Annotated in this window: 73 protein-coding genes and 3 pseudogenes; 52 read left to right on the top strand and 24 right to left on the bottom strand. The window is 66.4% G+C overall.

Annotation, left to right across the window (positions count from 1 at the left end; genetic code table 11):
• The 3 genes and pseudogenes from HW466_RS27520 to HW466_RS27510 form a co-directional block, all read left to right on the top strand.
• On the top strand, positions 1-993 hold a 993-nt coding region (locus HW466_RS27520), incomplete at its 5' end, for a YadA family autotransporter adhesin (protein WP_176316117.1).
• Between the two features lie 98 nt (positions 994-1,091).
• Positions 1,092-1,784: an OmpA family protein gene (locus tag HW466_RS27515; protein ID WP_151003250.1), complete on the top strand. Its 693-nt coding sequence runs from the start codon at positions 1,092-1,094 to the stop codon at positions 1,782-1,784.
• 432 nt (positions 1,785-2,216) lie between these two features.
• A pseudogene (locus HW466_RS27510) lies at positions 2,217-2,546 on the top strand (transposase); the annotation flags it as partial.
• A 31-nt stretch (positions 2,547-2,577) separates the two neighbouring features.
• On the opposite strand, the pseudogene HW466_RS27505 reads toward HW466_RS27510, so the two are convergent.
• Positions 2,578-2,814, bottom strand: a pseudogene (locus HW466_RS27505) (dihydroxyacetone kinase subunit DhaK); the annotation flags it as partial.
• A 341-nt stretch (positions 2,815-3,155) separates the two neighbouring features.
• Between HW466_RS27505 and HW466_RS27500 the strand changes: the two are divergent.
• Positions 3,156-4,292, top strand: a complete 1,137-nt coding sequence (locus tag HW466_RS27500) for a collagen-like triple helix repeat-containing protein (RefSeq protein WP_174905586.1) — start codon at positions 3,156-3,158, stop codon at positions 4,290-4,292.
• 144 nt (positions 4,293-4,436) lie between these two features.
• On the opposite strand, the gene HW466_RS27495 is transcribed toward HW466_RS27500, so the two are convergent.
• Positions 4,437-5,561, bottom strand: a complete 1,125-nt coding sequence (locus HW466_RS27495) for a sigma-54 interaction domain-containing protein (RefSeq protein ID WP_151006190.1) — start codon at positions 5,559-5,561, stop codon at positions 4,437-4,439.
• Positions 5,562-6,169: 608 nt separating this feature from the next.
• On the opposite strand from HW466_RS27495, the gene sfnG reads away from it, so the two are divergent.
• Positions 6,170-7,273, top strand: coding sequence for a dimethylsulfone monooxygenase SfnG (sfnG, locus tag HW466_RS27490; RefSeq protein ID WP_060259275.1), 1,104 nt, complete (start codon positions 6,170-6,172; stop codon positions 7,271-7,273).
• A gap of 174 nt (positions 7,274-7,447) precedes the next feature.
• Here sfnG and HW466_RS27485 read toward each other — a convergent pair whose 3' ends face one another.
• Complete coding sequence (locus tag HW466_RS27485; protein ID WP_059541488.1) at positions 7,448-8,095, bottom strand: LysE family translocator; 648 nt, start codon at positions 8,093-8,095, stop codon at positions 7,448-7,450.
• Positions 8,096-8,200: 105 nt separating this feature from the next.
• Between HW466_RS27485 and HW466_RS27480 the strand changes: the two genes are divergently transcribed.
• Positions 8,201-9,049, top strand: a complete 849-nt coding sequence (locus HW466_RS27480) for a LysR substrate-binding domain-containing protein (protein ID WP_060348764.1) — start codon at positions 8,201-8,203, stop codon at positions 9,047-9,049.
• A gap of 40 nt (positions 9,050-9,089) precedes the next feature.
• Here the strand turns inward: HW466_RS27480 and HW466_RS27475 are convergent, their stop codons facing one another.
• Complete coding sequence (locus HW466_RS27475) at positions 9,090-9,980, bottom strand: LysR substrate-binding domain-containing protein (RefSeq protein ID WP_059451697.1); 891 nt, start codon at positions 9,978-9,980, stop codon at positions 9,090-9,092.
• A 153-nt stretch (positions 9,981-10,133) separates the two neighbouring features.
• On the opposite strand from HW466_RS27475, the gene ydiJ reads away from it, so the two are divergent.
• Positions 10,134-13,187 (top strand): D-2-hydroxyglutarate dehydrogenase YdiJ, encoded by a 3,054-nt coding sequence (gene ydiJ, locus HW466_RS27470; protein ID WP_174905587.1) that lies wholly within the window; start codon positions 10,134-10,136, stop codon positions 13,185-13,187.
• 100 nt (positions 13,188-13,287) lie between these two features.
• Here the strand turns inward: ydiJ and HW466_RS27465 are convergent, their stop codons facing one another.
• From HW466_RS27465 to HW466_RS27455, 3 genes are all read right to left on the bottom strand, one after another.
• Entirely contained in the window at positions 13,288-13,590 is a 303-nt protein-coding gene (locus tag HW466_RS27465; protein WP_059451695.1) for a hypothetical protein, read from the bottom strand.
• Positions 13,591-13,678: 88 nt separating this feature from the next.
• On the bottom strand, positions 13,679-14,833 hold the full coding sequence (locus tag HW466_RS27460) for a branched-chain amino acid ABC transporter substrate-binding protein (protein WP_059804562.1): 1,155 nt from the start codon (positions 14,831-14,833) through the stop codon (positions 13,679-13,681).
• Positions 14,834-15,431: 598 nt separating this feature from the next.
• Complete coding sequence (locus tag HW466_RS27455; RefSeq protein WP_059541471.1) at positions 15,432-16,334, bottom strand: DMT family transporter; 903 nt, start codon at positions 16,332-16,334, stop codon at positions 15,432-15,434.
• A gap of 57 nt (positions 16,335-16,391) precedes the next feature.
• Between HW466_RS27455 and HW466_RS27450 the strand changes: the two genes are divergently transcribed.
• The 6 genes from HW466_RS27450 (at position 16,392) to HW466_RS32005 (ending at position 20,886) form a co-directional block, all read left to right on the top strand.
• Positions 16,392-17,345, top strand: coding sequence for a LysR substrate-binding domain-containing protein (locus HW466_RS27450; protein WP_151005353.1), 954 nt, complete (start codon positions 16,392-16,394; stop codon positions 17,343-17,345).
• A gap of 166 nt (positions 17,346-17,511) precedes the next feature.
• Entirely contained in the window at positions 17,512-18,171 is a 660-nt protein-coding gene (locus HW466_RS27445) for a hypothetical protein (RefSeq protein WP_059505829.1), read from the top strand.
• Between the two features lie 7 nt (positions 18,172-18,178).
• Complete coding sequence (locus HW466_RS27440; RefSeq protein ID WP_420908229.1) at positions 18,179-18,676, top strand: sodium:proline symporter; 498 nt, start codon at positions 18,179-18,181, stop codon at positions 18,674-18,676.
• A 663-nt stretch (positions 18,677-19,339) separates the two neighbouring features.
• Positions 19,340-19,780, top strand: coding sequence for an Hsp20/alpha crystallin family protein (locus HW466_RS27435; RefSeq protein WP_059451689.1), 441 nt, complete (start codon positions 19,340-19,342; stop codon positions 19,778-19,780).
• A gap of 35 nt (positions 19,781-19,815) precedes the next feature.
• On the top strand, positions 19,816-20,229 hold the full coding sequence (locus HW466_RS27430) for an Hsp20/alpha crystallin family protein (RefSeq protein ID WP_059451739.1): 414 nt from the start codon (positions 19,816-19,818) through the stop codon (positions 20,227-20,229).
• Between the two features lie 345 nt (positions 20,230-20,574).
• Positions 20,575-20,886 carry a hypothetical protein gene (locus tag HW466_RS32005; RefSeq protein ID WP_239006227.1) on the top strand — a complete coding sequence of 104 codons (312 nt, stop codon included), beginning with the start codon at positions 20,575-20,577 and terminating at the stop codon, positions 20,884-20,886.
• A gap of 53 nt (positions 20,887-20,939) precedes the next feature.
• Here the strand turns inward: HW466_RS32005 and HW466_RS27420 are convergent, their stop codons facing one another.
• Positions 20,940-21,773, bottom strand: coding sequence for a helix-turn-helix transcriptional regulator (locus HW466_RS27420; RefSeq protein WP_060348768.1), 834 nt, complete (start codon positions 21,771-21,773; stop codon positions 20,940-20,942).
• A 241-nt stretch (positions 21,774-22,014) separates the two neighbouring features.
• Between HW466_RS27420 and HW466_RS27415 the strand changes: the two genes are divergently transcribed.
• From HW466_RS27415 to HW466_RS27375, 9 genes are all read left to right on the top strand, one after another.
• On the top strand, positions 22,015-23,136 hold the full coding sequence (locus HW466_RS27415; RefSeq protein WP_174905588.1) for a polyamine ABC transporter substrate-binding protein: 1,122 nt from the start codon (positions 22,015-22,017) through the stop codon (positions 23,134-23,136).
• An 11-nt stretch (positions 23,137-23,147) separates the two neighbouring features.
• On the top strand, positions 23,148-24,293 hold the full coding sequence (locus HW466_RS27410; protein WP_151005297.1) for an ABC transporter ATP-binding protein: 1,146 nt from the start codon (positions 23,148-23,150) through the stop codon (positions 24,291-24,293).
• A 7-nt stretch (positions 24,294-24,300) separates the two neighbouring features.
• Positions 24,301-25,224, top strand: coding sequence for an ABC transporter permease subunit (locus HW466_RS27405; RefSeq protein WP_151005295.1), 924 nt, complete (start codon positions 24,301-24,303; stop codon positions 25,222-25,224).
• Positions 25,221-26,153: an ABC transporter permease subunit gene (locus HW466_RS27400; protein WP_151005293.1), complete on the top strand. Its 933-nt coding sequence runs from the start codon at positions 25,221-25,223 to the stop codon at positions 26,151-26,153. Before HW466_RS27405 ends, HW466_RS27400 begins: the two co-directional genes overlap by 4 nt.
• Before the next feature lie 26 nt (positions 26,154-26,179).
• Positions 26,180-27,745 carry a DUF3138 family protein gene (locus HW466_RS27395; RefSeq protein ID WP_151005291.1) on the top strand — a complete coding sequence of 522 codons (1,566 nt, stop codon included), beginning with the start codon at positions 26,180-26,182 and terminating at the stop codon, positions 27,743-27,745.
• A 26-nt stretch (positions 27,746-27,771) separates the two neighbouring features.
• A complete protein-coding gene (locus HW466_RS27390; RefSeq protein WP_151005290.1) occupies positions 27,772-29,064 on the top strand; it encodes an NAD(P)/FAD-dependent oxidoreductase in 1,293 nt (430 codons plus the stop codon).
• Positions 29,065-29,138: 74 nt separating this feature from the next.
• Positions 29,139-29,519, top strand: a complete 381-nt coding sequence (locus HW466_RS27385) for a cupin domain-containing protein (RefSeq protein WP_059810166.1) — start codon at positions 29,139-29,141, stop codon at positions 29,517-29,519.
• Between the two features lie 46 nt (positions 29,520-29,565).
• Entirely contained in the window at positions 29,566-30,981 is a 1,416-nt protein-coding gene (locus HW466_RS27380) for an amidase family protein (protein WP_151005288.1), read from the top strand.
• 30 nt (positions 30,982-31,011) lie between these two features.
• The gene (locus HW466_RS27375) at positions 31,012-32,502 is read left to right on the top strand and encodes an aldehyde dehydrogenase (RefSeq protein WP_174905589.1); all 1,491 of its coding nucleotides are present in this window, start codon (positions 31,012-31,014) and stop codon (positions 32,500-32,502) included.
• A 46-nt stretch (positions 32,503-32,548) separates the two neighbouring features.
• Here the strand turns inward: HW466_RS27375 and HW466_RS27370 are convergent, their stop codons facing one another.
• Positions 32,549-34,402, bottom strand: a complete 1,854-nt coding sequence (locus HW466_RS27370) for an ABC transporter ATP-binding protein (RefSeq protein WP_060348800.1) — start codon at positions 34,400-34,402, stop codon at positions 32,549-32,551.
• Between the two features lie 351 nt (positions 34,403-34,753).
• On the opposite strand from HW466_RS27370, the gene HW466_RS27365 reads away from it, so the two are divergent.
• The 3 genes from HW466_RS27365 to HW466_RS27355 all read left to right on the top strand — a co-directional run bounded on the left by HW466_RS27365 (position 34,754) and on the right by HW466_RS27355 (position 36,430).
• A complete protein-coding gene (locus HW466_RS27365; RefSeq protein ID WP_059505825.1) occupies positions 34,754-35,125 on the top strand; it encodes a CidA/LrgA family protein in 372 nt (123 codons plus the stop codon).
• Complete coding sequence (locus tag HW466_RS27360; protein ID WP_060348776.1) at positions 35,122-35,856, top strand: LrgB family protein; 735 nt, start codon at positions 35,122-35,124, stop codon at positions 35,854-35,856. Before HW466_RS27365 ends, HW466_RS27360 begins: the two co-directional genes overlap by 4 nt.
• Before the next feature lie 247 nt (positions 35,857-36,103).
• A complete protein-coding gene (locus HW466_RS27355; RefSeq protein WP_059541615.1) occupies positions 36,104-36,430 on the top strand; it encodes a hypothetical protein in 327 nt (108 codons plus the stop codon).
• 134 nt (positions 36,431-36,564) lie between these two features.
• Here the strand turns inward: HW466_RS27355 and wrbA are convergent, their stop codons facing one another.
• Together wrbA and HW466_RS27345 are read right to left on the bottom strand one after the other, a co-directional pair.
• Positions 36,565-37,167: an NAD(P)H:quinone oxidoreductase gene (gene wrbA, locus HW466_RS27350; protein ID WP_151003181.1), complete on the bottom strand. Its 603-nt coding sequence runs from the start codon at positions 37,165-37,167 to the stop codon at positions 36,565-36,567.
• Between the two features lie 60 nt (positions 37,168-37,227).
• Complete coding sequence (locus HW466_RS27345) at positions 37,228-37,953, bottom strand: pirin family protein (protein WP_151003183.1); 726 nt, start codon at positions 37,951-37,953, stop codon at positions 37,228-37,230.
• Positions 37,954-38,080: 127 nt separating this feature from the next.
• Here HW466_RS27345 and HW466_RS27340 point away from each other — a divergent pair, with 127 nt between their 5' ends.
• From HW466_RS27340 to HW466_RS27310, 7 genes are all read left to right on the top strand, one after another.
• Complete coding sequence (locus HW466_RS27340; protein WP_059943769.1) at positions 38,081-38,965, top strand: LysR family transcriptional regulator; 885 nt, start codon at positions 38,081-38,083, stop codon at positions 38,963-38,965.
• 444 nt (positions 38,966-39,409) lie between these two features.
• A complete protein-coding gene (locus tag HW466_RS27335; RefSeq protein ID WP_239006228.1) occupies positions 39,410-40,393 on the top strand; it encodes a lysozyme inhibitor LprI family protein in 984 nt (327 codons plus the stop codon).
• Positions 40,394-40,713: 320 nt separating this feature from the next.
• Positions 40,714-41,127 (top strand): DoxX family protein, encoded by a 414-nt coding sequence (locus HW466_RS27330; RefSeq protein ID WP_059449243.1) that lies wholly within the window; start codon positions 40,714-40,716, stop codon positions 41,125-41,127.
• A 161-nt stretch (positions 41,128-41,288) separates the two neighbouring features.
• Positions 41,289-42,233: a dTDP-4-dehydrorhamnose reductase family protein gene (locus HW466_RS27325; protein ID WP_151003187.1), complete on the top strand. Its 945-nt coding sequence runs from the start codon at positions 41,289-41,291 to the stop codon at positions 42,231-42,233.
• A gap of 598 nt (positions 42,234-42,831) precedes the next feature.
• Positions 42,832-43,161, top strand: coding sequence for an H-NS histone family protein (locus HW466_RS27320; protein WP_059449241.1), 330 nt, complete (start codon positions 42,832-42,834; stop codon positions 43,159-43,161).
• A 268-nt stretch (positions 43,162-43,429) separates the two neighbouring features.
• Positions 43,430-44,677, top strand: coding sequence for an MFS transporter (locus tag HW466_RS27315; RefSeq protein ID WP_151003189.1), 1,248 nt, complete (start codon positions 43,430-43,432; stop codon positions 44,675-44,677).
• A gap of 78 nt (positions 44,678-44,755) precedes the next feature.
• Positions 44,756-45,319: an SLOG cluster 4 domain-containing protein gene (locus HW466_RS27310; protein ID WP_151003191.1), complete on the top strand. Its 564-nt coding sequence runs from the start codon at positions 44,756-44,758 to the stop codon at positions 45,317-45,319.
• Positions 45,320-45,340: 21 nt separating this feature from the next.
• On the opposite strand, the gene HW466_RS27305 is transcribed toward HW466_RS27310, so the two are convergent.
• Together HW466_RS27305 and HW466_RS27300 are read right to left on the bottom strand one after the other, a co-directional pair.
• Complete coding sequence (locus HW466_RS27305) at positions 45,341-46,258, bottom strand: NAD(P)-dependent oxidoreductase (RefSeq protein WP_151003193.1); 918 nt, start codon at positions 46,256-46,258, stop codon at positions 45,341-45,343.
• Between the two features lie 158 nt (positions 46,259-46,416).
• Positions 46,417-47,676 carry a LysR family transcriptional regulator gene (locus HW466_RS27300; protein WP_151003194.1) on the bottom strand — a complete coding sequence of 420 codons (1,260 nt, stop codon included), beginning with the start codon at positions 47,674-47,676 and terminating at the stop codon, positions 46,417-46,419.
• Between the two features lie 472 nt (positions 47,677-48,148).
• On the opposite strand from HW466_RS27300, the gene HW466_RS27295 reads away from it, so the two are divergent.
• From HW466_RS27295 to HW466_RS27260, 8 genes are all read left to right on the top strand, one after another.
• Positions 48,149-48,691, top strand: a complete 543-nt coding sequence (locus tag HW466_RS27295; RefSeq protein ID WP_151003196.1) for a hypothetical protein — start codon at positions 48,149-48,151, stop codon at positions 48,689-48,691.
• Between the two features lie 74 nt (positions 48,692-48,765).
• Positions 48,766-50,070: a gallate dioxygenase gene (locus HW466_RS27290; RefSeq protein WP_059845922.1), complete on the top strand. Its 1,305-nt coding sequence runs from the start codon at positions 48,766-48,768 to the stop codon at positions 50,068-50,070.
• Between the two features lie 124 nt (positions 50,071-50,194).
• On the top strand, positions 50,195-51,544 hold the full coding sequence (locus HW466_RS27285; protein ID WP_059799793.1) for an MFS transporter: 1,350 nt from the start codon (positions 50,195-50,197) through the stop codon (positions 51,542-51,544).
• A 73-nt stretch (positions 51,545-51,617) separates the two neighbouring features.
• Entirely contained in the window at positions 51,618-52,643 is a 1,026-nt protein-coding gene (locus tag HW466_RS27280; RefSeq protein ID WP_151003198.1) for an amidohydrolase family protein, read from the top strand.
• A 2-nt stretch (positions 52,644-52,645) separates the two neighbouring features.
• The gene (gene ligK / locus HW466_RS27275) at positions 52,646-53,329 is read left to right on the top strand and encodes a 4-carboxy-4-hydroxy-2-oxoadipate aldolase/oxaloacetate decarboxylase (protein ID WP_059793177.1); all 684 of its coding nucleotides are present in this window, start codon (positions 52,646-52,648) and stop codon (positions 53,327-53,329) included.
• 14 nt (positions 53,330-53,343) lie between these two features.
• Positions 53,344-54,048 carry a substrate-binding domain-containing protein gene (locus tag HW466_RS27270; RefSeq protein ID WP_060348802.1) on the top strand — a complete coding sequence of 235 codons (705 nt, stop codon included), beginning with the start codon at positions 53,344-53,346 and terminating at the stop codon, positions 54,046-54,048.
• A 197-nt stretch (positions 54,049-54,245) separates the two neighbouring features.
• Positions 54,246-56,054, top strand: coding sequence for a tannase/feruloyl esterase family alpha/beta hydrolase (locus HW466_RS27265; RefSeq protein WP_151003200.1), 1,809 nt, complete (start codon positions 54,246-54,248; stop codon positions 56,052-56,054).
• 69 nt (positions 56,055-56,123) lie between these two features.
• Entirely contained in the window at positions 56,124-57,341 is a 1,218-nt protein-coding gene (locus HW466_RS27260) for a porin (protein ID WP_151003202.1), read from the top strand.
• Positions 57,342-57,515: 174 nt separating this feature from the next.
• Here the strand turns inward: HW466_RS27260 and HW466_RS27255 are convergent, their stop codons facing one another.
• From HW466_RS27255 to HW466_RS32155, 5 genes are all read right to left on the bottom strand, one after another.
• Complete coding sequence (locus tag HW466_RS27255) at positions 57,516-58,592, bottom strand: polyamine ABC transporter substrate-binding protein (RefSeq protein WP_230938243.1); 1,077 nt, start codon at positions 58,590-58,592, stop codon at positions 57,516-57,518.
• Between the two features lie 275 nt (positions 58,593-58,867).
• Positions 58,868-59,155, bottom strand: a complete 288-nt coding sequence (locus HW466_RS27250) for a hypothetical protein (protein ID WP_196483617.1) — start codon at positions 59,153-59,155, stop codon at positions 58,868-58,870.
• 330 nt (positions 59,156-59,485) lie between these two features.
• On the bottom strand, positions 59,486-60,178 hold the full coding sequence (locus HW466_RS27245) for a pentapeptide repeat-containing protein (RefSeq protein ID WP_059541583.1): 693 nt from the start codon (positions 60,176-60,178) through the stop codon (positions 59,486-59,488).
• 59 nt (positions 60,179-60,237) lie between these two features.
• Positions 60,238-60,996, bottom strand: a complete 759-nt coding sequence (locus tag HW466_RS27240) for a hypothetical protein (protein ID WP_059799788.1) — start codon at positions 60,994-60,996, stop codon at positions 60,238-60,240.
• 147 nt (positions 60,997-61,143) lie between these two features.
• Positions 61,144-61,278, bottom strand: coding sequence for a hypothetical protein (locus HW466_RS32155; protein ID WP_006750603.1), 135 nt, complete (start codon positions 61,276-61,278; stop codon positions 61,144-61,146).
• 402 nt (positions 61,279-61,680) lie between these two features.
• On the opposite strand from HW466_RS32155, the gene HW466_RS27235 reads away from it, so the two are divergent.
• The 3 genes from HW466_RS27235 (at position 61,681) to ampC (ending at position 64,391) form a co-directional block, all read left to right on the top strand.
• On the top strand, positions 61,681-62,118 hold the full coding sequence (locus HW466_RS27235) for a hypothetical protein (protein ID WP_151003205.1): 438 nt from the start codon (positions 61,681-61,683) through the stop codon (positions 62,116-62,118).
• Between the two features lie 107 nt (positions 62,119-62,225).
• Complete coding sequence (locus HW466_RS27230) at positions 62,226-63,038, top strand: alpha/beta fold hydrolase (protein ID WP_151003207.1); 813 nt, start codon at positions 62,226-62,228, stop codon at positions 63,036-63,038.
• A gap of 183 nt (positions 63,039-63,221) precedes the next feature.
• Positions 63,222-64,391, top strand: a complete 1,170-nt coding sequence (gene ampC / locus HW466_RS27225) for a class C beta-lactamase (protein WP_059772519.1) — start codon at positions 63,222-63,224, stop codon at positions 64,389-64,391.
• A gap of 162 nt (positions 64,392-64,553) precedes the next feature.
• Here the strand turns inward: ampC and shc are convergent, their stop codons facing one another.
• Positions 64,554-66,608: a squalene--hopene cyclase gene (gene shc, locus HW466_RS27220; RefSeq protein WP_151003209.1), complete on the bottom strand. Its 2,055-nt coding sequence runs from the start codon at positions 66,606-66,608 to the stop codon at positions 64,554-64,556.
• Positions 66,609-66,660: 52 nt separating this feature from the next.
• Between shc and HW466_RS27215 the strand changes: the two genes are divergently transcribed.
• Positions 66,661-67,359: a TetR/AcrR family transcriptional regulator gene (locus HW466_RS27215; protein ID WP_151003211.1), complete on the top strand. Its 699-nt coding sequence runs from the start codon at positions 66,661-66,663 to the stop codon at positions 67,357-67,359.
• Positions 67,360-67,803: 444 nt separating this feature from the next.
• A complete protein-coding gene (locus HW466_RS27210) occupies positions 67,804-68,058 on the top strand; it encodes a hypothetical protein (protein WP_151003213.1) in 255 nt (84 codons plus the stop codon).
• Between the two features lie 145 nt (positions 68,059-68,203).
• Here HW466_RS27210 and HW466_RS27205 read toward each other — a convergent pair whose 3' ends face one another.
• Complete coding sequence (locus HW466_RS27205; protein ID WP_059505771.1) at positions 68,204-69,145, bottom strand: dihydrodipicolinate synthase family protein; 942 nt, start codon at positions 69,143-69,145, stop codon at positions 68,204-68,206.
• A 587-nt stretch (positions 69,146-69,732) separates the two neighbouring features.
• Between HW466_RS27205 and abaF the strand changes: the two genes are divergently transcribed.
• Positions 69,733-71,112 carry a fosfomycin efflux MFS transporter AbaF gene (gene abaF, locus HW466_RS27200; protein WP_151003215.1) on the top strand — a complete coding sequence of 460 codons (1,380 nt, stop codon included), beginning with the start codon at positions 69,733-69,735 and terminating at the stop codon, positions 71,110-71,112.
• Between the two features lie 385 nt (positions 71,113-71,497).
• Here the strand turns inward: abaF and HW466_RS27195 are convergent, their stop codons facing one another.
• Positions 71,498-72,418: a recombination-associated protein RdgC gene (locus tag HW466_RS27195; RefSeq protein ID WP_059449227.1), complete on the bottom strand. Its 921-nt coding sequence runs from the start codon at positions 72,416-72,418 to the stop codon at positions 71,498-71,500.
• A gap of 306 nt (positions 72,419-72,724) precedes the next feature.
• Here HW466_RS27195 and HW466_RS27190 point away from each other — a divergent pair, with 306 nt between their 5' ends.
• Together HW466_RS27190 and HW466_RS27185 are read left to right on the top strand one after the other, a co-directional pair.
• Complete coding sequence (locus tag HW466_RS27190; protein WP_059505767.1) at positions 72,725-73,108, top strand: hypothetical protein; 384 nt, start codon at positions 72,725-72,727, stop codon at positions 73,106-73,108.
• Between the two features lie 394 nt (positions 73,109-73,502).
• Positions 73,503-74,183 carry a GntR family transcriptional regulator gene (locus HW466_RS27185; RefSeq protein ID WP_151003217.1) on the top strand — a complete coding sequence of 227 codons (681 nt, stop codon included), beginning with the start codon at positions 73,503-73,505 and terminating at the stop codon, positions 74,181-74,183.
• A gap of 127 nt (positions 74,184-74,310) precedes the next feature.
• On the opposite strand, the gene HW466_RS27180 is transcribed toward HW466_RS27185, so the two are convergent.
• Positions 74,311-74,505, bottom strand: a complete 195-nt coding sequence (locus HW466_RS27180) for a hypothetical protein (protein WP_059943827.1) — start codon at positions 74,503-74,505, stop codon at positions 74,311-74,313.
• Between the two features lie 662 nt (positions 74,506-75,167).
• Between HW466_RS27180 and HW466_RS27175 the strand changes: the two genes are divergently transcribed.
• The 4 genes from HW466_RS27175 (at position 75,168) to HW466_RS27160 (ending at position 79,270) form a co-directional block, all read left to right on the top strand.
• Positions 75,168-76,154 carry a TRAP transporter substrate-binding protein gene (locus HW466_RS27175; RefSeq protein WP_059505762.1) on the top strand — a complete coding sequence of 329 codons (987 nt, stop codon included), beginning with the start codon at positions 75,168-75,170 and terminating at the stop codon, positions 76,152-76,154.
• Complete coding sequence (locus HW466_RS27170; RefSeq protein WP_059449223.1) at positions 76,151-76,729, top strand: TRAP transporter small permease; 579 nt, start codon at positions 76,151-76,153, stop codon at positions 76,727-76,729. Before HW466_RS27175 ends, HW466_RS27170 begins: the two co-directional genes overlap by 4 nt.
• A 4-nt stretch (positions 76,730-76,733) precedes the next feature.
• Complete coding sequence (locus tag HW466_RS27165) at positions 76,734-78,086, top strand: TRAP transporter large permease (protein WP_059449222.1); 1,353 nt, start codon at positions 76,734-76,736, stop codon at positions 78,084-78,086.
• Between the two features lie 359 nt (positions 78,087-78,445).
• Positions 78,446-79,270 (top strand): alpha/beta fold hydrolase, encoded by an 825-nt coding sequence (locus HW466_RS27160; RefSeq protein ID WP_151006238.1) that lies wholly within the window; start codon positions 78,446-78,448, stop codon positions 79,268-79,270.
• A gap of 92 nt (positions 79,271-79,362) precedes the next feature.
• Here the strand turns inward: HW466_RS27160 and HW466_RS27155 are convergent.
• Positions 79,363-79,667, bottom strand: a pseudogene (locus tag HW466_RS27155) (MFS transporter); the annotation flags it as partial.
• A 93-nt stretch (positions 79,668-79,760) separates the two neighbouring features.
• The gene (locus HW466_RS27150; RefSeq protein ID WP_059772537.1) at positions 79,761-80,828 is read right to left on the bottom strand and encodes a porin; all 1,068 of its coding nucleotides are present in this window, start codon (positions 80,826-80,828) and stop codon (positions 79,761-79,763) included.
• Positions 80,829-81,197 lie beyond the last annotated feature (369 nt).

Genomic DNA, 81,197 nt, shown 5'->3' with positions numbered 1-81,197 from the left:
CAAGGCGCGAATGCCACGGGCATCAACTCGACGACCACGGGTCAAGGCTCGACGGCATCGGGTGCGAGCTCGACGGCGAATGGCCAGGGCGCGACGGCATCGGGTGACAACTCGACGGCAGCAGGTCAAGGCGCGAATGCCACAGGCATCAACTCGACGACCACGGGTCAAGGCTCGACGGCATCGGGTGTGAGCTCGACCGCGAACGGCCAGGGCTCGACGGCATCGGGCGCGAGCTCGACCGCGAACGGCCAAGGTTCGACGGCATCGGGTGACAAGTCGACGGCAGCAGGCCAAGGCGCGAATGCCACGGGCATCAACTCGACGACCACGGGTCAAGGCTCGACGGCATCGGGCTCGAGCTCGACCGCGAACGGCCAAGGTTCGACGGCATCGGGTGACAAGTCGACGGCAGCAGGCCAAGGCGCGAATGCCACAGGCATCAACTCGACGACCACGGGTCAAGGCTCGACGGCATCGGGTGTGAGCTCGACCGCGAATGGCCAAGGTTCGATGGCAGCGGGGGCAGGATCGACCGCAATCGGCCAGGGCTCTCGCGTCGTAGCCGGTGCGGGCAACTCGGTCGCAGTCGGTCAGGGCTCAGTGGCGACAGAAGCCGGTACAGTTTCATTCGGTAACGGGACCGACAGCGGCAACCGTCGTCTGGTCAACATCAAGGACGGTATCAACGCGTCCGACGCAGCGACCAAGGGGCAACTCGATCGTGCAGTGGGCGGTTTGCAAGGCCAGATTAGCGATATGTCGCGCGCCGCTTACTCGGGTATCGCCGCAGCCACCGCGCTGACTATGATTCCGGGCGTCGATCTGGGCAAGACGCTGTCGTTCGGTATCGGTGGCGCGACCTACAAGGGTTATCAGGCGGTGGCGTTTGGCGGCGAAGCCCGGATCACGCAGAACCTGAAGTTGAAGGCTGGCGTGGGCCTGTCGAGTGGTGGCAACACTGTTGGCATGGGCGCTTCGTATCAGTGGTAATCCACGAGGCGGGGCGTAAGCCCCGCCCAGCGCGATGCCTTAACGACCATTTTACTCACCCATATTACTGACATCAGCCTCCAAGCTGATATTCCATCATGATAAAGACATCGCTGTTTATGCGCGCGACGTTAATCGGCGCGATTGCACTGGCGTTTGGTGCCTGTACGACTCATTCGGGTTTGACCTACGACATTCGGGCAGTATCCGTGCCGGGTAAGCCGGACCATCTGTTCCGTGTGGACTGCGATGGGATACTCGGCAGCGCCGAGGCATGCGCGCGTGCGGCAGAGAAATTCTGCCAAGACCAGGGTTTCACGGCGCTCGAGATGATTGACCGCGTAGTCGGCGATGCGCCGAAGAATGATCCGCGCGAGATTACGTTCATGTGCGGCAAGCCGCAGCCGGTGGCGCAGCTTGCGCCCGCGTCGCAACCCACTCCGCAGAGTCAGGTACTGTTGCAGGGTGATGCGCACTTCGACACCGACAGTTCGCAGCTGACGCCGCAGGGTCGCGCTGCGCTCGACAGCTTCATTAAGACCAACCGCGGAACGCAATTTCGACGTGTGATGCTCACCGGTTTCACCGATTCCACCGGCGGCGCTTCGCACAATCTCGCACTGTCGAATGCACGTGCGCACACGGTTGCGAACTATCTGCGCGCCAACGGGCTGAGCGCGCAGTCGTTCGTTTCCGACGGGCGCGGTGCGTCTGATCCAGTCGCGTCAAATGCATCGGTGGATGGCCGTGCGCAGAATAGACGCGTCGAGATCCATATCGACACGAAATAGTGGCGCACAGCCATGCGTTCGGTTGTCATACGGTGATCTGTTAATTTCGGCTATGCCCCTTCTCCCTCATAGGCGGCTGTCGACGACCGTGCAGTACTGGTTGGCATCTCTCACGTCATGCCAACCACCTCTTTTGCACTATGAACGGAGGTAGACTCGTTGTCGTCAACCTGCAAAAACAGGAGCATCGATGGCTACAGCGGCCTGCAACGCTTTCGCTGCCAGTACGCGTGGCGTGCATCCCGAGCCGTCGAGGCTTCCTGGTTTCGGTCGACGTGGTTGGATTGGGTGTAGACGATGTATGACGTCTTCGCAACTGCCACGACCTAGTCTCCTACGGTTGCACTGCCCATGCCGGTGCACCGGCGTCAAGCACTTCACTGCGATTCGCGGGATAGAGCTGTTGCGCGGCCGCTAAGGCCGAACTCGATGTTTGCTGATGGCTCGTGGGGCCAGAGATTCCCGACCGTCAGCAGCGCATCGCGCAACGCCTGGGATCGCGTGATCCCGTTCTTTGCGTTCCCTCCGGGTGTGCGCAAGATCATCTACACGACGAACGCGATTGAAAATATCAACTCGCAGCTGCGCAAGATCATCAAGACCCGTGTTCACTTCCTGACCGACGAGGCCGCCACCAAGCTCATCTGGCTGGCCTTACGCAACATCACCGCGAATTGGGGAAGTGCCGCACATGACTGGAAGACGGCCATGAACCAGTTCGCTATCCTTTATACAGATCGGTTCGTGCGACCTTCCGTGTAATTGTTCCACCCGCCTTGAGCGCGGAAATCCTGACACCCCCGCAGACGGCGGCGCTCAGCATCCCTTCACCGACGTAGCCGCCGTGCGCGGGCTCGTGACCGCTGCCGCCGCCGGACAGGATCGCGACGGGGCGCTGCGATGGCTCGGGCAGCGGCTGGCGCACGAGCACCTGCTCATCGCCGAGAATCGCGACATGCGGCGACTGTCGCGCGATCCCTTCGAGCATTTCGCGCACGACGTCGGACGGGTGGTTCACGAGCTTCTTCATGGCAGCGGGTTCCTGACGATGGGACGAAGCCCGGCGGCGCGGATGCAGCGCCGCCTGGCTTCGTACTGTGGATGGTAGGCGGCGCGCTGCGGAAAGCGGCGCGCCGCGCGGCCGGCGTTACGTAACATCGAGGCATTCGTAGCACGAATGTAACGAAAACAGCGCCGCTCGGGGACCGAAACGTATCGATCGCGATCGCGGGGCACGCGCTCGCGCGGGTGCGCGGATGCTGGCGCGGCGGCGGGAACGCGTGTTCGCCTGGCGGCAATGGCATGGAAAATGCTGTTTCTCGTCCGGTCCTCAATCGAACATTCCATCGCCCGGACCGCGAGGAGACCACCATGTATCGAACCCGCATTGTCACGTCCGCGGCGTTGTTCGCCGCCGCCGGCATGCTGGCCGCCTGCGGCGGCACCGACGTCGCGGCGCCCGCGAGCGCCGCCGCCGCGAGCACCAGCGGCACATCCGTCTCCGGCAACACGCCCGGCAGCAACACGTCGGACGGGGGCTGGGGCACCAGCGGCACACCCGGCACGCGCGGCGTCGTGAGCACCGCCGGCGCGCTCGCGGTCGGCGTCGGCTCGACCGTCAGCGCGATGTCGCTGCCGGTACTCGGCAATACCGTGACGCGCAGCGCGGGCGACGCGATCTCGAGCATCAGCACGATTTCGCGCGCCGCGGCCGATGCGCTCAGCGACGGGCTCGGCAAGACCGGTTCGACGCCCAATCCGGTCGGCACGACGGTCGCCGGCCTCGGCGAAGTGGTCGGCGCGACCGCGAATCCGGTCGAGGGCCTTGCGCAGACCATCCGCGCGCTCGGCTCGGGGCCGCTGGCGCCGCTCGCGCCGGTGACGACACCCGTCGGCGCAGTGCTCGATACCGTGGCCGGCGGACTCGGCGCGGCAGGCAACACGGTCGGCGCGACGCTGGCGTCGGGCGCCGTCCAACAGGTCACGCAGCCGCTCAGTTCGGCCGTCACGCCGCTCGTCATCACGGCCGGCCAGGCAACGCAGCAGATCGGGGCGACCACGGGCCTTGGTCAGCCGGTGGCCGGCTTGCTCGGGCAGGTCGGCACCGCACTCGCGACGACGGGCTCGCGGATGGGCTCCGTTTCGTCGCAACCGGCCGTCGGCGCGGTGGGGGCGGTCGTCGGCGCGCTCGGCAATACCGTCACGAACGCGGGTGGACTCGTCAACTACAACGGCCCGAACGGCGTCGCGCCGATTCCCGGGATGATCGTGAGCCTCGCGGGCGCTTCCGTCGCCACCGTGCAGAACGGTCCGTCGAGCGGCTCGAGCGCATCCGGCCCGCTCGGCGGCGTGCTGTCGGGGCTCGGCTCGACGCCGCTCGGGTCGCTGACCGGCGCACTCGGCGGCACGACCGGTGCCGGTGCGGCGAGCCCGCTCGCGCCGGTGACGAACCTCGTGTCGACGGTTACCGGCACGCTCGGCGGCGTGACGGGCGGCGTCGGGAAATAACGGCGTACCGTACGGCACGCGGCTCGACGACGCGCCGCGTGCCGTCGCGCAGGCGAGCAGCGCATCGGCATCGCCCGTTCATGCCGTCGATGAATTGCGACGAGCCGACGCGCGGCACCGCTTGCGGCCGCGCGATCGCGTTTCTCATTTGACCGCCGCGATCGCCTTCGCGCGAATCAGCCGCGCACGCAGCACGTTCCGGCTGATGCCGAGCAGGCGCGCGGCCTGGACCTGGTTGCGGTGACAGAAGTCGAACGCGACCCGCATCACGGTGTTCTCGATGCGTTCGAACAGGTTCTCGTGCGGCTCGTCGAACAGCGCGCACAGTGCGAGTTCGAGCGCTTCCTGACCGGGCACGCGGTCCGCCGCTTCCCGCACGCCGGCAGCCACGGCCGGCACGCATGACGACGACAGGTTCAGGTCGGTGTCCTGCAGCGCATCGTGGCGGCTCACCAGCAGCGCGTGATGGATCACGTTTTCCAGTTCGCGGATATTGCCGGGCCACGAATGCGCTTCGAGCAGGCGCGCCGCGCGCGGATCGATGCTGCGCGGCCCATGGCCGACGCGGGTGCGGTATTCGTCGAAGAAGTGGCGCGCGAGCGGCAGGATGTCGCGCGGCCGTTCGCGCAACGGCGGCACGTCGAGCCGCACGACATTGAGCCGGTAGAACAGGTCGCCGCGAAACCGGCCGTCCACCACGGCCTGCTGCAGGTCGACATTCGTCGCGGCCACCACCCGCACGTCGATCGGGATGCCCGTGCGCGAGCCGAGTCGCACGACCTCGCGTTCCTGCAGCACGCGCAGCAGCTTGACCTGCATCGGCGGCGGCAGGTCGCCGATCTCGTCGAGAAACAGCGTGCCGCCGTTCGCGGCCTCGAACCAGCCGGGCTTCGTGCCGAGCGCACCCGTGAAGGCCCCTTTCTCGTGACCGAACAGTTCGCTGTCGACGAGCGTGTCGCAGAGCGCGCCGCAGTTCACGGCGACGAACGGGCCGCCGCCGCGATGGCTGGCGTCGTGCACATGGCGCGCGATCAACTCCTTGCCGGTGCCGGTCTCGCCGACGATCAGCACGTTCGCGTCGCTCGGCGCGACGCGCCGCACGCGTTCGAGCAACGCGAGCGAACGCGGATCGGCGAACACGGGCGCGCGGGCGCGGGGCGGCGCGTGGTGGGCGGGGAATGCGAGAACGGCCGCGCCGCGCGATTCATCCGGCTGCGCGGTGACGACTCGAGAACGGACCGGGCGCGGCGTTGCAGACAGGGTGGTCATGGCGATGAAAGCGTGAGTCGATCGAACGGTCGAACCAGCGCCGAGGGGCGTCGCGGTCCGGTTGCTGCGTGGTCAGCAGAGTGTTCCGCGTTTTGCTCCGTACGGGAAACATCGATTTCTGATAACGAAAGCCGGATTGCTGCGCAGGATGAAACGGCGGCGACGCTCGCTGTTGCGACAACGGATTTGACGTCATCGCGTTCGATGCGACGGCGTCCGAACCCGGCGATCCGACGAACGGAGCGCGCAAAACTGCTGATCGAGCAGCAGGCCATCAGCAATGTTGTTTCCGTCGGTTCATCGCACCGTGGAATATCGATCCGACACAAGTGGAGAAACGCTTTCCTTTGCCAGAAATTTGGCCGCGGAAGCCATATCCGCCGGGCGATCGAAGGAAGGTTCGGGATGCAGATGATCCGCGTGATCGCTCATCCGTCGGCTATGGCACGCCCCTTGCGAACCCGACACGATACCGGCGCGGCAACGCACGGCCCGACAACGGAACGCAAGGAGCGAGCGACACCCTCGGCGTGGTCGTCCGTTTGCCCATGCTTGCCGACGTGGTTGCGCAGCCCGCCTTTCGTCTTCTCCTTCGATCAGGATCCTTCATGAGCATTCACGAACCTTCAACCGACGGTGTCAAATTCGCGTACTGGGTGCCCAACGTCAGCGGCGGTCTCGTCGTCAGCACGATCGAGCAGCGTACCGACTGGAGCCTCGAGTACAACCAGAAGCTTGCGCGCACGGCCGAGGCAGCCGGCTTCGACTACGCGCTGAGCCAGATACGCTTCACGGCCGGCTACGGCGCCGAATACCAGCACGAGTCGGTCTCGTTCAGCCAGGCGCTGCTGCACGCAACGACGAAATTGAAGGTGATCGCGGCGATCCTGCCGGGGCCGTGGCATCCGGCCGTGGTCGCGAAGCAGCTCGCGACGATCGATCATGTTTCGAACGGACGCATCGCGATCAACGTCGTCAGCGGCTGGTTCAAGGGCGAATTCACGGCGATCGGCGAGCCGTGGCTCGAGCACGACGAACGCTATCGGCGCTCGAAGGAATTCATCCAGGCGCTGAGAGGCATCTGGACGCAGGACAACTTCACGTTCAAGGGCGACTTCTACCGCTTCAACGACTACACGCTCAGCCCGAAGCCCGTGCAGAAGCCGCACCCGGAGATCTTCCAGGGCGGCAGTTCGCGCGCGGCGCGCGACAACGCGGCAAGTGTGTCGGACTGGTACTTCACGAACGGCAATACGCCGGAGAACCTGAAGGCGCAGATCGACGACATCCGCGCGAAGGCCGCCGCGAACGGCCATCGCGTGCGGATCGGCGTGAACGCGTTCGTGATCGCGCGCGACACCGAGGAAGAGGCGCGGGCCGTGCTCGACGACATCGTCCGGCACGCGCACGTCGAGGCCGTGCATGCATTCGGCGACGCGGTGAAGGAGGCCGGCAAGGCGTCACCGGAAGGCGAAGGCAACTGGGCGACCTCCACGTTCGAGGATCTCGTGCAGTACAACGACGGCTTCCGCACAAACCTGATCGGCACGCCGCAACAGATCGCCGAGCGGATCGTCGCGCTGAAGGCGGTCGGCGTCGATCTCGTGCTCGCCGGGTTCCTGCATTTCATCGAGGAAGTCGAGTACTTCGGCAAGCGCGTACTGCCGCTCGTGCGCGAGCTCGAAGCGCAGCGGCAGGCGGTTGCCGCGTGACGCATGCGCGTGCGCGGGCGAACGGTTGCGATCGTGAACGCCCGCGCGATCGCGTAAACGTCTGAACGTCACGGCCGGCGCCGGGTGCCGCCGGCCATCCAGGATCGCTGCGTCGCGAAGCGCGGCGCGGGCCGGGTGTTACCGCCTCATCGGCGCCGCGACTTGCCGTGCGCGTCAAGCCATACCCGCCGTTCTCGACGCCTCGACGAGCATCTGCACGCCGAGGCCGCCGAGCACCGCGCCCATCGCCCAGCGCTGCGCGAGCAGCAGCGCCGGCCGTCCATGCAGGAATTGCGCGATGCCGCTCGAGCAGATCGCGACCAGCCCGTTCGCCGACGCGAACGCAGCGATCAACAACGAACCGAGAAAGAGCGACTGGCCGAACACGCTGCCGTGCCGGTAGTCGATGAACTGCGGCAGCAGCGACACGAACAGCATCGCGAGCTTCGGATTCAGCACGCTTGTCGTCGCCCCCATCGCGAGCAGGCGCAGCGGCTGCTCGTTCGGCAACGTCTTCAGTTCGAACGGCGAACGGCCGCCGGGCCGGACGGCCTGCCATGCGAGATAGAGCAGATACGCGGCGCCCACGACGCCGAGCGCGGTGCCCGCGTACGGCACGCTCATGAACAGCGTCGTGATTCCGAACGCGGCGCCGAACATGTAGAACAGATAGCCCACCATCACGCCCGCCAGCGAAATCAGGCCGGCGGTGCGCCCCTGCGCGATCGAGCGCGACATCACGTAGACCATGTTCGGCCCCGGCGTGATCGCGAGCATGCCGCCGATGACCAGAAATCCGTAGAGCGAGCCGGTGGTATGCATGATTGCTGCTTCCCGCGATGAAATCGATGGCATTCATTGTCCGGCGATGGAGGTGAACAGTAAAACGGGATAAACTGAATCGATTGATCAGATTTTCTGAATTCCATGAAAAAGCTCGACCTCGATGTGCTGGCGATGGTGGTGGCCGTGACGGAGTCCGGTTCGTTCGCGCAGGGCGCGCAAGCGGTGCACCGGTCGCCGTCGGCGGTGAGCATGCAGATCAAGGCGCTCGAGGATGCGCTCGGCAAGCCGCTGTTCATTCGCGACACGCGCAATGTGACGGCCACCGACGAGGGCCGCATGCTCGCCGACTACGGCCGCCGGATGCTGGCGATGCGCGACGAGGCGTGGGCGTCGGTGGTGCGTCCGGAGATTCGCGGGCGCGTGACGATCGGCGTGCCGGACGACTACATCTCGTCGCTGCTGCCGCAGGTGCTCGGCAAGTTCGCCGCGATGCATCCGCGGGTGGAAGTGCGTGTGATCGGCCAGCCGAGCAGCGCGCTCGTGCCGATGCTGAAGGACAACACGATCGACCTCGCATGCGTCACGCGCATCAAGGGCGTGACGGGCGAGCTGGTGCGGCTCGAACCGATCGTGTGGACGGGTTCCCCCAAGCGCAACGTATGGGAAGAGCGCCCGTTGCCGGTCGCGCTCTTCACGCATGGCAGCATGGCGCGCGATCACGCGATCAAGGCGCTGAACCGACAGAAGATTCCGTTCCGGATGTCGTACGAAAGCCCGAGCTTCCTCGGGCTGATCAGCATGGTCGAGGCTGGCCTTGCGGTCGCGCCGCTCGCACGCTGCTGCATTCCCGAACATCTCGTCCAGTTGTCGCAGAACGAAGGGCTGCCGCCGCTGGATGCGCTCGAGGTCGTGCTGGCGCGCAGCGCGCAGTCGGCGCGACCGCCTTGCGATTACCTCGCCGAACAGATTCTCAATGAATGGCGCGCGTGAGCGCGTGTTCCATGCGGTCGCCCGTCAGCCCGTTAGCTCGTCAGCACGATTTCAGCAGCCACTCCCGAAACGCCACGAGCGACGGCAGCGTGTCGTTTTCCGGCGGATACACGAGGTAGTAGCTGCGCTCGCTGGTGATCGCGTCGCCGATCGACACGAGTTCGTTGCGGCTCAGCTCGTCCTCCACCAGCACCTTCGGCACGAGGCCGATTCCCATCCCGGCCCGCACGGCCTGGATCAGATGCGACGTCAGCTCGAAACTGGGGCCGATGCGCATCTCGCGATGATCGAGACCGAAACGCGAGAACCATTCGGCCCACGCATGCTGATTGCTCGTCACGCCCAGCAGCGTCTGCCCGGCCGCCCACGCCGGCGCGCGCGGGCCGGCCTTGCGGCGCCCGGCCGTGTCGGGGCTCGCGATCGCGATCAGGAACTCGTTGTACAGCCGGTGCGCGTGCAGGCCGGGCCAGTCGCCCGCGCCGACGGTGATGGCCGCGTCGAGGTCGTCGGTATGGAAGTCGATGCCGCCGATCCGCGAATGCAGGTGCACGGTCACGCCCGGATGCGCGGCATAGAAATCATGCAGGTGCGGCAGCAGCCATTTCGAACCGAAGGTCGGCAAGGTCGCGAGCCGCAGCGTGCCGGCGCCGGCCTGATGCGACATCGCTTGCAGCGTCGCACCGCGGATGCGCCCGAGCGCGCCGCTCAGCTCGACGAAGTAGCGCCGCCCGACTTCCGTCAGCTTCACGGAGCGGCCCTCGCGCCGGAACAGCGCCACGCCGAGCTGATCCTCGAGTGTCTGAACCTGCCTGCTGATCGCGCTTTGGCTCAGCGACAGCTCGTCGGCCGCGCGCGTGTAGCTCTCGTGGCGCGCCGCGGCCTCGAACGCCAGCAGCAACGACATCGACGGGGTCAGGCGACGGTAATTCATGAATTTTATGCAAGTGTTGCCGGGGAAGAATTCGTTTGTTTCTTGAGCTGATCCGCAAGATACTGGATTTCCGGCTCGCATGGAATCTTGCTGAAAACTCATGATTCTGCGCGAGGCCGAGTACCGGCTCCACCTACACCGTGTTTTCATCCCATGTCGATCGCTCCGTTGCCCCGTCCCGTCAGCCCGCCAGAGGCCCGTTATCGCGACTTCCTCGCCGCACTTCGGGCGGCCGGATTCGCAGGCGAAATCCGTGCGGACCATGCGAACCGGACCGTGCAGGCGACCGACAATTCGATCTACCAGCGCTTGCCTCAGGCGGTGGTTTGCCCCGCGCATGCGCAGGACGTGCGGCTGCTCGCGCGGCTGCTGGCCGAGCCCGCGCACCGCGACATCGCGGTGGCGGCGCGCGGCGGCGGCACGGGTACCAACGGGCAGTCGCTGACCGACGGCGTGGTCGTCGATCTGTCGCGCAACATGAACCGGATCCTGGAAATCAACGCGGACGAGCGCTGGGTGCGCGTGCAGGCGGGTGTCGTCAAGGATCAGCTCAACGCCGCGCTGAAGCCGCACGGGCTCTTTTTCGCGCCCGAGCTGTCGACGTCGAACCGCGCGACGGTCGGCGGGATGATCAATACCGATGCGAGCGGGCAGGGCAGCTGCACGTACGGGAAGACACGCGACCACGTGCTCGCGCTCGACTTCGTGCTGATGGGCGGCGAGCAGTTGCACAGCGACGCGCTCGCGGACGACGAGCTGGAACGCCGCTGCGCACGGCAGGACCGGATCGGCAAGGTCTATCGCACCGCGCGTCGCATCAGCGACGAAAAGGCCGCGCTGATCGACGCGAAGTTTCCGAAGCTCAATCGCTGCCTGACCGGCTACGATCTCGCGCACCTGCGCGAGGCGGACGGCCGCTTCAACCTGAACAGCGTGCTGTGCGGCGCCGAGGGCTCGCTCGGCTTCGTCGTCGAGGCGAAGCTGAACGTGCTGCCGATCCCGAAGTATTCGGTGCTCGTCAACGTGCGCTACGCCGGCTTCATGGACGCGCTGCGCGATGCGCGTGCGCTGCTCGAACTCAAGCCGCTGTCGATCGAGACGGTCGACTCGAAGGTGCTGATGCTCGCGATGAAGGATTTCGTGTGGAGCAGCGTGGCCGAATATTTTCCGCAGGACGATGCGCGTCCGACGCTCGGCATCAACCTGATCGAATTCAGCGGCGACGATGCCGACGACGTCGATGCGCGCGTGCGAGCATTTGTCGAGCAATTGCGCACCGACACGAGCGTCGAGCGGCTGGGCCACACGCTCGCGGCCGGCGACGATGCGGTGAAGCGCGTGTACGCGATGCGCAAGCGTGCGGTCGGCTTGCTCGGCAACGTGCAGGGCGAGGCGCGTCCGCAGCCGTTCGTCGAGGACACCGCGGTGCCGCCCGAAAATCTCGCCGCATACATCGCCGAATTTCGTGCGCTGCTCGATAGCCACGGGCTGCAGTACGGGATGTTCGGTCACGTCGACGCGGGCGTGCTGCACGTGCGCCCGGCGCTCGACATGAAGGATCCGAAGCAGGCCGCGCTGGTGCGGCCGGTGTCGGACGCGGTGGCCGAACTCACGCAGCGGCATGGTGGCCTGTTATGGGGCGAACACGGCAAGGGCGTGCGTTCCGAATATGCGCCGGCGTTCTTCGGCGAGTTGTATCCGTCGCTGCAACAGCTGAAGGCCGCGTTCGATCCGCACAACCAGTTCAACCCGGGCAAGATCGCGACGCCGCCGGACAACACGCTGCGGCTGCTGAAGATCGACGAAGTGCCGACGCGCGGCGACCACGACCGGCAGATCGACGAGCGCGTGTGGCAGAGCTACGGCACGGCGATGCACTGCAACGGCAACGGCGCGTGCTACAACTTCGATCCGGACGACGCGATGTGCCCGTCGTGGAAGGCGACCCGCGAACGCGTGCAGTCGCCGAAGGGACGCGCGTCGTTGATGCGCGAATGGTTGCGTCTGCAAGGACAGGCGGGCATCGACGTGGTCGCGGCGGCGCGCGCGCCGCAGCCGTTCATGCGAGGCCTCGTGACCCGCTGGCGCAACAGCCGTGCCGCGCGTGACGGCGAAGCCGACTTCTCGCACGAGGTATACGACGCGATGGCCGGCTGCCTCGCATGCAAGTCGTGTGCGGGGCAGTGCCCGGTCAAGGTCAACGTGCCCGAATTCCGCTCACGCTTTCTCGAGCTGTATCACCAGCGTTACCAGCGCCCGCTGCGCGACTATCTGATCGGCTCGCTCGAATTCACGATGCCGTGGATGGCGCGCGTGCCCGCGCTGTACAACGGCCTGATGCGCGCCGGCTGGGTTCGCACGCTGCTCGAGCGGCACGTCGGCATGGTCGACAGCCCGCTGCTGAGCCGCTTCGACCTCGCGGCCGTGACGCGGCAGTGGAACGTGCGGCCGGCCGATCCGCGCGCGCTCGCCGCGCTGAGCGATGCGCAGCGCGCGCGCAGCGTCGTGATCGTGCAGGACACGTTCACGCGCTATTTCGACACCGAGCAACTGGCGACGCTGATCGAGCTGGCCGCGCGCATCGGCTTCCAGGTGTGGCTCGCGCCACTCGCGCCGAACGGGAAGGCGCTGCATGTGCAGGGTTTCCTCCGAGCGTTCGAGCGGGCGGCGATTCGCAACGCGACGCAACTGGCCGCGCTCGCGCGCTCGGGTGTCGCGCTGGTCGGCCTCGATCCGGCAATGACGCTGACGTATCGGCAGGAATACCTGAAGGTGACGGGGCTCGCCGACGTGCCGAAGGTTGCGCTGCCGCAGGAGTGGTTGTTGCAGGCGCTGCCCGAAGCGGATGCGGGGGCGGAGGCGGTGGTTGCGTCATACCGGTTGCTTTTGCACTGCACGGAGAAAACCAACGCGCCGGATAGCGGCAAGCAATGGGCGCAGGTATTCGCGCGGCGCGGGCTGCGATTGAAGGTGCAGGCGACCGGGTGTTGCGGAATGTCGGGGACCTACGGGCACGAGGCGCGCAACCTGCAGACGTCGCGGACGATCTATGCGCAATCGTGGGCCGCGCATGTCGATGCGCCGGAAGCGGAAGGTGAAGCACTCGCGACCGGGTATTCGTGCCGCAGCCAGGTGAAGCGGATGGCGTCGCGCCAGGTGCGCCACCCGCTGCAGGCGCTGCTCGATCACGTGCGGGCGGCGGCCTGACGGGCCGGCTGAGCGTGTCGCGCGGCAGCGTGCGTGACGGTATCGAGCGTGCGCCGGAGCGAACGGCACGTGCGGCGCCTGGCCCGGCGCCCGCGCTGGTTCAGGAACCGGCTTTCGTGGTCTTGCTCGCGCGCGGCTTGCGCGCCGCGGGAAACGCGCCGACGCCGCGCGGCCGTTTCGGCTCGATGCCGGTTTTACCGATCACGCGCCGAAAATCGATCTCGTGCGCGGCCAGCGCGCCGATCAGCGTCGCGATGACCGCGAGGTGGGAGGGGACGGTGCCCTTGCTCGAATAGTTCGTGATGGAACTTTCGTTCATCCGGATCAAACGGGCGAATTCTCGCGCCGTCAACTGCGCTTTCTTCAACTCCTGTTGAAATTCCGCATACGCCATTGCACACATGTCGCTTCGTCTCCGCAAAACTTGAATCGGCACCGCGCGGCGCCGGCGCCGACGGGTGGCGTTCCCGTCGTGCCGGCGTCGTGGGGCGTTACATCTTCACCTGGTCGAGGAACGTCTTCTTGCCGCTCTTGTAGCCGTAGATCGAGATGATCCCGTGCGTCAGGTCGCCCTTCGCGTCGAACGTCGTCGTGCCGATCACGCCTTCGTACTTCGTCGACGGCATCGCCGCGAGGATCTTCGCCGGGTCCGTCGAGTTCGCGCGCTTCATCGCGTCGACCGCGATATAGACCGCGTCGTACGCAAACGGCGCATCGAACTTGATGCCCTGGTTGAAGCGCTTCTGGTACTTGGCGAGGAACGCCGCGCCGCCCGGCATCTTCTCGAGCGCCGCGCCGGCCTGCGAGCACAGCACGTTGTCGGCCGCCGGGCCGGCCAGCTCGGCCAGCGAGTCGGTGCACACGCCGTCGCCGGACAGGATCTTCGCGCGCAGGCCGAGCTGCTTCGCCTGCTTCGCGAGCGGGCCGCCAGTGGCATCCATGCCGCCGTACATGATCGCGTCCGGGTTCTCGCCCTTCACCTTCGTCAGGATCGCGCGGAAGTCGACAGCCTTGTCGTTGGTCGCGTCGTGCGACAGCACCTTCAGGCCGAGCGCCTTCGCCTTCTTCTCGAACTCGTTCGCGAGGCCCTGGCCGTACGCGGTCGAATCGTCGATCACCGCGACGCTCTTCACGCCCTTCGACTGCGCGTAGCTCGCGAGCGCCGGGCCTTGCTGCGCATCGGTGGCGACCACGCGATACGTGGTCTTGAAGCCCTGCTGCGTGTAGGTCGGGTTCGTGGCCGACGGCGAGATCTGCACGATGCCCGCGTCGCTGTAGATCTTCGATGCCGGGATCGACGTGCCCGAGTTCAGGTGGCCGATGACGGCGACGACCTTGTCGTCGACGAGTTTCTGTGCAACCTGCGTGGCCTGGCGCGGGTCGGCTGCGTCGTCCTGCGCGTCGAGCTGCAGCGTGATCTTCTTGCCGCCGATCGTCAGGCCCTTCGCATTGATTTCCTCGACCGCGAGGCGTGCGCCGTTCTCGTTATCCTTGCCGAGGTGCGAAATGCCACCCGTCGTCGGTTCGACGCTGCCGATCTTCACGACCTGGTCGGCCATCGCGCCCGATGCGGCCATAAATGCGGCGGCTGCCAGTGCGACGGTTGCCAGGGGTTTGCAGCGCATGCCGACAATGCTTCGTTCCATCTGCCATCTCCGTTGATTGATATTTCTAATGTCGTCCGGTGCGCGGCGCGCCCTCGTGAGGTGCTCGGCGTGCCGGACGCGTCTCCGCGACCCGTGACGGGTTCGGCTTGCGTGTCGCCTGTTGTCGGGGCCGGCGAGCGACGCCTGCGCCACGCAGTGTCCGAGCGAGCGGACGATTTCGTCTGACGACACGCAATTGGTATGAATATATCCGAACCCGTTTGTGCCCGCTTCCGCGAATTGCCCAGCCTTGCGCAAATGTGATGCGACTGCGCGGTCTTTCGTGCAGATGTGATCCTTGTGATCACCGATTGCTCCGATTATTCGACCGGGCCGCCATCGGTGACCATGGACAGTGCGCTGCAATCAATCGCGAACTGTTCGGTCGGTTTGTCTGCACACTTCCATCGTCATGCTTCGGCAAGGTCGCGAACCATCCAATGCAACTAACGGTCAGGCCTGCTCGCGACCATGAATTGGCGCGAAGGCGTCGAGGCTCTCCATGTGTTCCCGTTTTGCAGTGGACCGAGCCCGGCCTGGCCGAACCGCGGGATCGTTCTTCGAGCGAGTATCGCCGTCCGCCGAAACCGCGCGCCCGTTATGTCCGTCCGCGCAAGGCCACGAATATCACGCCGGCAATGGCCAGCAGGCCCCCGCACACGGTCTCGATGCCGGGACGCTCGCCCGTGAGCGCCATCGACAGCGCCGTCGCGACCGCCGGTGTCAGGTAGAGGAAATTGGCGGCGCGTGCCGCGCCGAAGTAGCCGAGCGCGAAGGTCCACGTCGCATAGCCGAGCGCGGCGGGAAAGACACCGAGCACGAGGACGGCGAGCGCCGTGTCGCGCGAAGCACCGCCGCCGAGCGACGCGAGCGCACCGGGCAACCACGGCGTGAGCAGCAACGCGCCGGCCAGCAGTGTGTACGCGGCGCAGGGCAGTGCGCCGTACACGGGAATCAGCCGCCGCTGCAACACGAAATAGCTGGCCGAACACAGCGCCGCGCCGAGAATCAGCGTGCTGCCGGAGCCGAGCACGAGACCGCCGGGCTGTCCGTGCGCGATCACGGCGATGCCGGCGAGACTGACCAGTGAGCCGAGCCATCCCCAGCGATTGAAGCGTTCGCGCAGAAATATAGCGGCCAGCAGCGCCGTGAAGATCGGCAGCGTATTGACGATGAAGCTCGCCGCGCCGGCCGACACGGTCTGCTCGCCGGTATTGAGCAGCGCGTTGTAGAGCGCGATGCCGAGCAAGCCGCACGCGAGAAAGCGCAACGCGTCGCCTTTGGCAGGCATCTTCGGCCGTCGCCACGCGAGCCATGCGAGCACGAGCACGGCGGCGGTCGCGAAGCGAGCGGCCGCGAGCTGCAGCGGGGCCAGCCCGTGCAGGCCGATCCGGATGAACGGGAAGGCGGAGGCCCACGAGACGATCGTGAACGCCACCGCGCCGGCCGCGACGAGCGGCAGTCGCGCGCCGCGCGACGACGGAGGAGAGAGCGTGTTCATGCGGCAATGGTGCGGCGTGGTCAGATGTTAAGCTAGCGCACAGATCAACATGCGGGTATGAATATGGCTCACAGCTCGATGCGCGCGCGGCGGTGCGTTGCCAACGCGCTGCCGGCCGTCCCGGCACCCGGCCCGCGACCGCCGTTGGCCAGCCTGGAGACTGTCTGCCTGGTGGCGCGCCATGGTTCGTTTCTGGCGGCCGCCGACGCCTCGGGCGTCACGCATGGCGCGATCAGCCGGCGTGTGGCGGCCGTCGAGAACTGGCTGGGCATGGCGTTGTTCGAACGTCATGCGCGCGGCGTGCGGCTGACGCCGGACGGTCAGCGCTTCGTCGGCCGGATCGAGCAGGCGTTCGCGATCATCGACGGCGCGGCCGATCAATGGCGCTCGCCGCGCACGCCGCGACTGGTCAGGATGAGCGTGGTGCCGGCATTCGCGCAGCTCTGGCTGCTCGAGCGCCAGCATGCGCTCGAGAGCGAAGCGCCCGCGTTGCGCATCGATCTCGGCATCGAGCTTCGCAACGTGGATATCGCCGGCGGCGAAGCGGATCTGTCGATCCGTTACGGGCGCGGCAACTGGCGCCAGCTCGAGACCCGCGAGTTCATGCCGGAAACGCTTTATCCAGTCGCGCATCCGCGGCTCGCCGCGCAACTGGCCGCACTGCGCCGCCGAAACGGCGACGCAGCGCTGCTTGAGATGCCGCTCTTGCACGACTCCGACGTCACCGGCTGGCGTACCTGGTTCGACGCGCTCGGCATTCCGTTCAAGCCGCGCGCGCAGGATCGCCGCTTCGAGGACTACAACCTGGTGCTCGCGGCGGCCGAAGCGGGGCTCGGCGTGGCGCTGGCGCGGGTGCCGCTCGCGGAAGCGTATCTTCGGCGCAGTGCGCTCGTGCGCGTGAGCCGGCATGAAGTCGAGTCGCTGCTCAGGTATCACTTCGTGCACGCGAAGGGCGAGAGTCGCCCGGAGGTGCTCGCGCTGATGGAGCGGATGCGGGCGGCGCTCGGGTAGGCGCCGGAAAGCCGGGGCCCGCGACGCAACGTGCGTCGGCGCCGCTGGTGCTCGACCGCGGCCATGGGATCGTCGACAATGCGACCGCGGAAAACCGCGAGACCCGAAGATGAACGAGAATCGACAGTTTTTGCAGACGTGCGGATGCAGAGGGAGAGAGTGAGTAATGAATAGACCAGACAAGTCGTCGAAAGCGCGTGCGGCGCTCGACCAGCTGTTTTCGGGCATGGCGCCCGCGGATGCGCAGCAGCGCGCGTCGCGTCCGGGCAATCCGTTCGAAGCGGCAGGCGACCCGGCCGGTGCCGACGGCCGGGTCGAAGTCACGTTGTCGACGAGAATCCAGCTGCGCGGCTATCCGGGCGCCGATGCGTTCATGAAGCGCATGGCCGAAGCCTGGGGCCTCACCTGGGGGCCGTACGACGCCGTGCGGGCGACGGCGACGCTGCCGGCCGGCTGGCGCTCGCGCCGGCTGCCGGAAGTCACGCAGATCGTCGACGAACGCGACGTGCTGCGCGCGGAAAGCAGCCTGCAGGGCGGCGAGATGTCGTATCTGAAAGTGCATCCGCGTTATTACATCGATGCGCGCAAGGGAGTGGGCTGGCGCAAGGCGTCGAAGGCGTCGGACGATCCGGATCTCGACGGCCCCGACTGGAACTGCTACGTGATGGATCGGGAAAAGTCCGTCGAAGTGCACGAGCTGACGACGTCGTCGTCGAAGGCCGACCTGGACAACGCGCGTGCGACGTTGCTGAAATGGCTCGACGAGCACTACCCGAAGCATCGCGATCCGTTCGCGTACTGGACGGATTGCGAACGTCCGTTGTAAGCCGCGCATGGCGGCCGGTCGTCGCGGAGGTGGATGCTTGAAGCAGACCGGTGCGGTTCCGATTCTCCGGGCAGCATGCTGCGCGGCGGTTTGCTCGACGATCATCGAGTTGCTGCTCTGGCCAATTGCCGGCGAAGACGCCATTCACGATCTGCTTCGCGATGCGCGCCTGACGGCCGCCATCGTGATGGGGCGATCCATCCTCAGTGCGCCCGCGGGCTTCGATCCGACGATCATGGGCGTGGCGACGATGGCGCATGCCGTGCTGTCGCTCGCCTATACGGTCGTGCTGGCGAAGCTGGTCCGCGGCCGGTCACTCGGCGCCGCGCTCCTCGCGGGCGCCGCGTTCGGGCTCGTTCTGTACGGCATCAACCTGCACGCGTTCACCGCGATCTTCCCGTGGTTCGTCGCGGCGCGCGGCGTGATCACGCTGGTTGCCCATGTGGTGTTCGGTGTCGTCGCAGCCGGCGTTTACTGCTTCGCCCGGCGGTTGCCGCGCACGTGAGCGCCGACGGTTCCGGCTTCAGGCGCCACACATCTGCGTATTGCCGATTGCCGGAAACGGAAATAGCGGCGCTCGTTGCACGCTTCAGGAGCCTGCGAAAACGCCCGTTGTAACAAATTGTTTCGGCGCGGCAACAGGCTCCCGCGTACCAGCCGAGGCGGTACAGGACGCGCCGGCGTCCATCCGGGCGGTGCGGCTCGGACGGGCCGGGAGCGGCCGGCGGATTCGCAGGCGCCGGCCGGTCCACGGAGCATCTGTCACAAGCCGTCCTGGCCCGCGCGGCACGGCCAATCGGAACGTAACCCTCGTGCGCAGCCAATTGCACCGGGCTCCACCCTCGGCCTCATCGACCGGGAGGCTCGCAGGATCGATCGGTGTTGCGCGAAGCGGCAGCGCTGCCGGCGCGGCCGGCAAAGGTCGGCATGGGCCACGTTCCGTCTGTTCCCGAAGGCGGTCGGAAGGCCGATGAAACCTCCCTCACGACATGTTGCAGGACCTCTTGAATTTTCCGATTGTTGCACTAGTTTACGGATCGCTCAGGCAGTCGCGCTAAGCGCTGCGTGTTTCGATTTGTTTGTCGGCGGGGTTTCCCGCGGGCAGGCGAACTGGAGCGCGTGGTTCCGTTCGTCTCTCGCGAAGGGCCCCGGTTTCAAGGAGCCAGTCATGAGCGATCTCTTCTTCGGCACGGATCTGCTGGGCGAATTCGACCGCCTGCAACGGCAGATGGCCAGCCTCTTTGCGGGATATCCCGCCAGTCTGCGCGCTACGCGCAGCGAAACCTTTCCTGCGGTGAACATCGGCAGTACCGACGATACCGTCGAGATCGTCGCATTCGCGCCGGGGCTAGATCCGTCCGCGATCGAAGTCTCGATCGACAAGGGACTGCTGACGATCAGCGGCGAGCGCAAGCCGCCCGAGGCGAATGTGGGCGACGAAACGCGCGTCTATGCGCGGGAGCGCTTCATGGGCGCGTTCCGGCGGGTGATCGAATTGCCGCAGCACGCCGATCCGGACAAAGTCAACGCGCGGTATGTGAACGGTTGCCTGACCATCAGCGTCGGACGTTCCGAGGCATCGAAACCGCGCGCCATTACCGTCCAGTGAGTGTTGATCGACGCATGAAACGAATGGAGGACATCATGAACGACAGCAACGAACTGACGACCCGGCAGGGAAGCACCGGCGTTGCCGGCCCGGCGGGCGGGGAGCCGGCAAAGCAGGTCACCCGCGTCGCGCCTGCCGTCGATGTGTTCGAGGACAATCGCGGCATCACGCTGTACGCGGATCTGCCGGGCGTGTCCCGCGACAAGCTCGAAGTGCAGGTGCGGGACGGCAACCTGACCGTCGAAGCCGAAGCGGTCATCCCGACACCGTCGGGGCTGCGCCTGCAGCACGGCGAAGTCCGGCATCCGCACTTCTGGCGAGCGTTCACCATCAGCCCGGATTTCGACGTGTCGCGCATCGATGCACAACTACGCGACGGCGTGCTCACGTTGACGATTCCGCGCCGCGAGGAGGCGAAGCCGCGACGCATCCCGGTGAGCGTCGAATAGACGGAAGTATCGGCGCAGATCCGGACGTACTGCGCGGCAGGCGAGACCTGCGCCGATTCGACCGTCATTCGGGCGAAGCCACGGGCGAGGACCGAAGCGAAAGCTGGAATGCTTGCCGGCACGTTCCCGTATGTTCCGGCGCGGCATTTTCGGGTGCAAAACCGCGCGTGTTGGACGCCCGGAAGAGTCGTTCGCGGGTTGACGCTTTCGATGCGATGCGCGTCGTCTCGGCGACAGGACGCGGGGCGTGCATCCGGGGACGAACGTGCGCGCGACATGCGCCATCGACAGCGGTCTTGCGCGTAGTCGTCCGGCTTACGGTTTCATCGTTGACTGGAGACGAAGATGCTCAGTCCACACGAATTCGCGACATTGATGTTGGTCCGCGAAGCGCCGGACCAGATCGACATGAACAGGACCGAACTCGATGCACTGCTCGAGCGCCAACTGGTCATGCTCGAGCATTGCACGCCCGGAAGGCGCGTTGCACACCTGACGCACAAGGGACGATGGATGCTCGATGCCCTCCAGCGCTGTAGCAGTGCGCGTCGCGGAAGCACGACGTTCTCGGCGAACGACGCGCCGAACGACGGCGATGTGTTCTGTCCGCCACGGGGAAGCGCGACGGAGATCGCGGCGCCTGAAAGCGTGGCCTGACTAGCCGCTTCGATCAGCAGATCCGGCGGCACTGAATCATGTACGCCGCACGCTCACGCGTCGTGCCGGCGTGATGCATTCCTCAGCACGAGCGCCATCAGCTGCCGCCGCGAATCGACGCCGAGCTTCGCGAACGCACGCTTCGCGTAGGTATCGACGGTCGACGTCTTGACACCCATCGACTGCGCGATCGCCGCCGACGTCATGCCCTGGATGAACGACGCGCACACGTGCATCTCGCGCGCGGTCAGTCGTTCGTGCCATTCCGGAAGCCATTGCGCGACGAGGTCGAGATCGAGCTCGTCGCGCGGCGCTTCGTCCGCGCACGCCGCGCCGAGCAGCCGCTTGTGCGCGGAGGCCATTGGCAGCACGACCTGCGACAAATGCTTCAGCAGGCTCAGTTCCTTCAGTGAAAACGGCGGCAGCCGCCGCGAGCGCGCGACCGACATCGAGTAGCGCGTGCCGCCGGTCACGCCCGCGACCACGCATTCGTCGTGAATGTCGCCGGCGTCGAAGAACAGGTGCCGCAACTCGCTCGCAACCCGCTGCGACGACACCTGCAGCAGCTGCGTGTCGCTTTCGCTCTCGATGGCCGCGTACGTGACGTCCTCGCTCGCGTAGCTGCGGTAGTAATGGCGCATCACCTGCGCGACGAGTTCCGGCTCGCGGCCGAAGCTGCCGATCCAGCCGACGCTGCGCCTGCCCGACGCCGCGCCACGTTCGTAGTCGAGATGCACCGCGTCGAAATCGACGTAACGCACGAGTGTGTCGTACACGGTGCGCATGAACTGCGGTGTCCCGATCGCCTGCGCGATATCACCGAGCGTATCGGTCACGAACGCGACGTGGCTCAGCGGGAGATCGGGGGCGGAAAGCGCAGCGCTCATGACGTCGTGTATCGAGGAAACCGGGTTGCGCTACAGGTATCACGAAAATTTTCGACTGCCTACGCGGGAATCTACCCAACCGGCCCCGAACGACGGTCGCGTTTGTCCCGGTTTTCGGGACTGACGATGCGAGCCGCGACCTCTACATTGCCCCTTGTGCTGAACCCCGCCAGACGGCGTTGACGCCGGTTCAAATCCGGACCCGGCGGCACGGCCGATACCCATTACAAGGAGAGTCCCCATGCGTATCCGTTTCCGTCGCCGCGCGGCCGTGCGCGCTGCGCTCGCCACGTCGGCGGCGCTGGCCGTCGCGGCCGCCCAGCCAGCCCGTGCGGGCGATGCCAACCTGAACGTGTACAACTGGTCGGAGTACATCGCGAAGGACACGGTGCCCGGTTTCGAGAAGCAAACGGGCATCAAGGTGCGCTACGACAGCTACGACAGCGACGACACGCTGCAGACCAAGCTGCTCGCGGGCAGCTCGGGATATGACATCGTCGTGCCGACGTCGAACTATCTTGCGCAACAGATCCAGGCCGGCGTGTACCAGAAGCTCGACAAGTCGAAGATCCCGAACCTCGCGAATCTCGACCCACTCTTGATGAAGATGATCGCGAAAGCCGATCCGGGAAACCAGTACGGCGTACCGTGGGCTTGGGGCACGACCGGCATCGGCTACAACGTGGAGGCGGTGAAGAAGCGGCTCGGCGATACGGCGCCCACCGACAGCTGGGCGTTGCTGTTCGATCCCGCGAACGCGGCGAAGCTGAAGGGCTGCGGCATTTCGCTGCTCGATGCGCCGGACGCCGCGTTTGCTGCAGCGCTGCAGTACATGGGCAAGGACCCGGAGAGCAAGAACCCCGCCGATTACCAGGCCGCGTACGACGTTCTGAAGAAGATTCGTCCTTACGTGACGCAGTTCAGCTCGGTCGGCTATGCCGACGATCTTGCGAACAACGACGTATGCGTCGTGCTCGGCTGGTCCGGCGACGTCAGCGTCGCACGGCGCCGCACGCTGGATGCGAAGCGCTCGTACGAGATCCGCTACGTGAATCCGAAGGAAGGCGGGCTGCTGTGGTTCGACGTGATGGCGATCCCGAAGGATGCGCCGCACCCCGAGGCCGCGCTGAAGTGGATCAACTACATCGAGGAACCGAAGACCAACGCGGCGATCACGAACGAGATCTTCTATCCGAGCGCGAACAAGGCCGCGAAAGCGTTCGTGACGCCTGCGATCGCGCAGGATTCGGGCATCTACCTGTCGGACGGCGCGATCGCGAAGGCATCGCTCGCGATGCCGCGCAGCGCGGATATCGCCCGGATGCAGAACCGGTTGTGGCTGCAACTGAAGTCGGGCGGTTGAGGGCGACGATCATGAACCATTTCGCATTCGCCCCGCCGGCTGCCGTCGAGCGTGGCAGCCGGTCCACGCACGACGCGTTCGTGCGCATCGAAAACGTCGTGAAGAAGTTCGGCGACAGCACGGCCGTCGACAACGTCAACCTGACGATCGCGAAGAACGAACTGTTCGCGCTGCTCGGCAGCTCGGGCTGCGGCAAGTCGACGCTCCTGCGCATGCTCGCCGGGCTCGAGACGGCCACCTCCGGCAAGATCTTCGTCGACGGCGAGGACCTCGCGTCGCTGCCGCCGTATCGCCGGCCGGTGAACATGATGTTCCAGTCGTACGCGCTGTTTCCGCACATGTCGGTCGAGTCGAACGTCGCGTTCGGCCTCAAGCAGGAAGGCACGCCGAAGAACGAAATCAGGGAGCGCGTGGCCGACGCGCTAGCGCTCGTGCAGATGAGCAAGTACGCGAAGCGCAAGCCGCATCAGCTGTCGGGCGGCCAGCAGCAGCGCGTCGCGCTCGCCCGCTCGCTGGTGAAGCGCCCGAAGCTGCTGCTGCTCGACGAGCCGATGTCCGCGCTCGACAAGAAGATCCGCCAGAAAACCCAGCTCGAACTCGTGAACATCATCGAGAAGGTCGACGTGACCTGCGTGATGGTCACGCACGACCAGGAAGAGGCGATGACGATGGCAAGCCGCCTCGCGGTGATGAGCGAAGGCAAGATCGTGCAGATCGGCACGCCGGGCGAAGTGTACGAGTATCCGAACAGCCGCTTCTCGGCCGAGTTCATCGGTTCGACGAACCTGTTCGAAGGCCGCGTGGTGGAGGACGAACCCGATCACATCTTCGTCGAAAGCGACGCTCTCGAAGCGAGGATGTACGTGAGCCACGGCGTGACCGGCCCGCTCGGCATGCCGGTCGGCATCTCGGTGCGCCCGGAACGCGTGCACGTGTCGCGCGAGAAGCCCGGCTCGCATCACAACTGGGCGCGCGGCGTCGTGACCGACATCGCGTACATGGGCGCCTACTCGCTGTATCACGTGCGTCTGCCCAGCGGCAAGACGGTGGTGTCGAACCTGTCGAGCTCGCACCTGATGCACGACAGCGCACCGGCGTGGAACGACGACGTGTTCGTGTCGTGGTCGCCGGCCAGCGGCGTCGTGCTGACGCAGTGAGGGCGACATGACGAGAACTTGTGCTTCCGCCGGGTCCGCGCTGTCACGCTTCCTTCCGTCGGGCCGCGGTATCGCGATCGGCGTGCCGTTTCTGTGGCTCGCGATCTTCTTCGCGTTGCCGTTCGTGCTGGTCCTGAAGATCAGCTTTGCGAACCAGATGCTCGGTATCCCGCCGTACACCGCGCTCGCGCGACTGGAAGCCGGCACGTTACAGGTCGTGCTGTCGGTGAAGCATTACGCGCTGTTGCTGCAAGACGACCTGTACCTGAAGACCTACGTCAGTTCGTTGAAGATGGCCGCCGCGTCGACGCTGATGTGCGTGCTCGCGGGCTATCCGATCGCGTACTGCATTGCCCGTGCCGCGCCGGCACGCCGGAACCTGCTGATGATGGCCGTGATGCTGCCGTTCTGGACGTCGTTCCTGATTCGCGTCTATGCGTGGGTCGGGATCATGAAGGACGACGGCCTGCTGAATCGCGCGCTGGCGGCGCTCGGCGTGATCGCGGCGCCGCTGCGTCTCTATCACACCGACGCGGGCGTCTACATCGGGATGGTCTATTCGTACCTGCCGTTCATGGTGATGCCGCTCTACGCGCACCTCGTGAAGATGGATCTCACGCTGCTCGAGGCCGCGCACGATCTCGGCGCGACGCCGTGGTCCGCGTTCTGGCAAATCACGCTGCCGCTGTCGAGGAACGGGATCGTCGCGGGCAGCCTGCTCGTGTTCATTCCGGCCGTCGGCGAATACGTGATTCCCGAATTGCTCGGCGGCGCGAACACGCTGATGCTCGGCCGCGTGATGTGGGACGAGTTCTTCAACAACATGGACTGGCCGATGGCGTCCGCGGTGACGGTGACGATGGTGGCGCTGCTACTCGTGCCGATGGCGGTGCTCCATTACAGCCAGGCCGAAGCGGAGGGGCGCTCATGACCCGCGCGAATCGCCTGTGGTCCGCGTGCGTGCTGGGCGCGGGCTTCCTGTTTCTGTACGTGCCGATCGCGAGCCTCGTCGTCTATTCGTTCAACGCGTCGAAGCTGGTGACGGTGTGGTCCGGTTTCTCGTTGCGCTGGTACGGCGCGCTGCTGCACGACGACGAACTGCTGACGGCCGCATGGCTGTCGCTGAAGATCGCGCTGCTGACGGCAACCGCGTCGGTCGCGATCGGCACCTGGGCCGGCTTCGTGCTCGCGCGCTTCGGCCGCTTCAAGGGCTTCACGTTTTATGCGGCGATGATCAACGCGCCGCTGGTGATTCCCGAAGTGATCCAGGGCATCTCGCTCTTGCTGCTGTTCGTCGCGATGCAGCAGACCTTCGGCTGGCCCGCCGGACGTGGGTGGCTGACGATCTGGATCGGTCACGTGATGCTGTGCCTGTCGTTCGTCGCGGTGATCGTGCAGTCACGCGTGAAGGAACTCGACCGCTCGATTGAGGAAGCCGCGCTCGATCTCGGTGCCCGGCCATTGAAGGTGTTCTTCGTGATCACGCTGCCGTTGATCGCGCAGGCGCTGGTGTCGGGCTGGCTGCTCGCGTTCACCGTGTCGATCGACGACGTCATTCTTTCCGCCTTCCTGTCGGGCCCCGGTTCGACGACGCTGCCGCTCGTCGTGTTCTCGCGCGTGCGGCTCGGACTCAACCCGGAGATGAACGCGCTCGCGACGGTGTTCATCACGGTCGTGACGATCGGCGTCGTCGTCGTGAACCGCTCGATGCTGGCCCGCGAGCGCCGGACGGCCCGCGACGCCCGCGCATGGCACGCGGCCGCTGCGCTCGAAGCGCCTGCCGAAGGGCCCGCGTCGACGCCAGCTCGCCCGTCGGACGCGCACGCGCTGCACGATCCCGCACCGCACCGCACCTCATGAAGTGAAGAACGACAAGGAGACGTCGAATGAAAAAGAAGATGCTTTGCGCGTTGATCGCCGGTGCGTTGCCGGGGTTGGCCGCAGCGAGTTCGAGCGCCGGCGACATCAAGGCGCTTCAACGGCAGATCGCCGAGTTGCAGCGGCAGATGAGCGCGCTGCAATCGCGGCTGGCGGCGAAACCGTCGGCTGCCCCGGTGCCGCCGACCGCTGCGGCGAGCACACCCGCTGCCGATCCGTCGGCGCCCGGTTACGGGCAGGCACCGGCCATGCTGACCAACGACGACGTGACCGAAATCCGTCAGCAGGTCGCGAACCAGCAACTGAAGGTCGACTCGCTGACCGACGCCGCGCGCACCGGCCCGATCGCCGGGCTGTCGGTGACCGGCTATCTCGATCCGACCTATGTATACAACCGCGGCGCCGGCACGTCGTCGTTCCAGTTCGCGAACCATGAGAACGCGTACACGTATTACAACAGCACGTTCGGCGACGTATTCCTTGACATCAAGAAAACGTTCGGCGTCGGGCCGACCGCACCGTCCGCCGAGATCTCGCTGATGCCGAACCGCGGCGCCGGGCTGTCGATGATGACGGGCAGCGGCGCGAGCGGTCTCGATATCGTGAACACGGCCGTCGTCACCGTGCCGCTGTCGGGTACGACCGCGTTCGTCGGCGGCCTGGTGCTCGGCTTCGGCGGCTACGAGTATCAGCAGTCGAACCAGATGCTCACGCTCACGCACAACTTGCTGTACGACTTCTCGGATCCGGGTTCGTCGATCGGAGCGGGCATCAACTACCTGAGCCCGAGCGGCCAGTGGGCATGGAAGTTCTTCATCGGAAACGAGCAGTTCCGCAGCGCCGGCGCGCTCACGCAGACCGGCGTGAATGCCCTCGGCGACCCGATCACGACGAGCAACAAGGTGCCGACCTTTACCGCGCGCGTCGACTACATGCGCGGCAGCGCACTCGACATCGGCGGGTCGATCAACATCGGCCGGCAGACGCTGCCGAGCGCGGTCGATCCGGCCACCGGCAACGTGCACTACGGTGTCGGCGGCAATGCTCCGAGCGCATACGGCGCATTCTTCTTCGCGGAAGCCGATGCGACCTACACGCTCGCCGACGCGCAGTACAACGCCGAGCTCGATTACGGCCAGCAACAGCACGGCGCGTTCAATGGCGGCCTGGCGCAATGGTTCGGGTTGTCGCTGCTCGCGCATCGCAAGTTCAACGTGCCGGTGGTAGGCCGCATGGGCGCGACGTTGCGCTATGACCTGCTCGTCAACCGCAGGAATGGCGGCGGCGGATCGTCGATCGGCCTGAACGGCAACGGGATGGATCCGTACAACGGCTTCGGCATCGATGCGGACTGCCTCGCGATGTCGAAGGCGAACGGCGGCGTTGGTTTCGAGTGCAAGGGCGCGACGCGGCAGGCGGCCGCGTTCGACCTGCTGTTCTATCCGACCCAGCAAGTCACGGTCAAGGTCGAGTATCGGCACGACTGGGCGAGCAACAAGGTATTCCTGCGTCACGACGGGTCGTACGCGAAGTCGAACGACCTGCTCGCGACTCAACTCATCTACGCGTTCTGACACGACGCCGTTCGCGAATGTCACTCATGCTCAAGTTTGAAAATCAGCAACATGTTCAGTCCTACTATGCAGATACCGCGAACGACCGGACCCGCCATCCGTCGCTGGACGGTGCCGTATCCGCCGACGTCTGCGTGATCGGCGGCGGGCTCACCGGCTTGTCCGCGGCGCTCGATCTTGCCGAGCGCGGTCATTCGGTCGTGCTCGTCGAGGCGTCGCGGATCGGCTGGGGCGCCAGTGGACGGAACGGCGGTCAGTTGATCGCCGGTTACTCGTGCGATATCGACACGTTCTCGGCCCATCTGCCGGAAGACGACGTGCGGCAGATCTGGGAGATGGGCCTCGAATCGGTCGATATCGTCAGGCGGCGGGTTGAGCGGCATGGCATCGACTGCGACCTGACCGTCGGCTATCTGACGGCAGCGAACAAGCAGCGCCATCTCGATGCGCTGCGCAAATGGCGCGACGCCGCGGCAAGCCGCTTCGGCTATCGCGGCTACGAGATCGTCGAGCGTGCCGACATGCCGCGCTTCGTCGCATCGGACCGTTACGTCGGCGGCCTGCGCCACGAAGGCAGCGGCCACCTGCATCCGCTGAACTACACACTCGGCCTCGCACGCGCGGCGCGTGCGGCAGGCGTGACGATCCACGAGGGCACGCCCGCGCTCGCGCTCGACCGCGCCGCACCGCATCACCGTGTCAGGTGCGCGCGCGGCCACGTGGATGCGCGCTACGTCGTGCTGGCCGGCAACGCGTACCTCGGGCGGCTCGCGCCGGGCCTGGCACGCAAGATCATCCCGGTGGCGACCTACGTTATCGCGACGGAGCCGCTCGGCGCAGCACGCGCGGCCGAGACGATGCCGGCCGATTCGGCGATCAGCGATTGCAATTCGGCGCTCGACTATTTCCGGCTGACGCGCGACCGGCGATTGCTGTGGGGCGGCAAGGCGAGCAGTTCGACGCGCACGCCGCGCGATCTCGCGGCGGCGATGCGGCGCGACATGCTGAAGACGTTCCCGCAGCTCGCCGACGTGCGGATCGACTACGCGTGGGGCGGCCTGATCGACGCGACGATGAACCGCGCGCCGCATTTCGGGCGGCTCGAGCCGACCGTGTATTTCGCGCAGGGCTTCTCCGGGCATGGCGTGAACGTGACCGGCCTCGCCGGGCGGCTGATCGCTGAAGCGATCGACGCACAGGCTGGGCGCTTCGACCTGTTCGGACGGATTCGCCATCGCGACTTTCCGGGTGGACGCATGCTGCGTACGCCGATGCTGGCGCTCGCGATGGCATGGCACCGGACGATGGACCTGCTTTGACCCGTGCGGCGCGGTTCGCATGATCGCGCGGCCGCGAATCGTTTCGACCATTCACTCATGCGCTGGAGGCAATCATGACCCACGTCACCCATCTCGTCGACCTGATGCAGGCGCCGGCCCGGCTCACGCAGAGCCGCGTGCCGGCCGGGTTGCTGCTCGACGGCAATCCGATGCAGACGCTGTCGCATCACTACATCAGCCCGTGCGGGCAGTTCAGTTGCGGGATCTGGGAATGTACGCCCGGGCGCTGGACGATCGACTACGACGAGTCCGAGTACTGCGAGATGCTGAGCGGCGTCGCGATCGTGCGCGATGCCGATGGCGGTGAACGCGTGCTGCGCGCCGGCGACCGCTTCGTGATCCCGCCGGGCTTTCGCGGCACCTGGGAGGTCGTCGAGACGTGCCGGAAGATCTACGCGTCGCATGCGCCGCAGGCGGAGCCGTCGTGTGCGTAGTACGCGGCCGAATTCATTCGATCCAGTCATCAACGAGGAGCATCCCATGACCCAGGAATTGTGGCGTCTGAGCGCGGCCGAGATGGCCGCGCACGTCGCGCGGCACGACGTGTCGTCGACGGAACTCGTACACAGCTGCCTGCGGCGGCTCGAGCAGGTCAACCCCGTGATCAACGCGATCGTCGACGTGCTGGCCGACAGCGCGTTGCAGGCGGCGTCGGCCGCCGATGCCGCGATCGCGCGGGGCACGCCAGTCGGTCCGCTGCACGGCGTACCCGTGACGGTCAAGATCAACGTCGACACGGCCGGCCGTGCGACGACCAACGGCGTGCGCGCGTTTGCCGGCCTGGTCGCGCAGGACGACAGCCCGGTGACCGCGAACCTGCGCAACGCGGGCGCGATCGTGATCGGGCGCAGCAACGCGCCGGCGTTTTCATACCGGTGGTTCACCGACAACGACCTGCACGGCCGCACGTTGAATCCATGGAATCCATCATTGACGCCCGGCGGCTCCAGCGGCGGCGCGGCCGCCGCGGTCGCAGCCGGCATCGGCGCGATCGCGCACGGCAACGATCTCGGCGGTTCGATCCGCTACCCGGCCTACGCGTGCGGAGTGGCGGGGCTGCGGCCGAGCGCCGGCCGCGTGCCCGCCTACAACGGGACGCAATCGAGGGACCGCACGCTCGCCGTCCAGCTCGCATCCGTGCAGGGGCCGCTGGCACGCAAGGTCGGCGACCTGCGTCTCGCACTCGATGCAATGGCGGCGGGTGACGCGCGTGACGCATGGTGGATGCCCGTCGCACCGGCTGGACGCGATACGACGTTTCCCGCACGCGTCGCCGTGTGTCCCGTGCTGCCGGGCGTGCCGTCCGATCCGGTCGTCGTCGATGCGGTCCAACAGGCCGCGCGCTGGCTGGAGGAGGCCGGCTGCATCGTCGAGGAAGCGCAGCCGCCTCGGTTCGCCGAGGCATGCGCGCTATGGCTCGACCTCGTGACCAACGAGGCACGCAGCGGGCTCGGCGACGTGATCATGCAGCACGGCGACGCGGCGATCCGGACCGCGTTCGCGAGCCAGCGCAACCTCGCGACGCCGCTCGACCTGGCCGGCTATATGAACGGTCTGGCCCGGCGCACCGCGCTGCTGCGGGACTGGCAGCAGTTTTTCGCGCGTTACCCGCTGCTGCTGATGCCGGTGTCGTGTGCGCAGCCGTTCGCGATCGACGCGGACCAGCGCGGCGACGACGCGATGCGCGACATCGTCGACATGCAGGGGCCGCTGCTGGCGACCGCACTGCTCGGGCTGCCCGGGCTGTCGGTGCCGACCGGCGTGCGCGGCGGCGTGCCGACGGGCGTGCAGCTCGTCGCCGGCCGTTTCCAGGAGGCGCTGTGCCTCGCCGCCGGTGAAGCGATCGAGGCGCGCGCCGGCACGTTCACGCCGATCGATCCGGTGACCGGGTCGTGATGGCCGATCTTTGACGGAGAGGGAACACTCGTGAATCCATCCACATTCTCGGACTGGCAGGCCCGTGCGGCCGCGCTGGTGATCGAAGCACGCGCGTTCATCGACGGCGATGCGCGCGACGCGCGTACCGGGGCGACGTTCGCGTGCGTGAGCCCGATCGACGGCCGCGTGCTCGCGCAGGTCGCCGACTGCGGTGCCGACGACGTCGATGCGGCCGTGGCGGCCGCGCGCCGCGCGTTCGACGCGCAGGCGTGGGCCGGCATGAATCCGCGTGCCCGCAAGGCCGTGCTGCAGCGCTGGGCAGCGCTGATGCGCGAGCATCGCGACGAACTCGCGTTGCTAGAGACGCTCGACACCGGCAAGCCGATCGCCGATACGACGGCCATCGACATACCGGCCGCCGCGCACTGCGTCGACTGGTATGCCGAAGCCATCGACAAGGTCGGCGGCGAGGTCGTGCCGGCCGACCGCCATCTCGTCGGACTCGTCACGCGCGAACCGATCGGCGTCGTCGCGGCGGTCGTGCCGTGGAATTTCCCGCTGTTGATGGCCGCATGGAAATTCGCGCCGGCGCTCGCTGCAGGCAACAGCGTGGTGCTCAAGCCGTCGGAAAAGTCGCCGTTGACTGCGCTCCGCGTCGCGCAGCTGGCATGCGAGGCAGGCGTGCCGCCCGGCGTGTTCAGCGTCGTGCCCGGCGGGGCCGAGCCAGGACGGCTGCTTGCACAGCACCGTGACGTCGACTGCATCGCGTTCACCGGTTCGGCACGCACCGGGCAGCAGATCATGGCGTGCGCCGCGCAATCGAACCTGAAGCGCGTATGGCTCGAACTCGGCGGCAAGTCGCCGAACATCGTGTTGCCCGATTGCCCCGACCTCGATCGCGCCGCGCAGGCGGCCGCCGATGCGATCTTCTTCAACATGGGGGAAGTATGTACGGCGGGCTCGCGCCTGCTCGTGCATCGCGACATCAAGGACGCGTTCGTCGACAAGGTGGTCGCCGCGTCGCGGCGCTTTGCGCCCGGGCATCCGCTCGATCCTGCTGTCGCAATGGGCGCGATCGTCGATCGCGTGCAGCTCGAGCGCGTGTTGCGCTATATCGGCATCGGACGGGAGGAAGGGCGCCTGGTGACGGGCGGTGCGCGCGTGCGCGAGGAGACGGGCGGGTTCTACGTCGAGCCGACCGTGTTCGATGTCGACGCGCAAGCGACGCTTGCGCGCGAGGAGATCTTCGGGCCGGTGCTGTCGGTAATCGCGTTCGACGACGTCGACGCGGCCGTACGCATCGCCAACGACACCGAGTACGGGCTCGCGGCGGCCGTATGGTCGGCGGATCAGGCGACCGCGCACACGGTCGCGCGGCGCCTGCGTGCCGGCACCGTCTGGGTCAACTGCTACGGCGACGGCAGCGACGACATGAACTTCCCGTTCGGCGGATACAAGCAGTCGGGCAACGGTCGCGACAAGTCATTGCACGCACTCGACAAGTACACCGAACTGAAATCGACGATCGTGCGGTTGTAACGCCAGCGCGGCAGGCCGTCATGTGCGTGCCGCGCTTGCACGAACATTACTGCTCGGCGCCTTCCGCGTCCGCCGTCTCGCCGAGGAACCCGCCGCTCTGGTGCGCCCACAGCGCCGCGTAGATGCCGCCGGCCTGAAGCAGTTCCAGATGCGTACCTTCCTCGACGATGCGCCCTTCGTCGAGCACGATCAGCCGGTCCAGCGCCGCGATCGTCGACAGCCGGTGCGCGATGGCGATCACCGTCTTGCCGTGCATCAGGGTGTCGAGACTGCGCTGGATCGCGACTTCGACTTCGGAATCGAGCGCGCTCGTCGCTTCGTCGAGCACGAGGATCGGCGCATCCTTGAGCATCACGCGCGCGATCGCGACGCGCTGCCGCTGGCCGCCCGACAGCTTCACGCCGCGCTCGCCGACCTCGACGTCGTAGCCGCTACGCCCATGCCGGTCGCGCAGCCGCTCGATGAAGTCGGACGCTTCAGCACGCACGGCTGCGTCGCGCATCTCGTCTTCGGTCGCGTCGGGGCGGCCGTACAGAATGTTCTCCCGCATCGTCCGGTGCAGCAGCGACGTATCCTGCGTGACCATCCCGATCGCCGCGCGCAGGCTGTCCTGCGTCACGTGCGCGATGTCCTGCCCGTCGATCCGGATCGCGCCGCCGTCGACGTCGTAGAAGCGCAGCAGCAGGTTCACGAGCGTCGACTTGCCGGCGCCCGAGCGGCCGATGAGGCCGATCCGCTCGCCGGGCCGGATCGTCAGGTTCAGCCCGTCGAACACGGGCGTGTCGTTGTCCTCGTGCGCGAAACGCACGTTATCGAACACGATGCCGCCGCGCTGCACGGTGAGCGTCTTCGCATCGGGTGCGTCGACCACGCTGCGCACCTTCGTCAGCGTGTTGATGCCGTCCTGGATCGTGCCGACGTTCTCGAACAGTTCGGTCATCTCCCACATGATCCAGTGCGAATAGCTCGACAGGCGCAGCGCCATCGCGACCACGGCCGCGACCACGCCCGCGCTCGCGTCGCCGTGCAGCCACAGATAAAGCGCGACGCCGGTCGAGCCGATCAGCAGCAGCGTCGACAGCAGATGGTTGACGACCTCGAACGCGCTGACCAGCCGCATCTGCGCATCGCCGGTCACCTTGAATGCCTCCATCGCGCGCCGCGCGTGGTCGGCTTCCCGGCGCGTGTGCGAGAACAGCTTCACGGTCGTGATGTTCGAATAGGCGTCCGTGATGCGGCCTGTCATCAGCGCGCGCGCGTCGGCCTGCCGGCTGCCCACAGCGCCCAGGCGCGGCACGAAATACGCGCACGCGACGCCGTAGCCGAGCGCCCACAGCGCGAGCGGAATCATCAGCCGCCAGTCGAAGCTCGCCGCGAGCGCGAGGATGCCGATCAGGTACGCGCCGACGCCGATCACGACGTCGACCGACATGAACAGCGCGTCGCGCACGGCGAGCGCGGTCTGCATGATCTTCGTCGTCACGCGGCCCGCGAACTCGTTCGCGTAGAACGACAGGCTCTGGTCGAGCATCAGCCGGTGAAACAGCCAGCGCAGCCGCATCGGGAAGTTGATCGCGAGCACCTGATGCTTGACCATCGTATGCAGCGCGATCAGCAATGCGCTGCCCGCGAGGATCGCGGCGAAACCGGCGAGCGTGCCGAAGTGGCGGACGCCGAAGTCGGCAGGCGTGGCCGACGACAGCCAGTCGACCACGCGTCCCATCATCGCGAACAGCGCCGCCTCGTAAGCGGCGAGCGCGGCCGACGTCAGCGCGATCAGCAGAAGCCAGCTGCGCGCGCCTTTCGTGCACGCCCAGACGAACGAGAAGAATCCCTTCGGCGGCGTGGCGGGATCCTCGAGCGGGAATGTCGGCAGGCGCCGTTCAAACCACGAAAACATCGAACCTTCTCCTTGATGCGGCGAGGGCAGGTGGCCGCCCCGTGATGCATGTTTCATGTGCGTCGTGCGGTACGCATTCGCTGCGAGCGAATCCATGACTCGACCGCGCCGAGCGTATGCGACGCCTCATCTTGCGCGACGATTGCGTCGTTTTCGCATCGTCCGGCGGCAAGTGTCGCATCGATTCGATCCGGCTGCAGGGCGGTTGCCCGCGGTCGCGCGCCACGCCGGCGGCCCGGCCGTCGGCCTTTGTTGATACGATCGCGCGTATCGTCCACGCCGGCGCGGCAAGCCGCCGGCTCATCGGCCGCGCGCCTGCACGATCGCGCGGCCACGTTCGGGAGAAGCTTCATGCTGCAGGCATTCGCGGTGTTGCTGACCTTCCAGTGTCTCGGGGAAGGGGTGTCCTATCTGTTCGGCCTGCCGGTGCCGGGCCCGGTGATTGGCATGCTGCTGCTGTTCGGCTTCGTGATGCTGCGCCCGCGGGTGGCCGACGCGATCGAGCCGACCGCACTCGAGCTGCTGCGCCATCTGTCGCTGCTGTTCGTGCCGGCCGGCGTCGGCATCATGGTGTCGGCCGACCGCGTGCGCGGCGATGCGCTCGCGGTGGTCGTCGCGCTGGCGGTGAGCACATCGCTCGCGATCGCCGTGACCGCACTCGTCACGCGTGCATTGCTGCGGCGCCAGCGGCGCGCGGACGGCATGGCGGAGGGCACGCGATGACGGCCTTCCCGAAGCTCGGCGCGATCTGGGTCTACCTCGCGGCCACGCCGCTGCTCGGCCTGACGATCACGTTGATCGCGTACCTGATCGCACAGGCGGCCTATGCACGCGCGCGCTTCAACCCGCTCGCGAACCCGGTGCTGATCGCGGTCGCGCTGATCGTCGTGCTGCTGACGATCACGCGCACGCCGTATCCGACGTATTTCGAAGGCGCGCAGTTCGTCCACTTCCTGCTCGGCCCGGCGACCGTCGCGCTGGCGCTGCCGCTGTACCGCCAGTGGTCGAAGCTGCGGCGCGCCGCGGTGCCGTTGCTCGCCGGGCTGCTCGCGGGCTCGCTGACCGCGATCGTGTCGGCGGTCGGGATCGCCGCGCTGTTCGGCGCGTCGCACCAGACGATCGCGTCGCTCGCGCCGAAATCCGCGACGACGCCGATCGCGATGGCCGTCGCGCAGGAAATCGGCGGCATTCCGTCGCTGACCGCCGTGCTGGTGATCTCGACCGGGATTTTCGGCGCCGTGTGCGCCCGTGCGATCCTGAACGCGCTGCGCATCGAGGAGCCGGCGGTGCGCGGTTTCGCGCTCGGCGTCGCGTCGCACGGGATCGGCACTGCGCGCGCGTTCCAGGTCAGCGAGGAGGCCGGCGCGTTCGCGGGCCTCGGGATGGGAATGAACGGCGTGCTGACCGCGTTCGTCGTGCCGGTCCTGCTGCCGGTGCTGTCGCGCTGGATCTGAGCGGCGCTGCGCGGCGCCGCCCGGCCGCGCGATGCTATCGGTTTCCCTGATGGCACGCGCGCCGCGCCGGCGGGCCGGACGCCTGCCGCGCATGTATCGTTGCCGTTATCAGGAGAATTCAGGAACCGGCACGGACATTTGCGCGGCGATCGGCTAACGTTGCATCGGCGCCGTGGTCGCACGCCGACGTCCGTCGCGTGCGTGCCGGCGTTCGACCCACAACCAACATCGACAAGGAGATCCGGCCATGACGAAGTCTCGCGTGGTTTCGGTGGCAGTGGCAGTAACGGCGTCGTTCGGTCTGCTGTTGACCGCCGCGCCGGCGGCATACGCGCAGGATCCGGCGTCCGCACCGACGCAGAAGCAGCTCGACAAGGCGCAGAAGAAGGCAGCCCGCAAGGCCGCCCGCGCGCGCCACGCGAAGGACCTGAAGGCGATCGGCACGGGCACCGGCTACCGGCTGACCAACGATCAGAGCAATTACCCGCAGAACGCGGTGGAGAAGGCGCCCGCGACGAAGGCGGCGCCGGCACCCGCTCCGGCCGCGCCCGCCGCGCCGGCATCGGGCCAGTAACGGGCCTGTAACAGCCGGCGCTCGCGCGCCGGAAAGCGGCGCCGGGTCGACCGGCGCCGTGCGTTCTCGTGCGTGCCGCGCAGCGGCGGCACGCGCCGCCCCGCCCGGGTGTCCCGGGGCGGGCGGCGCCCGCGTTACGACGCGAGCTTCGCGGCGAGTTCCGCGACGTGCTTGCCTTGGTAGCGCGCGATGTCGAGTTCGTTCGCGCTCGGCTGACGGCTGCCGTCCGCGCCCGCGAGCGTGGTCGCGCCGTACGGCGTGCCGCCCGTGATTTCGTTCATGTTGACGAGCCCGCTGCACGCATAGGGCACGCCCACGATCACCATCCCGTGATGCAGCAGGGTCGTGTGGAACGACGTGATGGTCGTTTCCTGGCCGCCGTGCTGCGTGCCGGTCGACGCGAACACGCTGCCGATCTTGCCGACGAGCGCACCCTTCATCCACAGGCCGCCCGTCTGGTCGAGGAACGTGCGCATCTGGCCGGCCATGTTGCCGAAGCGGGTCGGGGTGCCGAAGATGATCGCGTCGTAGCCCGCGAGTTCGTCCACGGTGGCGACGGGGGCGGCCTGGTCGATCTTGATGCCGATCGCCTTCGCCTGGTCGACGGGAATGGTTTCAGGCACGCGCTTGAGCGTGACCTCGACGCCGGGCACCGATTTCGCGCCTTCCGCGACGTGCTGCGCCATCGTTTCGATGTGCCCGTAGGACGAGTAGTAGAGAACGAGTACCTTGGCCATGTTGCGAATCTCCGATTGAGAAGGCCCCGCTTCAGCGGGGCCCGATGTTCCGAACGGGCGTCATGCCCACTCGGCCGTCACTTCGACCGGACGCAGGTCGAATACCAGCACTTCGGCATCCTTGCCGTCCGCGAACGTGAGCGACTGCTCGTTGCGGATCCGTGCGCCGTCGCCTTCGCCGAGCGTCACGCCGTTGACCGTCACGCTGCCGCGTGCGACATGCACGTAGGCGAAGCGATCCGGCGCCAGTTCGAGCGTGGCGCGTTCGTCGCCGTCGAACAGGCCCGCGTAGATCCGCGTGTCCTGGCGGATCTTCAGCGAACCGCCGCTACCGTCGGGCGATACGATCGGCGTGAGCTTGCCGCGCTTGTCGTCTGCCTCGATGTTCGTCTGCTGATAGCGCGGCTCGGCGCCCTTTTCGGCCGGCCCGATCCAGATCTGGAGGAAGTGGACCGGCGTCTCGTGCGAGTGGTTGAACTCGCTGTGACGCACGCCCGTACCCGCGCTCATCAGCTGGACGTCGCCCGGCACGATCACCGAGCCGGTCCCCATCGAATCCTTGTGCTCCAGCGCGCCGTCGAGCACGTACGACAGGATTTCCATGTCGCGGTGCGGGTGCGTGCCGAAGCCTCGGCCCGGCGCGACGCGGTCGTCGTTGATCACCAGCAGGTCGGAGAAGCCGACTTGCTTCGGATCGTAGTAATTCGCGAAAGAAAACGTGTGACGGGAGCTGAGCCAGCCATGCTCGGCACGGCCACGTTGGTCTGCTGCACGAGTCTCGATCATGATTTTTTCCTGGATATCGCCGGTCCTCGGAAGTGGGCCCGGCCGTTCGTTGAGATGAATCTTAGGTCAATCGATTTGACAAATAAATGGCTGTAGTGATAATGACTGTCACTCTGAGGTGGACAATATGGAATTCAACGACCTGAGGATCTTCGTCGCGACCGTCGATGCGGGCAGCTTCACGGCGGCGGCCGATCAACTGATGCTGTCCAAGCAGTTCGTGAGCCGGCGCACGATGGCGCTCGAGGCCGCGCTGGGCGTGCGTTTGCTCCATCGCAATACACGCAATCTCGCGGTCACGGAATCGGGGCAGGAGTTCTATGCGCGCGCGCAGCGGATCCTGGCCGAAGTCGCCGACGCCGAGCAGGCGATGTCGGTGCGCAGCACCGAGCTGCACGGTTCGCTGAAGATCAGCGCGCCGCTGTCGTTCGGGATCACGCACGTGTCGCCGCTGATCGCCGAATTCCTGTCCGCGCATCCGGCCGTGCGGCTCAACGTCGACCTGACCGACCGGCGCGTCGACCTGATCGGCGAGGGCTTCGATCTCGTGCTGCGGATCGGCACGCTCGAGGATTCGACGCTGATTGCGCGACCGCTGGCCGCCTGGGAAATGATCGCGTGCGCGAGCCCCGCGTATCTGAAGCGACAGGGCGCGCCTGCGACGCCGGCCGACCTCGCCGGCCATACGTGCCTGATGTACGGGCGCGAGCGGCGTGTGGGCTGGGAATTCCGGGTCGACGGCGCCGCGCGCACGTTCGACGTGCAAGGTCCGCTCGTCGCGAACAACGGTGAAGTCGTGCGCGACGCGGCGATCGCGGGGCTCGGCATCGCGCTGCTGCCGCATTTCATCGTCGGCTCGGCGCTCGACAGTGGCGCGCTCGTGCCGGTGCTCGATGCATATGCGCCGTCGCCGATCACGTTGAACGCGGTGTTTCCGCAGCACCGTGAAGGGTTCGTCACGCTGCGCACGTTCATCGGGTTTCTGGCCGAACGGTTGGGCGCGCGGGCGTAGCGGGCGCGGTGCGCTGCGCGGCGTTCTTTTGACCCGATGAAGGCGAGGTTGCACGCGCGGTGGACGCCGCGACGGCTTTCGTCGAGCGGCAGGGCGCGTCGGGCGGGCGGCGTGCCGCTTGATGTATTCAGCGTCGCGATGTCTCGTCTCGGCATTCGTGTGCCGGTATCGCAGGGGCTTTCCATTCGCGCGTCCCCGGTGCTCGGCGGCGTTGATCGACGACGCGCATTCGCGTTAGGCTTCGCCGGGGGCGACGGCCGGCGTCGCATGCCGGACCGGGTGTTTTTACCTCGAACCGCATCGGCCACGTAGCTTCTACTCCCCGCCATCCACGACGAGTCCAGTCCAATGACAACGAAGAACCGATCGAATGCTCGCGCGGGCGAGCGAGAGGCAGCCGCGCGTTACGGCCGGCATGCGCGGAGCGCGAACCTGCGATCCGTCATGATGTTGGCAATGCTTACCATTTTGCCGATGGCCGTGCATGCGGCGGGCTTCGATTGCGCGAAAGCCGCGTCGCCGAGCGAGAAGGCGATCTGTGCGGATGCCGGGCTGTCGGCGCTCGACGGAGAGCTGGCGGCGGCGTGGAAGAAGGCGCTTGCCAAAGGTGGCGATACGGCCGCGCTGAAGGCTGCGCAGCTGGACTGGCTCAAGCAGCGCGATCGTTGTGGAAACGATGCATCGTGCCTCGGCGACCGCTATCGCGAGCGGCTCGCGAGCCTGAACGGCACGTCGCTTGCGGCCGATCGCTGGCAGCAGACGTGGTATCGCGACAGCGCGAACCCGTCGTTCGGTGGCGTGTTGACGTTCAGCGGCACGGCACCGCGCCTTCACTTCGAACTGAGCGGCAACAACGGCGCGAATACCGGCGGCCTGAGCGGCGATATCGAACTGCACGGCGACACCGGCACGTTCCGCCAGGATCGCTGCCGGCTCGATTTCAGCCGCAAGGGCGGGCGCGTGCACGTCGCTCAACAGGGCGGCGATGCCGATTGCGGCGCCGGTGCAGGCGTCGTGTATTCGGGCGACTACGTGACGGCATCGAAGGCGCAGGCGAGTCAGGCGGCGGATCTCGTGACCCTGAAGGTGCTGACCGACGCGCGGCAGAACGCGATCGCGCACAAGCTGCTCGGCGCCGATTACCAGACGCTCGTCGACACGGTCAATTCCAGCGCGGACGAGCAGGATCTCGACGGCCTGAATGCCGGCGTGAAGTCGTACTGGGTACGCGGCATCGCAACGACGAACGCCGCGATCGTGATGCGTCGCGGCACTGATCTGTGGATCGGCCTGCTGGTATTCGATGCCCACGGCAACGTGCGGATGCGCTATTACACGAGCGTGCCGGCATGGAAAAAGACCGTGCCGAAGACCATTCGCGCCTGGCACGACAATCTCGACAAGACGTTGCCGATCGATTTGATGTGATCCGCCAGCCGGGTATGCCGGCGCGAAATGTGCGCGGCGGGCCATGACGCGTTTGTTACGTGACAATTGTCCACTGAATAGAGACAGCGAATCTTGTTTTGACGGATTGATGATTTCCGGTGGGACAGTAGACTGCACCCGTGCTTCGCCAGAACCGCACCGCAGCGCGCCACGACGGCGCGACGGAACGGATTCTTCGGCAGCGGGCCGGACGGCCCGCGGTTCGATCGTGCGAGGAGGGTTCGTTGCCGATCCGTGGATCCGCCGTTGCGCGGACGTCGGTACCGAATGCGTCAAACCGTCAAATCAAGGTGATTGCTATGCGTTACGTTTCGCTGGAGTCGAAGAAGGACGAGCTGCTGCTGGCGGCTCGCGTGCTGATGATGATCCTGTTCGTGTTGTTCGGCTGGCAGAAGCTGAACGGCTTCTCGGGCACGGTCGCGTACATGGCGTCGACCGGCGCACCGTCGCCGGAACTGTCGGCGGTGATCGCGGTGGCGGTCGAGCTGGTCGGCGGCGCGCTGATCGCGGTCGGGTTCTATACGCGTCCGCTCGCGCTGGTGTTCGCGGTCTATACGCTCGCGACCGCGTTGATCGGGCATCGCTACTGGGCGCTGCAGGGCATGGATCAGTATCTGGCGATGATCAACTTCTACAAGAACATCAGCATCATCGGCGGGCTGCTGTTGCTCGCGGTAAGCGGGCCGGGGCGCTATTCGTTCGACCGCAAGTAAGCGGACGCGAGACTTCGTGCCGCACGACAGGCCCGGTGCGCGCAATCGCGCATCGGGCCTTTTTCATCATACGCACGTCGTCGACGTGCGCGCGAAATCGACATCGACTGCGCGTTCTCGTATAGATTGGGGGCCCTCATCCCCTTTCATCGTTCGCCACCGTGCCGCATCCGACCATCCTTCTCATCGGCGCGTCCGGCCTGCTCGGCCGTGCGGTTGCTGCATCGCTGTCCCGCGAATCGTCGCTGACGACGATCGGAACGATCCGTCACCCGGACACCGCGGGCGCACGGCGCCTTGCACTGCGGCCGGAAAACGTCGCCCGGCTCGACGCGCTCGATCAGCCGGCGCTCGAACACCTATTCGCGACTTCCCGGCCGGCTGCCGTAATCATCTGCGCCGCCGAACGCCGCCCGGACGTCTGCGAACACGACCCCGCGGCCGCGCGCGCGATCAACGTCGACGCACCGGCCCGCATCGGCGCGCTCGCCGCACGCTACGGCGCGTGGACACTCGGCATCTCCACCGACTATGTGTTCGACGGCAACGCGGCACCGTATCGCGAGGACGCAACGCCGAACCCGCTGAACATCTACGGCCGCACCAAGCTGGAAGGCGAGGCCGCGTTGCTCGCCGCGTCGCCGCTCGCATGCGTGCTGCGCCTGCCGTTGCTCTACGGGCCGATCGTCGACTGGCGGGAGTCGGCCGTCACAAGCCTCGTGCCGGCGACCGTCGCGTCCGCGCGACCGGGCGCGGATGCGGTCGGGATGGACGCGTGGGCGATCCGCTATCCGACCTACACACCCGACGTCGCGGCGGTCATCCGCGACCTGACGCTGCGGCATCTCGCGGGCTCGCCCGTCACGGGAATCCGTCATTGGTCGGGCGAGGAGCCGATGACGAAGTACGACATCGCGCAACGGATCGCGGCCGTGCTCGGCATCGACGCGGCGCTCGCGCGGATCGACACGCCGGCCGATGCGACGCCGCGTCCGTACGATTGCCACCTCGATGCATCGAGCGTGCGCGCACTCGGGATCGATCATGCGACGCCGTTCGCAACCGGGCTGCAAGCGGTGCTGCGCGATGCGCCGCCGCTGCCCTGACGCATACGAAGGATCGGGAGCGACGGCCCGTCGCGATACGTGTTCGTCACGGACGACGCGATCCGGCGCGCGGCTGCGTGCCTGCCGGTTGACGAGCACGCCGAGCGCATCCGGGCCGCGTTGCCCGGCGAAGCTGAACGTTACGTCGTCCATATCGAGCGCGCGCTGAACGCCGCGCGCGGCAGCGATGCTCCATACACCGTTCGCGCCGGAGGGTTGCAGCTTCGGCATGTAAACCGCTGCACCTGCGCCGACACTCGCGGGCTCGCGAAGGCAAGTGTGCGCCGGACCGCAAAAGTCCTCGAACATGACGGATGCGCACTGCTATCATTCGCGCCATGCCGCGCCTGTCCGATGCGGCGGCAGGTGGCGAGGAGGTCGCCACCGACGGCTCGTCGCGCGCTCGAATGCGCCGAGCCGCGTGTTGCGTGCCGATGCCATGTGTTTTTCGACGATGGCGCGACATTCGGCATACTTCGAAAGCCTTACAGGTCCAGGCAACCGATTCACATATCGCAACACAGATTGGCGGAACTTCGTGATAGCTTCGCCCATCGGAGGTTTTTTGAATAAAAACATGCCCAAAGAGGATGAATACATGACCCAGGCCCTGCAGGAGCTCGAAGCACAACTTCGGGACCTGAACATCAAGCTGTCGGAAGCGAAGCAGAAAGAGAAGCAAGCCGCACTCGCGGCGTTCAAGGAACAGGTCGAGCTGTTGGGCATCACGCAGCAGGAAGTGCTGAGCGCCCTCGGCTACATCGTCCAGCGAAAACGCAAGGCGCCTGCCAAGTATTACGATCCGACGACCGGCCGCTCGTGGTCGGGCCGTGGCCCGCGACCCAAATGGCTCGAAGGCAAGGATCTCGATACGCTGCTCGTCGAGCGCGCGGCAAAGACCTGGTGGCCCGGCGACGATCAGGGCTGAGGCAGCACCGCGCCGGCACCGCCCCAGTGCCGGTCGATCCGCGCCGGCGGCGATGCCGGCCTCGCAAGATCCGCTTCATCGCGTTGTTTCGGTGTCCCGCCTGATTGTGCGATCGCCGACTTCACCATCTTTCAAATTCATTACCCGCGCGGCCTGCCTCCGTTCCCGGAAGCGGGCCGCGCGACGCTTTGCGCGTGCGCGCGTCCGCCGGCCCGTCAGGCACGGGGCAGGCTTTAGAATGTCGCCCGGACATTTCCGGCAGGACACCATGGCAGCAAACATGAAATCTTCGGCGCTGGGCGATCCGGCGCCGTCGCGCGACGATCAGGTCAACGCGTACGCGTGGAAGGCGCTGGCCGGCTCGGCGATCGGCTATGCAATGGACGGCTTCGATCTGCTGATCCTCGGCTTCATGCTGCCGGCGATCACTGCGGCATTGCAGCTGACGCCCGGGCAGGGCGGCGCGCTCGTCACGTGGACGCTGATCGGCGCCGTCGCGGGCGGCATTCTGTTCGGTGCACTGAGCGACCGTTACGGCCGTGTGCGCGTCCTGACCTGGACGATCATGCTGTTCGCGGTCTTCACCGGCCTGTGCGCGTTCGCGCAGGGCTTCCGGGATCTGCTCGTGTACCGGACCATCGCGGGCATCGGCCTTGGCGGCGAGTTCGGCATCGGCATGGCGCTCGCGGCCGAAGCGTGGCCGGCGAGCAAGCGGGCGCGCGTTTCGTGCTACGTTGCGCTCGGCTGGCAGGCCGGCGTGCTGCTGGCCGCGCTGCTGACGCCGCTGCTGCTGCTCCATGTCGGCTGGCGCGGGATGTTCGTGGTCGGCGTGCTGCCCGCGCTGCTCGCGTGGCTGCTGCGCAACCGGCTGCACGAGCCGGAGCTCTTCGTGCAGCGCGCGGCGCAGCCACGGGCCAACGCATTCCGGATGCTCGTCGCCGACGCCCGCACCGCGCGCACGAGTCTCGGCATCGTGATCCTGTGCTCGGTCCAGAACTTCGGCTACTACGGGATCATGATCTGGCTGCCCACCTTCCTGTCGAAGCAGATGGGCTTCTCGCTGACGAAGTCGGGGCTGTGGACGGCGGCGACCGTCGTCGGGATGATGATCGGCGTCTGGACGTTCGGGCAGCTCGCCGATCGCATCGGCCGCAAGCCGACGTTCCTGCTGTATCAGCTCGGTTCGGTCGTGACGGTCATCGCATATGCGCGCCTGTCGGACCCGACGGCCATGCTGTGGGCCGGCGCGCTGATGGGGATGTTCGTCAACGGGATGGTCGGCGGCTACGGCACGCTGATGTCCGAAGGCTACCCGACCGCCGCGCGTGCGACCGCGCAGAACGTGCTGTGGAACATCGGCCGCGCGGTCGGCGGTTTCGGGCCGGTGGCCGTCGGCGCGCTCGCCGCGCACTATTCGTTCCAGACGGCGATCGCGCTGCTCGCCGGCCTGTACGTGCTCGACATGATCGCGACGCTGTTCCTGATTCCGGAACTGAAGGGCGTCGAACTCGACTGACGACGTGCGGCGTGGCGCCGGGTGCCGCGACCCGGCGCCACGCCGCAGTTCAACTGGAATTCGTCACCGGAATTCACCATGCAACTCAAGAACCGAACGATCGGCGTGATGGGCTCGGGCAAGGAGCCATGGCTCGCGTTTTCCGAGCCGCTCGGCGCATGGCTCGCGCAGGCCGGCTTCAACCTGCTGACGGGCGGCGGCCAGGGTGTGATGCTGGCGGTCGCGCGTGCGTTCGCCGGCGTGCCGGGACGGGCCGGCCGGTCGATCGGCATCGTGCCGACGCGGGCCGATCCGCAGGCGGGCTTCGTGCCGCTCGACGGCTATCCGCATCCGTTCGTCGAGATACCGATCCTCACGCCGCTGCCGCGCCGCGAGCCGGGCGCCGATCCGCACACGATCAATCGCAACTACGTGAACGTGTTGAGCAGCGACCTGATCGTCGCGCTACCCGGCGGGCACGGCACGGCCGAGGAGATCGCGCTCGCGCGGCGCTGGTGCAAGCCGCTGATCTGCCTCGGGCCGGACGGCGCGTTTAGTGAACTCGCTGCGGGTGCGACGTGCACGTCGTCGCTCGACGACGTGGTCCGGTTCATCGACGCAGTGTTCGCGACGGCGTTGCCGCATGCGGCGCAGGTACAGTGATAGTGCGATCGCGGTCGTGCGTCAGTCGCCGGGGGCCGGTGCCCGCGGCAACCGGTCGTCGAGTCGGTCGAGCACATCTTGCCAGTCGAGCGGCAGCAGCGCGTGGTAATCAAGCCCGCGGGCGGCCATCCTGTCGATGAATGCATCCTGCACGCATGCGCATGCGGCGCTCATCTCCGGCGTGACGCCGCCTTCGCGCAGCGTATCGCATACTTCGCGCATCTCCGCCGCGCGCCGGCGGCCGTGTTCGGCGACGCGGCCGATCAGGTAGCCGGGCAGGTCGGGGAGCGTCGCGAACGTGTCGAAGGTCTGCCGCAGCGAAGCGAGCACGAGCGCGTCGGCGCCGTATGCGCGCGCCGCGCCGAGGCATTCGACGGTCAGCGCTTCGATTCCCTTGATCATCACGCTGCGGCACATCTTGGCCGCCGACGCCACGCCGACGCGGGTCGACACGGCCTGCGCATGGAAGCCGAGCGCATTCAGTTCGAGCGAGATCGTTTCGGCCGCCGGGCCGGCCAGCAGCATCGGCACGGCGAGGCCGTGAGGCGGTACGGGCGCCATCACCGCCGCTTCGACGTAACGCCCGCCGGCGGCTTCGATCAGACGCTGGCCATGCTGCTTTCGCGCGGGTGATACCGAATTGATGTCGATGAAAGTCTGTCCGGCGCGGATGTGCACGGCGACCGCCGCCGCGACTTCCGCGTCGGACGACGCCGTGACGGCCGACACGATCCAGCGCGAGTCGCGGATCGCGGCGGCGAGTGAAGATGCGGCTTCGACGTGCAGGCGCGCGGCCTTGTCGCGCATCGCGGGCGCCGACCGTGCGTCGTCGAGTTGCCGGTCGTACATCGTCACGCGCACGGCGCGGGCGGCCAGCGCGCCGCCGAGCAGCCCACCGGCTTCGCCGAAACCAATGAAGGAAATTGCCGGGTCGATCATGCGTGTCGCTCCTCGGGTGTGTGATGCGCGGGCGGTATCGCAATGCCTTATGGCGGCTACGCGCATCGGTTGCACACGGCGCCGTGTATTGATTGCATTGTGGGGCAACGGATTCGACCGGCCCGATGCGAATTGGGCTCGACGGCCATGCACTTTGCTTATCGCGCGATGGTCGTGGCAGGGGCGTGCGGCGTACGTGCGACCTCGGTCGCAACGATGCGTATCGCGTCGATCAACGCACGCGCCGCGGGCGACGGTGGACTGCCGGTGCGTGTCATCAGGCCGATGTCACGGGTCGTTTCGCGCATCGGCACATCGAGCACGGCCAGCAGCCCCGCATCGCATTCGTAGCGCAGTTGCTGCGCGGACAGCACCGCGAGCATGTCGCTATGCAGCAGCAGGCCGCGAATCACCGCGAGGTCCGCGCTTTCGACCGTCGGCATCGGCGGCTTGAGCTTCATGCGCCGGAACAGCGATTCGAACAGGCCGCGCGCGGGCGCATGGCTGCGCGGCAGGATCCATTGCGCGCGGGCGAGGCTCGCGAGCCCGAGGTTCCGGACGCCGGCGAGCGGGTGATCGTGCCGCGCGAGCACGACGAGGTTCTCGGACATCAACCGCTCGTTCTCGAGGTCGCTTGCCGGGTCGCTCACGCGCAACGCGCCGAGGATGAAGTCGATGTCGCCCGCGCGCACACCGGCGACGAGCGCCTCGTATGCGCTTTCGTCGGTGATCACGCGCACCTTCGGAAATCGCGTGACGACGCGCGCGACCGCTTCGGGCAGGATCAGCGTGCGGCCGAGCGGCAGCGCACCGACGGTTACGACACCCTGGATGCTGCCGTGCAGCGCGGCGACGTCGTCGGCGACGTGCCGCAATTCGTTCAGCGCGCGCCGCACATGAAGCAGAAACGTCTCGCCGTCGGCCGTGAGCAGGAGGCCGCGCGGATGACGATGGAACAGCGCGAAACCCGCACCGCTCTCGAGAATCCGGATCGCGCTGCTGACGGCTGGCTGCGTGAGGCCGAGCGCTCGCGCGGCGCTCGGCATGTGCCGATACCGCGCGAGCGTCGAGAACAGCTGGAGCCGCCGCGTGTTGAGCAGATACGCGGGCAGACCGCCTTCGGCCGATGCGCGGCGGCGCGACTGGCGCAGCGCACACCAGCTCGCGAGCGCGCCGAGTTCGGTGAACACGCGCTCACCGCGTTTCAGCACCGCGCGGCCGACCGGTGTCGCGAGCATGCCTGACGGCTTGCGATCGAACAGCGGTTCGCCGAGGGCCGTCTCGAGGTCCTGCACCGCGCGTGTGACGGCAGACTGCGCACGAAACAGCGTGGCGGCGGCGCGGCTCACGCTGCCGGTTTCGGCAACGCGCTGCACCGCGTACAGGAAGGCGAGGTTCGGGAGTTCGGTGTTGTCCATGGGTCGGTCGGGCGATGTGCGTCGCGGCGGCGATCGCGCATGACCTGCGTGCATCCGCGCGAGCTGCGCCAGCATCGAAGCGCGTTGACCGACTTTACCGGAACGGCGGCGGCAGAACTTGCGTCGTGCTTATCCAGCTATCTGTTTTATTTATCGATCGCGAATCGACGGACAACGGGCCGCGATCGGCAACCTAGCTCGTCTCCATCCCCGAGCGCCATGCCCGGCGGGCGTTCCAGGCATCGGCGGCGCCGTTCGCATGCCGGCTGAGAGCGTGTCAGACATGCCGTTTCGCTTCGATTAAAGGGTTTACCCTGACTGTTTCGCCCCGCTGCCGAATGAGTAATTTCAGTTCCGGCGACAGCAAGCGCGCGGTTGCCGGCGCATCGGGCCGTCATCTGATTCATTGTTCGTCCGATCACAAAGGGGTTGCGCGGAGCGCGGCGCCCGCATTCACGAACGAGGCAGCCCAATGGGACAGCAGCACATCATCGGAGCACGCGAAACGACGCAAGCAGCGCAGGACAGCACGACGTTTGCCGACACGGTACGCGCGGGGATTCGCGGCGGCGTGGCGGGGGCCGTGCTGATCTGGGTCTACGAGGCGCTCGTCTGGGTCGTTGCGCAGCACCTGATGCCGCTCGCCGGCATTCCGCGCAACGCGACGGGGCTCGTGTTCGGCAAGGCCGCGCAGGATGCGCTGGGCATCGGCGCGTACTTCATCGGCACAGCGATCCACTTCGCGTTCGCGCTGTCGTGGGGCATCGTGTTCGCGGCGATCTGGCCATGGTTTCGCCGGCGCGGCTTCGAGGCGACGTTCGTCGCGCTGTTCTTCGCGATCATCGCGTGGATCGTGATGCACGCGCTCATCATGATCGCGTCGAGCAATCACCCGAACTATTTCGATCCGAACGTGATCATCGGCGGGTTCATGTCGCATTTCGTCTTCGCCGTGCCGCTCGCGCTGGTCGTCAAGCGCAGTCTCGCGCCGCAGCCGAACGGCCGCCGCGCGTAAGCGTACGCGCACGCATTCATCAGTAGCGGACGGCGAAGCCGGAACGCATTCGAGCATCACGAAGGAGCATTGGCATGGCACGGATCATCGGAGGCATCGCGGCCTCCCACACGCCCACGATCGGGTTCGCGTTCGACAAGAACAAGCAGCAGGACCCTGTCTGGGCACCGATCTTCGAAAACTTCGCGCCGCTGAGCGCGTGGCTCGCCGAAAAACGCCCCGACGTGCTGCTGTTCATCTACAACGATCACGTGACGTCGTTCTTCTTCGATCACTATTCGGCGTTCGCGCTCGGCGTCGGGCCGCAGTGGCATCCGGCGGACGAAGGCGGTGGCGCGCGAGACCTGCCGCCGATCGCGGGTCACCCGATGCTGGCCGCGCATATCGGCCAGTCGTTGATGGCCGACGAGTTCGACATGTCATTCTTCCAGAACAAGCCGCTCGATCACGGCTGTTTCTCGCCGCTGTCGGTGCTGTGCCCGCATCGTCCCGATTGGCCGGTGCAGCTCGTGCCGCTGCAGATGGGCGTGCTGCAGTTGCCGGTGCCGTCAGCGCGCCGCTTCTATCGGCTCGGGCAGGCACTGAGGCGCGCCATCGAGAGTTATCCGGAGGACCTGCGCGTCGCGATCGTCGCGACCGGCGGGCTGTCGCACCAGGTGCACGGCGAGCGTTCCGGTTTCAACAATCCCGAATGGGATGCGCGCTTTCTCGATTTGCTCCAGGACGACCCGGAGCGCCTGGCCGCAATGCCGCTCGGCGAATATGCGACGCTTGGCGGTTTCGAAGGCGCCGAGGTCGTGATGTGGCTCACGATGCGCGGCGCGTTGCCGGCCGGCGTCGTGTGCCGTCATCGCAGCTACTACCTGCCGTCGATGACGGGCATTGCGACGGCCGTCTACGAGCCGGCCGACACCGACGTCGACGAGGCGGCGGCCGAACGCCATCGGCAGCGAATGGCGGCGGAGCTCTCCGGCGTCGAGCGACTGCCGGGCACCTACCCGTTCACGATCGAGCGCGCGGTTCGCGCGTACCGGATCAACGACTATCTGCACCGGATGATCGAGCCTGCGCATCGCGCGCAGTTCCTGAGCGACCCCGAGGCGAGCTTCGAAGCCGCGGGCCTCGACACGGCGGAGCGCGACCTGATTCGCCGACGCGACTGGCTCGGCCTGCTGCGCTACGGCGTGATCTTTTTCCTGCTGGAGAAGCTCGGTGCGGTGACGGGCGTATCGAACCTGCATATCTATGCGGCGATGCGCGGCGAATCGCTGGAGGCGTTCCAGCGTACGCGCAACGCGCCGGGGGCGCTGTATTCGGTAGCTGGAAAGAGCGCCGGGCCCTTGGGCTGGGACGGCGCGGACAAGCCGCGCAACACGTAAGGCAGGACGAAGGCGCGCGGGATCGCCGCGCCTGCGGGACCGGAACGCCGGCAGCGTATCGAACCATATAAATAGGATGACGAATCGACGGGTCGATCGTCTCCAAGGAGACAGGAGAGTCATGATGGACAGTGGAAAGACAATCGACATCAAGGCATTCATTGACGAGAGGCCAGTGTCGCGCTACCAGTGGCTGCTGGTCGTGCTGTGCTGCCTCGTCGTGATCGCCGACGGGATGGACGTCGCGATCATGGGGTTCGTTGCGCCGTCGGTGATTCGCGACTGGGCGATCTCGCGGCCTGAATTCGGTCTCGTGATGAGCGCGGCGCCGATTGGCCTCGTGATCGGCGCGCTGCTGGCCGGCCCGAGTGCCGACCGGTTTGGGCGCAAGCGCGTGCTGATCGCGTCGGTGTTCCTGTTCGGCGTGTTCACGATCTTGACCGCGCACGCGCACTCGCCGTTCGAGATGGCGATGCTGCGGCTGCTGACCGGCATCGGTCTGGGCGCGGCGATGCCGAACACGACGACGCTGTTGTCGGAGTACGCACCGCAGCGGATGCGCGCGTTGATGATCACCGTGATGTTTACCGGCTTCAACCTCGGCTCGGCGCTGATCGGTTTCGTCGCCGGCTGGCTGATCCCGCTGCACGGCTGGCGCTCGGTGCTGCTGTTCGGCGGCGCGCTGCCGCTGCTGCTGATTCCGCTGCAGCTTTGGCTGCTGCCCGAATCGGCACGGCTGCTTGCCGTGCGCGGCGCGCCGTCGCAACGCATCGGCGCGTTGCTGAACCGCGTGTGTGGCGGCCAGTTCAGCGGCAACGAGACGTTTGTATCGAACGAGCCGCCGCTGCCGACGCGCAAGCCGATCGGCGTGCTTTTCTCGCAAGGCTATGGCCGCGTCACGTTGTCGTTGTGGATCACCTATTTCATGGGTCTGCTGGTGATCTATCTGCTGACCGGCTGGCTTCCGACGCTGATCAAGGACGCGGGCCTGTCCGTCAGCACGGCCGCGAACGTGACCGCGATGTTCCAGATCGGCGGCACGATCGGCGCGATCTGCGTGGGCTGGCTGATGGACCGCGTGCGGCCGGCGCCGGTGATCGGTGCCGCGTATCTCGGCGGCGGCCTGTGCGTGGCCGTGCTCGCGTGGGCTGGCGCGCTGTCCTCGTCGCTCGCGCTGCTGGTGTTCGCGGCCGGTTTCTGCATGAGCGGCGCGCAGACGGGGCTGAACGCTTACGCGCCCGGACGCTATCCGACCGTTGCGCGCGCAACCGGTGTGAGCTGGATGCTCGGAATGGGCCGCTTCGGCAGCATCTTCGGCTCGGCGATCGGCGGCGCGCTGCTCGGCTTCGGCTGGAAGTTCGACGCGATCCTGTCGATGCTCGCGGTGCCGGCCACGCTGGCCGCGATCGCGATCATGACGACGCAGCACACGGCCGCGCCGGAACCGCGGGAACTCGAAAACCCGGCGCACTGACGCGCGTTGCGCGCCGCCGTCCGGTGCGGTCGTTGGCGAGGGGCCGGACACATCATCAAACGCAGGAGCATCAATGATCATCGACATTCATGGTCACTACACCACCGCGCCGAAGGCGCTGGAAGCATGGCGCAATCGCCAGGTCGCGGCGCTCGGCAGTCCGTCCGAACAGCCGAAGGTCGCCGAGCTGAACATTAGCGACGACGAACTGCGCGAATCGATCGAGCACAACCAGCTGCGGTTGATGCGCGAGCGCGGCCTCGACCTGACAATCTTCAGCCCGCGTGCGAGCTTCATGGCCCATCACATCGGCGATTTCCAGGTATCGAGCACATGGGCGGCCGTATGCAACGAGTTGTGCCATCGCGTGCAACGGCTTTTTCCCGATCATTTCGTGCCGGCCGCGATGCTGCCGCAGAGCCCGGGCGTCGATGTCGCGACGTGCATTCCGGAGCTCGTGCGCTGCATCGAGGAATACGGCAACGTCGCAATCAACCTGAATCCCGACCCGTCGGGCGGTCACTGGACCAGCCCGCCGCTGTCTGACCGCTACTGGTACCCGATCTACGAGAAGATGGTCGAGTACGACATTCCCGCGATGATCCATGTGAGCACGAGCTGCAACGCGTGCTTCCACACGACAGGCGCGCACTACCTGAACGCCGACACTACGGCCTTCATGCAGTGCCTGACCTCCGACCTATTCCGCGATTTCCCGACGCTGCGGTTCGTGATTCCGCACGGCGGCGGCGCAGTGCCGTATCACTGGGGACGTTTTCGCGGGCTCGCGCAGGAGCTGAAGAAACCGCTTCTGAAGGACCACCTGTTGAACAACGTGTTCTTCGACACGTGCGTGTATCACCAGCCCGGCATCGACCTGCTGACCGGCGTGATTCCGGTGGACAACATCCTGTTCGCGAGCGAGATGATCGGCGCGGTGCGCGGCATCGATCCCGAGACGGGGCACTACTACGACGACACGAAGCGATACATCGAGGCGTCGTCGCTCGACGCGAACGCGCGTCACAAGATCTACGAAGGCAATGCACGGCGTGTTTATCCGCGCCTGGATGCGCAACTGAAAGCGAAGGGGCTTTGATCATGACTGAACTCGGCGTGGTGTACCGCACCATCCATCGCGCGGATCAGGACGTCGCCGCGCGGCTCGGCGCGCTCGGCTCGGCGACGGTACACGAAGCGATGGGCCGCACGGGGCTGCTGAAGCCGTACATGCGGCCGATCTATCCGCGCGCGCGTGCGTCCGGCACAGCGGTCACGGTGCTGCTGCATCCGGGAGACAACTGGATGATGCACGTTGCCGCCGAACAGATCCGTCCCGGCGACGTGGTCGTCGCGGCGATTACCGCGGATTGCACCGACGGCTATTTCGGCGACCTGCTCGCGACCAGCTTCAAGGCGCGCGGCGCGCGCGCATTGATCATCGATGCCGGCGTGCGCGACGTCGCGGTGCTCGAGGCGATGCAGTTTCCGGTGTGGAGCAAGGCGATTTCGGCGAAAGGCACGATCAAGGCGACGCTCGGATCGGTGAACGTACCGGTGGTATGCGCGGGTTCGCTCGTCAACCCCGGCGACGTAATCGTCGCGGACGACGACGGCGTGGTCGTGGTGCCGGCCGCGCGTGCGGCGCAAGTGCTCGAGAAGGCCGTCGCGCGCGAGGCGAACGAAGCGGCGAAGCGTGCGAAGCTCGCGTCCGGCGTGCTGGGTCTGGACATGTACGACATGCGCGAGCCGCTGCGTCAGGCCGGCCTGCGCTACATCGACTGATGCAGGCGGCGGCGATGGCGGCGTCAGGCGGTGCGGCGATCGCCGCGGGTATTTCGTCGATGGCGACGCGGCCACTGCTGGCGAGGCTCGCGGCCCTTTACGAGCACGAAACGGGTGCACACGTGTCGATCACGTCGATTGGCGGGGTCGATGCCGCGCGGCGCGTGCGGAACGGCGAGCCGTTCGATTTCGTCGTGCTCGCGTCCGATGCGATCGAGCAGTTGGCGGCGAGCGGTCATGTCGATGCCGGCAGCCGCGTGGACGTTGCCCGCTCAGGCATCGCGGTCGCGGTGGCGAGCGGCGCGACGCGGCCGGAAATCGGCACCGAGGCTGCGTTGCGCGACGCGATCCTGAGGGCCGGCCGGATCGGTTACTCGACGGGACCGAGTGGTGCGCACCTGAATCGCCTGTTCGCGCGCTGGGGCATCGCCGACACGATCGCACCGCGTATCGTGCAGGCGCCACCGGGCGTGCCGGTCGGCCGGTTGATCGCGGCCGGCGACGTCGAGCTCGGCTTTCAGCAGTTGAGCGAGCTGATGCATGCGCCGGGCATCGATGTCGCCGGACCGCTGCCGGATGAGGTCCAGGCGGTGACGGTGTTCGCGGCGGCAATATGCGGCACGGCGTCCGATCGCGCGGCCACTGCGCGGTTTCTCGCGTATCTCGCGTCTGCGCAAGCCGATTCCGTGAAGGGCTTGTACGGGATGGAGCCTGCATGAGGCCGGTTGGGCGCAACCGATAAACGGATCAGATGGAATATGGCCTTCTTCGCAACGGGTCGTGTCAGGAACGTAGTTATGCTGAATACGAGGTAACGGGCGTGATGCTTCGCCCGATGTAGCGAATGGCCGACACCACGTCGCCGCATCGTTCATTCCCGAGCGAGCGACATAGCAAACAACGACAGGAGACAGGCATGCAGACGAACGGCAGGGCAGGGTGGATGGTGCGCGCTCGGCATCGCACGGCGCGCAACAGGTGCGATGTGCTGGCCAGGGTGCTGGCGATCGGCGTCGTGTGGTTGTGCGCTGCGCTGACCGGCTGGCCCAACGTGGCAAAGGCCGCGAGCACCGGCGGCCTTGCAAATCTTCCGGCGGTGATGCCGGCGATGTCGTGCCCGTCGGTCGCGGCACTCGACCTGAGCGGCGTGACCGACGGTACCGTCACGATCACGTCGGCGGTGCTGCTGCCGGCCGGCACGGTCGTCGGCAACAATACACTGCCCGCGCCCGTCTGCGACGTGAAAGGCACGATCGGCCCGGGCGCGTCGCTGTTTGAATTGCAGTTGCCGACGCAAGGCTGGACTCAACGCTATCTGCAGACGGGCTGCGGTGGCTTGTGCGGGAACCTGTCCGTCAATGCGCCGATGGCGTCGACCTGCGTGCCGGTGACGAACGGAACGATCGCGATGGCCGCGACCGACATGGGCCACGAAGGTGGCAACGACGGCTCGTGGGCGCTCGACCCAAAAGCGAAGCTCGACTTCGCGTACCGCGCCGAACATGCGACCGCGCAAGTGGCAAAAGCGATCATCGGCAAGTTCTATGCGCGGCCCGCGCGCTACGCCTACTTCGACGGCTGCTCGGACGGCGGCCGCGAGGCGCTGATGGAGGCGCAGCGCTTCCCCGACGACTTCGACGGCATTGCCGCCGGCGCACCCGCCAACGACCTGATCGTGCAGAACACGTTCCATCATGCGTGGCCGAACGCGGTCAACACGGACCCGAAGACGGGCAACGCGATCCTGCTCGCCGGCAAGCTGCCGATGCTGCACGCGGCCGTGCTGAAGGCATGCGACGGTCTGGACGGCGTGGTCGATGGCGTGATCGACAATCCGCGTGCGTGCCGTTTCGATCCCGCGACGATCGTGTGCGCACAGGGGCAATCGACTGCGACCTGCCTGACGCCGCAGGAAGCAGACGTGGTGCGCCGGATTCATGACGGCGCGACGGCGGCGGACGGCACACGTCTCGAACCTTTCGTATCGCGTGAATGGGGCTCGGAGCTGAACTGGACGCTGTTCGTCCCGGCGACCGCCACCGCGCAGAGCGGCACGATCGGTTTCGTGCTGCCGTTCCTTCGCTATCTCGACTACTACAACGCGTCGTACCCGTCGGCGACGATCGCCGACCTGAAGTTCACGCTCGATGCATTCGCGAAGACGGTGCCGGTGTCGAACTACCTGGCCGCGACCGATCCGGACCTGAGCCGCTTCGCCGGCCGTGGCGGCAAGCTGCTGCTGTGGCACGGTCTGGAGGATCAGCACATCTCGCCGCGTTCGAGCATCGAATACTACGAAGCGATGAAGCGCTACATGGGCGATGCAAAGGTCGATCGCTTCGCGCGCTTCTATCTGTTCCCGGGTGTCGCGCACTGCGGCGGCGGACAGGGGCCGAACGTGTTCGACATCCTCTCGCCGCTGATGGCGTGGACCGAGACGGACGCGACCCCGGGCAGGATCGTCGCGTCGATCGTCGATACGAACGGCAACACGACGCGCACGCGCCCTGTGTTCCCGTATCCGGCCACCGCACGCTACACGGGCAGCGGCAGCACCGACGATGCGGCCAGTTTCGTCGCCGATACGCCGAATGCCGACCCGTACGTCGACCTGCGCTGGGCTGGCGAATGGCTGTACTCGCCCGGGTATGAGGCGCAGTGCCAGATCCAGGGTTCGCAACTCGTTTGCAAGGGCGGTAACGGCTGGCGTGCATATCGTCCTTGATCCGATGACGCCAGGCTCCGCCCCGATAACACATTAACCACTCAACGAGGCAAGGAAGGAGACTGATTGATGAACAAGCAGGCAATACGCGTGGCGCTGACGTTCGGTGCCGCGATGACGGCCGTTGCGCCGGCGTTCGCGCAGAGCAGCGTCACGCTGTACGGGATCGTCGATAACGGGATCGGCTACCAGAGCAATGCGACGACGCTCAGCTCGACGAGCGGTGGCAAGTCGGTCGTCAGGATGAACCAGGGGGTGTGGGCCGGCAGCCGTTTCGGCCTCAAGGGCGCGGAAGACCTCGGTGGCGGCACGAAGGCGATCTTCACGCTCGAATCGGGTTTCAACTCCGGCACGGGGGCGATGCAGTACACCGATGCGATGTTCGGGCGGCAGGCGTGGGTCGGGCTGACGAATGCGACTTACGGTACGCTCACGGCGGGCCGGCAATACGCGTCGTACTACCAGACGATGTCGCCGTTCAGCCCGACCACGTGGGTCACCGGCTATTACGGCGCGCACCCGGGCGACGTCGACGGGCTCGACACGATCTACCGCGCGAACAACACGCTCGAGTACACGTCGCCGAAATGGTACGGCCTGACGCTGAGCGGTTCGTATTCGCTCGGCGGCGTGGCCGGAAGCACGAACGCAGGTTCGACGTGGGCGACCGGCATCCAGTACGCGGCCGGCCCGCTCGGCGTCGGCGTCGCGTTCGAGCGCGTGAACAACTCGAACACGGCCGGTGGCACGTGGGGCGCGAGTTCGACGACATCGAACGGCGGTTCACAGATCGGCGTGTCGGCGCTGACGAATGGCTACCAGACCGCGAAGGCGCAGCAGCGGTTCGCCGTTGGCCTCAGCTACCGGTTCAGTGATGCATGGGATGCGACGGCCACGTATACCAACACCGAATACATCCCGGGCTCGGCATCGAAGTTCTTCGATACCGCGATCTTCAACACGGCCGGCGCGGTGCTGCACTGGAAGCCTTCGGCGGTGTGGGATTTCGGTGCGGGCTATGCGTACACGCGCGCGACCGAGGCGAACGGTATCACCGACAGCGCGCAGTATCATCAGTTCAACCTGTCGCAGTACTACTCGCTGTCGAAGCGTACGGGGCTTTACCTGCTCGAAGCGTATCAGCATGCGAAGGGAAAGACGCTCGGCACGAGCGGCGCGGGCAGCATCGTCGCCGCGACGGCGACACTGGGCGACGGCTTCAACTCCACACCGTCGTCGACCGGCAATCAGTTCGCGTTCGGCGCGGGGATCATTCACCGGTTCTGACCGGTGCATCATGCAGGCCGGGCGGCCATACGCCGGTGCAGCGCGTATGGCCGCCGTCACCGGCGGTCGGAGCGAACGCGCGGTCGCCCGTGCACGGCAGTGGCGAGTGGCCCAGCAACGGCCGGCTCGGACAAGCCGCGCCCGTCGCTCCGTCGTCCGACCGGCGCCGCCACCTCAGCGTCCGGTCTTCAGTTGCGCCCACAACCGGTTCTGGAGACGGCGAATCTCGGGCGGCATCGGTTTGAGCAGCGTCATCTTGCTCAGCACTTCGTCTGCCGGATAGACCGACGGATCGCGTGCGATCGCGGGCTTCACGAACTGGCGCGCGGCCTTGTTCGCGGTCGGGTAGAACACCGCGTTGGTGATCGCCGCGTTGACCTTCGGGTCCTGCAGGTAGTTGATCCACTTCAGCGCGGCGTCGCGATTCGGTGCATCCTTCGGGATCACCATCATGTCGAACCACAGCAGCCCGCCTTCCTTCGGATTCGCGAAGCGGATCTCATACGGACGCTTTGCTTCCGCCGCCCGGCGATGCGCGATGCCGACGTCGCCGGAATAGCCGAACGACACGCACAGGTCGTTGTTCGCGAGATCGTTGATGTAACCCGACGAATTGAACTGCGTGATGTACGGGCGCACCTTCTTCAGCACTTCGTATGCGGCGCGGTAATCGGCCGGATTCGTGCTGTTCGGGTCCTTGCCCATGTACTGCAGTGTCGCGGCGAACACGTCGACCGCCTGATCCAGGAACGATACGCCGCAACTCTTCAACTTCGCCATGTTGGCCGGGTCGAACACCAGCGCCCAGCTGTCGACCGGCGCTTTGTCGCCGAGCGCCTTCTTCACGGCCTGCACGTTGTAGCCGATGCCGTCGGTGCCATAAGCCCACGGCACGCCGTACCGGTTGCCGGGATCGGCGTCGGCGACCATCTTCATCAACAGCGGATCGAGGTGCGCCAGGTTCGGCAGCTTCGTCTTGTCCAGTGGCTGGTAGACGTTCGCCTGGATCTGTTTGGCCATGTAGTTCGACGTCGGCACGACGATGTCGTAGCCGGAGTTGCCCGACAGCAGCTTCGCCTGCAGCGTGTCGTCGCTGTCGTAGTTGTCGTAGCGCACGTGCAGGCCGGTCTGCTTCTGGAAATTCGGGATCGTGTCCGGCGCGATGTAGTCGGACCAGTTGTAGATGTTCAGTTCGCCGGCTGCCCGGGCGTGCATGGCGCCGAAGGTGGCAATGCCCGCGACGGACATCATGGCGGCGGTGGCGACGGTGCGGCGGAAGGTGCGGAGTTGCATGGCGTGTTTTCCGTATCGGGGGACGCGGCGCTCGGCGGCTGGCGAGTCGTCGCGTCTCGGTTCAGGGGACGGACGTGTGAAACCGGCCGGCGCACGAAACGGGCGCCGACGATGCATGACGATCACGAGTTCATTCGGGATGCGAAGCGAATCGTGCGGACACAAAGCGCGAGCCGATCGCGTCGCGAGCCACGCGAAGCGATGCGCTGGTCGAAGGGAATGAAGTGGACGCGCTAAGGCAGGAGCGACGCCACGTCGTCGGTGTGGATCGCGACGAACGCGCGTGCGGCGACGGCGTTGTGACGGCGGACGGAACGGCGGGACAGGATGGTATAGATCGACAGATGCAGGCGAGGACTCTGCCGGCGGTCACTGTCGTCGGCGGATGAGATCGCGACACGCACATTGCGCGCATCGCCTCGTCTCCACCGCACCAGCGGGCCACGGATTCTCACGATTACTCTCGACCGGTTGTTGAAAGTATTGAACACCTCGCGATGCGCGGGCGCTTGTCGTTTCACGCTTCGCTCGTCGCGGTTGCCGGTTAGTGGCACCGCGGCCGTCAAGCAAAACGAAAGCATTCTGCAAAGCGAAATCGCCGAAACATGGCGTTCCTGTGAATCATCAGGTAAATCGCTGTAAGGATGTCTCCGGATTTTCCCTAGTGATTCGCGTGGCGATGGAACCGGAAGGCGAGTGTGAGAACACGGGCCGCGCGTGCTCGTGTCGGTCGGCGTGTCGCCGAAGTGATGAGAATATTCGACGGGTCACCGGCGGCATGAGCAACATGCGCGGCACGTGAGTGCGCTCCCGAATAGCGGCCGCGACGCGAACAACGGCGCAAGCAATGGTCAAGCGACCCGGATCCCGAGATTCTCGATCAGCATCGCGGCCTGGTCATACGAGATGGTCGCGCCGCGCAGCACGCCCGACGCGAGCAGCCTGGGCGTGCCGCCGAGGTCCACGTCGCGCAGGTCGGCGCCGTCGAAGCGCACGTCGTTCAGATGCGCGTTGCGCAGGCTGCCGCCTTCGAACACGGCGTCGCGAAAATCCGTGCCGGCGAGATCGGCATCCGAGAAATCGAGCGCCACGAGCCGCGTCTTCCGAAACGAGAAACGGCGCAGGCTCGCTCCCACCAGCAGCGTGTTCGAGAACGCGATGCCGAGCGACTTGCATTCCTCGAAGTCGGCACCAGTGAGCCGGCATTCATCGAAGCGTGCCGAGCTGAGCTTGCTGCGGCGCCAGCTCGTGTTGTTGAGATCGCAGGACTGAAACTGCGCATCTTCGAGATCGGCCGACGCGAAGCTTGCCTGGCGCGCGCGGCAACGAATCCACTCGGTCCGCGCGAGCGTCGCGCCGACGAACGACGCTTCCGCGAGCGCGCAACGCTCGAATCGCAGGCCGCGCAAATCGAGCCGCGACAGGTCCGCGCCTTCGAGATCGCAGTCCTCGAGATGTATCGGCGCGGGCGAGCTTTCGACGAGAAGCAGCAGATCGGCGCGATCGAGCGTTCGGCCGGAGACGGAAACTCCGCAGGGTGCCATGGGGAATTCAGTGTGGGTTGAAGGTTTCGTGCCCGATATCGGCTATTCGGGCTCGCGGCTCATCGGCCGAGCAACGCGGGGAGGTTGCCTTCATGGAGATGAACGCCCACGTGAACGGTCTTGAACCACGAACACGCATACAGCTTGCCGCCGCACATCCGCCACTTCCTGCAGAAAGACAGATCCTCCGACAGCGAGCGCCCATCGGGCTCCCTCAGGAATTCGAAGTGTTCGTACATGGTTGTGGAATTCGGCGACAGGCCTTGATAGCTCGACGGGAACTGCACCTTCGTTTCGGGAAAGGCTTGCGCCATCTTCTCGAATACGCCGTGCGCGATCATCATCAAGCCGGCGCCGCCCGAATGGACTTCGGAAACCGAATCGAGCTGGATCCGGGACGCTGCACCGTCCATCGCATACACGGTCTGGCTGTAATCGGCGCTGAACAACGCGAGCCGCTCGGGCGGCGCCGACGGATCGGCGCGCGCGGCGTCGGCGACCGCGGCCCAGTTGATGCTCTTGGACGGATACAGCCCGAGCATCACGTCGTGCTGCTGTTCGAACATCCGGATCACGTCGCTGCCGCGAAAGCCGATGTCCGCATCGATGAACATCATGTGCGACAGGCCGCTCTGCAGGAAGCGCTCCACCGCGACGTTTCGTTGCTGATGCAACAATGCGGTGCCGCTCAGGTAGAAGTATTCGAACGCGAGGCCGGCGTCCAGGCACGCACGCTGAAGCTCCAGCAGCCCGTTCACGTAGGGCAGGTAGCACATGCCGCCGTAGGCGGGAGTGGCGACGAAAATGCCTTGTTTCATGGTTGGATGGCCTGATCGGGTAGTTGCCGCGTTCGCGCTGCGCGCGGATGACGCTTCCGACCAGCATCTTACGCTCCGTCACCGCGTGCCGGTCGGTGCTTTTTCAGTGCGGTGGCGAGATCGCGTCCGGCGCGGGCGCCGTCATTGCTACGGGCGCAGCAGATCGAATCCGCCGAACACGACCACGCCGCTGAGCGCAATCATCGCGACCGAATGCTGGCCGAAATAGAGAATCGCGGCCGCGAGCCACGTGGTCAGGCAGAAGGCGCCGATGCGGGCCATCGTGAGTTCCTCGAAATGCGTGATGAAGGGGGGCGCGCCGAAGTCGGCGCGTCGTCATGCCGATGTGGGTGCCGGGCCCGCTCTCCGGCTGCGCCGGAGGGCATCGCATGGCGAGCCTGACCGGGCACGCGCCTGCGCCGGGTTGGAGCCCGTGCAGGCCTTGCCGGAAGCCGCCGTTGTGCCGCGGCGGCAGGCAGCCGACGATTTTACCAGCGTCGCCGGTCAGGCAATCCGGCCCCTTCGCGACAATCGACGGTCCGCGCACGTCAGCCACGGCACGGGCGTCGCTCAAGACGCTTCCGGGGACGGGGCTAAAGTTTTATCCGACGAATACCGTAAACCGGTTGCAAGGTATTGCCTGTTCAACCCATCCGGGTTGCACGCTCATTACGGACCAACACGATGCAGATCGATCTTTCCTCCGCCCCGCAAACTTCGCTGGCCGCCGGCAATGCGAATGCCAGCGCGTCCGGCACCGGCACCGGCGCCGCATCGACGGCGACGTCCACCGCTTCGCCGCCGACGAACGGTGCCACGCCGGCCGATGGCGCGGGGCAGACGGTGGGCGCGTCGGGATCCTCGGGCGAGGATCCCGCGGTCAAGCAGCTCAAGCAACTCATCGAGCGTCTGCAGAAACAGCTCGCGCAGCTGCAGCAGCAAATGGCGGGCGCCGCGCAGCGCGCGAAAAGCGACCCGTCCGCGGCGATCGAGCAGCAGACGCTGAGCGCGGAAGCCAGCACGATCTCCGCCGCGCTGTCGACGGCGATCGCCCAGCTTGCCCAGGCGATCCAGAAGTCGGGCGGCTCGACGTCCGGCGGGCTGGTGTCGACGCAGGCCTGACGGCACCGCGCCGCATCGTCCCGCAACGCGGTGCGCGCACGCGTCCCGGCACGCCATTCCGCGCATTACAATCCGAAGCTCGTCTCCCTCGAAAGGACGGCACGACGATGAATGCGGAATACGCCGACGACGATCTCGCCCGTTTCGACGCGCACGGCGGCACGCCGCTGCCGGCGGCCGACACCGAAGGATGGCTGGACCACGACGGCGCGCGCATCTGGCACGCGTCGTTCGGCCATGGGCCGCCGGTCGTGCTGCTGCACGGCGGCCTTGGCCATGGCGGCAACTGGGGCAACCAGGTGCCGGCGCTGCTCGAGGCCGGCTATCGGGCGATCGTGATCGACAGCCGCGGCCACGGCCGCAGCACGCGCGACGATCGCCCTTATTCCTACGAACGCATGGCCGGCGACGTGCTCGCGGTGCTCGATGCGCTGCGCATCGGGCGCGCACGCTTCGTCGGCTGGAGCGACGGGGCGTGCGTGTCGCTCGTGCTCGCCGCCCGCGCGCCGGAGCGTGCTGCCGGCGTGTTCTTCTTCGCATGCAACATGGATCCGGGCGGCACGAAGGAGATGGCGCCGAGCCCGCTGATCGACCGCTGCTTCGCGCGGCACCGCAAGGACTACGCGCGGTTGTCCGCGACGCCGGGCGAGTTCGATGCGTTCGTTGCGGCCGTCAGCGAAATGATGCGCACGCAACCGGATTACAGTGCGGCCGACCTCGCGGCGATCGGCGTGCCGGTCGCGATCGTGCAGGGCGAGCACGACGAGTTCATCCGTCCCGAACACGCGGCGTATCTCGCACGCACGATTCCGGGCGCGACGCTGACGATCCTTCCGGGCGTGAGCCACTTCGCGCCGCTGCAACGGCCCGCGCGCTTCAACGCCGCGATGCTGGCGTTTCTCGACCGGCTGCCGGACTGACGTTCGCATCGCCGGTTCACATGCTGCATAAGATTTTCTTTAGGCTCGCGCAAAATTTCATCGATTGTTGGCAAGCGGCAGGCGGCGGATAGTCCTGCTTCGACAGGCCGGCTGCCGCGAAGGGCGCGGCGCGGGCGGACCTGTTGTCCACGCAACTATCAAGAAATCGAAGGAACCGCAATCATGCGATTCAACGCGATCCGCATTGCCGCGACCTTGTTCGTCGCCGCGTGCGCCGCCGCCACGGCCGGCCGCGCGGCCGCCGCCACGCAGGAAGAGATCCACGACACCGTGACGCGCCACGTCGCGCCGCTGATGAAACGGTTCGCCATTCCCGGCATGGCGATCGGCGTCGTGGCGGACGGCAAGCCCTATGTGTTCGACTACGGCGTGATGTCGACGCAAACCCGCGCGCCCGTGACCGCCGACACGCTGTTCGAGATCGGCTCGGTCAGCAAGACGCTCACCGCGACGCTGGCGGCGGACGCACAGGAAGGCGGCGAACTGTCGCTCGCGGACCGAGCCGGAAAATACCTGCCTGCACTGCAGGGCAAGCCGTTCGGTGCCGTCACGCTGCTCAATCTCGGCACGCATACGCCCGGTGGAATGCCGCTGCAGGTGCCGGACAGCATCCGCGACGACGCGGACCTGATGCGTTATCTCGACGCATGGCGGCCCGCATACGCGCCGGGCACGCGTCGCACGTATTCCAACGTCGCGATCGGGATGCTCGGCATTCTCACCGCGAAGGCGATGCACGAAGACTTCACGGTGCTGATGGAACAGCGGCTGTTCCCCGCGCTCGGGATGACGCACACCTACATCGACGTGCCCGCCGCTCGCCAGGCCGACTACGCGCAGGGTTATACGCAAGATGGCAAGCCGATCCGGATGACGGGCGGCATGCTGTGGCAACCGGCGTACGGCGTCAGGACGACGGCGGCCGACCTGCTGCGCTTCGTGCAGGCGAACATGGGTCTCGTCGAGACGTCGCCGCGGCTGCAACGCGCGCTCGAACGCACGCATACCGGCTATTTCCGGGCAGGCCCGCTCACGCAGGACCTGATCTGGGAACAGTATCCGTATCCCGTCGCGTTGCCGACGCTGCTCGCGGGGAATGCGCCGCCGATGCTCTACGACGCGACGCCTGCCACTCAACTCGAGCCGCCGCTTGCGCCACGCCCGGACACATGGATCAACAAGACGGGATCGACGAACGGCTTCAGCACCTATGTCGCGTTCGTTCCAGCGAAGCGAATCGCGATCGTGATGCTCGCGAACCGCAGCTTCCCGATCGAGGATCGCGTGAAGACTGCGTACCGGATCGTCGAGTCGCTGCACGGTAAGCCGTAACGTGCGCCGTCGCGGCCCGCATGCAATTGCCGACGATCGGCGCGAAGTGTGGATGATCGACTCGCGCGACGAACGAGCGGCGATCGATCACAGTCGCGCCGGACGTCGTGTCACGTACCGGCGCGTTGCGGCCCGAGCAGGTGCTCGGGCCGAAGCACGGGCTCAGGCGGGCGTGGCGTCCGTGGTGCGGGAAGCGGGCTCGCAGGACCCGTTGGCCTCGCTGGACGAAGACGCTGCGGCCAGACGGCGATAGCGCGCGAGCGCCCACAGCGGGAAATACGCGGTATAGCCGTGATACTTCAGGTAGAAGATGCGCGGAAAGCCCGGCGCATTGTGCGACCGGTGCCACCAGAAGCCGTCGTCCTGCTGCACCGATTGCAGATACGCGATGCCGCGCTTCACCGAGTCGGATTCGCAGTCGCCGAATGCCATCTGCGCGAGCAGTGCCCACGCGGTGCAGTTCGACGTGCTTTCACCCGCATTGGTGCCGGCGAGCGCCGGGTCGATGTAGCTGTCGTTCGTTTCGCCCCAGCCGCCGTCCGCGTGCTGGCGAGCGCGCAGCCACGCAAGCGCGCGGGCGATGTACGGCTGCGACGGATCCTCGCCCGCGAGCGCGAGCCCGGCCAGCACGCTCCACGTGCCGTACAGGTAGTTCGTGCCCCAGCGGCCCCACCAACTGCCGTCGGGTTGTTGCGTGCGTTTCACGTAGTCGACCGCGCGCGAGAGCGATGCGCGGTCGTCCGGGCGCTTCGTGACGCCGAAGCACAGCAGCACGCGGCCCGACACATCCTCCGTCGGCGGATCGAGCAGTGCGCCGTGATCGGCGAACGGGATCGCGTTCAGGTACATGCGGTCGCAGTCCGCGTCGAAAGCCGCGAAGCCGCCGTTGCGCGATTGCAGCCCGCGCATCCAGTCGAGCGCGCGTGCGACGCGCGCCGCATACGGATGCGAGCCGTCCGCGTTGCGATGCGCACGCCCGCGGCGGTCGAGCATCGCGGTGACGACTGCGGTGTCGTCGATATCAGGGTAGTACGGGTTCGCATACTGGAACGCCCAGCCACCCGGTTGCGTGTCGGCGGGCGCGTTCTCGATCCAGTCGCCGCGCAGGTCGTTCACCTGGCGCTCGGTGAGCCAGTCGTACGCGCGCGTGATGCGCGCGTCGAGTTCATCCAGTGTGCCCGCGGGTGTGCCCGATTCCGGTGTGGCCACGCCGCGTGCCTGTTCGAGTGCCATCGTGCTCCACGCGGTGTCCCATACCGGCGAAAGGCACGGCTGGCAGTAGACGCTGCCGTCAGGCCGCGTGACGAGCAGCTTCTCGAGCGCGTTCTCGCAGTCGCGGCGCAGCGGATGATCGTCAGGATAACCAAGTACCTCCATCATCTGATAGCTGTACACGATCGGCGGAAAGATCCCGCCGAGGCCGTCCTCGCCGTTCATGCGCTCCGCGCACCATGCTTCCGCATGCCGGATCGCGCGCTGCCGCAGGCGTTTCGGCAGCAACGGCTCGACATGGCGCACCACGCGGTCGAGCGCGAGGAACGCGCGGCGCATCCCGCGCGCGGGCGGGAAATACTGACGTTCCTGGTCGGGCGGCGTGACGAACAGCTCGGGAATCGCGATGTTGCGCGGGTTGCGCGCACGCGCTTTCAGCGAGCACAGCACGAGCAGCGGCACCATCGTCGTGCGCGCCCAGTACGCGACCTTGTACATCGAGATCGGCACCCACTTCGGGAACAGCACGAATTCGATCGGCATGAACGGCGTGGCGCGCCACGGCACCTGGCCGAACGTCGCGAGCAGGATGCGCGTGAACACGTTCGCGCGGGCGGCCCCACCGAGCTTCAGGATCGCATCGCGCGCGCGGACCATGTGCGGCGCGTGCTCGCTGTCGCCGGCGGCCTTCAGCGCGAAGTACGCCTTCACGCTGCAGGAGACGTCCGGATCGCCGTCGACGTACAGGTCCCACCCGCCATGCGTGTCGAGCCGCTGGATCGCGCGCAGGTAGCGCGCCATCTGCGCCTGGCGCGCGTCGTCGATCTTGTCCATGAAATGCATCATCAGGATGTATTCCGCGGTGATCGTCGCGTCGGATTCGAGTTCGAAACACCAGCTGCCGTCAGGCTGCTGAAGACGCATCAGCGCGTCGCGTCCGCGCGCGATCGCGGTGTCGAGCGCGGACCAGTGGGAGGGGGCGGGTTTGTTCATGCGGCGGATCATACCATCCGGATGGAATGTTTACATCGAGACCGCGAGTGCTAACATCGCCCCCATGAAAAAACGCTCCGAATCCGCTTCGCGCGACATCGCCAAGCCCGCCGACGCTGCCGCGCCGGCAGGCACACCGGAAGCCCACGAAGCCGCACCCGTCGCCGGTGTGCGACGAAAAAAGGCACCGGAACAGGTGCGCGCGCAGTTGCTGGAAGCCGCGTCCGAGATCGCGACGCATCACGGCGTGGCTGCGTTGACGCTCGACGCGGTCGCCGAACGCGCGGGCGTGACGAAAGGCGCGCTGCAGTATCACTTTGCGAACAAGCAAGGCTTGCTCGACGCACTGTTCGAGCAGGCGACCGAGCGTTTCGCATCGCAGATGGCCGCGCATCGGGCGGCCGATGCGCACGGCAACGGGGCGGCGGCGCGCGCGTATCTGCATGCCGTGCTCGACACCGCGCAGCCGGCCGCGAGCACCGACGTCCTGCGCGTGCTGGTCGCGTCGATGATCACCGAGCAGGAGACACGTGCGCGCTGGTCGGTGCCGATGCGCGAGTGGACGCGACCGGACCCGGTGCCGCTCGAGCAGGCGGCGACGCTGATGATCTGCCGGCTCGCGGCCGACGGGCTGTGGATCTCCGAGCTACTCGACAGCGTGGAAATTTCGGCCGAGTTGCGCGCGGAGATCGTCCGGCAACTGGACCGGATGAGTGCGGGCGAACCGCCGACCGGCAAGAGCGTGCGCGGCCCGCGCCGCTGAGAGGGTTCGGTCGGCGCGCGGTAGAGCAGTGCCCGTCGATCTCGCCCGCGCCTTGATCTTGCTGCGCACGGTGCCGAGCCGCACATCGTTAACGCGCATTGGACATTTCCAGTCGCTGGTTCCCGCACGCGCTGCATGCGCGGATGCGATGCGATCGATTCCCGCCCGCATCCTCAATATTGGGGATGTCGGCGCGGCGGGGAGTATCTACGATTGTCGACCGAGGATCGCGGCGCGGATGCCGCCGTCACGGCGGCGCCGTTTCGAAGATGGCGCGGCAATGGTCCGATGATATGAACGAAATCATTGCGCGGATCGATGGTGTTCTGACACACGGCGTGCGTACCGTGACGGGCAGCGAATACGACGGGTCCCGCGAACAGACCATGCGGCGACGCGACGATGACGACAGGCCGACGCAGTGTTGCGGGGAGTACCGATCAGATGCTGACGAGAGACTATGTGGAGCGCGAGCTCTCGCATATCGAGAGGATGGGCGCGCTGCTGGAAAGCGATGCCGATCGCGGCGACGCGGCGATGCCTTGCGCGATGCGGGTGAACCGTCCGAGTTACTGGCGCGGGCGCATCGAAGCGCTGCTGGCGATCCCCGGCATGCCGCGGCACGTGACGGAATTCGGGAACGGCCTGCTCGCGAAGATCGACGGGATCGAGTCACGGCCGGTGACGCTGAAGCCGTGACCGGCCTTGGCCCCGGCGGGGCGATGCCGGTCACGCTGAGGGCCAGGGCGCAGACGAGAAAAAGCCACGGAGCAATCCGTGGCTTTCCCTTTCAGTCACGCAGCTGCGTCACGGCCGCGCGCCGCGCGGCATCGTGCGAATGCGCTTACGCAATGCTCTTCGACCAGTTCGCGTACCAGTTGCGGAACAGCGTGTACTGCGCTTCCGCGTAGTTGCGTTGCGCGTCGCTCAGTACGTCGGTTTCGTTGAAGTGCAGCGTGTATTCCTTGTCGCCGTTCAGCACCATCAGGTACTTGTAGTACAGGACCAGATCGCAGCCTTCGTCGAACGACGACAGCACGGCCAGCGCCGCTTCGAGTTCCTTCGCGCGCGCACGGGCGACTGCATCGCCTTGTGCGGCCTTCTTGCACAGGTCGACCAGTTGCAGCACTTCGCGCGGCAGCGCGTTGCCGATGCCGGTGATCGCGCCCGCGGCGCCGCAGTTCACGAAGCCGTGGAAGACTTGCGTGTCGACGCCGGCCATCAGCGTCACGCTGTCGTCCTGCGACGTGATGTGCTCGGCTGCGTACCGCATGTCGGCGGCACCGCCGAATTCCTTGAAGCCGATCAGGTTCGGGTGCTGGCGACGCAGTTCGAAGAACAGGTCGGCGCGGGTCGCGAAGCCGTAGTACGGGCTGTTGTAGATCACGGCCGGCAGGTTCGGCGCGGCGTTCAGGATCGCGGCGAAGTGTGCCTTTTGTGCGGCCGGCGATGCGCCGCGCGACAGCACACGCGGAATCACCATCAGGCCGTGCGCGCCGACCTTCGCGGCATGCGCGGCGTGCGACACGGCTTCCTTCGAGTTCACCGCGCCGGTGCCGACGATCGTCGGGACGCCGGCTTCGACCAGGCGTGCGACGCCTTCCTGGCGCTGCGCTTCGGTCAGCAGCGGCCAGTCGCCCATCGAGCCGCAGTACACCACCGCGCGCATGCCGAGCGCCACCAGTTCCTTGCCCTTCTTCACCAGCGCGTCGAAATCCGGCTGACGGTCAGCGGTGCACGGCGTCATCAGGGCCGGAATGGTGCCGGTAAAAATGTTGTCGCTCATCTCGTTTCCTCACATTCAGATAGGGTCAACTGCCATTGCTGGCAACGTGGGCGGTACGCGTGCTCGCCGTCACGTCGGTGCTTCGCGTGAGCGGGCGGCGGCTGGCCACCTCTCGTTTGCCTCGGTGCCGAAACGTTGCCTCCGGTTTCGCCCGAGAGTCAGCCATCGACGAGTGCATTCTAGCCAGTTCGCATATTTTATACAATATAAAATAAAAAGGGCGTGACGAGGGTCCCCGGCACGGGGCATCCGGAGGTCGGCGCGCTGCGCCACGACGGCCTCCGGCGACGATCGCGAATGATCGCGGAGAATTCGGCGCGATGCGGGTCGAGGCCCGCCACGATGGCCCGCGGCGCCCGACTGCCGTCGCGCAAAGCCCGTCCAGTCGCGCTTTCATCTGTCCGCAATCCCTTCTCCACTGGCTCCCGCAACGACCAAACGCTATACGCCGACGTGTCGCATTTCCACCGAAAGCATTTTTGAGATTGCGTGGATTGTGTATTGGATATTGTATAAAATCTGTCGGCGAGCTTACTCGCGAACCGGCCCATCAAGGGAACTGGAAGACAACGAGAGGAGATACGGAGATGACAAGTCAGGTCGGCGAGGCAGTCTCGCCTGGTACTGCCGGGGCCATGCAGGATGCGGCGTCGAAACGGGAATTGAAGCGGGTCGTCGCGGCGTCGATGGTCGGGTCGGTGGCGGAGTGGTACGAGTTTTTCCTGTATGGAACGGCGTCGGCGCTGGTGTTCGGCACGCACTTCTTCAAGAAGACGGGCAACCCGATCGACGGCCTGCTCGCGGCGTTCGCGCTCTATGCGGTGGGATTCGCCGCGCGGCCGATCGGCGGGCTGGTGTTCGGCTACTACGGCGACAAGTTCGGCCGCAAGTATCTGCTGCAGGTCAGCCTGATCGTGGTCGGCATCACGACGTTTCTGATGGGCTGCCTGCCGACTTTCGATGCGATCGGCTACTGGGCGCCGGTGCTGCTGGTATCGCTGCGCCTGATCCAGGGCTTCGCGTTCGGCGGCGAATGGGGCGGCGCGATCCTGCTGGTCAGCGAGCACAGCCCGGACAACCGCCGTGGCTACTGGGCCAGCTGGCCGCAGGCCGGTGTGCCGGCCGGCAACCTGGTCGCGACCATCATCCTGCTGGTGCTGTCGAGCTCGCTGTCCGAGGCGGACTTCCTGTCCTGGGGCTGGCGCGCGGCGTTCTGGTTCTCGGCGGTGGTCGTGCTGATCGGTTTCTGGATTCGCCGCAAGGTCGACGATGCGCCGATCTTCAAGGAGGCGCAGGCGCGCCGCGCACGCACGCAGGAAAAGCAGCTCGGCGCCGGGCACGTGCTGAAGTACCACTGGCGGCAGGTGCTGATCGGCATCGGCGCGCGCTTTGCCGAGAACATCCTGTACTACATGGTCGTCACGTTCTCGTTGACGTACCTGAAGCTGGTCGTGGGCTTCGATACCACGCGGATCCTGAAGCTGATGTTCGCCGCCAACGCGATCCACTTCTTCTTCATCCCGCTGATGGGCCTGATGTCGGACCTCGTCGGGCGCAAGCCCGTGTACCTGACCGGCGCGATGCTGACCGCCGGCTGGGGCTTCGTCGCGTTCCCGATGATGGATACCGGCAACGACTGGATCATCATGGCCGCGATCGTGCTGGGCCTGTTCATCGAATCGATGACCTACTCGCCGTATTCGGCGCTGATGACCGAGATGTTCCCGACCAACGTGCGCTATACCGCGTTATCACTCTGCTATCAGGTCGCGCCGTTGATGGCCGGCTCGCTCGCGCCGTTGATCGGTCTGTCGCTGCTCGAGCGCTACCATTCGTCGACGCCGATCGCGCTGTACCTGGTCGCGGCGGCGGCGATCTCGATCGTGTGCGTGGGCGTCGCGAAGGAAACGCGCGGCAAATCGCTGCGCGAAGTCGATGCCGAGGCGAATCGGCGGACCCGCGCGTGAGGCATGCGGCCGAAGCGTGATTGAACGCACGAAAGCCGCCCGCGAGGGCGGCTTTTTCCGGTACGTCGCGGATTGTCGGGGAAGAGCAGGGAAGACGGCCGGTATTCGGACATGAAGGATCAGGCGACCGAATCCGGAAATCGCTGGAAACCGGTCCGATTCTCAACGATCGCTGCCGACCCCGACGAGCGCATATCACACGCGTCTTGTGCGAATTGCTCGCCCGCCTTGACGATCGCGGCAGCTTTCGGGAATTGAATCGGGATCCTATGTAACCGCCGGTGCGCCCGCGAGCCTGCCGGAGCGGCGACGGTCCTGCCCGACACGTCGCGTCAGCGCAAAGCCTCGCCGCTGCCCGGTGATGATCGTCGGCTGCAAGCGCGGCTCAGGCCGCCGCCTGCTGAATCGCGTCGTTCCGATCGCCACCGAGGATATCGACGAGATCGGTCAACATGCGCCCCAATTCACCCGTCATCAATGTAACGTCCGAATCGAAGCGTTCGTCGTCGTTCTGCGCGGTGGGATCCGTCGCTTCCTTGATCACGTCGAGCGGCGTGACGCGCTTGATCGTCAGCGACGGCGTCAGCACGAAGGAAATGCGGTCGTTCCAGGTCATCGCGAGGCGCATGCACTGTTTACCGGCCTCGATGTGCCGGCGCATGTCGTCCGCTTCGAGCGCGTGGCCGACGTATCGCACCGTGGCACCGCCTTCGCCGCTCGAGCGCAACTCGGCGTCTTGGTCGACGGTGAATCCGCCCGGCGCATCGCCGGACAGCAGCCAATCCGTCATCGCGGCAACCGGCGAATGTGCCACCTGAACGCCGGCGAGCGGCAATTGATCGATCGATTTGACGAGCAGCCCGCGAACGTCGTCGGCGAGAGCCTGCGCTGCTGCATCGATGACCAGCCAGCCGTTCACCGTATCGATCCACACGCGGGTATCGCGGCGAATGGTGAACGCGCGCGGCAGCAGTTCGTCGGTAACCTGCTCCTTGAGTTCGCGCAGCTGTTTTCGACCCACCTTGAAGCCCTGCTGCTCCTCGATTTCGAGCGCCCGGGCCTTGGTCACCTGATTGACGACCGACGCGGGGAGCAGCTTCTTTTCGGCACGAAACGTCAGCAGCATCTGCCGGTTGATCGAATACACGAGCGCGCCGTCGTCACGCGGCGACGCCCATCCGACGCGCTGCATTTCGATGCTGGTGCCCGGCTGAAACGCGTGGGGCGCCAGCCATTCTTCCATCTGGTCGGCGGTGACGGCCCACGGTGCCGGAAGACGATGAAGCTGAAGATTCTTGAACCACATAGGCGTGCGGGCAAAGCGCATCATTCTATATGACGGTGACGCATACCGGTCGTGAGCGCCGATCGATTCGATGGTTGCTCGGGCGCCCGGACGTCGGCTTCGCCCGCTGAACGGTCATTGCCATCGACCGCGACGTGTTGGCACACTTGCAGGACAGACGCTCGGGGCGCCGCTACGGCCGTTGAACGAGCGCGTGGCTGCACGCGCCGAACGTCGGTGTCCGGCGGCGCGTTGCACCTTGCGAATTCGCGGCACTGTCCGGTGCGACCCGTGCGATGATGTGCGACGACCAACATGAGAGATGGAATGACGACTAGCTTCGACGAGGCGACGACGGCGGCGATCGCCGCGTTTGCCCAATTGGATTTCTACACGGCTGTGCAGGCGATGCGCGCCGAGGCCGATTACGACCACGAACGCGACCAGTGGATCTCGCGCTACATCGACGAGCACGGCGGCGGCGCGGACGATGCAGCATACGATGCGCTGCACGCGCAGGCTCAGGCAACTCCGGAGTACGCGGAGTTCGTCGATGCGGTTCGCCGCGAAATCTTGCAGTACTTCGGCGTGTCCGACGAACAACTGGACATCATGATCCTGCTGCGCAACGACGACAGCGATGAGCTGTGGGCGGAAGTCAATCGGCAGCGGAGCGCGCTGGGAACCGGTGAGGTGCGCGGAGATCTCTGACCGCTGCTTGCCATCGTGTCTCGAGTCGCGCCAACTGCGGGACAGGCGTTGACTTGGGGCGGGCGGTGCATCGCGCTTGCCGTTGCTGCGACTGATCGGTCAATCGCCGGCGCGCTTTCGGATCGTGCGAACGAGTAATCGTTGGGCTCCGATATTTGCGGTCGCTAGTGGTAAGGACCGACCTCCGGTGGCGGGCCGGGAAGCGACGTCCGCGCAAATCCGTGAAGCGCCTTCGGCGCATCAGAACGAGCGGCGCGGCGACGTGAACCACCATGCGGTGGCCTCACGACGGCCCTTCGGCGGCACGGGTGCTCTGCTAATATTGTAGAAAGTATGCAATATCCGTCGCCGCGCCGGCACTTGCCTGACCGCCTTCCCCCCTCCGAACCGCAACATGAACGAGAAACGCCCTGCTCTTGTCTACGCCACGCGCGCCGAAGCCGCAGCGAACGAATTGCGCCGCCGCATCCTGACAGGGGAGTATGTCGACGGCTACCAGCTTCGCCAGGACGCGCTGGCCACCGAGCTCGGCATCAGCCGGATCCCGCTGCGCGAAGCGCTCGTGCAGCTCGAGAGCGAAGGGCTCGTCAAGATCCTGCCCCACAAGGGCGCCATCGTCTCGGAACTGTCCCCGGAAGACATCACGGAACTGTTCGAACTGCGCGCGCTACTGGAGCCCGTCCTGCTGAAGAAGTCGATTCCGAAGCTCACCGCCGAGGATTTCGCCAGGCTCGATGCGATCCTGGAGGAATACAGCAAGGTGCTGCATGCCAGCCAGTCCGGGCGCTGGGGGGAACTGAACACCGAACTGCATCATGTGCTGCTGTCGCGTGCCGACCAGCCGAAGACGGCGGCGATCGTCGCGTCACTGCTGCAGCAGACCGACCGCTACACGCGCGTGCAGTTGTCGCTGTCCGAGGCTGCGCGCGACGTGGCCGAATCCGAACACGCCGAACTGGTCGCGTTGTGCCGCAAGGGCGATGCGCGCGTGGCGGCAGCGCTGCTCAAGCGACATATCGAGCATGCGGGCGGCGAGTTGAACGCTTTCCTTCGGGATCGGCGCCTCGGCCGTTGAGCGCGTGTCCGTCCCGGACGTTGCCCACTTCACGTTGCAGTAGTTCGGGGGCCGAAGGGCGGTTGCATGCTGCGGGGTGCTGCCCGCCTGCGCATCGCGGCAACCGGCCAGCACCTGGGTGCTTCGGCTATCCGCCGCCGATTCCCTGCAGCACCTTGCCCGTGCCGCCGCACACCGTGCACGGCTGGTCTTCGATCATGCCCGTGCCGCGGCACACGCTGCACACGTCTTCGCCCACGCCGGGCGCATCGGGCGGCCCTTCGTCACCCGGATTCAGCGGCGTGTCCTGATTCGGCCCCGCCGACGTTCTGGTCGTCTGCATCTCGTATCTCCTTTCGCGTTTCGGACCTCGCCGCGAGCACGCATCGCGCGTGCCCGTGGCGCCCGCACGCGTGCAGGCGCCGATCCGCATGCCGGAAGCGCGCAACGGCAGGCGCACCGCCCACCAGGACGCGGTGCCTCGTGTGGCGGCCGGTGCGGCGTCGCCAATCGCGGACTAATCCAGCAAGTTCGTGCCGGTGAAAAAAGGTGGCGCTGGCTTCCGGCGCGGATGGCGCGGAGCGCGCCGCGCGGGCGCGGGCGCGGTCGCACGGCGCATGCGGTCGGGCCGGCATCGGCTTGTGGCGTTGCAGGTCGTGGCGCCAGGTGATCAGTCGTCAGATCACAATGGAAATTGAAACGAAAGTCAACGGTAGGCATCGGGAAAACGAAGCATCCGGCTTGCCGATTCAAATGCACGCGGTTCTCCGGAAAACGTTTCGCCGAGAACGCACAAAAACAAGAGGGTTTTCCTCCCTGACCGGCCCTTCACCCGATGCAGTCGGACTTATACGGGTATGCACCAAGTGAGTTAAACGATTAACCGACGTACATTCGCTCCGACACGTCATACAACGTATGACTGCGGTCACGGGGCGCGCACCGACGCATGCGGACGCCGACCGAATCGCCGCCAAACAACGAGCAAACCAAAGGAGACTGACGATGAAGCACCGATTCACCCGCTCCCGTACCGCACTGGCCGTCGCGCTGATGGCCGGCTTCGCGGTGTCCGCGCAGGCCCGCGTGTTCCGCTCGGCGGACGTGCACGGCGACAGCTTCCCGACCAACATGGCGGTCAAGTACATGGGCGACGAGCTGTCGAAGCTGACGGGCGGCAAGGATTCGATCAAGGTGTTCGGCAACAGTGCGCTCGGCTCCGAGAAGGACACGGTCGACCAGGTGCGGATCGGCGCGATCGACATGGCGCGCGTGAACGGCGCGTCGTTCAACGAGATCGTGCCGGAGTCGCTGATTCCGTCGTTCCCGTTCCTGTTCCGCGACGTCGACCATTTCCGCAAGGCGATGTATGGTCCGGCCGGCCAGAAGATCCTCGACGCATTCGCGGCGAAGGGAATGATCGCGCTGACGTTCTACGAGAGCGGCGCCCGCTCGATCTACGCGAAGCGCCCGGTGCGCACGCCGGCCGACATGAAAGGGCTGAAGGTGCGTGTGCAACCGTCCGACCTGATGGTCGACGAGATCAAGGCGATGGGCGGCACGCCGACGCCGATGCCGTTCGCCGAGGTCTACACGGGCCTGAAGACGGGCCTCGTCGATGCGGCGGAAAACAACCTGCCGTCCTACGAGGAAACCAAGCACTTCGAGGTAGCGCCCGACTACTCGGAGACGCAGCACGCGATGACGCCGGAAGTGCTGGTGTTCTCGAAGAAGATCTGGGACACGCTGTCGCCGCAGGAACAGGCCGCGATCAGGAAGGCCGCGGCCGATTCGGTGCCGTACTACCAGAAACTGTGGACCGCGCGCGAGGCATCGGCGCAGCAGGCCGTGACGAAGGGCGGCGCGAAGATCCTGCCGGCCGCGCAAATCGATCGCGCGGCATTCGTGAAGGCGATGCAGCCGCTGTGGGCCAAGTACGAGAAGACGCCGCAGATGAAGCAGATCGTCGACGAGATCGAGGCCACCAAGTGACCCGTCGCACTTCCCTGAACGGTGCGGCGGCCGTGGGCTCGCCGGATGCGGCTGCCGCCGATGGCGCGGCACCGTGCCGGCCGCGCGCGGCCGCGCCGCTCCTGCGTTGCGTGAACGACCTGCTGTTTCGCGCGCTGGCCGTGGTCGCGTCGCTGTGTCTCGCGGCGCTCACCGTGCTCGTGTTCTACGCGGTCGTGATGCGTTACGTGTTCGAGAACGCGCCCGATTTCGTCGAGCCGATCGCGCTGCTGCTGGTGATCGTGATCGCGATGTTCGGCGCGGCGATGAAGGTGCGCGACGGCGGCCACATCGGCCTCGACTCGCTCGTGCGGCGCCTGTCGCCGGGTGCGCGCACCGTGGTGATCGCGATTCAGCACGCGAGCCTGATCGCGTTCGCGATCGCGATCATGGTCGGCTGCGGCAGCATGGCCGCGGAGACGATGGGCGACCGCATTCCGATCATCGGGCTGCCCGAAGGCGTGCGCTACCTGATCACGATTCCGGCGGCGATCGCCATCATCCTCTTCTCGCTCGAGCACCTGCTCGCGCTTCGTCGTTCTTCGTCGGGCCAATAACGCCATGGAACTCGCGATTCTGTCCGTCAGTTTTCTGATTTTCCTCGTGCTCGGCGTGCCCGTTTCGTTCGCGCTCGGGATCGCCTGCGTGCTGACCTACATGGTCGAAGGGCTGCCGATCGCAACCGCGATGCAGTCGATGATCTCGGGGATGAACGCATTCTCGTTCCTCGCGGTGCCGTTCTTCATCTTCTCCGGCGAGCTGATGCTGCACGGCGGCATCGCGGACCGGATCCTGCGTTTCGCGCAGGCGACCGTCGGTCACTTCCGCGGCGGCCTCGGGATGGCCAACGTCGTCGCGTGCACGTTGTTCGGCGGCGTGTCGGGTTCGCCCACGGCCGATACGTCCGCGATGGGCGGCGTCGTGATCCCGCTGATGAAGCGCGAAGGCTACAGCGCGGCGTACGCGGTCAACGTGACGACCCACGCGTCGCTCGCCGGCGCGCTGATGCCGACGTCGACCAACATGATCATCTACGCGTTCGCCGCGCAGGGCATTACCGGCATGCTGCACGGCCAGCAGGTGAGTGGCGTGTCGATCGGCGACCTGCTGTTCTCCGGGCTGCTGCCGGTGCTCTGGGTGATGGGCTTCGTGCTCGCCGCCGCATACTGGCAAGCCGTGCGGCACGGCTATCCGCGTCGTGAAGACGGTTCGTCCGCGCTGCCGGCGTTCCCGGGCTGGTATGCGGTGCTGCGCAGCTTCGTCGGCGCGGTGCCGGGCCTGATGGTGATCGCGATCATCCTCGTGTGCGTTGCGAAGGGGATCGCCACTGCAACCGAAGCGGCCGCGATCGCCGTCGTTTACTCGCTCGTGCTGACGGCGATCGTGTACCGCACGCTGACCGTCGAGAAGCTGCGCCGCGCGCTGTCGCATGCGGCGCGCACGACGGGCGTCGTGCTGCTGCTGATCGCCGTGTCGAACATGCTGCGCTTCCAGATGTCGTACCTGGAGATCCCGGATGCGATCGAGGGGCTGCTGAAGCAGTCGACCGCCGCTCCGTGGCTGATGCTGCTGTACATCAACATCATCCAGGTGTTCCTCGGCACGTTCGTCGACATGGCCGCGCACATCCTGATCACGACGCCGTTGTTCCTGCCGATCGCGATGGCGTGCGGCGTCGGGCCGGTGCAGTTCGGGATCATGCTGCTGCTGAACTGCTCGCTCGGCCTCGTCCATCCGCCGATCGGCTCGGTGCAGTTCGTCGGCTGCGCGATCGGCAACGTGTCGATCGGCGAGACGACGAAGATGGCGTGGCCGTATTACCTCGCGATCTTCAGTGCGATCAACATCGTCACGTACATGCCGTTTTTCTCCACCTGGCTGCCGAGCCTCATCAGCGGGCACGCGGTGTTCTGAGCGCACGTTTCGCTCGTCGCGGCGCGGGACGACCGAGGTTGTCCCGCGCCGTCGTCACGTCAACTGTCGTTTCGTGCACGGAACATTCACATCGACGTGAATGCAGCATGGCGCGCCGTCGCGGCCGCCGCGTTGCTCGCGCACGCAGCGACGTCGAGCGTTCGTCTCGAACAACCATGGCCGCGACGTGCCGGAGCTCGACGTCGTTGCCGTCGCGCGGCGCCAGTGCGAGGCGGGTGTCACACGCAATGGCGGCAACTTGTGCGATGATTCGCCGCTTCGCGTTCGTCGCAGAACGCCGCGCATCGCGATGCCCGTTTTTTGGGCCGCCGCCGATCGCATTGACCTCCGGAGACGACATGCCCGCACACATCGTTCATGGCAGCACACTGCATTACCAGGATCACGGCACCGGCTTTCCGGTGCTCCTCGGCCACAGCTATCTGTGGGACTCCGCAATGTGGGCGCCGCAGATCGACGCGTTATCGAGCCGCTATCGCGTGATCGTGCCGGACCTGTGGGGCCATGGCGAATCGGGCCCGCTGCCGGATGGCAGCCAGACGCTCGACGACCTCGCCGCGCACGCGAGCGCGTTGCTCGATGCGCTGGAGATCGAACGCTGCGCGATCGTCGGGCTGAGCGTCGGCGGGATGTGGGGGGCGCGGCTCGCGCTGCGCGAACCGCAGCGCGTGCGCTCGCTCGTGTTGATGGATGCGTCGCTGGAGTCCGAACCCGACGCGACGCGATTGCGCTACTTCGGGATGCTCGATGCGATCGCCGCCGCCGGTTGCATCGCGCCGCCGCTGCTCGATGCGATCGTGCCGCTGTTTTTCCAGCCGAACGTGAATCTCGCGGGCCCGGTGCCGACTGCCTTTCGCGCCGCGCTCGCAAACCTGCCGGCCGATCGGCTGCGGCAGTCGATCGTCCCGCTTGGCCGGTTGATCTTCGGGCGGCCGGATACGCTCGCCGAGCTCGCCGAACTGGATGCCGGGTGCACGCTGCTGATGTGCGGCGCGGGCGACATGGCGCGCCCGCCGTCCGAGACGGCGAAGATGGCCAGCGTGATCGGCTGCCGCCACGCGCTGGTGCCTGACGCCGGACACATCTCGAATCTCGAGAATCCCGCTTTCGTTACGCGGATGCTGCTCGACTGGTTCGACGAACAGCAGCTCGCAGCGGACTGAACACCGCGCGCAATGCCGGCGGCGGGTGCCGTGCGGCGTCGCGTGACGACGCAACGGCTTGCTTACTGCTACTGCAGCACCGCCTTACCGGACTACGCGCGTTCGCCGATCGGCGTGAACTTGCGTTCGCGCACGCGCCCTTCGTCGACGCCACGGCGAATAAGGTCCTGCGCTTCCGCACGGCTCGCGACACACGGCGTGGAGCCGGGCAGCGGCCGGCGCGCGGTTTCGCGCAGCGCGAGTACCGACACGATGCCGATGAACGACGCACCCATCAGGCAGTAGGCCGGCATCATCAGGTCGCCGGTGCGATCGACCAGCCACGCGGTGACGAGCGGCGTCGTGCCGCCGAACAGCGCACCGACACGTTGAAGCCGATCGCGAGCGCGCCGAATCGGAACGGGTCTTTGCGTAGCGAAGCCGGCGCAGAATAATTCGGAGTGCGAATGCACGGAGGTGGCGATCCGGCATCGGGATCGCCACCGGTGCATCAGAACATGTGACGGATCCCGACGTTCGCGCCGACGGTCGTGCCGGTGACCGCATAAAGCGCGTTGTTGATCCCGAGCCCGGTGTTCATCGCACCGTGGTTGTTGACCATCGCGACCTGCGCGTACAGCGCGGTCGCCTTCGACAGGCTGTAGGTCGTGCCGACGGCCGCGAGCAGCGAGTGATTGGCCGTGTCGTTGCGATCGCTGGTGAACCAGACGCCGCCGTTCAGGTCGACGGCCGGCGTCGCCTGGTAGTCGAGCCCGCCGCCATACACGTTGTTGCTGAACGATCCACCGACCTTGTAGCTCGTGAACGACGCCTTCGCGGTGACGGGACCGAACCGGTACGCGGCGCCGATCGTGCGGCCGACGAAGGCGACGGTGCTGGGCGTCGGCGTCGGATTGGTGCCGTCGTTGCCGTCGTAGAACGCGGCGTCGATCATGAAACCCTCATGTTCGTACTTGAGGCTCGCCGAATACTGGCGGCCGGCCTGGAAGTCGCCGGCCTTGCCGCCGAACGCGAACATCGCGCTGCCGGTGAGGCCCGCGATCGTCGGGCTTGTATACGACACGGCGTTCGGGTTGAACAGGCCCGTCACCAGCACGTTGTCGACGTAGTTGATCAGCCCGCTGCCGAAGTGCGAGAAGCTGCGCGGATCCGAATCGAAGATCGCGAGCAGGAATGGCGAATACTGCACGCCCGCCTTGACCGTGCCGAAGCCGCCGTCGAGGCCGACCCACGCCTGGCGGCCGAAGAAGTTGCCGTTCGAATGGGCGAACGCGCCGTTGGTGACGGCAAAGCCGCTTTCGAGCTGGAATTTCGCCTTGAGGCCGCCACCGAGGTCCTCGGTGCCGGTCATCCCGAACGTCGTCGGCGTCATGCCGGTGTCGGTCATCGCGAACTGATGGCCGGCGTTCGTGCCAGTGGCTGCGTCGAGCGTCTTGCTCGTATACAGCAACGCGGCGTCGAGATTGCCGTACAGCGTCACGCTGCTTTGCGCGAACGCGCCACCGCTGACTACGGCGCCCGCCAGCGCGGCGCAACCGATCACGATTCTGCTTTTCATTGAGTGTCTCCAGTGTTGTTGTACGTCGATGCATTGAACGGGGGGATGCGGCGGACGTCCGCGAAGCGGTGTCCGGCGCGCGGGCCGCATACGCAGGGTGGGGCGCGGCGAAACGCACGTGCGTGGCCGGGTGTCGGCCGCGTGCGACGCGTTCGTGGCGGGGATGGGCGCCGGAACGCGCGTGCGTCGAAGAATTCGGGCGGGGCCGGCCCACGCCGGCCCCGTCATTCAGAGCGACTGGCCGAGCTGCTCGAGGATCGCCGGGTTCTCGAGCGTGGAGGTGTCCTGCGTGATCGCCTCGCCCTTCGCGAGCGAGCGCAGCAGGCGCCGCATGATCTTGCCCGAGCGCGTCTTCGGCAGGTTGTCGCC

This window comes from Burkholderia territorii, from assembly GCF_902833055.1.
GTDB lineage: Bacteria > Pseudomonadota > Gammaproteobacteria > Burkholderiales > Burkholderiaceae > Burkholderia > Burkholderia territorii.
The sequence above is the reverse complement of the archived record's forward strand: the minus strand, read 5'-3'. Positions and strand labels throughout refer to the sequence as shown.

What these genes read in the sequence shown, in the direction of transcription:
- HW466_RS27515 (WP_151003250.1), top strand. Translation starts at nt 1,092, where the DNA reads ATGATAAAGACATCGCTGTTTATGCGCGCGACGTTAATCGGCGCGATT.
- HW466_RS27500 (WP_174905586.1), top strand. Translation starts at nt 3,156, where the DNA reads ATGTATCGAACCCGCATTGTCACGTCCGCGGCGTTGTTCGCCGCCGCC.
- HW466_RS27495 (WP_151006190.1), bottom strand. Translation starts at nt 5,561, where the DNA reads ATGACCACCCTGTCTGCAACGCCGCGCCCGGTCCGTTCTCGAGTCGTC.
- sfnG (WP_060259275.1), top strand. Translation starts at nt 6,170, where the DNA reads ATGAGCATTCACGAACCTTCAACCGACGGTGTCAAATTCGCGTACTGG.
- HW466_RS27485 (WP_059541488.1), bottom strand. Translation starts at nt 8,095, where the DNA reads ATGCATACCACCGGCTCGCTCTACGGATTTCTGGTCATCGGCGGCATG.
- HW466_RS27480 (WP_060348764.1), top strand. Translation starts at nt 8,201, where the DNA reads ATGAAAAAGCTCGACCTCGATGTGCTGGCGATGGTGGTGGCCGTGACG.
- HW466_RS27475 (WP_059451697.1), bottom strand. Translation starts at nt 9,980, where the DNA reads ATGAATTACCGTCGCCTGACCCCGTCGATGTCGTTGCTGCTGGCGTTC.
- ydiJ (WP_174905587.1), top strand. Translation starts at nt 10,134, where the DNA reads ATGTCGATCGCTCCGTTGCCCCGTCCCGTCAGCCCGCCAGAGGCCCGT.
- HW466_RS27465 (WP_059451695.1), bottom strand. Translation starts at nt 13,590, where the DNA reads ATGTGTGCAATGGCGTATGCGGAATTTCAACAGGAGTTGAAGAAAGCG.
- HW466_RS27460 (WP_059804562.1), bottom strand. Translation starts at nt 14,833, where the DNA reads ATGGAACGAAGCATTGTCGGCATGCGCTGCAAACCCCTGGCAACCGTC.
- HW466_RS27455 (WP_059541471.1), bottom strand. Translation starts at nt 16,334, where the DNA reads ATGAACACGCTCTCTCCTCCGTCGTCGCGCGGCGCGCGACTGCCGCTC.
- HW466_RS27450 (WP_151005353.1), top strand. Translation starts at nt 16,392, where the DNA reads ATGAATATGGCTCACAGCTCGATGCGCGCGCGGCGGTGCGTTGCCAAC.
- HW466_RS27445 (WP_059505829.1), top strand. Translation starts at nt 17,512, where the DNA reads ATGAATAGACCAGACAAGTCGTCGAAAGCGCGTGCGGCGCTCGACCAG.
- HW466_RS27440 (WP_420908229.1), top strand. Translation starts at nt 18,179, where the DNA reads ATGGCGGCCGGTCGTCGCGGAGGTGGATGCTTGAAGCAGACCGGTGCG.
- HW466_RS27435 (WP_059451689.1), top strand. Translation starts at nt 19,340, where the DNA reads ATGAGCGATCTCTTCTTCGGCACGGATCTGCTGGGCGAATTCGACCGC.
- HW466_RS27430 (WP_059451739.1), top strand. Translation starts at nt 19,816, where the DNA reads ATGAACGACAGCAACGAACTGACGACCCGGCAGGGAAGCACCGGCGTT.
- HW466_RS32005 (WP_239006227.1), top strand. Translation starts at nt 20,575, where the DNA reads ATGCTCAGTCCACACGAATTCGCGACATTGATGTTGGTCCGCGAAGCG.
- HW466_RS27420 (WP_060348768.1), bottom strand. Translation starts at nt 21,773, where the DNA reads ATGAGCGCTGCGCTTTCCGCCCCCGATCTCCCGCTGAGCCACGTCGCG.
- HW466_RS27415 (WP_174905588.1), top strand. Translation starts at nt 22,015, where the DNA reads ATGCGTATCCGTTTCCGTCGCCGCGCGGCCGTGCGCGCTGCGCTCGCC.
- HW466_RS27410 (WP_151005297.1), top strand. Translation starts at nt 23,148, where the DNA reads ATGAACCATTTCGCATTCGCCCCGCCGGCTGCCGTCGAGCGTGGCAGC.
- HW466_RS27405 (WP_151005295.1), top strand. Translation starts at nt 24,301, where the DNA reads ATGACGAGAACTTGTGCTTCCGCCGGGTCCGCGCTGTCACGCTTCCTT.
- HW466_RS27400 (WP_151005293.1), top strand. Translation starts at nt 25,221, where the DNA reads ATGACCCGCGCGAATCGCCTGTGGTCCGCGTGCGTGCTGGGCGCGGGC.
- HW466_RS27395 (WP_151005291.1), top strand. Translation starts at nt 26,180, where the DNA reads ATGAAAAAGAAGATGCTTTGCGCGTTGATCGCCGGTGCGTTGCCGGGG.
- HW466_RS27390 (WP_151005290.1), top strand. Translation starts at nt 27,772, where the DNA reads ATGCTCAAGTTTGAAAATCAGCAACATGTTCAGTCCTACTATGCAGAT.
- HW466_RS27385 (WP_059810166.1), top strand. Translation starts at nt 29,139, where the DNA reads ATGACCCACGTCACCCATCTCGTCGACCTGATGCAGGCGCCGGCCCGG.
- HW466_RS27380 (WP_151005288.1), top strand. Translation starts at nt 29,566, where the DNA reads ATGACCCAGGAATTGTGGCGTCTGAGCGCGGCCGAGATGGCCGCGCAC.
- HW466_RS27370 (WP_060348800.1), bottom strand. Translation starts at nt 34,402, where the DNA reads ATGTTTTCGTGGTTTGAACGGCGCCTGCCGACATTCCCGCTCGAGGAT.
- HW466_RS27365 (WP_059505825.1), top strand. Translation starts at nt 34,754, where the DNA reads ATGCTGCAGGCATTCGCGGTGTTGCTGACCTTCCAGTGTCTCGGGGAA.
- HW466_RS27360 (WP_060348776.1), top strand. Translation starts at nt 35,122, where the DNA reads ATGACGGCCTTCCCGAAGCTCGGCGCGATCTGGGTCTACCTCGCGGCC.
- HW466_RS27355 (WP_059541615.1), top strand. Translation starts at nt 36,104, where the DNA reads ATGACGAAGTCTCGCGTGGTTTCGGTGGCAGTGGCAGTAACGGCGTCG.
- wrbA (WP_151003181.1), bottom strand. Translation starts at nt 37,167, where the DNA reads ATGGCCAAGGTACTCGTTCTCTACTACTCGTCCTACGGGCACATCGAA.
- HW466_RS27345 (WP_151003183.1), bottom strand. Translation starts at nt 37,953, where the DNA reads ATGATCGAGACTCGTGCAGCAGACCAACGTGGCCGTGCCGAGCATGGC.
- HW466_RS27340 (WP_059943769.1), top strand. Translation starts at nt 38,081, where the DNA reads ATGGAATTCAACGACCTGAGGATCTTCGTCGCGACCGTCGATGCGGGC.
- HW466_RS27335 (WP_239006228.1), top strand. Translation starts at nt 39,410, where the DNA reads ATGATGTTGGCAATGCTTACCATTTTGCCGATGGCCGTGCATGCGGCG.
- HW466_RS27330 (WP_059449243.1), top strand. Translation starts at nt 40,714, where the DNA reads ATGCGTTACGTTTCGCTGGAGTCGAAGAAGGACGAGCTGCTGCTGGCG.
- HW466_RS27320 (WP_059449241.1), top strand. Translation starts at nt 42,832, where the DNA reads ATGACCCAGGCCCTGCAGGAGCTCGAAGCACAACTTCGGGACCTGAAC.
- HW466_RS27315 (WP_151003189.1), top strand. Translation starts at nt 43,430, where the DNA reads ATGGCAGCAAACATGAAATCTTCGGCGCTGGGCGATCCGGCGCCGTCG.
- HW466_RS27310 (WP_151003191.1), top strand. Translation starts at nt 44,756, where the DNA reads ATGCAACTCAAGAACCGAACGATCGGCGTGATGGGCTCGGGCAAGGAG.
- HW466_RS27305 (WP_151003193.1), bottom strand. Translation starts at nt 46,258, where the DNA reads ATGATCGACCCGGCAATTTCCTTCATTGGTTTCGGCGAAGCCGGTGGG.
- HW466_RS27300 (WP_151003194.1), bottom strand. Translation starts at nt 47,676, where the DNA reads ATGGACAACACCGAACTCCCGAACCTCGCCTTCCTGTACGCGGTGCAG.
- HW466_RS27295 (WP_151003196.1), top strand. Translation starts at nt 48,149, where the DNA reads ATGGGACAGCAGCACATCATCGGAGCACGCGAAACGACGCAAGCAGCG.
- HW466_RS27290 (WP_059845922.1), top strand. Translation starts at nt 48,766, where the DNA reads ATGGCACGGATCATCGGAGGCATCGCGGCCTCCCACACGCCCACGATC.
- HW466_RS27285 (WP_059799793.1), top strand. Translation starts at nt 50,195, where the DNA reads ATGGACAGTGGAAAGACAATCGACATCAAGGCATTCATTGACGAGAGG.
- HW466_RS27280 (WP_151003198.1), top strand. Translation starts at nt 51,618, where the DNA reads ATGATCATCGACATTCATGGTCACTACACCACCGCGCCGAAGGCGCTG.
- ligK (WP_059793177.1), top strand. Translation starts at nt 52,646, where the DNA reads ATGACTGAACTCGGCGTGGTGTACCGCACCATCCATCGCGCGGATCAG.
- HW466_RS27270 (WP_060348802.1), top strand. Translation starts at nt 53,344, where the DNA reads ATGGCGGCGTCAGGCGGTGCGGCGATCGCCGCGGGTATTTCGTCGATG.
- HW466_RS27265 (WP_151003200.1), top strand. Translation starts at nt 54,246, where the DNA reads ATGCAGACGAACGGCAGGGCAGGGTGGATGGTGCGCGCTCGGCATCGC.
- HW466_RS27260 (WP_151003202.1), top strand. Translation starts at nt 56,124, where the DNA reads ATGAACAAGCAGGCAATACGCGTGGCGCTGACGTTCGGTGCCGCGATG.
- HW466_RS27255 (WP_230938243.1), bottom strand. Translation starts at nt 58,592, where the DNA reads ATGATGTCCGTCGCGGGCATTGCCACCTTCGGCGCCATGCACGCCCGG.
- HW466_RS27245 (WP_059541583.1), bottom strand. Translation starts at nt 60,178, where the DNA reads ATGGCACCCTGCGGAGTTTCCGTCTCCGGCCGAACGCTCGATCGCGCC.
- HW466_RS27240 (WP_059799788.1), bottom strand. Translation starts at nt 60,996, where the DNA reads ATGAAACAAGGCATTTTCGTCGCCACTCCCGCCTACGGCGGCATGTGC.
- HW466_RS32155 (WP_006750603.1), bottom strand. Translation starts at nt 61,278, where the DNA reads ATGGCCCGCATCGGCGCCTTCTGCCTGACCACGTGGCTCGCGGCCGCG.
- HW466_RS27235 (WP_151003205.1), top strand. Translation starts at nt 61,681, where the DNA reads ATGCAGATCGATCTTTCCTCCGCCCCGCAAACTTCGCTGGCCGCCGGC.
- HW466_RS27230 (WP_151003207.1), top strand. Translation starts at nt 62,226, where the DNA reads ATGAATGCGGAATACGCCGACGACGATCTCGCCCGTTTCGACGCGCAC.
- ampC (WP_059772519.1), top strand. Translation starts at nt 63,222, where the DNA reads ATGCGATTCAACGCGATCCGCATTGCCGCGACCTTGTTCGTCGCCGCG.
- shc (WP_151003209.1), bottom strand. Translation starts at nt 66,608, where the DNA reads ATGATCCGCCGCATGAACAAACCCGCCCCCTCCCACTGGTCCGCGCTC.
- HW466_RS27215 (WP_151003211.1), top strand. Translation starts at nt 66,661, where the DNA reads ATGAAAAAACGCTCCGAATCCGCTTCGCGCGACATCGCCAAGCCCGCC.
- HW466_RS27210 (WP_151003213.1), top strand. Translation starts at nt 67,804, where the DNA reads ATGCTGACGAGAGACTATGTGGAGCGCGAGCTCTCGCATATCGAGAGG.
- HW466_RS27205 (WP_059505771.1), bottom strand. Translation starts at nt 69,145, where the DNA reads ATGAGCGACAACATTTTTACCGGCACCATTCCGGCCCTGATGACGCCG.
- abaF (WP_151003215.1), top strand. Translation starts at nt 69,733, where the DNA reads ATGACAAGTCAGGTCGGCGAGGCAGTCTCGCCTGGTACTGCCGGGGCC.
- HW466_RS27195 (WP_059449227.1), bottom strand. Translation starts at nt 72,418, where the DNA reads ATGTGGTTCAAGAATCTTCAGCTTCATCGTCTTCCGGCACCGTGGGCC.
- HW466_RS27190 (WP_059505767.1), top strand. Translation starts at nt 72,725, where the DNA reads ATGACGACTAGCTTCGACGAGGCGACGACGGCGGCGATCGCCGCGTTT.
- HW466_RS27185 (WP_151003217.1), top strand. Translation starts at nt 73,503, where the DNA reads ATGAACGAGAAACGCCCTGCTCTTGTCTACGCCACGCGCGCCGAAGCC.
- HW466_RS27180 (WP_059943827.1), bottom strand. Translation starts at nt 74,505, where the DNA reads ATGCAGACGACCAGAACGTCGGCGGGGCCGAATCAGGACACGCCGCTG.
- HW466_RS27175 (WP_059505762.1), top strand. Translation starts at nt 75,168, where the DNA reads ATGAAGCACCGATTCACCCGCTCCCGTACCGCACTGGCCGTCGCGCTG.
- HW466_RS27165 (WP_059449222.1), top strand. Translation starts at nt 76,734, where the DNA reads ATGGAACTCGCGATTCTGTCCGTCAGTTTTCTGATTTTCCTCGTGCTC.
- HW466_RS27160 (WP_151006238.1), top strand. Translation starts at nt 78,446, where the DNA reads ATGCCCGCACACATCGTTCATGGCAGCACACTGCATTACCAGGATCAC.
- HW466_RS27150 (WP_059772537.1), bottom strand. Translation starts at nt 80,828, where the DNA reads ATGAAAAGCAGAATCGTGATCGGTTGCGCCGCGCTGGCGGGCGCCGTA.